Annotated in this window: 95 protein-coding genes, 4 tRNA genes, 1 pseudogene and 1 other annotated feature (1 of these 101 running past the window's edge); of the genes and pseudogenes, 55 read left to right on the forward strand and 45 right to left on the reverse strand. The window is 44.7% G+C overall.

Annotated features, from left to right (window positions below):
• Positions 1-606 precede the first annotated feature (606 nt).
• A complete protein-coding gene (locus tag R8N46_RS11155) occupies positions 607-1626 on the reverse strand; it encodes a DUF2955 domain-containing protein (protein ID WP_213972427.1) in 1020 nt (339 codons plus the stop codon).
• Positions 1627-1635: 9 nt separating this feature from the next.
• Positions 1636-2700: an HlyD family secretion protein gene (locus R8N46_RS11160; RefSeq protein WP_017820498.1), complete on the reverse strand. Its 1065-nt coding sequence runs from the start codon at positions 2698-2700 to the stop codon at positions 1636-1638.
• Positions 2701-2799: 99 nt separating this feature from the next.
• On the opposite strand from R8N46_RS11160, the gene R8N46_RS11165 reads away from it, so the two are divergent.
• Entirely contained in the window at positions 2800-3660 is an 861-nt protein-coding gene (locus tag R8N46_RS11165; RefSeq protein ID WP_017634710.1) for a LysR family transcriptional regulator, read from the forward strand.
• 150 nt (positions 3661-3810) lie between these two features.
• The gene (locus R8N46_RS11170; protein WP_005457944.1) at positions 3811-4353 is read left to right on the forward strand and encodes a hydrolase; all 543 of its coding nucleotides are present in this window, start codon (positions 3811-3813) and stop codon (positions 4351-4353) included.
• Between the two features lie 39 nt (positions 4354-4392).
• On the opposite strand, the gene R8N46_RS11175 is transcribed toward R8N46_RS11170, so the two are convergent.
• Complete coding sequence (locus tag R8N46_RS11175) at positions 4393-5289, reverse strand: 1-aminocyclopropane-1-carboxylate deaminase/D-cysteine desulfhydrase (protein WP_318098465.1); 897 nt, start codon at positions 5287-5289, stop codon at positions 4393-4395.
• Between the two features lie 223 nt (positions 5290-5512).
• Between R8N46_RS11175 and R8N46_RS11180 the strand changes: the two genes are divergently transcribed.
• Positions 5513-6751 (forward strand): leucine-rich repeat-containing protein kinase family protein, encoded by a 1239-nt coding sequence (locus R8N46_RS11180; RefSeq protein ID WP_064354152.1) that lies wholly within the window; start codon positions 5513-5515, stop codon positions 6749-6751.
• 104 nt (positions 6752-6855) lie between these two features.
• Here the strand turns inward: R8N46_RS11180 and R8N46_RS11185 are convergent, their stop codons facing one another.
• Together R8N46_RS11185 and R8N46_RS11190 are read right to left on the reverse strand one after the other, a co-directional pair.
• Entirely contained in the window at positions 6856-8145 is a 1290-nt protein-coding gene (locus R8N46_RS11185; protein ID WP_213972428.1) for a sensor histidine kinase, read from the reverse strand.
• Complete coding sequence (locus tag R8N46_RS11190) at positions 8142-8819, reverse strand: response regulator transcription factor (protein ID WP_020197905.1); 678 nt, start codon at positions 8817-8819, stop codon at positions 8142-8144. Before R8N46_RS11190 ends, R8N46_RS11185 begins: the two co-directional genes overlap by 4 nt.
• Before the next feature lie 152 nt (positions 8820-8971).
• Here R8N46_RS11190 and R8N46_RS11195 point away from each other — a divergent pair, with 152 nt between their 5' ends.
• Genes R8N46_RS11195 through R8N46_RS11205 form a run of 3 tightly spaced genes read left to right on the forward strand, consistent with a single transcriptional unit; the run spans position 8972 to position 11842 of the window.
• Positions 8972-10012 carry a glycosyltransferase family 2 protein gene (locus tag R8N46_RS11195; protein ID WP_213972429.1) on the forward strand — a complete coding sequence of 347 codons (1041 nt, stop codon included), beginning with the start codon at positions 8972-8974 and terminating at the stop codon, positions 10010-10012.
• Positions 10013-10014: 2 nt separating this feature from the next.
• On the forward strand, positions 10015-11421 hold the full coding sequence (locus R8N46_RS11200; protein ID WP_045412049.1) for an ArnT family glycosyltransferase: 1407 nt from the start codon (positions 10015-10017) through the stop codon (positions 11419-11421).
• Positions 11422-11425: 4 nt separating this feature from the next.
• Positions 11426-11842, forward strand: a complete 417-nt coding sequence (locus R8N46_RS11205) for a GtrA family protein (RefSeq protein ID WP_213972430.1) — start codon at positions 11426-11428, stop codon at positions 11840-11842.
• Positions 11843-11975: 133 nt separating this feature from the next.
• On the opposite strand, the gene R8N46_RS11210 is transcribed toward R8N46_RS11205, so the two are convergent.
• The 3 genes from R8N46_RS11210 to R8N46_RS11220 form a co-directional block, all read right to left on the reverse strand.
• Positions 11976-12920: a hypothetical protein gene (locus R8N46_RS11210; RefSeq protein ID WP_213972431.1), complete on the reverse strand. Its 945-nt coding sequence runs from the start codon at positions 12918-12920 to the stop codon at positions 11976-11978.
• A gap of 3 nt (positions 12921-12923) precedes the next feature.
• Positions 12924-16433, reverse strand: coding sequence for a T6SS effector BTH_I2691 family protein (locus tag R8N46_RS11215; protein ID WP_213972432.1), 3510 nt, complete (start codon positions 16431-16433; stop codon positions 12924-12926).
• A 262-nt stretch (positions 16434-16695) separates the two neighbouring features.
• Entirely contained in the window at positions 16696-19029 is a 2334-nt protein-coding gene (locus R8N46_RS11220; protein ID WP_169644165.1) for a YgiQ family radical SAM protein, read from the reverse strand.
• Positions 19030-19454: 425 nt separating this feature from the next.
• Here R8N46_RS11220 and R8N46_RS11225 point away from each other — a divergent pair.
• From R8N46_RS11225 to R8N46_RS11235, 3 genes and pseudogenes are all read left to right on the forward strand, one after another.
• Positions 19455-21910: pseudogene (locus R8N46_RS11225) on the forward strand (EAL domain-containing protein).
• An 86-nt stretch (positions 21911-21996) separates the two neighbouring features.
• Complete coding sequence (locus R8N46_RS11230; protein WP_064354144.1) at positions 21997-22707, forward strand: hypothetical protein; 711 nt, start codon at positions 21997-21999, stop codon at positions 22705-22707.
• Between the two features lie 152 nt (positions 22708-22859).
• Positions 22860-23060: a DUF4250 domain-containing protein gene (locus R8N46_RS11235; RefSeq protein WP_005376762.1), complete on the forward strand. Its 201-nt coding sequence runs from the start codon at positions 22860-22862 to the stop codon at positions 23058-23060.
• 21 nt (positions 23061-23081) lie between these two features.
• On the opposite strand, the gene metR is transcribed toward R8N46_RS11235, so the two are convergent.
• Positions 23082-23993: an HTH-type transcriptional regulator MetR gene (gene metR / locus R8N46_RS11240; protein WP_054730490.1), complete on the reverse strand. Its 912-nt coding sequence runs from the start codon at positions 23991-23993 to the stop codon at positions 23082-23084.
• A 281-nt stretch (positions 23994-24274) separates the two neighbouring features.
• Here metR and metE point away from each other — a divergent pair, with 281 nt between their 5' ends.
• On the forward strand, positions 24275-26557 hold the full coding sequence (metE, locus tag R8N46_RS11245; protein ID WP_042522829.1) for a 5-methyltetrahydropteroyltriglutamate--homocysteine S-methyltransferase: 2283 nt from the start codon (positions 24275-24277) through the stop codon (positions 26555-26557).
• A 133-nt stretch (positions 26558-26690) separates the two neighbouring features.
• Here the strand turns inward: metE and R8N46_RS11250 are convergent, their stop codons facing one another.
• From R8N46_RS11250 to R8N46_RS11285, 8 genes are all read right to left on the reverse strand, one after another.
• Positions 26691-27083, reverse strand: coding sequence for a GspS/AspS pilotin family protein (locus R8N46_RS11250; protein WP_005386726.1), 393 nt, complete (start codon positions 27081-27083; stop codon positions 26691-26693).
• A gap of 3 nt (positions 27084-27086) precedes the next feature.
• The gene (locus R8N46_RS11255) at positions 27087-27383 is read right to left on the reverse strand and encodes a YciI family protein (protein ID WP_005376766.1); all 297 of its coding nucleotides are present in this window, start codon (positions 27381-27383) and stop codon (positions 27087-27089) included.
• A gap of 115 nt (positions 27384-27498) precedes the next feature.
• Positions 27499-27894 carry an acyl-CoA thioester hydrolase YciA gene (gene yciA / locus R8N46_RS11260; RefSeq protein WP_005376768.1) on the reverse strand — a complete coding sequence of 132 codons (396 nt, stop codon included), beginning with the start codon at positions 27892-27894 and terminating at the stop codon, positions 27499-27501.
• Positions 27895-28119: 225 nt separating this feature from the next.
• The gene (locus R8N46_RS11265) at positions 28120-28683 is read right to left on the reverse strand and encodes a septation protein A (RefSeq protein ID WP_005376769.1); all 564 of its coding nucleotides are present in this window, start codon (positions 28681-28683) and stop codon (positions 28120-28122) included.
• A 199-nt stretch (positions 28684-28882) separates the two neighbouring features.
• Complete coding sequence (locus tag R8N46_RS11270; protein ID WP_169644167.1) at positions 28883-29125, reverse strand: hypothetical protein; 243 nt, start codon at positions 29123-29125, stop codon at positions 28883-28885.
• 111 nt (positions 29126-29236) lie between these two features.
• On the reverse strand, positions 29237-31777 hold the full coding sequence (locus tag R8N46_RS11275) for a hybrid sensor histidine kinase/response regulator (RefSeq protein ID WP_104975462.1): 2541 nt from the start codon (positions 31775-31777) through the stop codon (positions 29237-29239).
• Entirely contained in the window at positions 31770-32954 is a 1185-nt protein-coding gene (locus R8N46_RS11280; protein WP_054730548.1) for an acyl-homoserine-lactone synthase, read from the reverse strand. Before R8N46_RS11280 ends, R8N46_RS11275 begins: the two co-directional genes overlap by 8 nt.
• 156 nt (positions 32955-33110) lie before the next feature.
• Positions 33111-34370 (reverse strand): dicarboxylate/amino acid:cation symporter, encoded by a 1260-nt coding sequence (locus tag R8N46_RS11285; RefSeq protein ID WP_005376774.1) that lies wholly within the window; start codon positions 34368-34370, stop codon positions 33111-33113.
• 543 nt (positions 34371-34913) lie between these two features.
• On the opposite strand from R8N46_RS11285, the gene R8N46_RS11290 reads away from it, so the two are divergent.
• Positions 34914-36455 (forward strand): long-chain-fatty-acid--CoA ligase, encoded by a 1542-nt coding sequence (locus tag R8N46_RS11290; RefSeq protein WP_054577681.1) that lies wholly within the window; start codon positions 34914-34916, stop codon positions 36453-36455.
• A gap of 126 nt (positions 36456-36581) precedes the next feature.
• Here R8N46_RS11290 and R8N46_RS11295 read toward each other — a convergent pair whose 3' ends face one another.
• The 8 genes from R8N46_RS11295 to R8N46_RS11330 form a co-directional block, all read right to left on the reverse strand.
• Positions 36582-37277 carry a Crp/Fnr family transcriptional regulator gene (locus tag R8N46_RS11295; RefSeq protein ID WP_005376777.1) on the reverse strand — a complete coding sequence of 232 codons (696 nt, stop codon included), beginning with the start codon at positions 37275-37277 and terminating at the stop codon, positions 36582-36584.
• A gap of 196 nt (positions 37278-37473) precedes the next feature.
• On the reverse strand, positions 37474-38280 hold the full coding sequence (trpA, locus tag R8N46_RS11300) for a tryptophan synthase subunit alpha (protein WP_213972434.1): 807 nt from the start codon (positions 38278-38280) through the stop codon (positions 37474-37476).
• Positions 38280-39470, reverse strand: a complete 1191-nt coding sequence (gene trpB / locus R8N46_RS11305; protein ID WP_005445041.1) for a tryptophan synthase subunit beta — start codon at positions 39468-39470, stop codon at positions 38280-38282. The genes trpA and trpB overlap by 1 nt, the downstream gene beginning before the upstream one ends.
• 64 nt (positions 39471-39534) lie before the next feature.
• Positions 39535-40974: a bifunctional indole-3-glycerol-phosphate synthase TrpC/phosphoribosylanthranilate isomerase TrpF gene (gene trpCF, locus R8N46_RS11310; protein WP_213972435.1), complete on the reverse strand. Its 1440-nt coding sequence runs from the start codon at positions 40972-40974 to the stop codon at positions 39535-39537.
• Between the two features lie 13 nt (positions 40975-40987).
• Positions 40988-41998 (reverse strand): anthranilate phosphoribosyltransferase, encoded by a 1011-nt coding sequence (gene trpD / locus R8N46_RS11315; protein ID WP_213962758.1) that lies wholly within the window; start codon positions 41996-41998, stop codon positions 40988-40990.
• 37 nt (positions 41999-42035) lie between these two features.
• Entirely contained in the window at positions 42036-42644 is a 609-nt protein-coding gene (locus R8N46_RS11320; protein WP_213972436.1) for an aminodeoxychorismate/anthranilate synthase component II, read from the reverse strand.
• Positions 42645-42660: 16 nt separating this feature from the next.
• Positions 42661-44226 (reverse strand): anthranilate synthase component 1, encoded by a 1566-nt coding sequence (locus tag R8N46_RS11325; protein ID WP_033905669.1) that lies wholly within the window; start codon positions 44224-44226, stop codon positions 42661-42663.
• A gap of 126 nt (positions 44227-44352) precedes the next feature.
• Positions 44353-44456 (reverse strand) — a sequence feature (Trp leader region).
• Positions 44403-44528, reverse strand: coding sequence for a trp operon leader peptide (locus R8N46_RS11330; RefSeq protein ID WP_005376787.1), 126 nt, complete (start codon positions 44526-44528; stop codon positions 44403-44405). Its footprint overlaps the feature before it by 54 nt.
• A gap of 95 nt (positions 44529-44623) precedes the next feature.
• Between R8N46_RS11330 and rnm the strand changes: the two genes are divergently transcribed.
• Together rnm and R8N46_RS11340 are read left to right on the forward strand one after the other, a co-directional pair.
• Positions 44624-45481, forward strand: a complete 858-nt coding sequence (gene rnm / locus R8N46_RS11335; RefSeq protein WP_005386777.1) for an RNase RNM — start codon at positions 44624-44626, stop codon at positions 45479-45481.
• 59 nt (positions 45482-45540) lie between these two features.
• Positions 45541-46161, forward strand: a complete 621-nt coding sequence (locus tag R8N46_RS11340; RefSeq protein ID WP_005376791.1) for an L-threonylcarbamoyladenylate synthase — start codon at positions 45541-45543, stop codon at positions 46159-46161.
• Positions 46162-46254: 93 nt separating this feature from the next.
• On the opposite strand, the gene R8N46_RS11345 is transcribed toward R8N46_RS11340, so the two are convergent.
• The gene (locus R8N46_RS11345; protein WP_005376796.1) at positions 46255-46965 is read right to left on the reverse strand and encodes a calcium-binding protein; all 711 of its coding nucleotides are present in this window, start codon (positions 46963-46965) and stop codon (positions 46255-46257) included.
• A gap of 565 nt (positions 46966-47530) precedes the next feature.
• Between R8N46_RS11345 and rluB the strand changes: the two genes are divergently transcribed.
• On the forward strand, positions 47531-48469 hold the full coding sequence (rluB, locus tag R8N46_RS11350) for a 23S rRNA pseudouridine(2605) synthase RluB (protein ID WP_005376798.1): 939 nt from the start codon (positions 47531-47533) through the stop codon (positions 48467-48469).
• Positions 48470-48656: 187 nt separating this feature from the next.
• Here the strand turns inward: rluB and R8N46_RS11355 are convergent, their stop codons facing one another.
• Together R8N46_RS11355 and yeiP are read right to left on the reverse strand one after the other, a co-directional pair.
• The gene (locus R8N46_RS11355) at positions 48657-48977 is read right to left on the reverse strand and encodes an HI1450 family dsDNA-mimic protein (RefSeq protein WP_005376800.1); all 321 of its coding nucleotides are present in this window, start codon (positions 48975-48977) and stop codon (positions 48657-48659) included.
• Between the two features lie 2 nt (positions 48978-48979).
• The gene (gene yeiP, locus R8N46_RS11360) at positions 48980-49546 is read right to left on the reverse strand and encodes an elongation factor P-like protein YeiP (RefSeq protein ID WP_005376801.1); all 567 of its coding nucleotides are present in this window, start codon (positions 49544-49546) and stop codon (positions 48980-48982) included.
• Positions 49547-49740: 194 nt separating this feature from the next.
• Here yeiP and R8N46_RS11365 point away from each other — a divergent pair, with 194 nt between their 5' ends.
• On the forward strand, positions 49741-50508 hold the full coding sequence (locus R8N46_RS11365; protein WP_318098453.1) for a nucleotidyltransferase domain-containing protein: 768 nt from the start codon (positions 49741-49743) through the stop codon (positions 50506-50508).
• Here the strand turns inward: R8N46_RS11365 and R8N46_RS11370 are convergent.
• Positions 50505-52868, reverse strand: a complete 2364-nt coding sequence (locus tag R8N46_RS11370) for a DNA polymerase II (protein ID WP_115386159.1) — start codon at positions 52866-52868, stop codon at positions 50505-50507. The two genes, R8N46_RS11365 and R8N46_RS11370, sit on opposite strands and share 4 nt — an antisense overlap.
• 427 nt (positions 52869-53295) lie before the next feature.
• Between R8N46_RS11370 and uvrY the strand changes: the two genes are divergently transcribed.
• From uvrY to nspC, 10 genes are all read left to right on the forward strand, one after another.
• Positions 53296-53940 (forward strand): UvrY/SirA/GacA family response regulator transcription factor, encoded by a 645-nt coding sequence (uvrY, locus tag R8N46_RS11375; RefSeq protein WP_005386783.1) that lies wholly within the window; start codon positions 53296-53298, stop codon positions 53938-53940.
• Position 53941: 1 nt separating this feature from the next.
• Positions 53942-55774 carry an excinuclease ABC subunit UvrC gene (uvrC, locus tag R8N46_RS11380; protein WP_115386158.1) on the forward strand — a complete coding sequence of 611 codons (1833 nt, stop codon included), beginning with the start codon at positions 53942-53944 and terminating at the stop codon, positions 55772-55774.
• 46 nt (positions 55775-55820) lie between these two features.
• Positions 55821-56378 carry a CDP-diacylglycerol--glycerol-3-phosphate 3-phosphatidyltransferase gene (gene pgsA / locus R8N46_RS11385; RefSeq protein WP_005394805.1) on the forward strand — a complete coding sequence of 186 codons (558 nt, stop codon included), beginning with the start codon at positions 55821-55823 and terminating at the stop codon, positions 56376-56378.
• Positions 56379-56841: 463 nt separating this feature from the next.
• Positions 56842-56915, forward strand: a tRNA-Cys gene (locus R8N46_RS11390).
• A gap of 36 nt (positions 56916-56951) precedes the next feature.
• A tRNA-Gly gene (locus R8N46_RS11395) sits at positions 56952-57027 on the forward strand.
• A gap of 78 nt (positions 57028-57105) precedes the next feature.
• Positions 57106-57192 (forward strand) — tRNA-Leu (locus tag R8N46_RS11400).
• Between the two features lie 13 nt (positions 57193-57205).
• Positions 57206-57281, forward strand: a tRNA-Gly gene (locus R8N46_RS11405).
• Positions 57282-58179: 898 nt separating this feature from the next.
• Positions 58180-61056, forward strand: coding sequence for a pyridoxal phosphate-dependent class III aminotransferase (locus R8N46_RS11410; protein WP_115386157.1), 2877 nt, complete (start codon positions 58180-58182; stop codon positions 61054-61056).
• 18 nt (positions 61057-61074) lie between these two features.
• The gene (locus R8N46_RS11415; RefSeq protein WP_012841628.1) at positions 61075-62319 is read left to right on the forward strand and encodes a carboxynorspermidine synthase; all 1245 of its coding nucleotides are present in this window, start codon (positions 61075-61077) and stop codon (positions 62317-62319) included.
• 103 nt (positions 62320-62422) lie between these two features.
• Entirely contained in the window at positions 62423-63556 is a 1134-nt protein-coding gene (gene nspC / locus R8N46_RS11420; RefSeq protein WP_025767273.1) for a carboxynorspermidine decarboxylase, read from the forward strand.
• Between the two features lie 77 nt (positions 63557-63633).
• Here nspC and R8N46_RS11425 read toward each other — a convergent pair whose 3' ends face one another.
• Positions 63634-64146, reverse strand: a complete 513-nt coding sequence (locus tag R8N46_RS11425) for a glycine cleavage system protein R (RefSeq protein WP_017636131.1) — start codon at positions 64144-64146, stop codon at positions 63634-63636.
• A 221-nt stretch (positions 64147-64367) separates the two neighbouring features.
• Positions 64368-65270, reverse strand: a complete 903-nt coding sequence (locus R8N46_RS11430; RefSeq protein ID WP_005376815.1) for a DUF3943 domain-containing protein — start codon at positions 65268-65270, stop codon at positions 64368-64370.
• Positions 65271-65461: 191 nt separating this feature from the next.
• Between R8N46_RS11430 and R8N46_RS11435 the strand changes: the two genes are divergently transcribed.
• Positions 65462-66694 carry a CinA family nicotinamide mononucleotide deamidase-related protein gene (locus tag R8N46_RS11435; protein ID WP_213972438.1) on the forward strand — a complete coding sequence of 411 codons (1233 nt, stop codon included), beginning with the start codon at positions 65462-65464 and terminating at the stop codon, positions 66692-66694.
• 96 nt (positions 66695-66790) lie between these two features.
• Here R8N46_RS11435 and yfaE read toward each other — a convergent pair whose 3' ends face one another.
• The 4 genes from yfaE to ubiG all read right to left on the reverse strand — a co-directional run bounded on the left by yfaE (position 66791) and on the right by ubiG (position 71780).
• Positions 66791-67072 (reverse strand): class I ribonucleotide reductase maintenance protein YfaE, encoded by a 282-nt coding sequence (yfaE, locus tag R8N46_RS11440; RefSeq protein ID WP_005376817.1) that lies wholly within the window; start codon positions 67070-67072, stop codon positions 66791-66793.
• Positions 67072-68205 carry a class Ia ribonucleoside-diphosphate reductase subunit beta gene (gene nrdB, locus R8N46_RS11445; protein WP_005376818.1) on the reverse strand — a complete coding sequence of 378 codons (1134 nt, stop codon included), beginning with the start codon at positions 68203-68205 and terminating at the stop codon, positions 67072-67074. The genes yfaE and nrdB overlap by 1 nt, the downstream gene beginning before the upstream one ends.
• An 83-nt stretch (positions 68206-68288) precedes the next feature.
• A complete protein-coding gene (gene nrdA, locus R8N46_RS11450) occupies positions 68289-70571 on the reverse strand; it encodes a class 1a ribonucleoside-diphosphate reductase subunit alpha (protein WP_005376819.1) in 2283 nt (760 codons plus the stop codon).
• Between the two features lie 501 nt (positions 70572-71072).
• Positions 71073-71780 carry a bifunctional 2-polyprenyl-6-hydroxyphenol methylase/3-demethylubiquinol 3-O-methyltransferase UbiG gene (ubiG, locus tag R8N46_RS11455; protein ID WP_005376820.1) on the reverse strand — a complete coding sequence of 236 codons (708 nt, stop codon included), beginning with the start codon at positions 71778-71780 and terminating at the stop codon, positions 71073-71075.
• A gap of 475 nt (positions 71781-72255) precedes the next feature.
• Here ubiG and gyrA point away from each other — a divergent pair, with 475 nt between their 5' ends.
• The 3 genes from gyrA (at position 72256) to R8N46_RS11470 (ending at position 76311) form a co-directional block, all read left to right on the forward strand.
• On the forward strand, positions 72256-74967 hold the full coding sequence (gyrA, locus tag R8N46_RS11460) for a DNA topoisomerase (ATP-hydrolyzing) subunit A (protein WP_017636128.1): 2712 nt from the start codon (positions 72256-72258) through the stop codon (positions 74965-74967).
• A gap of 123 nt (positions 74968-75090) precedes the next feature.
• Positions 75091-75714: a tetratricopeptide repeat protein gene (locus R8N46_RS11465; RefSeq protein WP_193838085.1), complete on the forward strand. Its 624-nt coding sequence runs from the start codon at positions 75091-75093 to the stop codon at positions 75712-75714.
• Positions 75715-75756: 42 nt separating this feature from the next.
• On the forward strand, positions 75757-76311 hold the full coding sequence (locus R8N46_RS11470; RefSeq protein WP_005376825.1) for a hypothetical protein: 555 nt from the start codon (positions 75757-75759) through the stop codon (positions 76309-76311).
• 118 nt (positions 76312-76429) lie between these two features.
• Here R8N46_RS11470 and nrfA read toward each other — a convergent pair whose 3' ends face one another.
• Positions 76430-77857: an ammonia-forming nitrite reductase cytochrome c552 subunit gene (gene nrfA / locus R8N46_RS11475; RefSeq protein ID WP_031778935.1), complete on the reverse strand. Its 1428-nt coding sequence runs from the start codon at positions 77855-77857 to the stop codon at positions 76430-76432.
• A gap of 450 nt (positions 77858-78307) precedes the next feature.
• Here nrfA and nrfB point away from each other — a divergent pair, with 450 nt between their 5' ends.
• From nrfB to R8N46_RS11550, 15 genes are all read left to right on the forward strand, one after another.
• The gene (nrfB, locus tag R8N46_RS11480) at positions 78308-78910 is read left to right on the forward strand and encodes a cytochrome c nitrite reductase pentaheme subunit (RefSeq protein WP_053306575.1); all 603 of its coding nucleotides are present in this window, start codon (positions 78308-78310) and stop codon (positions 78908-78910) included.
• Between the two features lies 1 nt (position 78911).
• Complete coding sequence (gene nrfC, locus R8N46_RS11485; RefSeq protein WP_017636123.1) at positions 78912-79598, forward strand: cytochrome c nitrite reductase Fe-S protein; 687 nt, start codon at positions 78912-78914, stop codon at positions 79596-79598.
• The gene (gene nrfD / locus R8N46_RS11490; protein ID WP_053304292.1) at positions 79595-80566 is read left to right on the forward strand and encodes a cytochrome c nitrite reductase subunit NrfD; all 972 of its coding nucleotides are present in this window, start codon (positions 79595-79597) and stop codon (positions 80564-80566) included. The genes nrfC and nrfD overlap by 4 nt, the downstream gene beginning before the upstream one ends.
• Positions 80567-80575: 9 nt before the next feature.
• On the forward strand, positions 80576-82483 hold the full coding sequence (locus R8N46_RS11495; RefSeq protein ID WP_053306574.1) for a heme lyase CcmF/NrfE family subunit: 1908 nt from the start codon (positions 80576-80578) through the stop codon (positions 82481-82483).
• Positions 82461-82994 (forward strand): DsbE family thiol:disulfide interchange protein, encoded by a 534-nt coding sequence (locus tag R8N46_RS11500; protein WP_005376839.1) that lies wholly within the window; start codon positions 82461-82463, stop codon positions 82992-82994. The genes R8N46_RS11495 and R8N46_RS11500 overlap by 23 nt, the downstream gene beginning before the upstream one ends.
• On the forward strand, positions 82981-83391 hold the full coding sequence (gene nrfF / locus R8N46_RS11505; protein WP_053306573.1) for a heme lyase NrfEFG subunit NrfF: 411 nt from the start codon (positions 82981-82983) through the stop codon (positions 83389-83391). The genes R8N46_RS11500 and nrfF overlap by 14 nt, the downstream gene beginning before the upstream one ends.
• 146 nt (positions 83392-83537) lie before the next feature.
• Complete coding sequence (locus R8N46_RS11510; protein WP_020480909.1) at positions 83538-83714, forward strand: hypothetical protein; 177 nt, start codon at positions 83538-83540, stop codon at positions 83712-83714.
• A 271-nt stretch (positions 83715-83985) separates the two neighbouring features.
• Complete coding sequence (locus tag R8N46_RS11515; protein WP_025767283.1) at positions 83986-84582, forward strand: GTP cyclohydrolase II; 597 nt, start codon at positions 83986-83988, stop codon at positions 84580-84582.
• A gap of 174 nt (positions 84583-84756) precedes the next feature.
• Complete coding sequence (locus tag R8N46_RS11520; protein WP_213972439.1) at positions 84757-86019, forward strand: imelysin family protein; 1263 nt, start codon at positions 84757-84759, stop codon at positions 86017-86019.
• A 92-nt stretch (positions 86020-86111) separates the two neighbouring features.
• A complete protein-coding gene (locus R8N46_RS11525) occupies positions 86112-87494 on the forward strand; it encodes a di-heme oxidoredictase family protein (protein WP_005376848.1) in 1383 nt (460 codons plus the stop codon).
• A 10-nt stretch (positions 87495-87504) separates the two neighbouring features.
• Positions 87505-88542, forward strand: a complete 1038-nt coding sequence (locus R8N46_RS11530; RefSeq protein ID WP_054866138.1) for an imelysin family protein — start codon at positions 87505-87507, stop codon at positions 88540-88542.
• Complete coding sequence (locus R8N46_RS11535) at positions 88523-89605, forward strand: DUF1513 domain-containing protein (RefSeq protein WP_193838084.1); 1083 nt, start codon at positions 88523-88525, stop codon at positions 89603-89605. The genes R8N46_RS11530 and R8N46_RS11535 overlap by 20 nt, the downstream gene beginning before the upstream one ends.
• Before the next feature lie 153 nt (positions 89606-89758).
• Positions 89759-91300, forward strand: a complete 1542-nt coding sequence (locus tag R8N46_RS11540; protein WP_005376852.1) for a L,D-transpeptidase family protein — start codon at positions 89759-89761, stop codon at positions 91298-91300.
• Between the two features lie 166 nt (positions 91301-91466).
• Complete coding sequence (locus R8N46_RS11545; RefSeq protein ID WP_031778936.1) at positions 91467-92015, forward strand: DUF882 domain-containing protein; 549 nt, start codon at positions 91467-91469, stop codon at positions 92013-92015.
• A 129-nt stretch (positions 92016-92144) separates the two neighbouring features.
• Entirely contained in the window at positions 92145-92801 is a 657-nt protein-coding gene (locus R8N46_RS11550) for an MBL fold metallo-hydrolase (RefSeq protein WP_005376855.1), read from the forward strand.
• A gap of 18 nt (positions 92802-92819) precedes the next feature.
• Here the strand turns inward: R8N46_RS11550 and R8N46_RS11555 are convergent, their stop codons facing one another.
• Entirely contained in the window at positions 92820-93485 is a 666-nt protein-coding gene (locus R8N46_RS11555) for a DUF2982 domain-containing protein (protein ID WP_005376857.1), read from the reverse strand.
• A 273-nt stretch (positions 93486-93758) separates the two neighbouring features.
• On the opposite strand from R8N46_RS11555, the gene R8N46_RS11560 reads away from it, so the two are divergent.
• From R8N46_RS11560 to R8N46_RS11585, 6 genes are all read left to right on the forward strand, one after another.
• Positions 93759-94163: a hypothetical protein gene (locus R8N46_RS11560; protein WP_005376863.1), complete on the forward strand. Its 405-nt coding sequence runs from the start codon at positions 93759-93761 to the stop codon at positions 94161-94163.
• A gap of 414 nt (positions 94164-94577) precedes the next feature.
• Positions 94578-95669 (forward strand): TRAP transporter substrate-binding protein, encoded by a 1092-nt coding sequence (locus R8N46_RS11565; RefSeq protein WP_017636112.1) that lies wholly within the window; start codon positions 94578-94580, stop codon positions 95667-95669.
• A 115-nt stretch (positions 95670-95784) separates the two neighbouring features.
• The gene (locus R8N46_RS11570; RefSeq protein WP_053306570.1) at positions 95785-96324 is read left to right on the forward strand and encodes a TRAP transporter small permease subunit; all 540 of its coding nucleotides are present in this window, start codon (positions 95785-95787) and stop codon (positions 96322-96324) included.
• A 12-nt stretch (positions 96325-96336) separates the two neighbouring features.
• Positions 96337-97623 (forward strand): TRAP transporter large permease, encoded by a 1287-nt coding sequence (locus R8N46_RS11575; protein ID WP_005376871.1) that lies wholly within the window; start codon positions 96337-96339, stop codon positions 97621-97623.
• Positions 97624-97774: 151 nt separating this feature from the next.
• Positions 97775-99130 carry a cache domain-containing protein gene (locus R8N46_RS11580; protein WP_005376873.1) on the forward strand — a complete coding sequence of 452 codons (1356 nt, stop codon included), beginning with the start codon at positions 97775-97777 and terminating at the stop codon, positions 99128-99130.
• The gene (locus R8N46_RS11585; RefSeq protein WP_017636110.1) at positions 99123-99761 is read left to right on the forward strand and encodes a response regulator; all 639 of its coding nucleotides are present in this window, start codon (positions 99123-99125) and stop codon (positions 99759-99761) included. Before R8N46_RS11580 ends, R8N46_RS11585 begins: the two co-directional genes overlap by 8 nt.
• A gap of 40 nt (positions 99762-99801) precedes the next feature.
• Here R8N46_RS11585 and R8N46_RS11590 read toward each other — a convergent pair whose 3' ends face one another.
• Positions 99802-100278, reverse strand: coding sequence for a MarR family winged helix-turn-helix transcriptional regulator (locus R8N46_RS11590; protein ID WP_005376877.1), 477 nt, complete (start codon positions 100276-100278; stop codon positions 99802-99804).
• A 387-nt stretch (positions 100279-100665) separates the two neighbouring features.
• On the opposite strand from R8N46_RS11590, the gene R8N46_RS11595 reads away from it, so the two are divergent.
• Positions 100666-102237: a BCCT family transporter gene (locus R8N46_RS11595; RefSeq protein ID WP_005394723.1), complete on the forward strand. Its 1572-nt coding sequence runs from the start codon at positions 100666-100668 to the stop codon at positions 102235-102237.
• A 231-nt stretch (positions 102238-102468) separates the two neighbouring features.
• The gene (locus R8N46_RS11600) at positions 102469-104352 is read left to right on the forward strand and encodes a methyl-accepting chemotaxis protein (RefSeq protein ID WP_005376880.1); all 1884 of its coding nucleotides are present in this window, start codon (positions 102469-102471) and stop codon (positions 104350-104352) included.
• Between the two features lie 70 nt (positions 104353-104422).
• Here the strand turns inward: R8N46_RS11600 and R8N46_RS11605 are convergent, their stop codons facing one another.
• Together R8N46_RS11605 and R8N46_RS11610 are read right to left on the reverse strand one after the other, a co-directional pair.
• The gene (locus tag R8N46_RS11605) at positions 104423-105142 is read right to left on the reverse strand and encodes a 3'-5' exonuclease (RefSeq protein WP_005376881.1); all 720 of its coding nucleotides are present in this window, start codon (positions 105140-105142) and stop codon (positions 104423-104425) included.
• Positions 105143-105150: 8 nt separating this feature from the next.
• Positions 105151-107040, reverse strand: a complete 1890-nt coding sequence (locus R8N46_RS11610; protein ID WP_213972440.1) for a DUF294 nucleotidyltransferase-like domain-containing protein — start codon at positions 107038-107040, stop codon at positions 105151-105153.
• A 314-nt stretch (positions 107041-107354) separates the two neighbouring features.
• On the opposite strand from R8N46_RS11610, the gene R8N46_RS11615 reads away from it, so the two are divergent.
• Positions 107355-107996: an outer membrane beta-barrel protein gene (locus tag R8N46_RS11615; RefSeq protein ID WP_053350678.1), complete on the forward strand. Its 642-nt coding sequence runs from the start codon at positions 107355-107357 to the stop codon at positions 107994-107996.
• 89 nt (positions 107997-108085) lie between these two features.
• Here R8N46_RS11615 and R8N46_RS11620 read toward each other — a convergent pair whose 3' ends face one another.
• From R8N46_RS11620 to R8N46_RS11630, 3 genes are all read right to left on the reverse strand, one after another.
• Positions 108086-109276: an amino acid aminotransferase gene (locus R8N46_RS11620; protein ID WP_042522780.1), complete on the reverse strand. Its 1191-nt coding sequence runs from the start codon at positions 109274-109276 to the stop codon at positions 108086-108088.
• Between the two features lie 332 nt (positions 109277-109608).
• The gene (locus R8N46_RS11625) at positions 109609-109908 is read right to left on the reverse strand and encodes a hypothetical protein (protein ID WP_005376885.1); all 300 of its coding nucleotides are present in this window, start codon (positions 109906-109908) and stop codon (positions 109609-109611) included.
• Between the two features lie 245 nt (positions 109909-110153).
• Positions 110154-110384: a hypothetical protein gene (locus tag R8N46_RS11630; RefSeq protein WP_017636104.1), complete on the reverse strand. Its 231-nt coding sequence runs from the start codon at positions 110382-110384 to the stop codon at positions 110154-110156.
• 259 nt (positions 110385-110643) lie between these two features.
• Here R8N46_RS11630 and R8N46_RS11635 point away from each other — a divergent pair, with 259 nt between their 5' ends.
• Together R8N46_RS11635 and R8N46_RS11640 are read left to right on the forward strand one after the other, a co-directional pair.
• Positions 110644-112035, forward strand: a complete 1392-nt coding sequence (locus R8N46_RS11635; RefSeq protein WP_115386143.1) for a PLP-dependent aminotransferase family protein — start codon at positions 110644-110646, stop codon at positions 112033-112035.
• A gap of 98 nt (positions 112036-112133) precedes the next feature.
• Complete coding sequence (locus R8N46_RS11640) at positions 112134-112358, forward strand: hypothetical protein (RefSeq protein WP_017636102.1); 225 nt, start codon at positions 112134-112136, stop codon at positions 112356-112358.
• 90 nt (positions 112359-112448) lie between these two features.
• Here R8N46_RS11640 and asnS read toward each other — a convergent pair whose 3' ends face one another.
• On the reverse strand, positions 112449-113849 hold the full coding sequence (gene asnS, locus R8N46_RS11645) for an asparagine--tRNA ligase (RefSeq protein ID WP_017636101.1): 1401 nt from the start codon (positions 113847-113849) through the stop codon (positions 112449-112451).
• Between the two features lie 189 nt (positions 113850-114038).
• On the reverse strand, positions 114039-115343 hold the 3' portion of the coding sequence (locus tag R8N46_RS11650) for a methyl-accepting chemotaxis protein (RefSeq protein WP_318098452.1). Its footprint extends 321 nt past the window's final position; the window shows 1305 of its 1626 coding nt (coding positions 322-1626); its start codon lies beyond the right edge, outside the window; it ends in the stop codon at positions 114039-114041.

Raw genomic sequence — 115343 nt, forward strand, 5'->3', positions numbered from 1 at the left:
TTGGATCTGCTCCAAGAGAGGGTCATTCCAGCGAGTCTAGACGAGACTAGGAATCTGATTACTGCTCGCTAGGAAATGACGATAACTTTCGCACTTCAAAGCACTCGGTGGGTAGATCCTGAATCACGTTCGTCCCTCGCTGTTCAGGATGACGGATGTTGGAAGATACATCGCTCGCCACAAAACCGATATTTGAGCAGCTCCAAGATAGGGTCATTCCAGCGAGTCTAGACGAGACTAGGAATCTGATTACAGCTCGCTAGGAAATGACGATAACTTTCGCACTTCAAAGCACTCGGTGGGTAGCTCCTGAATCACCTCGTCCCTCGTTGTTCAGGATGACGGATGTTGGAAGATATATTGCTCGCCACAACCCTAGGTATTGGATCTGCTCCAAGAGAGGGTCATTCCAGCGAGTCTAGACGAGACTAGGAATCTGATTACAGCTCGCTAGGAAATGACGATAACTTTAGAACTTCACAGCACTCGGTGAGTCGATCCTGAACCACGCTCGTTCCTCGATGTTCAGGGTGACCGTTTTAAATAAAAATGCCGCTCACAGTAAAGTGAGCGGCATACATTTCCCGTTTCCAGCCTCGGCCAGATTTAATTCAACTCCACGTTCTTCATCTCAGGATGCTTTAGCAATATCACACGAATCCAGTGATGCACCACCCACATCACCATCGCGGTGAGCAGAACAGCAACGAAAATCGAGCTGAAACGGTACAAGATCGAAAAGAACGCGTCTTTTTGTTCTGGCACCAATGAAGTCGTCAGCGGAACCGATAGGGCAGACATGGCAGAAAACGCGATAGCCGCTTTAATTTGCCCCTTTGTGAGCCACAAGCAGAATGGCCCCATTGCAATGGTAAAGGCGAGCCAAAAGAGTAGCCCATGCCCATACCAACTGCCCAATATCAGCTGAACAGCCATCCCTGCGATGCAGCCTAGTGCGGTGCCGATGATGCGAATTTTTGCCATGGCGAGCGAGCCCGCTAAAGTCATTGGGGTTAGGATGATCAAAATGGAAGCTTGTGCGGACAGCGAGTCATATAAGTCCGCTACTTGGAATACGATAAATGCCGCCATCGCCACTACCCAACCCATAGCAACTTGGCTGATGTAGTCAATATCGCTTTTTACTGGGGTCGACATCTCAATGTGCTCGGCGGGGGATTTTGGCTCCGGGAACAACCAATACGCGAATGCGCAAACAAAAATATTGCTGAACGCCATCACCCACATGTTGACGTTGAACTCTTCAATATCCATGAAGTTATAGCTGGCAAAATTCAACACAATTGAACCCACCAACAGCCCCATGTAACCAAACAAATAGGTTTTCTGGTTCATCATTGCAATGCACTTAAACAGCATCATGATTCCAACGGCTACGGTCATTAATGTTGGATGAAACTGCAAGTATTCCAGTAAAAATGTGGCTTGTATGGTTGTCCACACCGCAGAGAAAAACACGATCAATAAAGCCGCTAGGTTAAAGTGGTCCATTCTGCCCAATATAAACAGCGGCATCATGATGGCAAAAAATCCGTAAGACCAACCGAAGATCATGCTTAGCGCGAGCCCTAAAGAGCAGCCGAACCAAATTCGTAAGGTTTTCATTGTCGCCGCCTAGTAAATGAAGTGGAACCAGCTTGCGAGGTGAATCTGTGCTTGCGCCATCAACTGCCAGAAAATGCTGTTGTCTGGGTACAAAACAATGGTAGCGCGAGAGCCGACAAACAGTGCTGGTGGTAACTCTTCGCTGCTGGTTAGGTTCACTCGTGTACGCTGCGCATCACGTACCCAGCGGTTGTTCACTTCCACTTTGGTTAGTGCGCCATTAGGCGTTTGTTGTGCGGCTGCTACACCGTAATCGCGGCTAGCTAAATCAAAGTCGTACACCGAGCCTGGGTTGGCATCAAATGTGACCAAGGCGTGGAAAGTCTTGTCTATGTTCGCGACGGATTTTTCACGAAAATCAGCGGCTACCCAGAGTGATCCTGTTGGTACAAATGTCAGCAATGGCATGTTGGTGTTTGCCATCGTGCCAACTTCTAGTTGCAGGTTGGTCACGACACCATCACTGGGAGCGAGTACCGCGGTATTTGCCAAATCAAGTTGCGCCTTTTCGATGCCGTTTTTGGCAATTCGAACGGCGGTGCTTTGACCTTTTTGGTCGCCTAATTGCGCCTCAATGACTTTTAAGTTTTGTCGTTCCGCTTTAAGCGCTGCACGTGATACCTGATTTTGGGCAAAGGCATTATCGAGTGTCGATTGAGAGATGACTTTCTGCTTCGATAGTGTCAGTAAGCGGTTGTACTCGCGGTGTGCATTATCAAATGTCGCTCGTGCGCGGGCAATATTGGCAAGAGCGGCTTCGCGTTGAGAATACAGTGTTGCTTCTTTTTCATAGGCGGATTGCAGAGACAGCTCCGCCTGTTCAAGCGCTATCTTGTATTTACGATCATCAATCGTAAACAACACATCGCCTTTTTGAACGGACTGGTTATTCTCGATGAGAACGTCGGTCACTTTACCAGATACCTCGGGTGCGACTTGGACAACGTATCCTTGCACTCGTCCTTCGGTCGTTAAGGGGGCGTGGCGGTCAGCAATGATAATGTACAAAAATAGTACGATGAACAGGACAATCAAAGTTCGCATCCAGTGTTTGAATTTTTGGTCAGCCGTCATTACAAGTTCCGTTAAACATATTGGATAGCGGATTATAGAGAAGTCACTCACAATTCAGTAGAATGATAATACGAACATAAATGACCTAAAAATAGGACAATGAACGTTAATTTTGATGATATTTACCTATTCACTCAGACGGTGGTTCACGGCGGTATAAGTGCAGCGGCAGAGGCGAATCAACTACAACGCTCAAAAGTGAGTCGTCGTCTGCAAGAATTAGAGAAATCGCTCGGGGTACAGCTTTTGATTCGCACAACACGCAGCATTGAGTTGACGGAGCACGGGAAACGCTTGTTTGAGTTGGTGGGGCAGCCTATTGACCATATTCAGCAAGGTTTAAATGCCATGCACGAATATCAACAAGAGCTGACGGGCAAGGTGCGTTTAGCCATTCCTTCCGCATTGATGAGCTCTGCCGCGTTTAACGCGATCATCACTGAGTACACAACGCGGTATCCGGAGATTTCGGTCGAGATTGAAAACCATCAAGAGAGTGTCGATCTCAAGCGTCAATCGTTTGATTTACAGCTTCTTCCGAGCGTGGTCAAAGTCACCGATGACAGCTATGTGCAGTTCAGTCTTTTGCCTTATCGTAGTCACTTTGTTGCGTCAAAAGCCTATCTAGAATCGCATCCGCCAGTAAAAACGGTGGAAGATCTTAAGCAGCATCGCCTTTTAACTAATCGTTACAATGCCGATTTGCTCGATTCAGATCTGCATGTGGCGTTGCGTTCGGATGACCTCAACTTGCTGCGCTCGATGGCGATAGCAGGAAACGGCATCGCGTTTATTCCTCAAATTCATTCCAAGCCTGCACTGAGAGACGGTTTGTTGGTCGAGGTGCTGCCTCAATTCGCGCATCCGAAGCAGCATCTTACTCTGATTTATCCCTCGGCCTTATTTCTGCCCAATAAAGTCAAAGCCTTGATTGAACTAATTCGAGAGAAATTTAAATAGTCAGTTCAAACCACTCTTACCTAAGGGCAAATGTGTGAGCGAAGGTCATCTTTCTAGGTTTTATTGCTCTAACATGAAAGGGTTCTGATACATTAACTTTTGCTCAACTTGTTGAGTATGGTTTGTGGTCGCACAAGATAGGAGATGGAAATGTTATCGAAAGGAAACACGGGCCTGATTGTGGTGGATGTTCAGGGCAAACTCGCTACATTAATGCATGAAAGCGACGCACTGATTGAAAATATCACGAAACTGGTAAAGGGCGCCAAAGCACTAGATTTGCCTATTCTGTGGCTAGAACAGAATCCAGAAAGGTTGGGCCCAACCGCGGAGCCGATTCGTGAAGTGCTTGAAAGCACGCATTTACCTATTACCAAGTACACGTTTGATGGTTGCAAAGAGGCGACGTTTAAGGTCGCGGTGGAGAACGCGAAAGTTGATACCTGGTTGGTTTGCGGTATTGAATCCCACATTTGCGTCTATCAAACCGCGGTTTCTCTGCGCCAGTCCGGTTATCGCGTTGAATTAGTCACGGATTGTGTATCTTCCCGAACCGCTGCCAATAAAGCGCTCGCTCTTGCGAAGTTAACCGCTAACGGTGTGGTGCTCACTGGGTTAGAAATGTGTTTGTATGAAATGGTCGAAGATTGCCGAGCACCTGAATTCAAAGAAATTCTGGCGCTCATCAAATAGTGGAATCACTGTAATCAGCAACAACTTTATTTGAACACGCTATTCAGATTCTCGTTGATATCTTGGCAACATCGACTCGTTGCCAAGTAACCCGCCTTGGTGAATATAAATCACCGTTTTATCTGTGTTCTCTTCCAACCAAGGGGTGAGGCATTGCCACATATACGGGTCGTATAACAGGTCAAATTCGAGGTCGGTTTGCTCAAAGAGTGCTTTCCATGTGATGTAATCTTCTTCGTACAAGCGACCAAAATGGTGTTTGTTGCGCACGGTTAAAATGGTTGGGTGGCTGTTTTCACCGAGCTGGTTGAACTGCTCAGTTAAGTAATCTGCATCGCCTACGCAAGGGCAAGTTAGCACTTCTATGCCGTGTGGGCTTAAATGTTTATGAAGATATAAAGCCGTCGTGCCAGTACCTGATGGCAGGGCGACCGTAAACTGCTCTTTACCTCTCAATCGCGTCCAATCAAGAATTTCTCGTGCTAACTGTTTGATGCCAGCTTCAGCGAGGTGGGAACGTCCACCCTCTGGAATAAGCAATGTCGACTCATCTACTCTTCGTACCTGGTGGATGTATTCACTAGGGTGGAGTTCGCTACCGATGTCTTGCATGGCGGTGATTTTCATACCTAAATCGAGAGCGCCGCGATAGTTTCCGATGGGGGAGCTTTTTAGCCAAGATGGAATGTGATGAACATAAAACTCAAATGCCCAACCTTTAATCTGGGCGAGAGCCGCTAGCGAGTACATGGCATTAGATTGAGCGGAGCCAAAGCTTATTAACGTGGTGATGTCGGGATTTTGCTCTTCCATTAACGTCATAAACTTACGTGCTTTGTTCCCAGAAAAGTGGGAGTGGAGCATGTCGTCACGTTTAAGGAAAAATTTGCGCCCATTAAAGCTATGTTGGGTGATAGGACTTTCTGAGAGTTTCATGTCGATGCTGACGGAATAAACCGTGTCACCTTTGCCATTTATAAAGGGCGCGTAGTGTAACGCCATTAAACCCAGATAAAAAGTCTGGGTTTCAGGACTTCCATTTCGGTTATTCCTGATGTTTTGACGCGCTTTTACTGGGGCTGTAATGCAATGGCTCGCCTTTCTGCTTCAAGCCACGTACACTACGCCGCTTATTTCAACTCAATCAGAAGGCTTGGTTTTGCAAACTCTAGAACAATTAAAAACAGGACAATTAGTAGGAACGAAACAACTGAAGTTGGCAGAAGGGCTAACTGAGTTTCCTATGGAAATTTTAGAGCTTGCAGAAACGCTTGAAGTGTTAGATTTGTCTGGTAACGCACTGTCAGATTTACCACCAGAGTTGGAACAGTTGACCAAGCTAAAAATCATCTTTGCTTCCAACAACCAGTTCACCCATCTGCCAGAGGTCTTGGGTAAATTGCCAAACCTTGAGATGGTTGGGTTTAAAACCAACAAGATTAAAGTGGTGAGTGAAGCCTCACTACCAACTCAGTTACGTTGGTTGATTCTGACCGACAACGAGATTGAAGTTCTGCCAAACAGTCTGGGTGAAAGACCACGCCTAAGAAAGCTTGCATTGGCGGGCAATCGCATCAAACAACTGCCAAACAGCATGGAAAACTTGGTCAATTTAGAATTGATTCGTTTATCTGCGAACCAGTTAGAGCACTTCCCGGATGTGTTGATGAAGCTGCCTAAATTGGCATGGTTTGCTTTCGCAGGTAACCCATTCTGCAAACACCCATCTTCGTTAGACAGTGTGCCGAAAGTGACGACAAACAGTTACTCGCTTAATCATGTTCTTGGCCAAGGTGCGAGTGGTGTGATTTCTCATGCTAACTGGACTGACGCTCAATACGACTTCCCGAATGAAGTGGCGGTGAAAGTGTTCAAGGGCGAAGTGACCAGCGACGGCTACCCACATGATGAACTTGAAGCATGTTTGCAAGCCGGGCATCACAACAACTTGGTGAAATCCATCGCGCAAGTGGATGACGGTAATGAGCTTGCTTTGGTGATGGAGCTGATCCCAAACTGTTACTACAACTTGGGTTTGCCACCAACGTTGGAAACTTGCACCCGAGATACATTCCCACAAGGTTTTACGTTGACGGTCGAGCAAGTCAATTCCATTGTTGAGCAGATGGTGGACGTGTTTAATCACCTGCACGACAACAAGGTGTGCCATGGCGATTTGTATGCGCACAATACTTTGGTTAATGAGCAAGGTGAGATGATCTTCGGCGATTTTGGCGCGGCGAGCATTTACGGTTACTTATCGGACGAACAGCAAGCGGCAATCCGAACCATTGAATCTAGAGCGTTGAAGTACTTTATCGAAGATATGTTTTCTGTGTGTGAGGCGTCGGAATCGGCATCGCAAGCATTCAATCGACTAGCAGCGCTTGCAGCATAAGATTTCATTCAATCGAAATTAAAAAGAGGTATCGAATTGCTCGTTTGATACTTAGCAAAGTAGATACCTCTCAATTGAATTAGGCGCTGAGGAAGTTACTCTGATCAAGCCTCTTGATGCTCTGACGCAAGATCAATTACTGCCTCACATCCACCTTCTGGATGTGTACCAATCTTAAATTGCCAGCCATAGCGTTGGCACAAATCGTCCACAATCATCAAACCTAATCCGTGCCCATCAGAATGTGGAATGGTCGAAAAGCCTTCACCTTCATCGCGCACCGAGATGGTGTTTTCATCCATGCTGATATGAATTGATCCCGATGGTGTCGCGGCGATGCCGTTGCGAATCAAGTTACCAAGAATAATGGTCAACACGGCATTGGTTGCGCGCGTTCTTGGGTTGCCGTCGATCTGTACATCAAAATTGAGTGCTTTCTCATCCGCCTGAGCTTGGCTTTGGAAGATGATTTGGTTGAGTTCTTCTTCGGTGATGCTGCGCACTGGTGAATCATCTGCATTACGCTCGTAACGCACTAAGCCGAGTAGGGCATCCACCATAGTCGACATTTGCTGCGTCGCATCTTGAATTCGGTTCACTTGGCGGGTTTGGAAATCCGTGTTCGCACTTCTCGCCAATAAGCTACTTGAGCCTTTCATCACGGTTAACGGTGTACGCAGTTCATGGCTTGCGTATCGTGCAAAGGCTTGCTCACGCTTGATGACTTGGTTGATTTTGTGGCGATACTCATTCAACTCATCCGCGAGGGTTTGGAACTCTTTGGCTGATCCCTCTGGCACGCTAAAAGTCTGCGTAGCATCGCCTTGGTGATGATCGAGTTGAGTTTTAAGCGCATTGACGGGTTCAATCAAGCGCTGTGATAAACGCAGCAACAGACTGCCAAATAGGAACACCAGGACGGCGACAATGGACAACACCATAGCAACGACGAGAATGAATTCCTCTGAGGTGATCTCGATTTCATCAATCAAGGAAACCAGAATCACAGGATGTTCAACGCCTTTGTAGGTGTAAGTGCTCATGTAAACCATGCGCGAGTATTCACCGTCTTCTACTTCATCAAGAAAGTGCTTTTGACCAATCAGGTATTTTTGGTAGCGCTCGGCAACCAATGAGATGTCGTTGTATGCAGTGGTGAGCAGGTCAAGCTGAATACTGCCTTGCTCTGGGTGGGACTGGAAATGTTCAATCGCTTCTTTTTTGTCGACCATAATACGACGCTCGCCGACACGGTCTTCAGACCAAAGCAGGGAGCCGGTAATCAACAAAAAGCAGAAGATGCCAATCACGACCGACACAAAAGAGAAAAACAGAGCGAGTCGCCCTGTCATACTTTGTGTGCTTTGCGTGCTAGCAAGTAAGCGATTGATCATGCAACTGTCTCCAAGCGGAAGCCAACTTTCGGCACGGTGATCAGCACATGTTGTTCAAATGGCTTATCAAGTTGGTTGCGAAGTTGGTAAATGTGGCTGCGCAGAACGTCGTTGTTCGGCTCGTTCTCTTGCCATAGTTGGAAGGCGATTTCTTCACGTGTTACTACGTCTGGCGCGCTTTTCACAAGCATTTCCAGAATGGTGTAAGTGGTGGGGTTTAGCGCCAACAGTTTATCTTGGCGGTAAGCTTTACGCGTTTTTTGGTCGATAGAGACTTCGCCATATTCCAACTTGCTCGACGCGACAGTGCCGCGGTAACGGCGGATCAGTGCCATCATGCGCGCTTCAAGAATATCCAGATCGAAAGGCTTGGTCAGATAGTCGTCCGCACCGTGTTGGAAGCCTTTTAGCATATCGTCACGGCTATCGAGTGCTGTCAGCATAAGCACTGGTGTGTTGTTGCCCGCATCTCGAAGTTTATTGCACATGGTCAGGCCATCCATGCGTGGCAGCATGAGGTCGAGCAAGATGATGTCGAAGGTGTTTTCCATCGCTAGTTTCAGGCCGAGCTCACCGTTGTCTGCATAATCGAGTTCCATACCTGCACACTCAAAATAATCGAACAGCATGCCTGCGATTTCTCGATTATCTTCGACTAAAAGTACGCGTTTCATGTATTTCTCTCCAAGTGGGCGGGTTTTCGAAAATAAGACTTCGTCTTAACCGAACATTATTCACTAAGAACGTGAAAAAGATGTCAACAACATCTCTTTCACATTGATGTTTGTAGACTGGATCCATTCATCGGATTTAGTGGAAGAGTAGCATGTCAACCTTCAACATTCACGCTGCAACCTTTTCAAAGGTGAGCCAACACACTGAGCCTAAAACAGTTTTGTCTGTTGTGGTGCCATTCTTTAACGAGCGAGAAGTCTTGCCAGAATTTCATCGTCGTTTAGCCGCCGTTTTGGATGAAATGCCAGAACGCTGTGAAATCGTCTATGTCGACGATGGCAGCAAAGATGACAGCCTAATGATCGCGCAAAACTTTTCTCAATCTTCTAGCGACGTTCGTTGTATTGCATTAAGCCGAAACTTCGGCAAAGAGTCCGCCATGAGTGCGGGGCTGGAACACTGCCAAGGTGAAGCGGTGATCGTGATTGATGCTGACTTGCAAGACCCGCCGGAGTTAATCCCGCAAATGGTATCAAAATGGCGTGAAGGGTATGACGTGGTGAACATGCAGCGCAGTGAACGCCACGGCGAAACTTGGTTCAAACGCTTCTCTGCCGCTTGCTTTTACAAAGTGCTGAATAGCATGGCGAAATTAGAGGTGCCAGAGAACGTGGGCGATTTCCGTCTACTGAGCGCAAAAGTGGTTAAACACATCAATGCGCTACCAGAGCGTAACCGATACATGAAAGGCATCTTTTCTTGGCCGGGTTTCAAGCAAGTGACGGTTCAGTTTGAGCGTGACGCTCGTTTCTGTGGTGAAACCAAATGGAACTACCTCAAGCTGATTGGCCTTGCAATGGACGGCATTACCTCGTTTTCCATTCGTCCTTTGCGCTTAGCGACACTTGCCGGTGCATTGGTGGCGTTCAGTGCCTTTATCTATGGCGCATTCATAGTGATGAAAACTGTTGTGTTTGGTGAGCCTGTCACTGGCTACCCATCCATGATGGTCGTCCAACTTGCCTTGGGCGGTGTGCAACTGCTGTCGATTGGCCTTTTGGGCGAATACATTGGCCGCATTTTTGTCGAGACTAAGCAACGTCCTCTTTATCTTGTTCAGTCTGTTTACGAGCAGCCTGCAAAACATCAATCCATCCAAACCATGAAGTTTAAACTTGGAGAAACCGCGTAATCATGAGTATTAATAAAACCCATCTGTGGTTGTTGTTGGCGTTTGCTCTTTTACTCCGTCTTATTTCACTTGCCGCTTACCCCTTGATGGATACCACGGAAGCCCGCTACGGCGAAATGGCGCGCTTAATGGTGGAAACCGGCAATTGGCTTACCCCACAGTTTGATTACGGCGTGCCTTTTTGGGGGAAGCCACCGCTGTTCACTTGGATGAGTGCTTATGGCATTGAGCTGTTTGGATTGAATGAATTTGCAGTGCGCGCGCCTCATTGGTTAGCGGGTGTTGCGACGATTGTTTTTGTTGCTTTCATGGCGCATCGCGCTGGCTTTAATGCAGTCATCGCAGCGTTGGTACTGGCGACGTGTGGCATCTTTTCAATTGCTGCGGGTGCGGTGATGACAGACATGGCGCTGACGTTGGCAATGACGATGGCGATGGTCGGCTTTTACTACTGCTGGCTTGGCAAAGACAAACACAGCCGATTGTGGGGTTACCTCGGTTTCTTTGGTTTGGCTTGTGGATTATTAGCAAAAGGTCCAGTGGCGATCGTGATCATGGGCATCGCAGTGTTTCCTTGGCTTGTGATTCAGCATGGTTTCTTCGGTGCCTTCAAAGCCTTGTGGCAGCGTTTTCCAATTGTATCGGGTTTGGCGCTTATGCTGGCGATTGCTCTGCCTTGGTACATCATGGCAGAAATGGCGACGCCTGGATTTATTGATTACTTCATTGTTGGCGAGCACTTCAAGCGTTTTGTTGTCAGCGGTTGGGAAGGGGACCTGTATGGCTCTGCTCATGATCAACCACGTGGGATGATCTGGGTATTCTGGCTGCAATCGGCTGCGCCTTGGTCAATTGTATTGCCTATCTTGGCTTGGAAACGTCGTAAGGTACTCAAAGCTATTGAAACCGATCATCAAGGTTTATTTAGCTTCCTGATGTGTTGGCTGATTTCTCCAATGATCTTGTTCACCATGGCTGGGAATATTCTGCCTGCTTACGTATTACCGGGTGTGCCTGCGTTGGGTATTTTGATTGCAATGCTGGTGGATAAACACGATTTCAAATGGTTGACCGGAACGGCAGCGGTGTTGCCAGCCCTGCTTATGATTGCGATGTTGGTTTTGAATATGGGCAAAGCAGATAGCCGCAGCGACCGTATAATCTTCGCGCAAATTAATGACAACGCTCCGGTCTTTTACATTGGTAAGCGCCCGTTCTCAGGTCAGTTCTATAGTCATGGTCAGGCGAAAAAGCTTGAAGATAAGAATGACTTAAACAATCTGAAGAAATTCCACCTGATTGGTAAATCGCAGCAAGTGGATAGCATGATTCATGAAAATGCGTTGAGTTGTACCAATGAGTTCACAGCAAAATCGAAACGCTCACTCTACACCTGTGTGGTTGGATAACGGAATGCGCAAATTACCAAAATTTGCTTCGCTGGAAAGGTTTGCTTCGTTAACAAGGTTTGCTCTGGTAGGTGGTGTCGGCTTTATGGTCGACACCATTATCTTTTCTGTGTTGTTCCATTGGCTTGGTCTGGAGTTGATGCTGGCTCGTGGGATAGCATTTTTGTTTGCGGCAACCACGACTTGGCTTGGCAATCGCTGGCTGACTTTCTCTCAAGCAGAAAAAACCAACCCTTTCGCTCAATGGCAAAAATTTATGGCGAGTGCCTGTATCAGTGCTTTGCCGAACTTTATTGTGTTCAAAGGCGTAACGCTCTCGTTAGGGACGCAAGGGGTGATGGTCTATTTGGCTTTGATATTAGGCATATTGGCAGGCATGGTAAGTAACTATTTACTCAGTGCAAAATGGGTGTTTAGTTGAGGATAGAAGGTTCGGGCTTACTCTCCTATCCTCGAGTTAAAAATTCGTTATTTGAACCAATTTTTCTTTTTGTACATCAGAGTAAACCTAAAGCTTTTCATGGGGGGATGTAAAAAGGTAAACAAGCCAAGGTTTATACCTTGGCTGCCGTTAGTTCAGATTTTGATTTTTCAATCTCAGATTCCGTTTGCCACTTGCCGTCGTAAAGGTATTCACGTTCTGGGAGCGGGGCTTTTGAAGCTCTTAAATCAAATACCTCATCGGTTTGATATTCTTTATAACAAACTGGCGTGCCAAACAGTCTAGCCTCTGGCTTAGCTTCAAATAGCTTTTTGTGGTCGGCGACTTCCGTACAGTCAAGCTTATATTCTGTAGCTAGCTGATTGACCATAGACTCTAAGTCAGACACGGTTTTGAAAAATACGTAATAGTGGAATCGGTTGTGTAAGCGTGAAATCTTAGTATGTTCTATATTAATATATTCGCATGTGTCATGCTTAAAAAAGAACTTAATTACTTTTCTTTTCTTATTGTAATCAGCAAAGAGCCAGTCTTCACGTTCTCCGATTCTTACTTCTGTTGGTTCATCAGGCTTGCGTTTAAGCATACCAAATGAAACCAATATAAAGCCACCGGCTCCGACAAGAACCATCGGTCCAGCAACTCCAACCATCACGACACAAACTATTGCTCCAATCCAGCCCATGACTTGAGCCGCGGAGTTTACCCAATTCGGTAAATTACGTCGTTTTTTTATGACTAACCCGCGATCGGAGAAGGTGTAATCATACCGATTGTCCAAACCAAATGTCAGATAAGACACACCAGACATGATTATCGTCAGCCCCGATAAAATGTAAGTTAAGATCATTTCACTACTATCATGTAGGAAATAGGTAAGGAAAAATAATGGACTGACAGCAGCTATAGCAATTGATAGGTATAAGTATCGAAAAGGCTCTTCAATATCGTGCTTATGCCAGACTGTCAGATTCATCCCGTTAAGAATTTTTTGCTCCTGCTCTTCTTGGTATGCTGAAAATTCTTCTGGGGTAATATAGAAAGGTAAATAAGCCAAAGGTTACTCCTGTAAGCTAAGTTCACTATTAATCGAAGATAATGAACTTCTGATCGTTGCTTGTTTGGTATTGTCTGAAATTGCTGTATAAGTTGCACGCTGTTTTGCATTATTTTGGAACCAGTACTTACGGTTAAATTCGCTCTTCTCATCAAGAATGTATTCTATCTCAAATGCTAAATATTTAGCCGAGTCTTTCATTGGTAAAGTCAATTTATAGACACTTTGAGAATCTGAGGAATCTGTTGAACTATCCAACGTTTCTAGATCTACTCCAGTGTGCCAAGCTCCCGACCCCAGTCCTCCCTCTGTTACAGAAGTATTTGTCCGAAGTTTTATTCCATCTCTTGCTGTATTGGTGGGAACTTGGATATGTAGCTCAATACCAAACAATTCTTGTTTTGCTGCCGGATACTGTGTTGTTGAATTCGGAACGGTACGCATCAATGGTATTTGGCAGATCAAAGGTTTATCCATTATGGTTTTTAACTCAAAAAGAGCCTCTTGCACTAAAGAAGAATTATGCTTTTCTCTCTCTACCAAGCTTGAGGATTGACTCCACAGGGCTTTATCTGGGTGATAGCCCCAAGGAAGTTTATCTAACCACTTTTGATAATCATCTTGTTTAAGTTTACTCATTATATGATTACTAAGAAGGTAAACTGCAGTAAGGCCCATAATGACAAACATGATCGGACCTCCAAACAGAATATTTGCAGACCAAATCCCAGTTAATCCACCGATAGCTTGAAACCCACCTACAATTGTCAATCCAACTAAAGATGCAAAGTTGAAGTATTCGACAACTCTTGCGCTCCCATGTAAACCGTCTATGTTCTTCCATGAACGATAGGCCTCTATACCCGAAGCAAGAGCTCCAATAACTCCGGTCACAGCTAGCCATTTATTGAATACCTTTAAGTCATCAAGGATCAAGTTATCAAAACCACGGGCATTATTATTTACTAACTCTTTTAATGCTTTATATGAATGTGACCTTAACCGAGGATCACCCTTCACACTATCCCATAATTTACCCGTGCGAATCCCCGTCCAAGCGTTGGCTGTATATAAAAGCTTTTGCTGGATATCTAAAAATTCATCTGAGGACATTAACCCAGTGTCTTGGATACTACTCATGGCATCACCAAGCGCGATGCAGTTAAATACTAATGCCATAAAGCCTAGACCACCGGCATTCTCGAACAGTTTATTCAAATCATTGAGCTTATTCATCACGATCCGCGTTCTAAGCTCGATGGTTCTTTGAGGTAGATCATCAGGTAACTCAATGTACTGTGGGTACTCCAATGTAGCTACAGCGAGTGCCTTCTTAATTCTCTTTTTATTTTTTAAAGCTGTTGTGTATTTAGAGTCGGCTTTGCGGTTGTTTTTCTGGAAGTCAGCAATGACCGCATCGTTTTTCTTGAGCTCACTTGGGTAATCATTTACGCGTGTTTTCCATTTTTTAAAATCGCGAGCGTAGCTTTCATTTACAGTAACTGGCATATTGTGTGCCATATGTTCTGCAATAACGGCAAATAAATAATAGCTATGACGGTTCAGAGGTTTAGCGAAAACAGGCATCAGCGAAATTGATACTTGTGAGGTCATGCTAACACCAAACTCTACAACGCCTTTTGCAAGCGCACCTATTGCAGATTTAAAAATAATATCCAGCTCTTGGAAACCTTTGGCGATATCTTTGAGAAAGGCTGTTTCCGCAGTGTTTGGGTTGGAAACAAAGTCCATGATCTTAGAGTACATATTCACGCGGTTGCTGGTATCAGATATCTGGTCCATCAACTGATTATCAGGATCAGGGTTTTCTGAGACGATCGACTGTTCATCAAGCGCCTCTGTAATATTCTTCTCCATCACTTTAAATAAACTACGACTAAACCCAGAGGCATAGAGAGCAAGTAAACTGGTTGGTTTCTCCCATTGGCTTTCAGCCCATTGGCGGTCTTCTTCTTGTATCACCAAAGTAAATGACTCAACCGCTTGCTTGTGTAGTTGATACAAGCTGTACTGCGTGTCTTCGCTGTATAGGTCGAAGGTTCTTTCGAGATGATGCGGCGTTAAGGACTCCATTACTGCGATAAAGTCGCGTTTGACCGAAACCACTTGGGCTAGCATGGTTTCTTTTTGTTCTGACAGCTCTTGCATCTCGCTCAGCATTTGCTTCCAGTTGAGCTGCTGACGCCAGCGTTCAGTCGCTATCCATTGTTCGTATTTACCAAAACGGCTCGCAGAAATTCGATATTTGTCCTGTATCGCTTTAGCAATGTCACTTTGGGTATGTTGGTGTGATTCAATCGCTCCAGCGGAAAATTTAGCAGGATAGCCGGACTGAACTGAGCTTTTGTTCTGCTCTGCCAAATCAAGTTGGTGAGAGGAGTCATAATAGTCAGCCATGTCGGTATAAAACGACAGCTCTTCGCCGTTACGCTTAACGCTAGCTGGCATGTCTATCTCGTCACTTGCACCAAACATACACAGTTGCATGGCGGTCTGCATCAAGTTCCACTGGTTTGAAAACTGGTCAGTGAAAAGGCGGTAAGGGCTTGCGGCACCAACAAAATGCAGTGACATATCTTGAATGTCTGCGGCGTAATCTTTTATCGCGACGAAGTAGCCTGATTCTTCTTCTGGAATCGCAGAGGTTAAATCGCTTTCGACTGCGACAGGTTTAAAGACAGAACCATCTTCATCTGCTTTGGTGGCGATGCCAGAATCCGCAAAGCGACCATCATCGACGGCAGAAGATTCAATATCAGCGACTTGGGTTAACTTATCTATTGGTGCAATGTTGTGCTGATTCTCGTTTGAGGACAGAACAATGGTTTGCATGCGATCGATATGATTACTCGGATTGTTAAGTACGCGCATGAACGTGTGCCATGTCCACCGGTGCTCAGAGAAGCAAATCGATAGTACGCTTCCGTTGACGTAAGTAAGGAAGGGCTTTGCATCTTGTGGTGTCCCACGCTGCTCTGATTTTGGGCTTTCTGATTCTCCCAACTTATAGAGCGTGAATTGCGTTCCTTTGATTTCGTATTCGTCTAAGCTTTTGTTGATTGCATCATAGACATACAGCCAACCGTCGCGCAGTTGACGCAGGGTGTAACCAACGGTATTGAGTTTGGCTGGGCCTTGGCCTTTCCATTCTTCAGGCAAACCAAAAGGTTGTGTCTCTTCTGTTTCTAGCTGATCGATGGCATAGCGGACAGGGATAAAGTGCGCAGGTGATGCTTCCGTTGCTTCTTTCTCAGTTTTTAAATTGAGAGGCTCTGGTTCAGACGGCGGTGGCGGATCGATTTTTTTTGTTTCTCCCTCCCAAAACATACTGCGCTCTGGGGGTGAGCCAGCAAGATCATCAGATTCCGTGGTTGGAACGATATTCAGCGATTTCAGTGTACCATCGCTTTCAAATGCCTGAACGGCCTCCTCATAGGTATAGCTGTTGTCATACCAGAACATAGAAGTTTTTGGGGGAAGTGGATTATTCATCGTTAGCCCATGTTTAAGAGTTTTACTCTGTTACGCAAATATCGCACCAAAATAAAGCAATTAAAAATCAATGAGTTAGATTTTTATGGTTTTGCGTCAATCAAATAATTGTTTGTTTTTCCAATAAGTTGGTTGGTGTTTACCATTTTTTGTATTGATTGAATCAAAGTTTGAGTTGTGAGTGATGCCTCAATGAGCCGACAAAACAAAAGGGCTCCAGAGTTACCTCTGGAGCCCTTTCTAGTATTTAAGCTCTAAATAATTAGCGACGCTTTGGTTTACGTTGACCAGCTGGTTTGCCTTGTCCTTGTGGGCGACCTTGGCCTTGCGGCTTGCTACCTGCCGGGCGGTTTGCACCGTTGCCGCTAGGACGTTGGCCGTTGTTTGCAGGGCGTTGACCACCTGTAGCTTTGCCAGAACCGTTACGGTTACCAGATGGTTTACCATCTTTTGAACCGCCTTCAGAGCGTTTGTTCAAATGACCACCGAAGCCTGGTTGGTTTTTGGTATGTTTGGTTGCAAAGCGGTTTGCCCCGTGACGACCAGATTTACGACGTTGCGCAGGTGTTTGTGCTTCAATGTCTTCTGCAGGAACGAGACAGCCTTGTTTGTCACCAATCAAATGTTTTTTACCCATACTGACTAGGGCTTCGCGGATCATTGGCCAGTTTGCTGGATCGTGATAACGCAACAGCGCTTTATGCAGGCGACGTTGACGTTCACCTTTTGCTACAGGTACATCTTCACGTTTTTTGTACTTCACGCGTTTCAGAGGGTTTGTCTCTGAGTAGTACATCGACGTTGCGTTACACATTGGCGAAGGGTAGAAGTTTTGTACTTGGTCACATTCGAAGTTGTTCTTTTTCAGCCACAGAGCAAGGTTCAGCATGTCTTCGTCTTCTGTGCCTGGGTGCGCAGAGATAAAATAAGGGATTAAGTACTGCTTTTTGCCTGCTTCTGCACTGTATTTCTCGAACATCTCTTTAAAGCGATCGTACGTACCCATGCCTGGCTTCATCATCAGATCAAGAGGACCTTTCTCTGTATGTTCCGGTGCAATCTTCAAGTAACCGCCTACGTGGTGAGTCACGAGCTCTTTCACGTATTCTGGTGATTCAATCGCAAGGTCGTAACGTACGCCAGATGCAACCATCACTTTCTTCACGCCTTCAACTTTACGCGCTTCGCGGTATAAATCGATCGTGTGTTTGTGGTCTGTGTTTAGCTTGTTACAGATGCCCGGGAATACACAAGAAGGACGACGACAGTTCGCTTCCGCTTTTGGATCTTTACAGCCCAGGCGGTACATGTTTGCAGTCGGGCCACCAAGATCGGAAATTGTGCCGGTAAAGCCTGGAACTTTGTCGCGAATTTCTTCAATCTCGTTGATGATAGACTCTTTCGAACGGTTTTGAATGATTCGACCTTCATGCTCGGTAATCGAACAGAAAGAACAGCCACCAAAGCAACCACGCATGATGTTTACAGACGTCTTGATCATGTCGTACGCAGGAATTTTTGCTTTCCCGTACCTAGGGTGAGGGACACGCGCGTAAGGCAGGCCAAACACAAAGTCCATCTCTTCGGTCGTCAATGGAATTGGAGCTTGGTTTACCCAAAGTTCACGATCACCATGGCTTTGAAGTAGCGCTCGACCAGAGTACGGGTTCGTTTCTAGATGCAATACACGGCTTGCATGCGCATAAAGAATACGATCGTTTCTTAGCTTTTCAAACGAAGGTAAACGGACCGCAGTCGTCGCAGCATCGTGGCGTGATGGGCGAATCGTGATTGGTTGTGCAACTGGCTCGTCTTTTTTAGCTTCACACTGAGTTTCTACTTCGTATGGGTTCTTTGGTACGAACGCTTCTTTACGAGGTTTTTCAATGCGAGAAGAATCAATAACCGTGTAGCCTTCTGGCGCGGTTGGCAAGTTCACAGCAGTACCACGAATATTGGTCATGGTGCTGATGTCTTCGCCGTTTGCGATGCGATGTGCTACTTCGACAAGTGCGCGTTCTGCGTTACCAAAAAGTAGGATGTCTGCTTTTGCATCAAACAGTACTGAACGACGAACTTTATCTGACCAGTAATCGTAGTGTGCCACACGGCGTAGGCTGGCTTCGATACCACCTAAAACAATAGGTACTTCTTTGTAAGCCTCACGACAACGTTGAGAGTAAACCAACGTTGCGCGGTCTGGGCGTTTACCACCTTCGTTATTTGGTGTGTACGCGTCATCGTGACGAAGCTTTTTATCCGCGGTGTAACGGTTGATCATGGAGTCCATGTTACCCGCAGTGATCCCGAAGAACAGATTTGGCTTACCAAGTTGCATGAACGCATCTTTATTTTGCCATTCTGGTTGAGCAATGATACCGACACGGAAACCTTGTGCTTCTAGCAGGCGGCCAATGATAGCCATACCAAAGCTTGGGTGATCCACATAAGCGTCACCGGTTACAATGATAATGTCACAGCTATCCCATCCTAGGGCATCCATTTCTTTGCGACTGGTCGGCAAGAAAGGTGCCGTACCAAAACACTCTGCCCAGTATTTTTTGTACTCATGAATAGGAGTGATGTTATTGGTCATATTTTGCTCTCTGTTCCAGGGAGCGCGAATTATAGCGATTTGATTATCAGGTATCTATAACAAACTCATCTATTCCAGCTTAGTTCATCGAGTTTTATTTGGTTTGTAAAAATATCAATGCTCTATCGGCGATTTTCTGTCTAATTTCACCTTGAAAGCCTCATGGTTATAGATCGGTTCATGAAAAATGTCGCAATCTTAATACAAAGCATAAGCAATGGTGTGCTTATATGGGGTAAAGCCTATAATCAAACTAGTGCATATTAAATGCAAAAGGCTGAGCTGCTCTGGAAGTAGTTCTAAGTCGATAGGCTTATCGTTGACACAATCCATCTATAAAGAGGATCGGCAGGTCCCAACAGGAATGTCGCGAATTGACTGTGAATTTTGAGCCTTGGGCTAATTACAAGAAAAGGGGCTAGGGTATGAGTGAATCTACGACAACAGTGCATCCAAAAATGCAAACGACTTCCAGTCTAACTCCTGTTATAGAGTGGTCTTACGATATTGATACTCGCGAGTTCGAATGTGATCAGCAAGGAATGGCAAATGCATTTGGGATAAGTACGCCAGTAACCAGCCTAAATAACTTGTTTGATCATATGCTGATGGGGCAACAAGAAACGCTAAAACAACGAATTCTAGAAGTGGAACTCTTTGGCGGACGGGGACGGTTTTCTTGTTGCATGATGCTAAAAAACGTTAACTTAGTGCACGTTACTATTAGTTTTGAAAGGCTCAATAAGCGCATTATCCAAGGCACTATTATTCCACAATTAACAATCACTGGTTGCGAGGAGTTAGCGAAAATTCTCGAAACGATTTTTGATTTGCCAAATGTAGGAGTTTTAGTTGCCGATGAAGATACGCGCATCTTAGGTTGTAACCGTGCCTTTGAGTTACAAATGGGCTATCAAAACCGAGATCTGGTTGGGCTTAAAACTCATATTTTCAGTACCTCTCACCATAGCCAAGCGTTTTATGATCAGCTGTGGCAGCAAATTAATGATGAAGGATGTTGGTGTGGTAACTTGCTGAGCAAAACAGCAAACGGTAGCAACCAAGCTCATCATCTTTGTATTTACCGACTTACGTTTCACTCTGGACGAATTCTTTATCTCGGATTTTCTACGGATATTTCTGCTTCGTTGTTGTGGATGAAAAATCGTTGTGAACAACAGCATGATTGGGCTGCCTTTTTACCGACGAGGAAAGAATTTGAACTCCAATTAGCTACCTTAGCGAATGAAAGCAGAAATAAAGAACTCAACATTGTTATGACACTAAGACCCAAGTTTCGGAGAGATACTTGCTTGAACAGCAATTAGGTTTTGCAGATTTTATTATGCGAAGTCGCTACACCAGTATTGCGGGGCAGTTATCTCGGGATGTGTTTGTCGTATGCTTGCAGACCCCTCATTGTCAATGGTTGAGCCCGGTTCGTTTGATCCAAATTGCCATGAAAGGGTTCTTTAATGAGCTTAGAAATGAAATGGGCACAAAAATGCATGCCACTATCGTTAAAGGCCAAACTGGTGTGTCAATCCTTGGCTATGATACGAACCGACCAAGACAAGCGCTAGCACATGCAGCGCAAGCGATGTTGTCCTCTATTTCCGGTGAAGGCAGCTATTTCAACTTTTACGATAGTGAACTTCACTCTGAATTAGTGAAGCGCCAACATCTCGAGGCGTTTTTGGAGGCGCAAATAGAGAGTGGGCTAGTGGACGTTTACTTTCAACCGATTATCGACGTTCAAACCGGAAGAGTGGTTAAGTTCGAGGCTCTCGCACGCTTCTATGATGAAAATGATGCGTATTGTACGCAAAAGATGATCGCTATTATTGAAGATCTAGAACTCATAGCGGCACTTGATGATGTGGTCTGCCAAGCTGCGTTGAAGCACTTTCCGCGCTTACAAGAAATTTATGGCGAGGAAGTGGGCGTGACCATCAATCGCTCCCTCAATACGAAATTGGATTCTCTTCAGATCCTTCAGCGGTCGCATGATTTGATTAAAGCCAGTGGTGTAGACCCTAAGCGAGTAACTATCGAGCTAACAGAAACCGCGTATTTTGAACAAGATGAGGAGCATACTCGAGCTCTAGAGGAAGTGCGGAAAGAGGGCATTGAGATCGCGATTGATGACTTCGGTACTGGGTATTCTTCTTTTTCTTATCTAGAAAAAGGGCAGTTTGATTTACTGAAAATAGACCGAAAATTCGTCAAGAACATTCATAAAGGGAGCACTAGCTATAACATTGTGAAAATGGTCACCGAGCTTGCACAGCAAATGAATGTAAAAGTGGTTGCTGAAGGCGTGGAATCTAAGCAAGAACTTCAAGTATTGGCAGAAATCGGTGTCGATTACATGCAGGGCTTTCTATTTTCTGCTGCCGTGCCTGTCGATTTGATGGATAAAGCGGACAGTTATGAGCATCTGTTCTCTGACATCGCGATTGAGTCTAAGCAAAGTGATGTGTTGCAATCTTTGAGCCATGAACAAGTCAGGTCTATGGACCCTGGAGAACCGCTCTCCTTGGCAGTTGAGTACATGAATTTGAATCCAAGCTTGCCTTTAGTTGTTCTCAATGAAAATCGTTGTGTTGGGTTAATTACGAAAGAGACGGTGAATTTACACCTAACGCCCTCGATGGGCACAGAGCGAGAAACTGAACGAGAAAGCCGAATTTGGAAACGTCCTGTTCATCAGATAATGAGCACCGAATTTGTGTTGGTTGATGAGGATTTACCTGTCTCTGTTATTCGAGAGTTGGTTAAAACCGGCATTCGCTTCCCTTGGGTATTGTGTAATACCAAAGAAGAGTACCGTGGAGTTTTAACGCAGGAAGACGCGTTGAAGTATCTTGCTTCTCTGTGAATAAAATTGTCTTACCGTTTTAGCTCATTTGGGGGCCGACTTTCGGTGGTTTGGCGATAGTTGATTTGATATTATCGCCCCCCAAAATGACTTTTGAGCGTGCATTCAACATGATTCAACAATTGCTGGTTACTTTCCCTCCGATGCTATTTGGCGCACAAGCGCTACTGACTTTGCTTCTAATAAAGGGCGATATTTGTCCTGGTCAGCGAGGACGTCTTCATAAAATGTTGCCAGCAGTAGCTGTATTGTGGCTCGCTGTTGCGTCACTTCGCATTGAAGCATTTATGATCGTGTTTGCTATTTTCTACTTCTATTCTCAGGTTCAAACCAAGAAAACGCGTGAAAAAGGGCCACTATGGGCGATGCATTTAGCGAATGGTTTGGCCTTTGCGTATGTGAGTATTCAAGTATTTGAGCAATCAAGCTGGCCAGCATCGATAGCGATGGCGCTAATGATATTTTTCCTTGGGGCGTCATTTTCTCAATTGCTGCTTACGATAGCTCGCAGCAGATTACAGGCATTTCACCGTATTTTACCAGTTACGGGCATCGTGTCTGGAATGCTATTAGTCATCGCAACGTTGTTTGCTTCTTACCAGTTAAATGAAGCTGCACTGAACGCTGCAACACAGCCAATCTTGCTGTCTTTAGCTATGTTAATTTCTTCAATTATTGTGTGGTGTTGGCATATTTTTACGCATAAGAAACCAGAAAAGGTGCAACTGAGCGTTGCCTTGTTGCTAGCACTCGCGTCGATGACGAGCCTGCAAGGTTTATTCTCTCTCGCGGCTTAACCTCTATTCTAAAGACAAAGCTAGACGGCTTATATCCAAGTGCTTTCTTGGTGCTTGGGTATAAGGTGATCACGTTTTAGATCGCACTCACTTTAAATTCGCGTGATTACTACTACGCTTGTTTATATACCTTGTCGAAGAGGAGAGTCGCGATGGATTTAAGCAATGTAGGTAATCTGGACAGCACTATTTTGCTAGGTATCGTCAACGAAAAGCTACGTTTAGAGTGCGACAGTTTTGACGAGTTAGTATCAGTGTATGAGATGGATGTAGAGTCTGTAGTCGGCAAGCTTGATATGCTCGGTTATCAGTACGATCCATTGACTAACCAATTTAAAGCATATCAACGCTAAGCCTTTCATAACGCAAATCTTTTAAGCCACCTTGATTCCGTCAAGGTGGCTTTTACATTGTAGCCTCGCGGTTGCGAAAAAAGCTTGTAAGTAACGCTTCTCTCTCTCTGAGTGACGCGTTGCTGCAAACAAGCGACGCCATAAGCCTTGGCCGAAAGGTTTACTGGTAATAAGACCTTGGCGAGAAAATTCAGAAATCGCCCAATTGGGTAGTGCCGCCACCCCTAATCCAGCAGAGACCATCTGAACTAACATGAGAGTATTGTCGGCTTGCTTCCATTTCGCAGGTTCTATTCCTGCTGGCTGAAGAAAGTGTTTTACGACGTCCAGCCTTTGTTTTTGAACCGGATAAGAGAGCATGGTTTGATCTGCGAGATCTTGCGGATCAATAATTTCTTTTTCCGCCAATGGGTGATTGGTTGCGGTAATTAAACGCATTTCAAAGTCGAATAGAGGCTCGTAGTGGACTTCAGATCGAGGTTGGATATCGGAAGTAATAACGAGATCAAGTTCGCCTGCCAATAGAGCTGGTAGTGGTTCAAAGCCAAAACCAGAGGAAAAGTCCAATGTTACGCTTGGCCAAGCAAGTTGGTACTCCCTAAGTGCAGGCATTAGCCATTGGAAGCAAGAGTGACATTCAATGGCCATATGTAATCGGCCATTGACGTCTTCTTTCAAGCTCGCTAAATCATTTTCTGCTCTTGCGAGTTTCGGAAGGATATCTTCTGCAAGACGCAATAGGATTTCTCCCTCTGAAGTGAACTTCACCGGACGAGTCTTTCTCAGGAACAGTTGCCCTCCAATTCGCGCCTCCAAATCTTTGATCTGATGAGACAGTGCCGACTGAGTGAGATGCAAAGCGGTCGCTGTCGCCGTTAGAGAGCCAGTGTCTCGAAGCGAAGTGAGTGTCCGCAAATGTTTTAGCTCTATCATGAATTCCTTTCATCCTTTGTTGCTCGCTATGAACAGAATAGCAATCGTGTAAATAACTTAACGACAAAAAATGGATATGTAAACGTCTAGACGTCTATTTGTTGTTTTTATTTGCGAATCATGTCGCTTCATGATGAATTTTTTTAATAAACAAGTTGAATAAATGGACGTTGTTCTAATATCAGATGAGAGCGATAGTTTAGCCATCCAGACATCTTATCATTTACCGAAAGATGCTCTGACCCAAACAAATTGAACAAAATTGAGAAAGGAATAGGGACATGGCGACAACGACTCACATACTAGGTTATCCACGCATTGGTGAAAAAAGAGAATTAAAATTCGCTCAGGAGAAATACTGGCGAGGAGAAATTGATCAAGCTGAGCTTAAAAAGGTTGGGGCAGATCTACGCGCCAAAAACTGGCAAACACAAACGGATGCTGGTCTGAGTTTTGCCACCGCTGGCGACTTCGCTTGGTACGATCATGTACTGACGACCACGTTGCTATTGGGTCATGTGCCAAAGCGTCACGCTGATGGTTTCCCTAACCTGGATACGTTGTTTAAAGTGGGTCGCGGTCAATCTCAGGCGGGTTGCAGCTGTGCGGGCGCTGCGGCATCGGATATGACCAAATGGTTCAACACAAACTACCATTACATTGTCCCTGAGTTCAGCAAGGACGATACGTTTGAAGTGAGCTGGCCGCAACTGTTTGAAGAAGTCAACGAAGCGCTTCAAGCTGGCCACCAAGTGAAGCCTGTTTTGCTTGGCCCAGTCAGTTACCTTTACTTGGGCAAAGAGGTCGAAGAAGGGTTTGACCGCTTAACCCTGCTACCACGCTTACTTACTGCTTACCAAGCTATTTTGGCAAAGCTAGCAAGTCAAGGTGTTGAGTGGGTTCAGATTGATGAGCCAATTTTGTCACTGGAGCTAGAAAGCAAATGGGCTGATTCGTTTAAGCTAGCCTACCAAGTGATTCGAAGCGATGTAAAAGTGCTGCTAACGACGTACTTTGACTCCGTAAGCGATACGCTAGACAAAATTGTAGAGCTACCGGTGGATGGTTTGCATATCGATTTATCTGCCGTCCCTCAGCAGCTTGACGATGTGGTTGCCAAGTTACCGGAGGGGTGGGTGCTTTCTGCCGGCGTTGTGAATGGTCGTAACGTGTGGCGTTCAGATTTAAGTGCCCAACTCGAGCGTCTACAGCCAGTCAAAGAGAAACTGGGCGACAAACTTTGGGTTGCCAGTTCATGTTCTCTGCTACATAGCCCTGTTGATTTAGCACTGGAAACAGAACTGAGCGAAGAAGTAAAAAGTTGGTTTGCCTTTGCAAAACAAAAAGTGGCAGAAGTCGCCTTGCTTGGCCGAGCGCTCGATGGTGACCAAAATGCGATTCTCGCTTGTGATACCTATAGCCAGCCAATCAAAGCGCGCAAGACAGCAACACATGTGAATAAACCTCAAGTACAAGCGCGTTTAAACAACATTACCGCGTCACTTGCCGAGCGCAACGCACCTTATGCAGAGCGTGCTGCGCATCAAGCTGAAGTATTGGGCTTGCCTTTGTTGCCAACAACGACAATCGGCTCTTTTCCTCAAACGGGTGAAATCCGGGTGCAGCGCAGCGCTTATCGTGCAGGTCAATTATCTGAGTCTGAATATATCCAAGCACTTAAAGGACATATTGCTGACGCAGTAAAACGTCAAGAGGCGCTCGACCTAGACGTGCTTGTTCACGGCGAAGCAGAGCGTAACGACATGGTGGAATACTTCGCTGAGAACTTGGCGGGTTTTCAAACGACCAAATTTGGTTGGGTACAGAGTTATGGTTCTCGCTGTGTGAAACCTGCCATTGTAGTTGCTGACATTGAACGTGAAAAACCGATCACAGTTGAATGGTCGACGTACGCACAATCGCTAACCAGCAAACAGATGAAAGGCATGTTGACTGGACCAGTAACGATTTTATGTTGGACGTTCCCACGTGAAGACATCACACGTCAAGAAATTGCGCAGCAACTTGCTTTGGCACTGCGTGATGAGGTGTCTGACCTGCAAGATGCAGGCATCAATATCATTCAAATTGATGAGCCAGCCATTCGAGAAGGTTTACCACTCAAAAAACGCGATCACAAAGCGTACTTAGAATGGGCCGTAAATGCGTTTAAGGTCTCTGCGGCAAGTGCAAAACCAGAAACTCAGATTCACACTCATATGTGTTACAGCGAGTTCAATGAAATCATTGATTCGGTTGCGGCACTCGATGCGGACGTCATTACCATTGAAACATCTCGCTCGAATATGGAGTTGCTGAAAGCATTTGAAGAGTTCAATTACCCGAACGAAATTGGCCCTGGTGTTTATGACATTCACTCACCAAACATTCCTACGGAAGAATGGATTGAAGGTTTAATCAAGAAAGCGGCAGAAAAAATTCCGGCTCAACGTTTGTGGGTAAACCCAGATTGTGGTCTGAAAACACGAAACTGGAAGGAGACAGAAGCCGCATTGGCAAATCTGGTTTCAGCGGCGAAGAAGCTCCGTGCTGAGCTGGCGTAACACATCGTTACAGCAAATAAAAACGGAGACTGTGGTCTCCGTTTTTCTATTCTTAATTGTTAACTTTCGTTTTCAGATTATCCAATAATAGCGAATCATCGTCTCATGCCGAAAGCAACAAAAATTACTGTAGCTACTTCACCTGAGTACAAGTCTGTGCGGAAACCAACTCATCTGCCATCAACTGACCGCGAGAATTACGTACCTTAATACGATACATCAAGCCCATATCAATTTGCTTGCGAACTTCTGGGTTGCTGCAGTAGGTATAGATACTGGTATTCAGTACTTGATTTAACGGCTTTGCACCGAGTGCGCCATCGTTATAAATCATCATCATCTCTACAACATTTTTGTTGGATGAGACACGCATTATTTGCAGTGGACCGTACTCTAAAGGGAGGCCCGCTGACAAGACTCCTGCTCGGTTTGATGCCATAAGCTCAAGTTGGCGCTGATTATCATCGGTTGATGAACAGCCAGCCAGAGCACCAAATACCAAGAAAAGACACAGTAATTTTTTCATAAATTAAAACACTTTTTTGAACGGTTTCACGATTACATTATCGTAAACACCAGCCGCTACATAAGGATCGGCTTCTGCCCACGCTTTAGCATCCTCTAGAGAGGCGAATTCAGCGATGACAGTTGAGCCCGTAAATCCAGCTTCACCAGGATTGTCAGAATCTATCGCAGGCATCGGACCAGCTGTAAGAAGGCGACCTTCGTCTTGTAGCTTTTGTAAGCGATCCAAGTGTTGTGGGCGAACGCTCATGCGTTTTTCCAACGAGTTCTCAACGTCCTGTGAAAAGATGACATACCACATAGCATAGTTCCTTAATTGGTAGGGTAAAGTGTTAATTTAACGCCTTTTTTGTGTCTCTCACAAGTGAACAACAGAAAATGTGAGATCCTTTCTAACTGTTAGCGTTGTAGGTTGACTAATTCTGAACCGGACGTGGTTTACCTTCACTGTCAATGGCTACGTAGTTGAAGGTCGCATCACAAACCATGAAGCGTTCGCCAACACCGTGAGCTTTGACGGGTTTGACCCATACTTCCAAATCGACACTCATGGATGTGCGGCCGATCTTAGTGCATTCGCCGTAGCAGCATACGACATCGCCCACACCAACAGGTTTTTTGAACGTAATGCTTGATACCGAAACGGTGACAACGCGACCACAAGAGATCTCTTTTGCCAGAATCGCGCCCGCTAAGTCGAGCTGAGACATTATCCAACCGCCAAAAATATCGCCATTGGCGTTTGTATCTGCAGGCATTGCAAGGGTACGAAGCAGCATTTGACCTTTCGGAGAGCTAATTTCTTGACTCATTGTGACATCCTAAATCTTAAAGGCGCTCAAACTAAGCGCCAACATAGTAAATACCTAGAACCAAAGGTCCTTAAAAAACCGCAGATACCGGACCAGAGAAAGTTGGTTTACAGCAGCAAGAATGGTCTGAAAACGGTACGTTGTTTGAGCGGTTTACTGATACATGGAGCAAAACAGCGACCCTAAGGTCGCTGTGAAGTCGCGGATTATAGCAAAACTGAGTTTTTAATCATCAGTGGACACATCGGATGAGTTATTTTTTTGTTCTTTTGGCATGTGTTTATAAATGTAAAAGCCAGTCGCAATCATGTAGGCAAATGTCGCGATCAACATTCCAAATACTTTGAAGTTAACCCAAACATCCAACGGCAATTCGTAAGCAATATAAATGTTTAGGCCAGCGAAGAATGAGAAGAAGCCAACCCAAGCCCAGTTAATCTTTGCCCAAACAGCGTCAGGTAACGTAATTTCCTTGCCTAGCATACCTTTGATGGCTGATTTTCCCAATGCGTGGCTCACTGCTAAGCCAATCGCCAGAATCGCGTAAATGATGGTGACTTTCCACTTTATAAAATTGTCGTCGTGGAAGAAAAGGGTCATGCCGCCGAAGATAGTGACGATAACAAATGTTATTAGCTGCATCTTTTCGACTTTCTTATACAGCGCGTAGGTGACGACAAGTTGAATGGCTGTTGCTACGATCAGTGCACCTGTCGCCACGTAGATGTCGTACAGCTTGTATAAAGCGAAGAAAACGATGAGTGGTATAAAGTCTAGGATCTGCTTCATGATGGCAAAATCTACCTAATTATTGAATTGAAGACAGTCTAACGGAATCTGACAAGATGTGAATACTGAGGAAGTTAAGGTAAGAATAGTAACGCTTAGTATATCGTATAGACCGCAAGATTCTTCCATGTCGAAACAGCATATGGAAGGAATAAAAATTGCCGCGATGAGGCGGCAATAAAGTTGAGAGTTTTAAACCTTAAGCAACACGTTGATATTGGGAAATAAGCGTTTTTACATCTTCTAAATAGCCTTCCCGTAGTAAGTTATCGACCGTTGCTTCTAGCTCTTCAAGAGACATCGTGAAGCAAGTGGATTTACCAGTCATCAGGCTCAGATAGTGATGATACTCTTCTTCTGTATAGTGGCCTAAGCGATCAAGTAACAGTGTTTTGATTCCATGATGAATCAGGCCGTAGTATGTATGTCGATGAAGTAACATGGCGATCTCCTTATCAAGCTCATACGCTACTCTTTTGTAGCCTGCTTGACCTTCTGGATAATTCGATTTACTCCAATAATGCACATCTAGTGCCAATTCTATATTTGCAGATTAAAAAGTGTTGGAAGGTGCAAAATTCTCGTTCTGTAACCATCTTTGGATGACGACTTGAAGTGCATTTAACGTGGTGGGCTTTTCGAGTCTGTCATCCATGAGTTTCGAAATTAGCTCCAACTCTCTAGCTCCAGACTCACCAGATAAGGCAATGATTGGAACGGAGGATGTGATTTGCTTAATCCGTTGGCTTGCGTCAAATCCATTCATTACCGGCATTTGGACATCCATAAGAACGAGATCAATCTTGTGAGAGTGGAATAGTTCTACCGCAGAGGCTCCATTATTTGCTTGTAAGCTGTTGACTCCCAGCCTTTTTAAATACATCTGTACCAAGGTGCGTTGCACCTCTTTGTCATCAACAATGAGCACTGTTGGTGCATCTTTAGATACTTGTACGTGTTGAGCTGAATGATTTTCAAAATGTGATGCAGTTGCTTTCCAGCTATCAAAGTCCGGTGCTCTTAATGTCTCTGGTTTTGGTGCGTTTGGTACGACTGGGAAATACAAGTAGAATTCTGTGAACTCGTTCAATTCAGACTGGCACTCTATTCGTCCTCCGAAGGAGCGCATAACACGTTGGCAATAGCCCAAACCTAAGCCACTGCCTCCGCTTTTTTGATACGAGAAAAAGTCATCAAATATCTTGTGTAAGATACTGCTATCTATACCTGGCCCACTATCTCGGAAGATCAGAATGTTTTCGTAAGCCCCCGTCTGGGTACGAATCTCAATTTGACTGTCGGGATAAGAATCAAAATAGTAGATAGCGTTACGAATCAAATTGAAAATGACAAAGTTAAACAGGGTCTCATTTAACTTCGCGACAAAATCGTGTGCCTGTGGCAGGTTAATTCTCTCTATTATTTGATCGTTTTCAAAACCATAACGGCTTACTGCTTGGTCGATGGCTTTATGTATGGAAGTGAGAGCTAAAGGCTCATGCTCTGGTGAACTGTCGCTAACTTCTCGTAAAATAATATCGATAAGTTGTCTACCGCGTTGTATAGCGGCTTCACCTTTATCAATTTCTCTTTTTAGCGTATCCAGTGAGGCGTTTGACTCTATATGCTGTTTTAAAGCTTCAAATTGTAATTGTACTTGAGCGAGAGGGTTACGCATTTCATGTGCAATGGAGTTAGCCAGCGCACGGCTTTGGCGTACCTTTCTATCGGCTTCAATGGTGCTCTGGATGCGAACTAATAACGTTTGCAGAGCTGAGATTTCTTCATTAGAAAACAGCTTATTATCTATTTTATGTGAAGAAATTAGTAAGTGAGTAACAGACTTTCCACGACCGAAGAGAGGCATAACGAGCGCAGTATTGCTTGAGCGCATACGCTCGTAGAGCTTTCTCATAGACCCTTTAGAAGAGGAGGCATAATCAATTTCTTCAGACAACTCATCAAGCACGAGAACTGACTTGCTTGACGGCAGGTACTCTTCGTAAAACGTTTCTGTGTAATTGCTAGTGACTAGCTGTAGCTTGTTGTTTGGTATGTTAAGTAACGATGCCAACTGATGCATAGCATCATCTATTGAGCGTTTAAACTCTTCCTCTAACCCAAGGATTTGCTGAACGGGAGTGTGTCGTTTCCCATAAATAAAATACGAAGCGAAACGACTGACTCGCTTAAAAAGCAAGTGCCAAGTGATACCGATAAGCGCACATAAAGGTACCGCAACAAGCCATTGGTTATCTTCAGAGATAGGAATAAATATCGCCCCTAGCGGCAGAACAAAAATGGCGCAGACTAAGAGCGCGCTTACCGTTAAGTACGTGAGATATTTAGCGCTGTAGAAGCGAGAGGTAAGTAGGGCATAGCCGACAAACAACATTTCGCTGATTGAAAGTGCTGGTGGTAACCAAGTTAGGGAGAAGTCGCCAAGGAAATACGTCATTCCAAGGTGTATCACTGCCGTAGATAACATGAATACCAAAATGCCAGCGATCATATAGTTGCTTTTTGCTAGCGTGAGCTTGCTGCTGTTAGCGCGCATGGCAATCAAGTTAAGCAGCGTTAGTACCACGAAAGCTAGCAAACTAATGAAAAAATATGAGGTATGTGGGCCAAATTCAATGACGAACTGGCTTGGACCACTAATGGTGACATTTTCGACAGTAAGATTCGGCACTAAGTTGATGTACAGTGAATACGTTGCTAGTGCGACAAAGACGACTTTTTGCCAGACTTTGACCGCTGTTTTTTTAACATCTGCGGTTAACTGGCAAGAAAAATAGAATGCAAACGCAAAGGCGAAAAAAGACGCTAAGTTCGCTAACTTAGCCATAAAAATGCCACCAACAGAGCCTAATTCTGGCAATAAATCGGTATGGAAATAGGCGTTGCTGCTTATCCAAACAATGATACAGCTGGAATAAGCGATGTAAGGCGCGTGATGCGAGCCTAAGATTGATTCACTCTTCTGTTTTAGGCGATAGCAGTAATACAGTAGCCAAGCGAATACTATTAGTACAGTCGCGTACAATGCCATTGCTTTTGGGTAAAAGAGACCGTGCAAATGAACATCAAGCATGCTCATTCACCTTTTTATCCATTCTTTTTGTTCGTACGCAATGTTTGTAGTCGCGAAATTGTATGTCTTGAAATGCTTCAACCATCATACCTAAATTCCAGAAACCGCGGTATGTCTTGGTACCGTCACCGTTAATGTCGCGGTATCCTGAGTGAAAGTAGGCACTTAAATCAATAGATTGATAGAAATTTAACATAAATACTTGCTCAATAATGGTAAAGCCGAGCTTATAGCCTGCTTTATAGAGCTCGCTCATCATAGTTTTTTGCGCCAGATACAAAAAATACAGCTTTTGTTGAATGTTGCCTCCCACCGTAAGACGCAGTACTTCGCAAACCGCTTCACTGTTCTTTACACGAGATTGAAACTGAGCATCAAACTCAATAAGAGTGTGCTCATGAGTTAGAGCACGACACTCCAAAATACCCAGTTGATTGAGAACACTGTACCCATGATTAGGAAAGCAAAACTGCCATTGTTCGTTACTAAACTGTGGTGAGTAACTGAGCCAGTTATTTCGTTGATGCCAGCTTTGCACTAAAGCGGAGGAGACCATGATTGGTGAAGATGACGATTTGAGCAAGAGGGCAAAGTGCTGCCCTTTTTGCGAGAGTGATAAAAGAGGCAAGATTTCAAACCATTGTTCAGTTTGGACGAAAAGCTCAAGATTACTCAGTGTGATCGCTTCGGAAATCGGCATTAACGCTGCATGATTTGGCAGCATTACCTCAAGATCGCAATCTGCGATATCTTCAATTAACACGCTAGTATAGCTGTGGTCGTCAAACGGAAGCGGAGTAGGAATCGCAGCTTCGTTTGAAGGATATTTTTGCTTGATTGCTTCGATCTCGCATTGACACCAGAAAACCATCCAATGCGGGTAACAATCTGCGGCAAGTTGTTCAAGTAAACGAATCTCTTTGGAGAAACCTGTCGGATACTGTTGCACTAAATCTCGATAATCCATTAACTCAAATAGTGCAGAAAGACTTTTTGATGCGTGTTTAGGAAAGAGAGATTTAAGCAGTTTTATTCGATACAGAGCAACCTGTTGAAAAAGAGCATCTCGTTTTTGTTTCGTTAGGGTAAGAATAACTGAGTCAACCAGGGCCTGCTGCTTTGATTCGATCGGCAAATTTATTTTGGTGAGATATTCCAAAGATTGCTCAAGACTCATGATATAACCTAGCTCTAACGTTTTGTTATATTTTGTAATGGTTTATATCATTTTGAAAAATTTATGCCATCGGTTTCTATTTGTATAGTTACGTAATGCAAGAAAAGACAAAAAAACCGCTCATTATGAGCGGTTTTTGGTCTATTCAAGAAAGGGTTAGGCTTCTTGCTTTTTTAGCTCAGCTTCTGCCGTTTCTTCTTCAATTAGCGCATCAACGATAACTGCACATGCAGCATCACCTGTGATGTTCAGTGCTGTACGAATCATATCGAAAATACGGTCAAGAGCGAATAGCAGCGGTAGACCTTCAATTGGAATGCCAGCGGCAAGAAGCACGGCAACCACTAGGAAAGAAGGGCCAGGAACACCCGCTTGACCAACCGCACCCAATGTAGACGTTACGATAATTGCAATGTAAGCGCCCATGCCTAGATCGATATTGAACAGTTGAGCAAAGAAGATAGCAACCAAGCCATAGTAAATCGCATTACCTGACATGTTGATCGTTGCGCCTAGAGGCAGAACAAATGATGCAGTTGAATTTTTTACGCCCAGCTCTTTTTCACAGGTGTCCATTGTAACAGGCAGTGTTGCCATAGAAGACGCTGTTGAAAGCGCAACTGCTTGCGGTTTCTTCATTGAAGACAGGAATTTCTTCGCAGATGTCTTCGTGAAAACATGCACCATTGCTGGGTAAACAACGAAACCGAAGATTAGGATGGCGGCAACGTAAACAACGAACAGTTTAAACACCACCATTAGCGCACCAAAACCGAACGTACCGACGGCTTCTGCCATCAGACCAAATACACCGATAGGTGCAATGATCATTACTTTGTTGATCATCCAAACCATTGCGTCAACGATGCAGTTAACACCATTGATGATTGGTTCACGACGCTCTTTTGCTTGCTTAGAAATCGCAATACCAAAGAACATACAGAAAACGAGGATCTGTAGGATGTTTGCTTCATTTAGTGATTGGAAAACGTTGGTTGGGATCATACCAGTGATGGTTGCCCAGAAAGTAGGTAGTTCACCTTTTGAAGCGTATTCTGCTGAGAACATGCCTTCAACGCCAGAGACGTCGATACCCATGCCTGGTTGGAATACTTCACCCATAAATAGTGCAAGCGCAACGGCTAGGGCGGATGTTAAACCAAAATAACCTAGAGTGACGATGCCAACTTTACCTGCTGACTGGCTGTTCCCAAGACCAGCGGCGCCAGAAATCAAGGCTACAGCGACCAAAGGAATAACCAACATTTTGATTAAGTTGATAAAGATAGCACCTAAAGGAGCGAACACTGTCGCATCATGACCCATCATGGCACCAACGGCTGTGCCCACGATCATGGCGATTACGACTTGTACGCCAATGTTGTTTAGCAAACTCTTTTCTTTTAACACTTCCATAACCTCTGTGCTAATAAAATGTAAAATCCTAAAATTACCCACTAACCATAAATGGATTTACGGATAATTATCTCGCCTTGCTTTTTACACTTATCGTTTACAATTGGCAATATGCAGCAAGGTATTATTGATGGATTAATCGATATTTTATTGACGAACGATAAAGTTTTGTTCAATGGCAAACGTTTGCTATTGATTTTTCTTATAAGGGTCGCGCTTAGGATTGTTCAAGTTTATTTTTCTTTATTTGTTTTCTTTTTGTTAATTTTAACCGCTTTTGTATTTGCTATTGCAGTCAGAGTTTTTAGTGACTTGGGTTGATATTTATAACAATTCATCTCTTTCAAGCTCACACTTTTATTAATTTGCCTTCTGAAATGTTAATTGCTTTACATTCTTGGCTCTAATTGCGTTGTAAACATAATGTTAAATTGTAATGACTGGTGAGACTCAAATGCTGACGATCCAGTGTTAGAGATAACTTGCTTAGTTAATGCTCCTGAGCTGATTAGACGAGAAAGACAAGTAAGAGGTGAAGAGACTATGATGAATCTTGCTGCTGCGTTACAAAGAAATGCTGCGAGTAAACCAGATAAAACGGCGTTGATATGTGGCACTGAAAAGATAAATTATGCGCAGTTTGATGCGATCGCCGGCAAGATCGCAGCGTCTTTAATCAATAAAGGCGTAAAGCCAGGTGACCGCGTTGCGATTTCATGCCCAAACATTCCTTTTTTCGCGTTTGTTTATTATGCAATACAAAAAGCTGGCGCGGTTGCAGTCCCATTAAATGTGCTTTTGAAAGCGCGAGAAATTAAGTATCACTTAGAAGATTCAAAAGCGAAGTTTTATTTCTGCTTTGAAGGGACGAAAGAACTGCCAATGGCAAAAGAGGGTGTCAAAGCCTTTGAACAAGTCGATACATGCGAAGGCATAGTCGTATTGACTCAATCTCAAGATGAAAGCTATTGGAATGGTGTAATAACTCTCAATGCGTTTATAGCCGATGTCCAACCGTTGCCGGATTATATACCGCGTAATGCGGATGATACATGTGTGATTTTGTATACATCAGGGACGACAGGCTTACCAAAAGGCGCTGAACTGACTCAGCAGAACATCATAATGAACGCTCTGGTGGCACAAAACATTATGGGCAGCCAGGCCGATGATATTCACTTAGTAACTTTGCCTTTATTTCATACATTTGGTCAAACCGTCCACTTAAATGCTAGTGTTTTGGGCGGGGCAACATTGGTGTTAGTGCCTAGGTTTGAGCCTAAACATGTTCTTGAGCTGGTGGAAAAACATAGGGTGACGATATTTGCTGGTGTGCCAACGATGTACATCGGTCTGCTTCATGTGCAGCATCAATTTGATACCTCGTCATTGCGTGTTGCAGTAAGCGGTGGTGCGCCATTACCAACCGAAATCTTTCGAACCTTTGAAGAAACATTTAATGTGCCGATCTTAGAAGGATACGGGTTGTCGGAGACAAGTCCTATTGCATGTTTTAATCATTTAGATCAGGAGCGAATACCAGGCTCGGTAGGTCAACCGGTTCAAGGCGTCGAAGTAAGAGTTATCGACATTGAAGGCAATGCACTACCGATAGGCGAAGAAGGTGAGATTGTTGTGCGTGGTCATAATGTTATGAAGGGATATCTTGACCGCCCAGAAGTTACTGAATCTGCGCTACAAAATGGTTGGTTCCATACTGGTGATGTGGGCCGCTTTGACAGTTCAGGTAATTTATTTATTGTCGATAGAATGAAAGATCTGATCATTCGAGGTGGATTTAATGTTTATCCCAGAGAAATTGAAGAAGTTTTCATGACTCATCCTGCAGTTTCAATGGTAGCGGTGATAGGGATTCCAAATGAAGAGTATGGCGAAGAGATAAAAGCCTACGTTGTACTTAAACCAAAAGAATACATTGACGCCGATTCATTACATAAGTGGGGTAAAGAGCAATTAGCCTCGTTTAAGTATCCTCGTTATGTCGAAATTCGTGAACACCTCCCGATGAGTGCGACAGGAAAGATTTTGAAACGTGAGTTGAAATCTGAATTGAATATAGCTTAGTCAATTCAATGGTTTTTGTGTCACAGCGCCACTTGCCTAAGCGCAAATGGTGTTGTGCTCTTGACCAATTAGATGCATAAGTTTTTTAGCTATCGTTAGACAATACTTACCGTTTGTTGAATGGATCTATTGCTCGAGTTCTTTAAAGTATTCTTCTAAGCGCTTCGGATTGGTAATGGTTACTGAGCCATAGTTTAGCTCTAGCATCCCGATACTTTCTAATCGTTTTAGTATCTTGTGTACACTCTGACGAGTTAGCCCCATCATGTTAGCGATATGTTCTCTTGTTACCCTGACAACGCATGGTCGAGTATCGATCGCTTGATTAAGTTGGTATTCAGCAAGCAGCAACAACCTTTTGGCGACTCGTTCTTCAATTCCTCTAATCGCGTCATCTTCGATAACAGAAATAGCAGACCATAAACGGCGGCTAAGTAAGTCGAGTATAGTGGGGTAACTTTGAGGGTATTTGGCGAGTAACTGGCGAAATTTATCTCCAGGAAGCTCCATTACAGTCACGTCCGAATGCGCGGTCGCACCAAAAATACGAGGCATACCTGGAGAAAAAACATTGTCTCCAAACCAGCCACCAGCTTCGAAAATCATCAGTGTGACTTCTTTGCCTTTTGAACTAATTGAGTTCACTCTCACTGCACCTTGAGCTATGACCATAAGAGAAGATTGAAGTGCACCTTTATTGCAAATCAGTGCTTTTTCGTCGAAGCAGCGAACCTTAGTCATTTGCGCTGCTTCACTGAGCCCTTTATCTGGCAGCCCTGATAGTACAGGACATTTGGCTAGCAGTGTTTTGACTTCTTCCATGTAGCAACCTTACTGCACATTGCTTTATTGAGTTAGTTAAGTGACCCAAGCTTAACACTCTTTGAGTGCTCTGCTTGAGATAGATTTGGAAAGTGCGGGCGTTGAACAAAAAATGACGTGGTATAAACGCGATAGTAAGAAAACGCCCACTAAACATAATGTTAAGCGGGCGTTGTTGTGTCATATCAAACTGAAATTATTTTTGAGTGGCAGCTTTCATTGCAGAAACGAATTCACCTAGCTTGTCGAGCATAATTTGTGGCTGCTCAACGTTCGCTTCAATGATTTTGACCACGGCTGAACCAGAAATTGCACCAGCCGCACCAGATTCTAGTGCTTGTTTCACCTGTGCAGGCTCAGAGATGCCAAAACCAAGTAGCGCTGGTGGTGCATCAAATTGGCTCAGTCTATCGAGCATATGACCTACAGGCATGTTTGCTTTGGTTTCTGCGCCAGTAACACCTGCACGAGAGAGTAGGTAAGTGTAGCCGCCACCTAACTCTGATACTTGCTTCAGTGTTTCATCACTTGCTGTTGGTGGTGCGATGAAGATTGGGTGAATATCAAACTTCTCTGCAGCCGCAACGAACTCAGTACTTTCATTAGTTGGTACGTCTGCAATCAAAACAGAATCGATGCCTGCTTTTGCACAACGCTCATAGAAGTTCTCGATACCACGAGAGTAAACAAGGTTCGCGTACATCAGAAGACCAATAGGCAACTCTGGGTACTTAGCTCGGATCTTACCGATTTGCTCGAAGCAGATATCTGGTGTTGCACCTGAATCTAACGCGCGAATGTTAGCGCCTTGGATGGTTGGGCCATCGGCTAGCGGATCTGAGAATGGAATACCAAGTTCAAGGGCATCTGCGCCAGACTCAACCAGTGTTTCCATGATTTTGTAAGACTGCTCTGCGTTTGGATCGCAAACCGTTACGAACGGTACAAATGCGCCTTGGTTCTTTTCGTTTAGGCGCGCAAACATCTTCTCATAACGGCTCATTAGATTGCTCCTTTTTCTTCTAAGATGGCGTGTACGGTGAAGATGTCTTTGTCACCACGACCTGATAGGTTAACGACCAATAATTGCTCTTTTTCTGGATTCTCACGAGCCATACGCAGTGCATGAGCCAGTGCGTGAGAAGATTCTAGAGCAGGGATGATACCTTCGTGACGCGCAATTTCTTGGAATGCTTCTAGTGCTTCATCATCCGTCACGTTGTCATATTCAGCACGGCCAATTGCGTTTAGATGTGCGTGCTGTGGACCAACTGAAGGGAAATCAAGACCAGCAGAGACAGAGTATGACTCTTCAACCTGACCGTTTGGATCTTGCATCAATGGCGCTTTCATACCAAAGAAGATGCCCGTTTTACCGTGTTTAAGTGGTGCACCGTGCTGGTCAGTATCGATACCTTTACCTGCTGGCTCAACACCAATTAGGCGAACGCTTTCTTCTTCGATGAAGTCAGCAAACATACCAATCGCGTTTGAACCACCGCCCACACATGCGATAACCGCATCAGGAAGACGGCCTTCACGTGCCAAAATCTGATTCTTCGTTTCTTCACCGATCATGCGTTGGAAGTCACGCACGATCGTTGGGAATGGGTGAGGACCTGCCGCTGTACCTAGTAGGTAGTGCGCATCTTCATAAGTTGCAGACCAGTCGCGTAGCGCTTCGTTACATGCATCTTTAAGTGTCGCTGAACCCGAGTGGACAGGAATAACTTCTGCGCCCATAAGCTTCATACGGAATACGTTCGGGCTTTGACGCTCAACGTCTTTTGCACCCATGTACACGCGACACTTAAGGCCAAGCAGTGCACATGCTAGTGCGGTTGCAACACCGTGTTGACCTGCGCCAGTTTCAGCGATAATTTCGTTTTTGCCCATGCGTTTCGCAAGTAGCGCTTGACCCAACACTTGGTTAGTCTTGTGGGCACCACCGTGAAGTAGGTCTTCACGTTTTAGGTACAGTTTGGTTTTCGTACCTTTGGTTAGGTTACGAGTTAGAGTTAAAGCCGTTGGGCGGCCCGCATACTCTTGAAGAAGCGTCATGAATTCGCTGCGGAATTCTGGATCTTCTTGCGCGTCGATAAACGCTTGCTCTAGTTGCTCCAGTGCTGGAACTAGAATTTGCGGAACGTACTGACCGCCGTATTCGCCAAAGTAGGCATTCAGTTTTGCCATCGTTATATTCCTTCTCGTATTTTTCGCTACGAATAGCTTTAAATTTTTTAGCTGATATCCAGCTTTAGTAGCTGCGAATAGCGGTGAATGCCGCGAGCAACTTCTGTGAATCTTTTTTGCCTGGTGCGCTTTCTACACCAGAGTTTAAATCTAATCCCGAGCAACCTAGTGTCGCTGCTTGTTGAGCATTTTCTGGCGACAGTCCGCCCGCTAGCATAATTTGACTTGGATCGCCGATCAGTGACCAGTCGAACACTTGGCCGGTACCGCCGGTTTGAGTGCCAACTTGCGCATCTAATAGATGGCGGTCAATGTTGTCTGCTAGCAGTTCTGGCTTGGCATCAGTCACGCCGTAAGCTTTCCAAATTTCTACTGCTGCTGGCAGTTCGGCTTTGAGTTGGTTTACGTAAGCTTGGTCTTCTTGACCGTGCAGTTGCACCGCTTTTAAACCCAAAGAGGTCACGACAGAAGCAACAAAATCGATATCGTGATTTTGGAAAACGCCTACATAATTCAGAGGAGCACCGCTCATGGTTAAGCGAGCACCTTCAAGGTCAACCGCACGCTTCGACTTCTCGACAAAAATCAGGCCACCAAATACCGCACCAGCTTGATACGCTTTCGCTGCGTCATCTGGATGAGTAAGACCACAGACTTTGTTTTCACCCAGCGTCACTTTACGTACTGCAAGTTCAAGGTTGTCTTCCGCCATCAGCGAACTACCAATCAAGAAGCCGTCTGCGAATTCTGCTAAATCACGAACTTGTTGATGGGTATAAATGCCAGATTCTGAGATTACTGTTGCGTTAGGAGCCAGTTCGCGAATAGTCGGTGCCAGTTCTTTTGTACGATTCAAATCAGTACTTAGGTCGCGAAGGTTACGGTTATTGATGCCGATAACGCGTGCGCCCAGCTTAACGGCACGATGAAGCTCTTCTTCGTTGCTGACTTCGGTCAAGATACCCATGTTCAGGCTGTGTGCTGCTTCCTCTAGCGCTTTGTACTCTTCGTCATTCAGGACAGAAAGCATCAGTAGCACGGCATCAGCACTGTAATGACGTGCTAGGTAAACTTGGTAGCTATCTACCATGAAGTCTTTGCACAGAACGGGTTGTTTGACTTGACCACGTACTTGAGGAAGAAAATCAAAGTTACCTTGGAAGTACTTCTCGTCTGTTAGGACTGAAATTGCATCTGCGTGGTTGTTGTAAACCGATGCAATGTAATCCAAGTCGAAGTGATCACGAATCAAACCTTTAGAAGGAGATGCCTTCTTACATTCGGTGATGAAGGCCGTCTTTTCGCCACTCAGAGCATCATAGAAGCTGCGGTCCGATGGCTGCAAATCAGACTGAAATGTGCTTAGCGGTTGAGACACCTTACGGTCTGCTACCCACTGATATTTGTCGCGGACAATTTTCGCCAGTACTTCTGCCATTTCTGCTTCTTTCTTAGAAACGTGTTCAGACAGGTTGTCAGCTTGCTGAGTGTTGAAGTCAGTCATCTTCTTCAATTCCTTAAGCGTGTGCGGCAAGTTGTTGTACCAATTGGTACGCCTTGCCTGAATTCATTGCCTCAATCGCTTGTTGCGTGTTGGCTTTTAAATCTTCGTGGCCGAATAGACGCATTAGCAGAGCAACGTTTACTGCCACTGCACCCAACTGTGCGTCTGTCCCTTTACCCGTCAGAATATTGGTAATGATCGCTTTGTTTTCTTCAGGATCGCCACCTTTGATTGCTTCTAGTGGGTGCGTTTCTAGACCGAAGTCTGCAGGCGTTAATTTGTATTCTGTGATCTTACCGTCTTTGATTTCGGCAACGGTTGTTTCACCGTGAATTGCTACTTCGTCCAAACCACTGCCGTGTACTACAGCGGCGCGCTTCATACCCATTTGTAGCATGGTTTCTGCGATAGGACGAACCAGTTCTTCACTGTAAACGCCCATCAATTCGATGTTAGGACGAGCAGGGTTAATCAGTGGGCCAAGAATGTTAAAGATGGTGCGTGTTTTCATGGTTTGACGCACTGGCATCGCATGGCGCACACCACCGTGGTATTGAGGTGCAAATAGGAAAGCAACACCGATATCGTCTACCGCTTTGCGCGTATCTTCTGCGCTCATAGCTAGGTTGATACCAAATGAATCAAGAAGGTCAGAAGAACCCGATTTGCTTGAAACGCTGCGGTTACCGTGTTTCGCTACTTTTAGACCACATGCTGCAGCAACAAACGCCGCAGTGGTTGAAATGTTGATGGTGTTGTGACCGTCGCCGCCAGTACCTACGATATCCGCGAAATCATAATCTGGACGAGGGAATGGGTTTGCGTTTGCCAGCAGTGCTTTTGCAGCGCCTGCAATTTCGTCTGGCGTTTCGCCTTTGATTTTTAGTGCAGTCAGCGCTGACGCCATCAAAATTGGATCTAGTTCACCACGGATAATAATGTCGAATAGCTGTTGGCTCTCTTCCTGAGTAAGCGATTCTTGCTCGTACAGTTTGGTAATAATAGGGTTGATGATTGCTTCCATATTTCCTCTCCTAAATTTCTTATGTGCCAAGTGCTTTTTAAGCAGTGAGTGGGGTCGCTGAAGTCTGTTCTTCAAGTGCCCATTCAATGGCATTGGCCAACAGTGTTGCTCCGTAGGTCGTCATAATAGATTCCGGGTGGAACTGGAACCCGCAAACTTTATCTTCTTCATGTACAACAGACATTACCAAGTCATCCACTTCTGCTGTGATGGTTAGGCTCTCAGGAACCTTGGTCGCAACCAGCGAATGGTAACGTGCAATTGCAAGTGGTGATGGTAGGTTCTGGTAAATCGCATGGTTTTGGTGCTCCATCATAGAGACCTTACCGTGAATGATTTCGCCCGCGCCAGCAACGGTGCCACCGTAAGCTTCAACAATCGCTTGGTGACCAAGACAAATACCGATCATCGGCACTTTGCCTTTCATGCGTTGGATAAGCTCAGGCATTGAGCCTGCCTCTGACGGTGCACCAGGACCTGGCGATAGTAGAGCCACCGGGTTATCAAGCTCGTTTACCGCTTGTTCAATGGTTTCTGCTGGGATGTTGTTTCGGTAAATCTTGACTGAGTGACCTAGCGAGCGGAATTGATCCACAAGGTTGTAGGTGAACGAGTCAAAGTTGTCGATAAAAATGATATTAGCCATCTCTGAACCCTATTCCTTATTGTGACTTATGCGCTGCTTGGATAGCAGAGATTACCGCTTGTGCTTTGCCGCGCGTTTCGTCTGCTTCCGCTTGTGGATCAGAGTCGAACACCACGCCTGCACCAGCTTGAACTTGAGCAATACCGTTCTCAACGTACGCTGAGCGAATTACGATACATGTGTCGAGGGTGCCTTCACCAGTTAGGTAGCCCACAGCACCGCCGTAGCTACCGCGTCGTGCGCCTTCTACGTCGCGAATCAACTGCATTGCACGAATCTTTGGTGCACCAGTGAGCGTGCCCATGTTCATACATGCTTGGTATGCGTGCAGCGCGTCTAGGTCTTCACGCAGTTGACCAACCACACGAGACACCAAGTGCATTACGTGGCTGTAGCGGTCGACTTTTAGAAGGTCTGCTACATGGCGAGTACCAGCTTGAGCAATACGAGCGACGTCGTTACGTGCCAAGTCAACCAACATCATGTGTTCTGCGTTTTCTTTCATGTCGGTGCGCAGTTCAAGTTCGATGCGGCTGTCTAGGTCGAAATCGATCTCTCCATTCGGGCGTTTACCACGGCGACGTGTGCCTGCAATTGGGTAGATTTCAATTTGGTTGGTATCGGTTTCATACTTAAGCGCGCTTTCTGGTGATGCGCCAAACAGAGTGAACAGCTCATCTTGCATGTAGAACATGTAAGGGCTTGGGTTACTTTGTTTCAGTTCTTTGTAAGCCGCTAGTGGAGAAGGACAAGGTAGAGTGAATCTACGAGACGGTACAACTTGGAATACATCGCCTTTCACTACGAACTCTTTTAAGTCGCGAACGGTTTGGCAGAAGTCTGCATCAGACACGCTAGGTTCTACCGTTACATCTGTTATTTGCTCTGCACTCGGCAACAGTTTTGGCGCTGCACACTGGGCGCTAATTTCTGCAATACGAGTCTCTAACGCTGTTTTCTCTGAACCATCAACAAACAACGTCGCTTGAAGCTGGCAAGATTCCGTTTGATGGTCGACAACAAGTAGTGTTTCCGCGACGTAGAAAACGTAATCTGGACACTGATTTGTTGCTTCGGCATTACCAAGCGGCTCAAAGTTTGCGACTAAGTCGTAGGCAAACAGACCACCAAGGAAAATTGCGTGTTTGTCTTGCTGTGAAATATCAAAACTATGCTGAACCAAACGCAGCGCATCGAAAGAAGAGGCTTCACGTAGGCGAGAGTCTTCATCTAACGTGTCGCATGGCTGGTTAAACTGCAAAGTTAGCGTTTCGCCATCGAACTTGCTCTCAACGTCACCACGGATGTTCTGGTTTAGGTGAGACAGTAGGTTTTTACCGTTATTGGTCAAGGCGTGCATGCTAACGGTATGGCCGAAGCAAACAATGCGAACCGCTGAATCTACGATCAGCAGGGATTTTAAATTTTGCTTTGAATCGATCTCAGCAGATTCCAGCAATAGGCTGTCAGTTTTGTTCTCACATAGTGTGTGGAACAAGCGAGTCGGGTCTTGAGTATAAGGGACGGAAGCCGTTAACACTTCAAGCTGTCCAAGTTTCTTAATTTCAATGGCCTTGTTCACAAGACCTCCTTGTAGCTGTTTAAATCTTCCTGCCGTACATAGTCGCATAAAGCAAACGTTCTCCCAATCTAGAGTTGGCTATATTCGATTAATGTTTAGGCAGTTGAATGTGAAATGAGCAACAAAACAAAAAAGCCCGCTTAAGTAGCGGGCTTTACAACGTTTGGTTCTATAAACTAGAAGTATACGTTTGCCCACCAAGAACTAGTCCAAGTGCGCCACCAAGCAAGATCTGATGAGTTTGCCTTATTAAGACAAACCGCAACTTTCGCTTTTTGGTTTTGGTTAAATTCTTGTAACATGGTGAACCTTAAATTACGTACTTTGTATTTGTGTACTAGTTAACTAGTGCGAGAGTAAAAAGTCAACCCCAAAACGGCATTAAAACGATAAAAATATGAGAATTGATTTACATAGTCACACCACTGCATCGGACGGTCGGTTAGAACCTAAAGATTTAGTGGAAAGGGCGCTGAGTTTTGATATCGAGGTTTTGGCGATCACTGATCACGATACGGTTGACGGTTTGGCGTTAGCTAAGCAATACGTTCAAGATAATAATTTGCCGATAAAAATCATCAATGGCATTGAGATATCGACCGTCTGGCAAAACAAAGACATTCATATTGTCGGCCTGAATATCGATCCGGAAAATGAACAATTATCTGCCCTCATAGAACAGCAGAAGCAGCATCGCATAACACGATCTGAGTTAATTGCAGAGCGACTACAAAAAGCAACTCGAGTAGGTGTGCTTGAAGAGGTAAGGCAAATCGCCGGTGATGCTCCAGTGACAAGAGCGCATTTCGCGAAATGGTTGGTAGATAATGGTTACGCAAAAACCATGCAAATGGTGTTTAAAAAATACCTAACGCGTAATAATCCAGGTTATGTACCACCGAATTGGTGTTCGATGAAGGATGCGGTTGATGCTATCCATGCGGCTGGTGGAATGGCGGTATTAGCGCATCCTGGTAGATATAAGTTGACAGCGAAGTGGATTAAGCGTCTTCTAGCAGCGTTTGTCGAAGCGGGTGGTGATGCGATGGAAGTTGCACAGCCACAGCAAGCGCAACAAGAAAGGCGCAACTTGGCTGATTATGCTATACAATACAAACTATTAGCCTCTCAAGGCAGTGATTTTCACTACCCATCACCGTGGATGGAGCTAGGAAGGAACCTATGGTTGCCTGCTGGCGTCGAACCAGTTTGGAAAGATTGGGGAATAGATCCTTCGTTGAATAATACTCAGTAGTACGAAGTCGAGAACCCATAAAAATATAGAGCCGAGAGGCTCGATAATGAGGAATTACAATGAGCCAGTTTTTTTACGTTCACCCAGAAAACCCACAGGCTCGCTTGATTAATCAAGCAGTAGCAATCATTCGTAACGGCGGCGTTGTGGTTTACCCTACTGATTCAGGGTACGCACTTGGCTGTCAGTTGGAGAACAAACAGGCACTGGAACGAATCTGTCAGATTCGTCGTCTGGATGATAAGCATAACTTTACTTTACTGTGTCGTGATTTGTCGGAGCTTTCTCTCTATGCGCGAGTGGATAACTCTGCATTCCGACTGCTGAAAAATAACACACCAGGTCCTTACACCTTCATCTTCAAAGGCACAAAAGAGGTGCCGCGTCGTTTGATGAATGCAAAACGTAAGACCATCGGTATCCGTGTTCCAGACAATCAAATTGCCTTGGACTTGTTGGAAGCATTAGGTGAGCCGATGATGTCTACGTCGTTGATTCTACCTGGCAGTGACGTAACAGAATCTGATCCAGAGGATATTCGCGATAAACTAGAACATGCGGTTGATGTGATTCTTAATGGCGGTTACCTAGGTGAACAACCTACGACTGTAATTGACTTTAGCGAAGGTGAACCTGTTGTGGTTCGTTTGGGATCTGGTGACCCTGCACCATTCGAATAGTAGACGCACACCACCGTCAAACAAAATAGGAGGCATCGCGCCTCCTATTTTTGTTATCATATCGAATATCTCATTGAACTTAACTGATTGAGGTTAAGCGAAATCGAAAATGTCGATACCATTTTGTTCTGCATAGTTGATGTATGCAGAGCTCACACCGTTTAGTGTCACTTCAACATTGTATTCATCACTTGAGAATACTGCCCAGCCACATTCATTGTAAGATAAAGTCAGATCATCCGCTGAATCCAAGAACGTATCTCGAATGCCATCGTTATCAGTGTCTCGGCCCATATCAAAGACAAGTTTGTCATGGAAAATATTAAAATCGACAATGTCGGCTTTAACATCAATATCGTTGGAAGACACTGGCTGATCAGGTACACCAATAGCCAGGCGGTTTGTAAGCACGAAGGTGTCGTCTCCACAGCCACCGCTCAGTACTGATTCACCATCACCAACAACGAGCGTGTCGTTACCCCAGCCACCACTCAAGTAGTTGTTGCCTGAATAATCAAAAATTGTGTCGTCGCCGCAGCCACCAAAGAGTTTGTCGTTTCCTAATCCGCCGGATAGGAAATCGTTTCCAAAGCCGCCAGAAACAAAGTCGTTACCTCGGCCACCAAGCAAGGTATCATCTCCCCAGCCACCGAAGACAATATCATTACCTCCGTATCCTACAAACTTATCATCACCACAGAAGCCGAAGAAAATATCGGTTGTTTCAGAGCCTTTTGTGCCTGTCATATCGTCATCTTGAGATGTCCCAAAAATCCAATTTAGGTCGAGATTTAGCATAGACATTGTTCTATTCCTTTTTGTCTGATTTATGCCAATCGCCGAGAGTGCAGAGCGAACCTAGAGAGTCAGAGTACACGATAGCATTAGTGTTATTTTTGATGTGAACTAATGACTTAAAGACAATTTTTGTCTTGTTACCCACGACCTTGCTTTGCTATGAGCGCTCATTGTCTGCGGTGATTGGTATTACTTAGCAGCAAACAGGGACGGCTTATTTTTCGTTGCTTTCTAGCAATACGAACAGTAAACACACCCCAAGTGGTTATTGTTGTAACCCTGACAATTTTATCAGGTACCGCGTGGTTAAAGTGGTTCAGGAAGACCGATATTAGTGGGATTCTCGTTGAGCAATGCCTGCTTTAAGTAGTAAAAAAGTTGCAGAATAGGACAAATATTTCGGTCATTTTTGAAGTGAATTTTGGTGTGGAGAATGGCGCCGATTTAGCTTACATTAACTAAGAAAGTTACGTATAATGTCCGACCGAAAAATCCCACTGAAATGGGTAAATAGCAAAATACAGACCAATCCTGGTCTAGACGTCTGTGAAGACGACACATAGGTAGATAAATGAGCGAAAAGTTACAAAAAGTATTAGCACGTGCTGGTCACGGTTCTCGTCGTGAGATTGAATCGTTAATTAAATCTGGTCGCGTTAGCGTGAACGGTGTAGTCGCTAAGCTTGGTGAAAGACTTGAAGACGAGAGCAGCGTAGTTCGTATCGATGGTCACATTGTCTCTGCAAAGATTCAAGAAGAAGTGATTTGTCGTGTACTTGCGTACTACAAACCTGAGGGTGAACTGTGTACTCGTCACGATCCAGAAGGTCGTCGTACTGTTTTTGATCGTCTGCCAAAAATTCGTGGCTCTCGTTGGATTTCAGTTGGTCGTCTGGATGCGAACACTTCTGGTCTTCTACTTTTCACAACGGATGGTGAACTGGCGAACCGCTTAATGCACCCAAGCCGCCAAGTTGAACGTGAATACCTAGTACGTGTGTTCGGTGAAGTAACTGAACAGAAAGTTCGTAATCTAGTAAAAGGTGTTGAACTGGAAGACGGTTTAGCTCGCTTTGAAGATGTTGTTTACGCGGGTGGTGAAGGCATGAACCACACGTTTTACGTTGTTATCAACGAAGGTCGTAACCGCGAAGTTCGTCGACTATGGGAATCGCAAGAGTGTACCGTTAGCCGTCTGAAACGTGTTCGTTACGGCGACATCTTCTTAGACAAGAAACTGCCTCGTGGCGGTTGGATGGAGCTTGACCTGAAAGAAGTAAACTACTTGCGTGAGCTTGTAGAGCTTCGTCCAGAGAAAGAAACCATGCTTGATCTGAACAAAGACAACACGTCACGCAAACGTGAGCGTGCACGCAGCCAAAAAATTCGTCGCGCAGTTAAGCGCCATGAAGAGCGTGTTAACACACCAAAAGGTCGCAGCAACAACCCTTCTCGTCGTAAGCCGAAGAAGACTGCTGGTGACCAAGGCGCACGCAACAAGCATCGTTAATCGATAGCAAAACATCAGAAAGGCTTGCCAATTCGGCAAGCCTTTTTCTTATCTGTTACATAACAAAAGGATCTAAAGCCGATATAGAGCAGGGTGTTTTGGATAAACAAATATCTCAGCTAAACAAAAACAGCAGATAAAAAAATACCAGCACTAGGCTGGTATCTTTGTTCATGATGAAGAAACGTTAATCGCGTTTCCAAAGCATATGGCAGAACTTATGTTCAGGGTCTCGGCTGATTAGCATACGAGCAAATACGTCATCAAGAACGTCATTTTCCTCATTTACTAGGCCGATACGAACCTCTGCATATACTTCTTTATCGATCTCGAAGCCAACATGTTCAACCCAGTCATCACCGGTTTCAACAAGTTCTGCGGCACCACGATCTTCAAATTGCGCAGTAAACAGAATCACGTCAGCAGGCTCTAGGTTATCTGGAGCCATCTCAAGGAAAATGTCGTACGCTGCGTCGATGACGTCGTCGTAAGAAATCAAATCAGACATGCTTATGCTCGGCTCATGTATTTACGTTCAGCTGTGTTAATGATAACACGGTCACCAGTTGCAATGTACTCAGGAACCTGGATGACAAGACCTGAAGCGAAGCGTGCTGGCTTAGTGCGAGCAGATGCAGAAGCACCTTTGATTGAAGGGTCAGTTTCTTCAATCACTAGTTCAACAGAAGATGGTAGTTCAATACCCACTGCAGCACCGTTAACAAGGATAATGTGGATACCTTGTGTATCTTCGTTGATGAACAGCATGTCGTCTTCAACTTCATTGTGCTTGAATGTGTATTGTGAGTAGTCTTCGTTATCCATGAAGATGTGCTCATCGCCGTCAGCGTATGAGTACACAACTGCACGTTTGTTCATTTCTACCGTTTCAACAACGTCATCAGACTTGTAACGCTCATCTACACGTGCGCCCGTGTTTAGATCTGTACAACGCATTTTGTAGATTTTAGCGCCGCCACGACCGCCTGGAGTCGTTACTTCGATGTCTTTAACTAGAAGAGTTTTACCATTAGACTCGATTGCGAAGCCTTTTTTGATTTCACTTGCCTTTGGCATTGTATATTCCTATTCATACTTATTAAGCAAAACTCGGTGATTATAGCGCTAAGTTAGCCGCCTAGCATTAAAATTCATTGCAGAAATTTGTTGTTACTCCCATGACTAAACACCTGAATGGACTTGATTCAGTGAGTCGGCTAAGAGAACATATAGTCCAACTTCTTGAACCATCTGAGAACACGTTTTAAGTCATGTCTCTGCCTGTTATCGATCCTAAACAACCATTTCAACCAGAGTTTGCGCCTTTAATTAGGGAAGTCATCGCTTGTCTCAAAGGTGGACTGGGGCAAAACTTACACAGCGTTTATGTATACGGTAGTGTTGCTCGTAAAACAGCGATCGTTGGGAGGTCGAACTTAGACCTGGTTGTCGTTACTCAATCATCCTTTGAGCACAATCGCGCGACTTTGCTCAACACAATTAAGTGGCGTGCGCAGCAGAGTTACCCTCACGTGAATGGTGTATCGGTCCGTACAGCCTTAGTGAGCGAAGTAGCTAATTTAGACAGTATTTTCACTTGGGGTTTTATGCTTAAGCATTGCTGTGTCTGTGTTTATGGTGATGATCTAGCAGACTGTTTTGGTGATTACGTCCCAAGTTGGGAAATTGCTAAGCACTGGAATATGGATGTGGAAGATTGGATTACGGTGTATCGCAAAAAAATCGTACAAGCGAAGACGATAGAAGAGCAGGTGGCCGCCCAGCGCGTGATTGCTAAAAAGTTACTAAGAGCGTCATACTCTTTGGTGATGTATCGAGATAAACGTTGGTTTGATGACCCCGTAGAGTGTGGCAAGGTATTCTTAACTTATCATCCTGAAAAGCAGCTTGAGATCGAGCGGCTAGAAATGTTACTTTCTGGCCGGGGGATTCCCAAGCGTTCTGTTATCGGGCTAATTGATGCGTTTGGTGATTGGTTAGTCAAACAGTACCAGAAAACAGAGTTTCGTATCGGCTAAAACAACCCCATTTGTGGCGCTGAAAGCCTGTCAAAGTCCGTCCCAATGAAAGGGAGAATCGCATCTGCAACGGGTTTGAGTTGTTTATCAATGTAATGTTGATAATCAATCGGACTATTGAGGTACTCATAAGGTTCAGGACCGTTCACGGTAATAATGTATTCAATTCGTCCTTTGTTTTGATACTGTAATGGGCGGCCAAGCTTGGCATTTATCTCATCGGCTAAACGAGCTGCACGCACTTGTGGCGGGACGTTCTTCTGATACTCATGCAGTTTTCTGCGCAGTCGCTTTTGATACACTAACTGTTCATCAAATTCACCGTTGTTAGTTTTCTCAACCATCTCTCGGACATAGTCGCTTGGATCTTCACCATGGAAAATCATGCTATAGAGTGTATTTTGAAATTTCTGTGCTAACGAGGTCCAGTCAGTACGGGCACTTTCTAACCCTTTAAATACAATCCGTTCTTGCTCTCCTTCACCGATTAAACCCGCATAGCGCTTTTTCGATCCAGTTTCTGCGCCACGAATCGTTGGCATAAGGAATCTGCGATAATGGGTTTCATACTCGATTTCCAACATAGATGTTAGGTTGTACTCAGAACGCAGGTGTTCTTGCCACCAAGAGTTGATGTAATCAACTAATTGATTTCCAACAGTGTCAGCTTCTACTTGACTGTATGGTCGATTCAAAGACACGAATGTGGAATCCGTATCGCCGTAAATCACTTGATATCCTTGCTCCTCAATCAGCACCTTAGTTTGCTTCATGATTTCATGTCCGCGCATGGTAATACTAGAAGCTAACCGAGTATCAAAGAAACGACATCCCGATGAGCCCAGTACGCCATAAAATGAGTTCATGATGATTTTGATTGCCTGAGAAAAAGCTTTTTCATTGTTCTTCTTTGCAACATCACGTGCTGCCCAAAGCTTTTCAATCATTTCTGGTAAAAAGTGTTTCGTACGATGGAACTGCCCACCGCGAAAGCCAGGTACAGCCTGATTTTCTTCTTTTCCAATATCGAGCAATAACCCCTCAACTAAACCCATAGGATCAATCAAGAAAGAGCGAATAATCGATGGATATAGACTCTTAAAATCCAATACTAAAACAGAATCATATAGGTTAGGGATGGAGTCCATCACGTAACCGCCGGGGCTCGCAATCCAATTTTCAGGGTGTAGGTTTGGGGCAACGTAGCCTGCTCGGTGTATCTGAGGCATGTATAGGTTTGTGAATGCTGCAACCGAACCGCCGACACGATCCAGTTCGACACCAGTGAGACGAGAGCGCTCTATTGCAAAGTCAAGCAGGTGAGTGTGATTGAAAATCTTGTTCACCAACACGCAGTCTTGTAAGTTATATTTAGCCAGCGATGGTTTGTCGGAGCGGTACATACGATTGATTTCATCCATACGGTCATGAACGTTGTGGATTTCTTTCCCTTCCCCCAAGAGTTCTTGAGATACAGACTCTAATGACCAAGACCGAAAGTGATAAGTCGCCGTTTTTAACGTATCGATACCGTCCATTACAACTCGCCCGGGAATGGAAATAAACCCTTGTTGGCTTTGAGATGAACTTCTGAAAAAGCTGGCTTGGTCTGCTCTGCCAAGCATTAGCTTCATGTTGTGCCATTCTGCTCGTTTGTGTAGCAGGCGAAAGTCAAAATCAATGACGTTCCAACCGACAATGACATCGGGGTCGAATTGTTTAAACCAATCGATGAGTGCTTCTAGAAGCGCCTTTTCATCCTGGACCCATTGTATCGGTGTATCCGAAGGTTCTGGTTCTCCGATCATGATAACGCGGGAATCCATGACGCTGTCTAATCCGATGGAGTAAAGAATGCCTTTCTCAGAGCATTCTAGATCTAACGAGACAACGTTTAACTTCGGCTCATATTGCCCCGTACGGCATTTTGCGTTCTGGACGCGTTGGTAGCCATTGGTGCGAGTCACATTGCCTGTAAACTCGATACTGCCTTTGATAAAACGCTCCATTAGGTAGCGATCGGCGAGGCGAATATCACTTTCATACGTAGTGATATCTTTTTGAGCGAATGTGTCTTTGAGTGCGAGAGCGTCTCTGGTTACATTGGTATAGCAGGCAGCAAGAGGCGTATGTTCAAACGTTTTGAGATCCAAAAGGCGGATGTCGACGAATATGTTTTTTTCTCGTGCGAGTGTCTTTGCTTGTTCTGAGTGTTTCTGAGCGATGAAAAATACTGGCTTCTCACCATTAATAAGTAACTGAGTAGGACCTGCTTCTGTCGAAAGCCACAGCTCGATTTGAGTTTGACCTTTGATGTCTCGTGCCTGTCGAGTTAGCAGGAAGCCTTGTTGAATATTCAAATGTGAGAAACCTTAGAAAACTTGAAGAACGTTAGTTTAACACTAAGAACTGTAAAAATAACCAGTAAAGAAAGCGTCTCAAATTTTTGCTGGAATTAGTGATTAAAAGTTAGTCTTTGGTGCAAGAGGGACAGTGTCATTTTAAGTTATAGCGTGTTTCTCTGGGCAATATGAAACCTAGTTACTTGATTTATTGTACTTAATGTTGTTAATTGTCTTTTCTTAGATTTCGGTTCTGCTCATCACGCTCTAAAATAATAGAGTGGTTTATGAATAAGTTCTTGCTAAAGTTTGCGTTTCAGCACATATTCATAGAAAGCAATTTTTTGTCGATTACGTTAGTATATAGGCAGTCATACTGATATCCACATTTAACAAATAATGGTTATGTGGGTGCAGAACCAATACAAAGTGTGGAGATACAAGTTTGATAAATGTTTTCCTTGTAGATGATCACGAGCTGGTTCGCACAGGGATACGACGTATTATTGAAGACGTCCGTGGAATGAACGTAGCAGGAGAAGCTGACAGCGGTGAAGATGCAGTAAAATGGTGTCGCAGTAATCATGCTGACGTCGTTTTAATGGACATGAACATGCCAGGAATTGGTGGCTTGGAAGCCACTAAAAAAATTCTTCGCGTGAATCCTGATGTGAAAATCATCGTACTTACCGTTCATACAGAAAACCCGTTTCCAACCAAGGTGATGCAGGCAGGTGCGTCTGGTTATTTAACCAAAGGTGCTGGCCCTGACGAAATGGTGAATGCGATTCGTGTAGTTAATAGTGGTCAGCGTTACATCTCACCAGAGATTGCGCAGCAGATGGCATTGAGTCAATTTTCTCCAGCCTCTGAGAACCCTTTTAAAGACTTATCCGAACGTGAATTGCAGATCATGCTTATGATCACCAAAGGCCAAAAGGTAACGGATATTTCTGAGCAACTTAATTTAAGTCCAAAGACAGTCAACAGCTATCGCTACCGACTCTTTAGTAAATTGGACATTAATGGTGACGTTGAGTTAACTCACTTAGCGATTCGCCACGGAATGCTGGACACCGAGACCCTTTAGCGTGAATCCTCCTTTCGATTCGGCTTCCTTTCTCAAGACAGTAACTCATCAGCCCGGCGTTTACAGAATGTACAACGCCGAAGCTGTTGTAATCTACGTAGGTAAAGCCAAAGACCTTAAAAAGCGCCTTTCAAGCTACTTTCGAAAAAAAGTAGACAGTGAGAAAACTCGCGCGCTTGTCAGTAATATCGCCAAAATAGACGTCACGGTGACTCACACTGAGACAGAAGCGTTGATCTTAGAGCATAACTACATCAAGCAGTATTTACCGAAATACAATGTGTTGCTGCGAGATGATAAGTCTTACCCTTATATCTTTATTAGCGGTCATAAGCACCCACGGCTTTCTATCCACCGTGGCGCCAAGAAGCGCAAAGGTGAATATTTTGGCCCCTACCCAGATTCTGGTGCAGTAAGAGAAACATTGCATTTGCTGCAAAAGATATTTCCTGTGCGCCAGTGTGAAGACACTGTCTATTCCAACCGAACGCGCCCATGCTTGATGTACCAAATTGGCCGTTGTGCAGGGCCATGCGTTGATACCATCATTTCTGATGAAGAATACGCAGAGTTGGTTGGCTTTGTGCGCATGTTTTTGCAAGGCAAAGACCAGCAAGTACTCAAACAACTGATCGAGAAAATGGAAGTTGCCAGTCAGCAATTGCGCTTTGAAGATGCCGCTAAATTCCGCGATCAAATTCAAGCGATTAGACGTGTTCAAGAGCAGCAGTACGTCTCAGAAGACAGCATGGATGATATGGATGTACTCGGGTTTGCTCAGGAGAATGGTATCGCGTGTATCCATATCCTGATGATACGCCAAGGCAAAGTGCTTGGTAGCCGTAGCCATTTTCCGAAAATCCCACAAAATACAAGCCAGCAGGAAGTGTTCGATAGTTTTCTGACTCAATACTATTTGAGCCATAACGAAGCACGCACGATTCCTTCTCGTATTATTTTGAATCAAGAGTTGGCAGAAGATATCGCGCCAATACAGAAAGCGTTAAGTGAAGTTGCAGGTCGTAAGGTTCATTTCCATACCTCGCCAACTGGCTCTCGAGCAAGGTATCTCAAGCTTTCGAACACGAATGCACTAACGGCGATTACCACCAAAATCAATCACAAGATGACGATTAATCAGCGTTTTCATGCGCTTCGCGAAACATTGAAGTTGGAGTCTATAGCTCGAATGGAATGTTTTGATATCTCCCATACGATGGGGGAAAGCACGATTGCGTCATGTGTTGTGTTCAACAACGAAGGCCCCGTAAAGCAAGAGTATCGTCGCTACAACATTACTGGGATTACCGGTGGTGATGATTACGCAGCAATGGGACAAGCGTTGGAGCGCCGTTATTCGAAGCAATTAAACGTAGAGAAAATTCCCGACATCATCTTTATCGATGGCGGTAAAGGTCAGTTAAATCGTGCGCATGACATCATTTCGCAGTACTGGGGGGATTGGCCAAAGCGTCCTATCATGATTGGTATTGCAAAAGGCGTTACTCGCAAACCAGGTTTAGAAACGCTGATTACAGTCGATGGGGACGAGTTTCATTTACCAAGCGATGCTCCTGCGCTGCATCTTATTCAACATATTCGTGATGAAAGCCATAACCATGCTATAGCGGGGCACCGTGCTAAGCGAGGTAAAACCAGACGTACGAGTGCACTCGAAGGGATTGAGGGAATCGGCCCTAAACGACGTCAGGCGTTACTCAAGCACATGGGTGGGTTACAAGAACTTAAACGTGCAAGTGTCGAAGAAATCGCCAAAGTACCGGGAATAAGTCACTCTTTAGCAGAAATTATTTTCCAAGCATTGAAACAATAAGGAAAATCGCGCAACATTAAGCCGCAATGTGTAAGAGAATAATAAAATGCGTTTGAATATCCCGAACATTCTGTCTCTTCTTAGACTGTTCCTAATCCCTGTTTTTGTGGTTGTCTTTTATCTACCTTATTCATGGGCACCGTTTGCAGCAGCAATGGTGTTTTGGGTAGCGGGTTTTACTGACTGGCTTGACGGCATGTTGGCCCGTAAACTTGGCCAAACTTCTCGTTTTGGCGCGTTTATTGATCCTGTCGCTGATAAAGTGCTAGTGGCAACGGCATTGATTCTAATCACGGAACATTATCATTCAATTTGGGTGACCATTCCTGCGGTAACGATGATTGCGCGAGAAATCATTATCTCAGCATTGCGAGAATGGATGGCTGAAATCGGTAAGCGAGCAAGTGTTGCGGTATCTTGGGTTGGCAAAGTAAAAACTGTTTCGCAAATGTTCGCCTTATGGGTGTTGATATGGCGTTACGATGAATGGATGGTTTGGCTAGGCTTTGCGGCCTTGTATGTGGCAACTTTCTTGACATATTGGTCAATGATTCAATATTTGGCTGCTGCGAAAGACGATCTGTTGAATGAAGAGCACCATTAAATTCTGATGTTAGAAAGCAGGCTTAATAGCCTGCTTTTTTGTATCTAAGACAATCTACAGCATTTTTTGGCTTCTCTCGCTTTTCAATGCTTGCTAACGGCCATGTTTGCAATTTGTATCTGGGGCTTTTGCTTCGATAGAGTTCTATTTGTGATCTAAGTCTTGTTTTTGTCCTTGGAGAGTCTTAGAGAGGCGAGTCTTCTGATTATTAATACTTCAATGCACGCAACGCACGGCCAGCAGTGTAAGGCGTAGCCAAAGTTTTATGATAAACAAGTGTATTTAAGCGATTTTTAGTATTAAAACTAAGCAATCCATCGTCTTTCGCACAAATTCTAGTCAAACGATTTAAAAAAATAAAAATAGTGTTGACTCGATCGCTCGAATCCGTAGAATGCATCCCGTACCCAAGAGAGCACGGCTCGAAAGGGTGGTGAAAAAGCTTAGCTTTATTCACAAATGAGGCGCCTTGGCAGAGTGGCTATGCAGCGGATTGCAAATCCGTGGACCTCGGTTCGACTCCGGGAGGCGCCTCCATTATTCTTTTGAGAGCGAATGGCTTTCGAGAAAAATGCGACACTAGCTCAGTTGGTAGAGCGCAACCTTGCCAAGGTTGAGGTCACGAGTTCGAACCTCGTGTGTCGCTCCAAATTTTATTGATATGGCATTTAGCGGTATCAGATGGTGTTTTACTTTTCTGTAAAGGCATCACAAAGAATATTTGTGTGCCCTGGTGGTGGAATTGGTAGACACAAGGGATTTAAAATCCCTCGACGTTCGCGTTGTGCCGGTTCAAGTCCGGCCCGGGGCACCATCTCATATTAAATGCGACACTAGCTCAGTTGGTAGAGCGCAACCTTGCCAAGGTTGAGGTCACGAGTTCGAACCTCGTGTGTCGCTCCAGATTTAAGGCCTAACATGAAAATGTTAGGCCTTTTTCGTATTTTTTTGAAAATCTCAAACTTCTTTTCTGTCACAGACTTCGTTAAGTAGCGAACCCTTTGTCTCATTGACTCAAGTGATTGTTCATTCTGCCATTGCAAAACATCTTAGCTATTCCTACTAGTCTATGTTTAAACCATCACTTGTGGTGAATAACCACTCTTACTTCAGGCAAAGCTGTGACGAGAATGCTATGTTTTTAAATGTTCCGGATATAGAAAGGAATGTTTTACGATTAAGCAGCACAACCTTAAACCTCTGTTGGATGAGGTGATGATATCTCAAGAATATTTGTTTAAATAACAGCTGTTTGAGAGAAGCAGAAAAGCATAGCTCATGAATATGAACATGCGAGTTACGATGGGGTATGTTTTGTTGTGATTTACATCACTGTTACTAATATGAAAAATCGTTGCCAGAAGATTTTATTTTGTGATAAATTCGCGCGCAATCTCGGAGCGTAATTAACAACGTTTGATCTCTGGGGGATACGCGTAGTGACCATTCAAGCTGATTGTGACACTGCGTAGGGTAGGTATCGGCAAAGCCTTTTGTCGATAGACGGGATACTAATGCTGTAAACGCGGCATATTAATGGGAAACCCAACATTGAAACCTTTGAATAAACACACACTAATCAGCTTCATACTGCCGAAATGTCCTGTTTTACAAAACGGGTGCATTACAGAACCTTGATTAATCCCTTTTACATATAAAGCCGCGAGTATCGTGGCGGATGATCTGTATTTGTCATTTATGCACTGACAAATGCGGAGGGGTATTCACACCTCCTGTAATTTCATTCTAATGATTATTAATACAGGATACAGAATTATTATAATTCAAGGGATTATGTAGTATGAGCACTGCCTTTGAAGTCGATAGCAATATCGCAAACATTTTTTCGTCTCAGGTTCCTATCGTTGAGGGAACGTATGACTTAACGCCAGATCAAGTATTGATTGATCAGGCTGAGCATGAATCTGAAGTACGTTCTTATCCACGTCGTTTGCCGATCGCAATTAAAAAAGCCTTTGGGTGCTTGGTTGAAGATACGCGTGGACAGATCTTTCTAGACTGCCTTGCGGGGGCAGGCACTCTAGCTTTGGGGTATAACCATCCTGAAATAAACCAAGCGCTGAAAGAGCAATTAGATTCAGGACTGCCATATCAGACGCTAGATATTGCAACATCAGCAAAAACGACGTTTATTCAATCTGTTAAATCTTTTCTTCCTCAAGAGTTAAGCGAGAACAGCGTTATCCAATTTTGTGGCCCGTCTGGAGCTGATGCGGTTGAAGCTGCTATCAAGCTCGCGAAACAAACGACAGGTCGTAATACCATGTTTGCCTTCCGTGGCGCATACCATGGTATGACTAATGGTACGATGGGGATGATGGGTAACTTAGGCACGAAAGCGCGTCGAACTGGTTTGATGTCGGATGTGCACTTTATGCCTTTCCCATACAACCTGCGTTGTCCTTTTGGGCTTGGCGGTGATGAAGGTGCGAAAGCAAGTATTCGCTATATCGATCGTCTTTTAAACGATGATGAGTCAGGCATTATGAAGCCTGCCGCGATTATCGTGGAGCCAGTGCAAGGTGAGGGTGGTGTTGTTCCTGCGCCAGCATTCTGGCTACGAGAGTTACGTCGTATTTGTGATGAACACGGTATCTTACTGATCTTCGATGAGATCCAGTGTGGTGTTGGTAAAACTGGCTACAATTTCGCGTTCGAAGAGTCGGGCATTGTTCCAGATATTCTGTGTTTATCAAAAGCAATTGGTGGTGGCTTACCAATGTCGCTATTGGTTATCAACAAGCAACATGATACATGGAAGCCGGGCGAGCACACAGGTACATTTCGTGGTAACCAGCTAGCTATGGTCTCTGGTGCGAAAGCATTAGAAATTATCCAGCGTGATAATCTTGTTGAGCATGCCAATATTGCGGGTCAGTACCTGCGCTACGGCCTTGAAAGTATTCAAAAGCGTGTGAACTGTATCGCAGAGGTTCGTGGCAAAGGTTTGATGCTAGGCGTGGAGATTAAAAATCCAAACGGTGAGCTCAATAAATTTGGTGAACCTCAAGCGGATAGTGAACTCACACTTTCTATTCAACGCGCAGCACTCGAGCGTGGCTTGATCGTTGAGAAAGGTGGACGCGAAGGCGCAGTAATTCGTTTCCTTCCTCCTCTTATCATCTCGTTTGAACAAATCGACTTTGCTTTACGTGTATTTGAAGACGCGATTTTAGCGGCTGGCGGTAGTCACATCGAAACTCAGCCACAAGATGAATGGAAGAAGCATTTCATCCACACTGGAGAGATGGGCAGCAATGAATTTGCTTCGGTGATGAATCACACTACTACGGCAATGAAGTCAGTGTTTGAACAAGTGACTGCACCGTATTCAGGTATGGATCCAAAAGCATTGGAAGCAGCGATTCACGACGTTGATCTTGATAATGGAAATGCGCCTCTTAAATCCGTTATCGACGATGCTGCTGAGCTGGTCGCGAAAAACGCAATTTTTACTCAACATCCAGATTGTATTGCTCACCTACATACTCCACCGTTGATGCCAGCGATTGCGGCAGAGGCAATGATTGCGGCTTTGAACCAGTCGATGGACTCATGGGATCAAGCTTCATCAGCGACTTATGTTGAACAGAAAGTTGTGAACTGGCTATGCGATAAATACGAGTTAGGTGCAAAAGCGGACGGTATCTTCACGAGCGGCGGCACGCAAAGTAACCAAATGGGTTTGATGCTTGCGCGAGATTGGATTGCTGACAAACTCAGTGCACACTCAATTCAAAAGCTTGGCCTTCCTGAATACGCAGACAAGCTACGTATTGTATGTTCGAAAAAATCCCACTTCACGGTTCAAAAATCAGCGTCTTGGATGGGATTGGGTGAAAAAGCGGTCATGACCGTCGATGCTAATGCCGATGGAACGATGGATGTCACTAAATTAGACGAAGTTCTCAATCAGGCCAAAGCAGAAGGTTTGATCCCATTTGCCATTGTTGGTACAGCGGGTACAACGGACCACGGTGCTATTGATGACTTAGACTTTATCGCCGATATCGCAGCGAAACATGACATGTGGATGCACGTCGACGGTGCATACGGTGGAGCTCTGATTCTAAGTAGCCAAAAAGCGCGTCTGAAAGGTTGTGAGCGTGCACATTCCATCAGCGTAGACTTCCATAAGCTGTTTTACCAAACCATCAGTTGTGGTGCGCTATTGGTAAATGACAAGTCTAACTTTAAATTCCTGCTTCACCATGCAGACTATTTGAACCGCGAACACGACGAACTACCGAACTTGGTGGATAAGTCTATTGCGACAACTAAGCGCTTTGATGCGCTCAAAGTGTTTATGACGATGCAAAGCGTAGGGCCAAAAGCCCTAGGCGATATGTATGATCATTTGCTTGAACAGACGCTTGAAGTGGCGGACATGATTCGAGATAACAAACACTTTGAGTTGTTGGCTGAACCATCACTATCTACGGTTCTGTTCCGCGCGACACATGAATCAGCGGATCTTGATGAACTGAACAAAACGTTGCGCTTAGAAGCGTTAACACGCGGTATCGCGGTATTGGGTGAAACCATTGTCGACGATAAAACTGCATTGAAATTTACGATTTTGAACCCGTGTCTGACGACGGCGGACTTTGAATCTTTGCTCTCAAAAATCAATACGCTAGCGGCAGAGCTAGTTTAACAAAGGTAACGGAAAACTATGGCAATTCTACAGATTGGTGCAGGCGGCGTTGGCTGGGTAGTTGCACATAAAGCAGCACAAAACAACGACGTTCTGGGTGATATCACAATCGCATCACGTACCGTAGGTAAGTGTGAGAAAATCATCGAATCGATTCAGAAGAAAAACAATCTGAAAGATTCAACTAAGAAATTAGAAGCGCGAGCGGTAAACGCGGACGACGTAGATTCTTTAGTTGCTTTAATTAAAGAAGTACAACCTGACTTAGTGATCAACGCAGGTCCTCCTTGGGTGAACATGTCTATTATGGAAGCATGTTACCAAGCTAAAGTGTCATACCTTGATACATCTGTTGCGGTTGATTTGTGCTCTGAAGGCCAACAAGTACCTCAAGCTTACGATTGGCAGTGGGGTTACCGTGAGAAGTTTGAAGAAGCCGGCATTACAGGTATTCTTGGTGCTGGTTTCGATCCGGGCGTAGTATCGGTGTTTGCCGCATACGCAGTGAAGCATCTGTTCGATGAAATCGATACTATCGACGTAATGGATGTAAACGCAGGCGACCACGGTAAGAAGTTCGCAACTAACTTTGATCCAGAAACGAACATGCTTGAGATTCAAGGCGATTCGTTCTACTGGGAAAACGGCGAGTGGAAACAAGTACCTTGTCACTCACGTATGCTTGAGTTTGAATTCCCGAATTGTGGTTCACACAAAGTGTACTCAATGGCGCACGACGAAGTTCGATCTATGCAAGAGTTCATCCCGGCGAAACGCATCGAATTCTGGATGGGCTTTGGTGACCGTTACCTAAACTACTTCAATGTGATGCGCGACATCGGTCTACTCAGCCCAGATCCACTAACGCTTCACGACGGTACGGTTGTTCAACCTTTGCACGTGCTAAAAGCACTACTACCAGATCCAACATCACTCGCACCAGGCTACACTGGCCTAACGTGTATCGGTACTTGGGTTCAAGGTAAGAAAGATGGTAAAGAGCGCAGTGTATTTATTTACAACAACGCTGATCACGAAGTCGCATACGAAGATGTTGAACACCAAGCTATCTCATACACCACTGGCGTACCAGCGATCACTGCGGCTTTGCAGTTCTTCCGTGGCAAGTGGGCAGACAAAGGCGTGTTCAACATGGAACAACTAGATCCAGACCCATTCCTAGAAACCATGCCATCTATTGGTCTAGATTGGCATGTTCAAGAACTGGAGCCAGGACAACCTGTTATCCATAAATTGAAGTAAGAATTTAGCGACTCTTATTTGTACGTTTAAGCCGATGCACTTGCGTCGGCTTTGTTCGATTTTATAGGGCCTTTGCTAAGGCGAAGGGACGTAAGGTATCAAAATGCAACAAAACGAACTAAAAACGCCATACTTCATGATCAATGAAGACAAGCTGATTGAGAACCTAGAGAAAGCAAAACAGCTAAAAGATATCTCTGGTGTGAAGCTTGTATTAGCACTGAAGTGCTTCTCAACATGGGGTGTATTCGACATCATCAAGCCTTACCTAGACGGAACAACAAGTTCTGGCCCGTTTGAAGTGAAGCTTGGCTACGAAACGTTCGGCGGTGAGACACACGCATACAGTGTGGGTTACAGCGAAGATGACGTTCGCGATGTGGCGGACATCTGTGACAAGATGATCTTTAACTCTCAGTCACAGCTAGCGGCTTATCGTCATATTGTCGAAGGTAAAGCATCGATTGGCTTGCGCCTAAACCCAGGTGTGAGCTATGCAGGGCAAGACTTAGCAAACCCAGCGCGTCAATTCTCTCGTCTTGGTGTTCAAGCTGATCACATCAAACCGGAAATTTTTGATGGTATTGATGGCGTAATGTTCCACATGAACTGTGAGAACAAAGACGTGGATGCGTTTATCGGCTTACTCGATGCTATTTCAGATCAGTTTGGCGAGTACCTAGATAAGCTGGACTGGGTAAGCATGGGCGGCGGCGTGTTCTTCACATGGCCGGGGTACGATATCGAGAAGTTAGGGTTAGCACTTAAAGCGTTCTCAGAGAAACACGGCGTACAAATGTATTTAGAGCCGGGTGAAGCGATAATTACTAAGACAACTGATCTCGTTGTAACAGTGGTTGATATTGTAGAGAACGTAAAGAAGACGGCGATTGTCGATTCAGCCACAGAAGCTCACCGCTTAGATACGTTGATCTACAATGAGCCAGCGTCAATTCTTGAAGCATCTGAAAATGGTGAACATGAGTATGTGATCGGCTCGTGCTCTTGTTTGGCTGGTGACCAGTTCTGCGTGGCGAACTTCGAACAGCCTCTAGAGATAGGACAGCGTCTGCATATTCTAGATAGTGCCGGTTACACCATGGTGAAACTGAACTGGTTTAACGGTCTACGTATGCCGTCGGTCTACTGTGAACGCTCGAATGGTGACATTCAAAAACTGAATGAATTTGACTACTCTGATTTCAAACGTTCACTGTCTCAGTGGTCAGTGAAATAAAACGTATTGAGTATTAGAACGACAAAGAGCAGCTGAATTGCTGCTCTTTTTATTGGGGAAGCGTTAAAGGTATGCAGTTAGCTTTCTACAATTACACGAGTGTCTTCACTCAGAGATTCTAACTCATTGGCTATGTCTTCAATTTCTAGCTCGCTAGGTAGTTTTATCGCCATTTTAGCGCTGAATAAGCTAGAGCTTACCCCTCCGCCTCCAGCAATGAATACACGCTGACAATCCATATCTAAAATTGAGATACCTTGATTATCGAGAACGTGAGTAATTTCATTCACAATACCCGCTCTATCGTTGGCATCTAAACGAAGTTGGAAGATAGTGTCTTCACGATATGAGTGAGGCTCAGAGTCGACGAACCTAACAACAAGAGTCTGACAAGAAGAGAACGCTTGTTTAACGATGTCGACATTTTCTCTTGGAAGCTCTACTTTGATGACACCTGCAACTTGGTCTTCGATAAAGTTTACTTTGCTGATCAGCCATTTCCCGCCGTTTTCGTGTGTGATTGCAGCGAGCTCTTTAATCGTGGCGGGTGACGCTTGTCCGACAAAATTAACAATAAATACGGTGTTCATAATGTCCCCTCCTGGAATCAAGGTTTGGACGCAGTACGAATAAACGTGCTACTTAAGTTATTGGAATAAATCCTTTTATTTAGTGTAGGTGCTAAGGGCAGGTAATGTTTGATGAAAGTCAATTTTTAACACTAATTCGTGATGGAAATAATTAAAATAATGTTCAGAGCACAAAAAAGCAGCCATCGTAAGGCTGCTTTTTACCGAGTATCAACTTAGGATTAGAACGTTACTTTTAACTCGACACCATAAAATTGACTGTCATAGTTTGCGCCTGCGTCCATGGCGAATTTTGCAACATCTTGATTTCCAAACCAAGGTGATGAATTGAATTGTAGTTCTGCACTACCGCCCCATGCATCAGTTACCCAATAATGAATATGTCCAACAGGGTTTAAGAAGAAGAGCGAAACATCACCTGCGGTTTCAGAGCCCATAACTTCGCCGCCGTTGGCAATAATGTCTTGCTCAGCCGTTAACATCATTTCACCAACAACAGCACCAAAGAATGGTGTGATAAAAATATCCTGCCAAGATGGTACTTCTGCGAACGCCTCCACGCCATACTCCCAAAAGAACGTCGACATAGTTGCGGAGTACAAAAACGACTGAAATTCATTATAGCCAGCGTGACGTGCTGCCGTGTAGTAAACGCCGCCAAAATATGGGTGCATGATGTAGTTGAGGACATGTTCATCGCGATCCCAAACGGGGCCGTCAGAGACATTATCTTTCCACTTTTGCCCCAACTTACTCATGTCTCGGTCTTCTTCGTCCCATTTGGTGATACTTTCTGGAAGAAAAGTCATCATGCCTACGGTCGCGATACTGAGACCTAGAATGGTGTAGGTTTGACCCATCAGATAATCCCAGTCTTTATCTTGAGGGATGATGAGATGTTTAGGCTGAAGCCCTGCGTCAAGGTTTAGCGAATCATCATTATTCTGTTCATACATAACACCGCGATTTTGAGCCTCGAAGGTGTACAGAGTCGTCGTTTCGCAGTAACCTGACAAACAATCAGGTGTGTAAGAAAACTCTGTATGACGGCTTAGGTCATAGTGACTTGCGTGCGCAAGCGCTGACGAAGCCAAGCAAAGGCCTGTTAGAGTCGTCTTGAACATGGATGATTTTGACACAAAGGTCTCCGAGTTAATGGTGTATGTTCGGGCTCGTAATTATCCCTCAAAACATCAATCATTTAAACACTTGACCCTTATTTAGTCCCAACAAACCTCGGCGAGATTTGTCCAAATAAAAAGAAAAATAAGCGCTATAACGAAAATAGGATTGTGCTTACGTTCAGGAGTCAGTTGTGAAAATAGCATTGCTTAGTACTGGTGAGGAAGTCCTCCACGGTGATATTGTTGATACTAATGCGGCATGGTTGTCTAGCCTGTTTTATCAACATGGATTTGGCTTAACAAAGCGCTCAACGGTTGGCGATAGCCTATCGAGTTTGGTTGAAGAGTTTTTAATGCTCAGTTTTAACAACGATGTGGTTATTGTTAATGGTGGTTTAGGCCCTACAACGGATGACATGAGTGCTGCCGCCGCCGCGAGAGCCGCCGATTGTAAACTGGTGCTATTCAAAGAGTGGTTGCAGCATCTAGAAAGTTTGTATGCTCGACGTGGCATCCCTATGCCGGACAGTAATTTAAAGCAAGCGATGCTGCCAGAAACAGCAGAGATATTGGACAACCCGATAGGCACTGCTTGCGGTTTCAAAATGCTGATTAATGATGCCATTTTTTATTTCACACCGGGGGTACCAAGTGAATTTAAGCTCATGGCAGAGACGCAAATTCTTCCCGATCTGAGAAGAGTGTTTCCAGATGTGCAAGGTTCATGTTGTAGCCGAATCTACACGTTTGGTCTGTCTGAATCCGGTATTTCAGATAAGCTAGATCAGCTAAAACTTCCTCAAGGCTATGAGCTAGGGTATCGCTCTTACTTGCCTTTTATTGAAGTGAAACTTTTTGGTCCTTCAGATCAGCTTGAACAGCGTTTGAAACTAGTACAGATAATTAATAAACACCTTGAGAGTAATACCGTTAGTATTGACTTACCTATGGTTGAAAATGTCGGCCAGTTGTTGGTCGATAAAGGACTAACAGTGTCGACCTCCGAAAAAAGTAGCGGAGGATACTTAACGTACTGGCTAAACGGTGATGAAAACGCTGAAAAGCAACTAGGGCATGGTTGGATACTACCGAGCCTGACTCAAGCGATGGCCAACAGCGGAGATCCATTAGCGGAAACGTTTGCTCTGGCTGGTGCTACGCGAGAGAAGTGTGGGACGGATTTATCACTCGTTACTGGCCATATTGAAGAGGGTGTTTTTTCCGTCGCTTTATCGACACCGTCAGGCGAGTGGGGAGCGTTATATAAACTCTCGAAAAAGTATCAGCGCAGTGATCAAGTTAAAGTGATCAGCACGGCAGCATTAGACTTGTTGCGTCGCTACCTAGAACGTAAACCGATGTTTGCGCATTATGCATTTTTAGAGAAAGTTAAAGAGATGCACCTCCCGAGCAGTGCTTTATAACCAAAGCTCTATACAGTAGTCTGAGAGACAAAACACAGAGACAAAAAAGCCAACGTGATTACCTTGGCTTTTGCATTTTATACCGTCGAGTCAACGTTATGCGCGCTGCTTTTCTTTCATCGCGTAGTTAACGCCGCTAAGTGACAAATCTGATTTTGCTTTACAGATACAAGGTAATATTTCATCACTTTGTGTGTAAGCCATGGCAAAACCAACATACTCCACTTCACCAGACTCCAATTTGCAGCGACAGGCGCCGCAGTGCCCATCACGGCAGTTGTATTCTGGTAATAGGCCAGCTTGCTCCATTGTTTCCAAAATCGTATTGGAAGGGTTGGATTCAATGCTGATCAGTTTGTTGATTTTGAGTGTTGCCATTACAGCTCGAATCCTTCGAAGTCATCTGCGCGAACTTCATTGTCAATTTGACCCACAAGGTAAGAAGAGATTTCTGCTTCTTGAGGCGCAACTTGAACGTTATCTGAAGACAACCAAGCGTTAATCCATGGAATTGGGTTAGTTGTTGCTTCTGGATACGCTGCTGGTAGACCTACCGCTTGCATACGAATATTTGTGATGTATTCAACGTATTGGCTTAGGATGTCTTTGTTTAGACCGATCATAGAGCCATCTTTGAATAGATACTCTGCCCACTCTTTTTCTTGCTCAGCCGCTTCTTTGAATAGGTCAAAACAGTCCTGTTTTGCCTCTTCTGCGATTTGCATGAAAGTGAAGTCATCTTGACCGTTACGTAGCAGGTTGATCATGTGCTGCGTGCCATTTAAGTGAAGTGCTTCGTCACGAGCGATCAGCTTGATGATTTTCGCGTTACCTTCCATTAGTTCGCGTTCTGCGAAAGCGAAAGAACATGCGAAACTGACGTAAAAACGAATAGCTTCTAATGCGTTAACAGACATCAAACAGATGTACAGCTTCTTCTTAAGATCGTACAGACTAACCTTAACCGTTTCACCGTTAAGGACATGCTCACCTTCACCGTAGCGATGGTAATCATTCGTCGCTTGAATCAAATCGTCGTAGTAGTGCGCGATGTCTTTTGCACGCTTCAGAATGTGCTCGTTCTCAACGATATCATCAAACACTACAGCAGGGTCGTTCACGATGTTACGAATAATGTGTGTGTAAGAACGAGAGTGAATCGTTTCAGAGAAAGACCAAGTCTCAATCCAAGTCTCTAGTTCTGGTAGAGACACAAGCGGCAGCAGTGCCACGTTAGGGCTGCGGCCTTGGATAGAGTCAAGAAGCGTTTGGTACTTCAAGTTAGAGATGAAGATGTGCTTCTCGTGATCTGGCAGTTTGTTGTAATCGATACGGTCGCTAGATACGTCTACTTCTTCTGGACGCCAGAAGAAAGAAAGTTGTTTCTCGATAAGTTTTTCGAAAATCTCAAACTTTTGTTGGTCGTAACGTGCAACGTTTACTGATTGACCTAGGAACATTGGTTCCTTCAATTGGTCATTCTTTTTTTGGTTAAAAGTACTGTAAGCCATAATGCCTCAATTCCTTTTAAACCTCCCCGTAAGGGGGAGGTTATCGATAGTCTGTCTTTACGGGTTCGCTAGGTACGGGAAGATTAAATCTTACAACCGCCGCCAGCACAATCGTCATCTTGTGGTTGAACAGCGTCTTTCTGTTCATCTTTCGCGCCATCACGAGTGTTGTGGTAGTAAAGCGTTTTCACACCAAACTTATACGCTGTTAGCAGGTCTTGAAGTAGTTTCTTCATTGGAACCTTGCCAGTCTCGTAACGTGACGGGTCGTAGTTAGTATTAGCAGAGATAGCTTGGTCAACAAACTTCTGCATAATACCCACAAGGTGCAGATAACCGTCGTTCGAACCGATATTCCAAAGCAGTTCATAGCTGTCTTTAAGTTCTGTGAACTCTGGTACAACTTGCTTCAGGATACCGTCTTTCGAAGCTTTTACTGAAACGTAACCACGTGGTGGCTCAATACCGTTAGTTGCGTTTGAAATCTGAGAAGAAGTCTCAGAAGGCATTAGTGCAGTCAGTGTTGAGTTACGTAGGCCGTGCTCCATAATTTCTTTACGTAGGCTGTCCCAGTCGTAGTGCAGCGCTTCGTCACAAATTAGGTCGATATCTTTCTTATACGTATCAATCGGCAGTAAGCCTTTCGCGTAGTTCGTCTCGTCGAATGAAGGACACTTACCTTGTTCTTTCGCCAGTGCTACAGATGCTTTCAATAGGTAGTACTGCATTGCTTCGAACGTACGGTGAGTTAGGCCGTTCGCGCTACCGTCAGAGTATTTCACGCCATTCTTCGCTAAGTAGTAAGCAAAGTTAATCACACCAACACCTAGCGTACGACGGTTCATAGTCGATTTGTATGCCGCTGGTAGAGGGTAATCTTGGTAATCAAGCAGTGCATCTAACGCACGAACAACAAGATCGGATAGCTCTTCGAAATCATCTAGAGACTTGATAGCACCTAAGTTGAATGCAGAAAGCGTACACAGTGCGATCTCGCCTGAGTCATCTTCAACGTTAGTTAATGGTTTCGTTGGCAGTGCGATTTCTAAACATAGGTTCGACTGACGAACTGGAGCGACTTCAGAATCAAATGGGCTGTGAGTATTACAATGGTCCACGTTCTGGATGTAGATACGACCCGTTGATGCACGCTCTTGCATTAGCAGAGTGAACATTTCAATCGCTTTAACCGTTTCTTTCTTGATTGAAGGATCGTTCTCGTACTTCACGTATAGACGCTCAAACTCTTCTTGGTTTTCGAAGAATGCGTCGTACAGACCAGGTACATCAGATGGTGAGAATAGCGTAATATTGCCGCCTTCAACTAAACGTTGGTACATCAGTTTGTTTAACTGAACACCGTAGTCCATGTGACGAACACGGTTTTCTTCAACACCACGGTTGTTCTTAAGTACCATTAGTGAGCGTGCTTCACCGTGCCACATTGGGTAGAACACAGTAGCTGCGCCACCACGTACACCACCTTGTGAACAACATTTTACTGCTGTTTGGAAGTACTTGTAGAACGGAATACAACCAGTGTGGAATGCTTCACCACCGCGAATCTCTGAGCCTAATGCACGGATACGACCTGCGTTGATACCAATACCAGCGCGCTGAGATACATAACGAACAATTGAGCTTGCTGTTGCGTTAATAGAATCAAGACTGTCTCCACACTCGATCAGAACACATGAGCTGAACTGGCGAGTAGGGGTACGCACGCCAGACATAATTGGCGTAGGTAGAGAAATCTTAAATGTCGATGTCGCATCGTAGAAACGTTTGATGTAATCAAGACGTGTCGCTTTTGGATATTTCGCAAATAAGCACGCTGCTACAAGGATGTATAAGAACTGAGCACTTTCGTAAATTTGGCCCGTAACACGGTTCTGTACGAAGTACTTACCCTCTAGCTGCTTAACTGCCGCGTATGAGAAGTTTAGGTCGCGTTTATGGTCGAGGTACGCATCAAGTTCGTCGAGTTCTGCTTTTGTGTAGTCTTCTAGAATATGTTGATCGTACTTACCCATATCGACGAGGCGAGACACGTGATCATAAAGCGTTGGTGGCTCGTATTGGCCATACGCTTTTTTACGCAGATGGAATACCGCTAGGCGAGCAGCTAGGTATTGGTAATCCGGAGTCTCTTCAGAGATCAGGTCTGCCGCAGACTTGATGATTGTCTCGTGAATATCTGTCGTTGTGATGCCGTCGTAAAACTGGATGTGAGCGCGAAGTTCTACTTGAGAAACCGAAACATTATCTAGACCTTCTGCAGCCCAAGTGATAACGCGGTGGATTTTATCCAGATCGATACTTTCTTTACGGCCATCACGCTTGGTGACGGTAAGTTGTTGGTTCATTCTGCTTTATTTCCCTAAGAAAACTGATAAAAGCCGTATTTTTGTTTGTTTATGTGCAATATGAGTAAAGCTTGCGGCGGCTTTGTGATCAAAGTCTATCTATATATTGTCGCTTAAACACAACATATAGGGGTTCATTTGTTTGCGGGTTACAAGATAGTGCTATTACACTGATTTATCAAGGTACAGTTCGGGGATGACTTGTGGATAACTGACAAAATGAAAAAAATCAGTAAGTGAACACTAACCGATGAGAAAAGGGCAGACTTGAATGGTTAAAAGTACGGTTTCGAGATCGGTTTAGAAATAACCGCATGCAAAAATATTTTCCTTGATCTTTGGCCGTTTTTATCTACGAAAAATGGCTTGGTCAAAATGGAATCTAGAGCACGAATTTTAGCCATAAAAAGACAAAAAAAGCGGCAACTTTGTGCTACCGCTTCCGATTCATTTTCTTTAAAAAATGTCAATCACAAAACTCATTTTTTAACTTAATAGCGTTCAGTATTTTTTAGTATGAACGATGTAGTTTACATCTACATTACGACCGAGTTTGTAGCTGTCATTTAGAGGGTTGTAATGAAGCCCAGTAATGCCCATTTCCGTCAAGTCAGTTTGGTCTATCATCTTCATCATTTCGGCTGGCTTGATAAACTTATCGTGCTCATGAGTGCCTTCAGGAACAATCTTAAGAAGCTTCTCAGCACCGACAATAGCAAATAAGTACGACTTAATGTTTCGGTTCAAAGTTGAGAAAAACACGTGACCACCGGGTTTGACTAGCGCAGCACAAGAGCGGATAACGGAGAGAGGATCTGGAACGTGTTCAAGCATCTCCATACAAGTCACGACATCGTAAGTTCCTGCGTTTTCTATAGCGTGGTCTTCTATTGTGCTCTGAATGTAGGTCAGTTGAGTACCTGTTTCTAATGCATGTAGTCGCGCGACTTCTAATGGTTCTTTACCCATATCAAGCCCCGTCACAATAGCGCCTTCTTTTGCCATGCTTTCAGCAAGAATGCCACCACCACAGCCGACATCAAGTGCGCGCTTGCCAAACAAGCCATTTGCTTTTTCAAGTACATAGTTCAAACGAAGTGGGTTAATTTGATGAAGTGGCTTAAACTCGCCTTCTAAATCCCACCATCGAGAAGCCATGTCCTCGAATTTCTTAATTTCACTTGGGTCGACGTTTTGTGCTTTAGTCATAATTGGTTTTATTGCATTCAATCTGAGTCCTTTAGAGGGCGCCAGTATACTCCAACGTTTTACACCCAAACAACCTCGATGTGCTTAGTTAAGGGACAATGACAGAGTTCACTGGCGCGGCAATCGAGACAGGTGCCTGTAATTTGTAAAGCGCTAACTATTGTTTTTGCTTCATCCTTGAACTGGTGCCAGTGACAATAACTCTAAAACCTGCATTTTCGCGTTGTGTGGTTAAAGGAATTTACCTCGCTTTTCCGCGTAAAGGGTCCGATTTTGCTCAATATTGACCGAAATATAACCACTAATCAGAAAGATATGGGATGAGTGTGCAAATTCTCGACATTTGATTCATAACCAAGCTCACAACCTGATAAAAGGAGAGGGAAAGTGATGCCGAAGTGATGAATTGTGTGTTATATTTTTGCACCTTACACGTATCGTAATTACGATCAGATAATAGAGGGATAATGGCTCTATGAGCGATTTAGCTAAAGAGATCACGCCCGTAAACATTGAAGATGAGCTTAGAGGTTCATACCTAGACTATGCGATGTCAGTCATCGTGGGTCGTGCTCTTCCAGATGTGCGTGATGGCCTAAAACCAGTACACCGCCGCGTTTTATTCGCGATGAACGTACTAGGCAACGATTGGAACAAACCATATAAAAAATCAGCCCGTGTTGTCGGCGACGTAATCGGTAAATATCACCCACACGGTGATAGTGCTGTGTACGACACAATCGTACGTATGGCTCAGCCGTTCTCGCTTCGTTACATGCTGGTCGATGGTCAAGGTAACTTTGGCTCGATCGATGGCGACTCTGCTGCGGCAATGCGTTACACCGAAGTTCGAATGGCAAAAATTGCCCATGAACTATTGGCTGACCTAGACAAAGAAACCGTAGACTACGTACCAAACTACGACGGTACTGAGCAGATCCCAGCGGTTCTTCCAACTAAAATTCCAAACCTATTGGTTAACGGTGCTTCTGGTATCGCAGTAGGTATGGCAACCAACATCCCGCCTCATAACCTTGGCGAAGTGATTGATGGCTGTCTTGCATACATCAATAATGAAGAAATCACTATTGATGAACTAATGGATTACATTCCTGGTCCTGATTTCCCAACGGCGGCGCTTATCAGCGGTCGTAAAGGCATTGTAGACGCGTACAAAACAGGTCGCGGCAAAATCTACATGCGTTCGAAAGCGGACATCGAAGTGGAGAAGAATGGTAAAGAGACCATTATCGTCACTGAAATTCCTTACCAGGTGAACAAAGCTCGCTTGATCGAAAAGATCGCTGAGCTAGTTAAAGATAAGAAAGTAGAAGGTATCAGTGCACTGCGCGACGAGTCAGATAAAGACGGTATGCGCATTGTTATTGAGTGTAAGCGCGATGCTGTGGGCGAAGTAGTTCTAAACAACCTTTACGCTCAGACTCAGCTGCAAACCACTTTCGGTATCAACATGGTGGCCCTAAACAATGGCCAGCCACAGCTATTCAACCTAAAAGATATGTTGAAGTGCTTTGTTGATCACCGTCGTGAAGTTGTGACACGCCGTACTATTTTCGAACTGCGTAAAGCGCGTGAACGTGCTCATATCCTTGAAGGTTTAGCTCTAGCGCTTGCTAACATTGATGAAATTATTGAGCTTATCCGTAAGGCACCTACACCGGCTGAAGCAAAAGCGGGTCTTATCGCTCGTGGTTGGGATTTAGGCAACGTTTCAGCAATGCTAGAGCGTGCTGGTACAGATGCTGCGCGCCCTGAATGGCTAGAGCCTGAATACGGTATTCGTGATGGTCAGTACTTCCTGACTGAGCAACAAGCACAAGCTATCCTAGATCTACGTTTACATAAACTAACAGGTCTAGAACACGAGAAGATTCTTGGCGAATACAAAACACTTCTAGAAGAAATCGCTGAACTCATGCATATCCTTGCGAGCACTGAGCGTTTGATGGAAGTGATCCGTGAAGAACTTGAAGCGGTTCGTGACGGCTTTGGTGACGCTCGTCGTACAGAAATCACAGCTGCGAGCCATGATATTGACATGGAAGAGCTGATCGCACGTGAAGACGTTGTGGTTACTCTATCTCACGGTGGTTACGTTAAGTACCAAGTACTGAGCGACTACGAGTCACAGCGCCGTGGTGGTAAAGGCAAGAGTGCGACTAAGATGAAAGATGAAGACCATATCGAGCGTCTTCTAGTGGCGAATACCCACGATAACATCTTGTGTTTCTCTACTCGTGGTAAAACATACCGCCTGAAAGTTTACCAATTGCCTCTAGCGAGCCGTACTGCGCGTGGTAAGCCAATTGTGAACATCCTTCCACTCGAAGAAGGTGAGCGCATTACCGCGATTCTACGTGTTGATGAATTCTCTGAAGACAAATTCATCTTCATGGCAACAGGTGACGGTACGGTTAAGAAAACGCCGTTGAACCAGTTTGCAAACGTACGTTCAAACGGCCTAATCGCTGTGAACCTACGTGAAGACGATTCGTTAATCGGTGTGGATATCACTAACGGCGAAAATGAAATCATGCTGTTCTCTAAAGCGGGTAAAGTGGTTCGCTTTAAAGAAGCAGAAGAGATTCCAGTACTTGATGAAAATGGTAAACCAGTTCTTGATGAGAATGGTCAGCCAGAGATCAAGTTTAAAGGTGTTCGTCCTATGGGTCGTACCGCCTCTGGTGTTCGTGGTATGAAACTGGCTGAAAATGACCAAGTTGTATCACTTATTGTTCCTTCGCACGAAGGCGACATCCTAACGGTTACAGAAAACGGTTATGGTAAACGCACAGCACTTAGCGAGTACCCGACAAAAGGTCGTGGCACTCAAGGTGTAGTTTCTATCAAAGTTTCTGAGCGAAATGGCCCGGTAGTTGGTGCTATCCAGGTTGTTGAAGGTGATGAAATGATGATGATCACCGACGCTGGCACGTTAGTACGTACTCGTGTGGGTGAAGTTAGCCAAGTTGGTCGTAACACACAAGGTGTAACGCTTATCCGTACTGCGGAAGATGAATCAGTTGTTGGTTTGCAACGTATTGAAGAAGTTGATGATGAAGAGCTGCCTGCTGATGAAGATGCAGAAGCGTTAGAGTCAACAGACGAAAATACGCAGCAAGACGCTCCAGCTGCTGATGATGCAGAGGAAGGTAACGAAGAGTAATCTTACATCGTTATCCTGATATGAAAAGCCGAGCCTTAGTTGCTCGGCTTTTTTGTATCTGTATCAACGCATTTAAAGTAAGAAATGCGTACACTGACGTTATCTTTGTTTACAGGACGTGTTATGTCTGTTTGGTTTTTCGCTGCCATCACTCTGATGGGGCTGTTTATCGTACTCTTATCACTGAGTGCATCAAAAGTTAAACCTGCTCAATGGTTTGGCTTTTGCCTGTTAGTACTTGTCGTGACGAGTGCCAGTTTCTTATTGCTGCATCAAACTCCGCCTAAATCAATACAAGCGGAAATGTCACGAATGATGACTGCTCGTGACATCATGAAAGAGATTCAAGACCAGTTGCGTGAAGATCCGAACAACGCTGAATTGTGGTTCCAACTCGGGCAGGGCTACCTGCTAGAGGGGGAATTTGATGGCGCGCTGATTTGTTTTGATTACGCGATCCAACTGACTGAGCCAGTCAGTGCCACGCAACTTGCCGCAAAAGCGACGACCTTGTACTACATTCACCAGCAATCAATGACGCAAGAAGTTAGCTTGCTTTTGGAGCAAGCTTTGCAGATAGAACCGCACAATGAAGCCGCTTTGTCTTTGATCGCAAATGATCATTTTCTGTCATTCCGATTTCAGGAAGCGATTGATGCCTGGGTAATATTATTAGATTCTAATGATCCAAATTTAGATAGGGTGCAAATCATTAACTCTATTAACAAAGCAAAAGAGCTATTGTAAGCGTACAATTTAACAAGCAATAGAGAGAAAGGTGGGCAACGAATGAAAAATAAAGCACTAAGCATATTGGTTTTGCTGTGCGGCTCTGTGCTGGCGGGTTGTAGCTCTTCCGATCATTCTGGCTCTTCCTCTACGGTTTATTATTCATCGGGTTACTACGACCCGTGGTGGTACGATCATGACGACTACTGGATTTATTACTATCCGGGCTGTTGCGATAACGACGATGAATACAAAGAGAAACTGGAAGAGTGGTGGAATGGTTTAGATGAAGACCAACAGCAATCCATCAAAGACAAAGTCGAAGATTGGAAAGACGACGATATGTCCGCCAATATCGATAACATGAAACGCCAACTTGACGATCATTGGCAATCACTGCCTGACGAGCAAAAGCAAGAGATTCGAACCCAATGGGAGAATCGTCCGGAGCATATTGAACCAGCGACTTTACAAGGCAAGGCGGTGAAAGAAAAGGTTCAACAAAGAAAAGCATTACCGGAAACGAAGATCCAGCGTCCAGTTGCTCGTCCAAATGTGCAGATACCTAAAGCACGTCCAAATATTCAACCTAGACCTAGGCTTCCTCGTCGCTAGTACATTCGATTTTTGTCTCTCGATAGAATCAGGATGAAGAGATAAAGATAATAAAGAAAGAAAAGGGGCGTTCAGTACGCCCCTTGTTGTATCTATAAACTAACCTCTGCAAGTTAGACTAATATGTGGCTTCGCGTTCAGCTGCTGCTTTATCCCATTCTGGTGCCACCGTTTCTAGGAAGTGTTTCTTGTCTGCGTTCATCTTATCCATATCCATGCCCAGTGCTTGCTGTGCTTTCGCTTTGGTCGAGATATCTGGAATTTGAACAGGGTCAGTAATGCCTTTGGTTGCCAGTAAGCGAACCAACTTGGTACGGGCGTCAGCAGCGCGGTCAACTGCAGTACCAAGTACTTCTAGTGCTACCTCAGGAGCATGCATGTGGACACCGTGAGAAGCAATCGCGTAGTCCCAACGCCATTGTGCATGGCGAATATCTTGTAGGATAGGTTCCATCTCTGCTTCTGTTGCACCTGCTTTCCACGCTGCGCCTGCTTCAAAGTGTGCCGCTACGATTTGCTTCTCGGCGGTTAGCTTCATGTTCAGTACTTGCGCTTTGCGAGTCGAGACGATGCCTTGTAGCTGCTCTTTAGTTTGGGTATGGCATTGCGCACAGGTGTCTTCAAAACGATCAAATGGGTTACCCACTTTGTGGTCTGTGTACACCGTACCGTCTTCTTTGGTCACTTTAGGCATGTGGCAGTCCACACACACCACTTTGTTTTTACCATGAATACCCGCTCTCCAAGTTTCGAAACCCGGGTGTTGTGCTTTTAGCATCGGCGCGTTAGATACGGCATGCGTCCAATCTTTGAAATTCAACGCGTCGTAGTATTTCTCCATGTCATTAACGGTGGTGCCCATATCCCATGGGAATTTAACCGCTTTAGTTGGGCCGGTGAAGTAGTATTCAACGTGACATTGAGCGCAGACCGATGCTTGCTTATCTAGGCGAGACTGTTCATCAAAGTTTTTACCAATAGTATCAAAAGCACGCTCGACGTATGGGCGAGTCAGTGCCAGCGCGGGTTCGCCTTTCTTGAAGGCTTCAGAGCCCGTGTTGTGGCAATCGGAACAACCGATAGGGTTGACGATTTCTGAGCCTAAGCGTGCCCATTTACCTTCGAAATAACCGTCTTCACCACGTTCATCAATCACGCGAGCAACGTCTGGGCTTTTACAGCTCCAGCACGCCATCGGCATAGGCCCGGACTTCTCGTCGGTTGGTGCGCCAGTACGTAAGGTTTGGCGAACATCATCAAGTGCGTAAAAGTGACCGCGCGCTTTGTTGTAGTCTTTCGCGAAGCCATAACCTGCCCACAGGATAACCATGTTTGGGTCTTCACTTAGAGCATCTTCTATGTGCTCACTTTCGGATGTTGCTTTCCAAGAGTGGTATTGGTCGGGATGGTTCTGTTCAAAGGCGTCATTTCGAGGATCGATAAAATCCTTCTCTTCTGCCGCTAACGGAGCGCCAACCAAAAATAATTGGCTGGCGAATAAGGTCGCAACCGCAATAGGTGCGCTCATCCAGTGTTTTATGCTCACAGTGTTATCTCCATATTCGTTTTTATTAGCAGCGTTGTGAGGAGCTATTCCAAATAAGAACTGGAGATCTACGATTAATAATATTGCTTAATTGGATAGATGAAATAGTGAGTGAATCTTGTCTTGTTTTAGATCAATTTACACCAGTGATCTCAGTCATGTTTGAATTTATATACCTCTAAAGTGGTAGTTGTTAAGTCATTGTTCTGCAATGCTTTGGGTTTTTAACCTTTTTAAAAATAGGGTGATTTAGTTCGCTTTTTGAGCAGGCGTTTCTACCCCTTATGAATAATAGAGGTATTATAAATATAGGTTTAGCGTTGTGGCTTTCCGAAATAAGAATTGATGTCATTTGAAGATCTAAAAAATATCTTCAGAGGAAATTAATTGTCGCTCAAATAAATAATTGAGAATAGTTATCAATTATTATCGAGCTAAGGAAAGAACAATATGGGCAATATAAAATTGACCATAGAGACAATGCTGAAACTTCTCTTCGTCTTTGCCATCTATGGTTTCTCCATCGCCGCCCATGCGACTTCTTCAGAGCCGATTGAAGGTGCTCAAGCTGAGCGTCATCAAGTCGAGTTGATCCGTGACCGTGACTACAAGTGTCTGCAATGTCATAAGGATGCAAAAGAGACTCTGAACCTTTCGCATGACCCGCAAGCTCTACTCAGCCAAGGGAAGCAACTTAATTGCACCAATTGCCATAGCAACATTGGTCCCGACCATCGTGAAGGTGCGCCTGATGTGATTAAGTTTTCTGCCGCGCAATCGAAAGAGGTACACGACAAAGTGTTCCTTGATCCAAGCATGATTCTTAAAGCCAACGGCCAATGTGTGGATTGCCACGCACCGACACAGCTGAGAGAAAGCCACTGGACGCACGATGTGCACGCCAAAAACCTCACTTGTTCAAATTGCCACGATGTACACGCAGCGAAAACCAAAGCGTTGTCGTACGACAGAAAACAACTGATCAAGCAGTGTGTGGATTGTCACTCTGAATTTGCCGTCGAACCTGAACTTGCCAAAGAAGAGGAGAGATAGCATGAAATGTTCGAGAAGAAACTTTTTAGCCGGCAGCGGCGCGTTGATTTTAACTACAGGCGTTGCAGGCACTTCCGTTGTTAGCTCCTCTCTCTATGCCAGCAACAGTGAACAAGCGAAACGCATGGGTATGGTTCATGATGAAAATGCCTGTATTGGCTGTACCGCTTGTACCGATGCTTGTCGCGAAGTAAATAAAGTCCCTGAAGGCGTAACGCGACTTAAAATTCATCGCAGTGAACCGATTGGCGAATTTCCAGATGTGGAATACCAGTTTACTCGCGAATCCTGTCAGCACTGTGATAACCCACCATGTGTGTACGTTTGTCCAACAGGCGCTGCATACAAAGATGAAGCGACCGGCATCGTGGATGTGCACAAAGAGAAATGTGTCGGATGTGGTTATTGCCTTGCCGCTTGCCCTTACCAAGTGCGCTTCTTTAATCCAGTCGATCACTCTGCGGATAAATGTAACTTCTGCCGTGATACCAACCTAGCGCAAGGTAAGCAGCCAGCTTGCGTGGAATCTTGCCCAACAAAAGCACTCATCTTTGGTGATTTGAATGACCCAACTAGCGAGGTGAGCAAAGCTATCGAAAGCCATGTTGTCTATCGCGATAAATCGCATTTAGGTACGCAACCTAAACTGTACAAAATTCCGCATAGCAAAGGGGAGGTGTCATCATGAACGGCTTCGAAAGTGCATTCCACTTTGACTCGTTAGTCTGGGATTGGATCATCGCGATTTACTTATTCCTTGCTGGGATGTCAGCAGGTGCGGTGATGATTTCTATCTATTTAAAACGCAAAGTGATTGAAGGTGATCCCGCAAACAACGGCATCATGAAAGCTATGGCTTGGCTTGCGCCATTTGGCATCATTGCTGGGTTGGTAATTTTGATTTTCCATTTAACCAAGCCTTTAGAGTTTTGGAAGATCATGATCTACTACAACCCAACGTCTGTGATGTCGATGGGCGTGATCTTGTTCCAAGTGTACATGCTGGTGCTGTTTGTTTGGATTGGCGTTATCTTCCGCCATCAAATCATCAGCTTCTGTGAAGGGAAGTTACCAAGCAAACTGCTGGATTTTGCCGATGGCATTTTGATTAAGGCGGGGAAAGCCAACAACGCCATTGAATTGTTCTTGGGCTTCTTAGCCATCGTGCTTGCAGCGTACACTGGCTTTCTATTGTCTGCATTGAAGACTTACCCAATGCTAAACAATCCAGTACTGCCAATCTTGTTCCTGTTCTCTAGTTTGTCCTCGGGTGCAGCGGCATGCTTGATGTTCGGCATCTTGGTGTTTAAAGAGTCGACCAGCAGCCCAAGTGTGTCTTGGGTACACGGATTTGAACGCCCAGTAGTATTGTTTGAGCTGTTTGTCTTAGTGACTTTCTTTACTGGACTGATCTTCAGCGGTGGTCAGAACGAAGTCGCGGCTTGGAATGCTATTTCGAGTGGATTCTGGGCTCAATGGTTCTGGGGTGGGGTAGTGTTCATCGGCATGATAACGCCTTTGACTCTCAATTGGTTGGCGCCTTCTGAAGTGCGCCACAAAGGCAGTTACGTTTTTGTGGTCACGACGTTGAGCTTGGTTGGCGTACTTATGCTGCGTACTTTCATTCTCTATGCCGGTCAAATGACCTTAGTGTAAGGGGGATAAATGGAAGCTGAGCTAGGGTTCTTCTTACTGATATTGGTGGCTGTAACATCGACTTGTGCATCGTTGCTGCATTGGCTACGTCGTGCTATGAGTAAGAAGGCGACATTGCCGCATCAAGTCGCGATGTCCCACATCATTAGCTTAGCTTCCTTCATTTGTTTAGCACTTCTGATCGTCTGCTTCGTGCAAGACAACTTCGCGTTGGAATATGTTGTTACGCATTCCAACAGTCAACTCCCCGTAGCATTCAAGATTGCTGCCGCTTGGGGCGGGCACCAAGGCTCCATGTTGTTTTGGGTCGTCACCTTGAGTTTATGGGCGTCGTTTATTGCATTTAAGTCACCGCTCAACGCCCAATATACTTGTGACTGTTTAGGAATCATGAACGTTCTTATTGCGACATTTGCTTGGTTCACGTTAATGACCTCTAACCCGTTCGAGTATGCCCAAGTATTGGCGTCGGAAGGACGAGATCTAAACCCAATGTTGCAAGATGTTGGGCTTATCATTCATCCACCATTGCTTTATCTCGGTTATGTCGGTTACGCTGCAATATTAGCTTTTGCATTAGCAGCCCTATTGGGTAAACAACCGATGAGCGATTGGTATGTGGTTGCTCGAAGCGCAGCGTTTTTTGCATGGGGAACGCTCACGTTGGGTATCTTGGTGGGATCATGGTGGGCGTACAATGAGCTAGGGTGGGGCGGCTGGTGGTTTTGGGACCCTGTGGAGAACGCTTCTCTACTCCCTTGGCTTACTGGTACTGCTTTGTTGCACAGCGGTGTTGTCGCAACACGTAACAGAGGCGCAATTTGGAGCACCTATGCACTGGCGTTTGCTACGTTCAACCTAAGCATTTTAGGGACATTCGTGGTGCGCTCTGGCGTGCTGACTTCAGTGCACGCTTTTGCGGTGGACCCAACTAAAGGTTTAGTGCTGCTTGGTGTATTGAGCTTGCTTGTCATCATCACTTTTGGCGTATTGATTTTGCGAGGAGAACAACTCCCTCGTTTCAAACTTCAATCTCTAGCGAGCCAAGCTTACACTGCTTATATCGCCAAAGGGCTGCTGGTTATTGCGACTGCCATCGTTTTTCTTGGCACTTTTTATCCGATGGTTTATCAACTGCTCGGCTTAGGGAACATTTCGGTTGGCGCACCTTACTTTAATAGTCTGACCTTTCCATTAAGCATACTGGCTCTGATTGCCTTAGCATTCATGCCAGTGCTGAAATGGACAAAAGGCGCAGTTCCGAGTGGAAGCACTGATATCGCGATTAGTATTGCGTTATCTATAGTCTCTGGGATCGGGTTTATGTTCTCAGTGAACGTACTGCATTTCGAAGTATTGCTAACCATAATATTGGCTACTTGGGTGATTGTGGCGCATCTCGTTATGCTGTTTCGTTGTTCCAATAAGCGCAAACTCATGCCAATCGTGATGGCACATATCGGTTTTGCGCTGGCGGTGAGTGGAGCTGTATTCAACAGTCACTACTCATATGAACATAATTTACGTGTCGAACCCGGCAGTTCTCAACAAAGGGCGGGGATCACTATCGATTATCATGGTATCGAATGGCTGGTGGGGCCAAACTACACCGCGGAACAAGGACAGATCACCTTGCACTTGGAAGATGGCCGCATGCTCAATTTCAACCCGCAAAAGCGTCATTACCCTGTGCGAGTGATGAATATGACCGAGCCCGCGATTCGTTCACTATGGCATGGCGATTATTACGTGACATTGGGTGATAAAGTCGACACTCATGCTTATGCGATTAAAGTTCAGTACCGCGCAGGTATTTGGTGGATATGGTCTGGCGGGCTACTAGCTGTGTTTGGTGCGCTATTAACCGGCCTAAAGAAAAGGAGAGAGGCTATCAATGCGATCGAGAAATACGCTTAAACTCGCAGGTCTGTTTGTGGCTGTTGCCGTGTTTGCTGTAGTAACTGCGGTGGCTTTGTCTGAGCGACCACATGTTGAATTGTCCCCACAACGAAATTTAGATGCACCTAATTTTCGCTCTACTTCTCTGATCTCTGATGACATGGTTTCTGAGCAGTTGTTCAAAAGCGACGGATATAAATTATTGAATGTTTGGGCATCTTGGTGCGGAGTATGCAAACGAGAGCATGAAGAATTATTGCAGTTAGCAGAACTCGGTGTGCCTATTATTGGGCTGAATTATAGAGATCAAAAACAAGCCGCTCGTGAATATTTGAGCTCTAAACGAAATCCATATATTGAAGTAATTAGTGACCCTAATGGAAAGCTCGCTGTGGAGCTAGGTGTTATCGGAACGCCGGAAACTTACTTGATTGATCCAAATGGTCGTATATTGATCAAATATCGTGGAGAGCTAACGGCAGATAAATGGAACGATATATTTTCAGGATACTTGAATGTTTCGATTTAATAATCTTCTCCTCACTTTAATCCTATTTATACTATTTTCTCCTTTCACGAGAAGTGCGGATATAGAACAGAATGTTGATCTGTTTGAATTTCATTCCGTTGAAGTGCAACAGCGTGCAACCTCGTTAGCCAAGGCATTACGCTGCCCGCAGTGTCAAAACCAAAACCTTGTCGAGTCTAATGCACAAGCGGCTAAAGACCTGAGGTTGAAAGTGTATACGATGGCCAATGAAGGCAGCTCAGATCAAGAAATAAAGGACTATCTAGTTGCTCGTTATGGGAATATTGTTCTGTACCAACCACCATTAAATTATTCCACGGCGCTGTTGTGGATCTTTCCTGTGCTATTTTTGATCTTTTTTGTCTTATATTCGATCCGAATGGTGAAGCGTAATTAATGTGACCGTTATTCCACTATTAAAAATAAATTGTGCACTTAACAAGCAGAATGTTATCATTTTTCCGAATTTATGAAGTTTCCAGTATAAAGAAAATAAAAATTTTGAGCTGGATAAGTAATAAAAGAACGAAATAGGTGCACGCAGTGGATTCAGTTATATTACAACTTAAAAAAGACTTCTATTCGCAGATTCGTGCATTGCAATCACCGAACCTGCCTCAAGTTACTTCAACGCTCGCCGTGTTGACCGACGAGGAAATCCAAGAACTCGAAGCAGTTTGGATTGAACTCGCCGTTTGGAAGCGCAGTCAGACCCATTAAAAGATAGACCAAACGACCTTCTTGAAACCCCAGACAAAATTTGTCTGGGGTTTTTTATTGTAGTTTTTTTAAATTGTTATAATATAACAATTGTTCAGTTGGAGAGTGTTTCTCTTTTGCTGTCTTGAGTGGATAACTGCCCTCAATTGTGATCTCTATATTGCAAAATGCGGTATCAGTCCCCATAGTTGAAGAGCAACGAGTAAATCCCATGAATGCAATAACGAAAACGCATCAAGCGCATCAAGCAATAAATCGAGTGAGTATAGATATGGCGGAAGTACGTGCCAGAGTAGATTTTAAAGTCGGGGCAAAAAGTAACATTGATGCCGAAATTCTGTCTTTCCATGGTCTGAAGACAGACAAAGAGCATGTTGCTATTATCTTTAAACAAGCGGACCAAACTCAGGACATGCCTTTAGTTCGTATGCACTCTGAGTGTTTGACAGGCGATGTGTTCCACTCTTCACGCTGTGACTGTGGTGAGCAACTAGAAGAGACGATCAATCGCATGGGCGAGTCCGGTGGTATCATCTTGTATCTCCGTCAGGAAGGTCGTGGTATTGGCTTGTACAATAAGATCGATGCATACCGCTTACAAAGCCAGGGCATGAACACGTACGAAGCTAACAACCATTTGGGCTTTGATGATGACCTGCGTGATTTCACAGAAGCAGCACAAATGCTAGAAGCTTTAGGCGTGAATAAGATCCGCCTCGTGACGAACAACCCTAAGAAAATCCGTGAGTTATCTGAGTACGGAATTGAAATTGGCGAGGTTGTCAATACCTCTGCACATATCAAAGATGGCAACGAAAATTATCTGAAGGCAAAAGTCTCTCACGGAAAACATGACCTAAAGGTTTAATCCTAAAGATAAAACTGACAATAAAGTCTGTGAAAAACCTCATTTTTATGAGGTTTTTTTGTATCTGGAGTTGCAAATAAATTGTAAATTTGTATTATCTCGAGACTAAAGTGCAAATAAGAATAATTAGCACTACCAATACGATAATTGAAAAGCTCAACAAGGATGCTTCAGATGAATGCAAAAAAAGTTTTAGTCCAATCTATTGCTGCATCACTCCTCATTGCCAGTGGTTCTACCGTTGCTGCCACAGTAACTAAACAACAAGTAGTCGAACATTACGCGGACGTTGCCCATGCTGTATTTGCTGATTCAGTAACAACAGCGAAAGCGCTTGATGTGAAAATCGACGAATTTCTACAATCACCATCAGCGAAAAAGCTTGAAGAAGTAAAACAAGCTTGGCTAGATTCTCGCGTGCCTTACCAACAGTCTGAAGTTTTCCGTTTTGGTAACGCGATTGTTGATGATTGGGAAGGTCAGCTGAACGCATGGCCACTTGATGAAGGTTTGATTGACTACGTAGCGGCTGATTACCAATACGAATTGGGTAACGAGGGCGCTGCTGCCAACATCATCGCGAACACAAGTCTGCAGATTGGTGCTTCTAAACTGGACGTTTCAAAAATCACTCCAGAATTGCTAGCGGATCTAAACGAAGTAGGCGGTTCTGAGGCAAACGTTGCATCAGGTTACCACGCGATTGAATTCTTGCTTTGGGGTCAAGACCTAAACGGCACTAACGCGGGTGCAGGTCAACGTGCTTACACTGATTTCGTCGTTGGCTCTGAGTGTACGAATGGTCATTGTGATCGTCGTGGTGAGTACCTAAAAGCGGCCGCTGATCTACTGGTTCAAGACCTAGAGTGGATGGAAAAGCAGTGGTCTGCAGAAGTGAAAGGCAACTACCGTGAAGAGCTATTGAACGAATCTGCTGACAATGGTCTTCGTAAGATGCTATTCGGCATGGGTTCTCTTTCTCTAGGTGAGCTAGCGGGTGAGCGCATGAAGGTGGCACTAGAGGCAAACTCGACTGAAGACGAACACGATTGTTTCTCAGACAACACGCACAACTCTCACTACTACAATGAGCAAGGCATCTACAACGTTTACACAGGTACATACAAAGGTGTAAACGGCAAAGAGCTATCTGGTCCAAGTATCGCTAACCTTGTTGCTCAAAAAGACAAGAAAGCCGCGACCGAAATTCAAAAGCAGTTTGATACAACACGTAGCCAAGTTGGTGAGCTAGTGACTTCTGCAGAGAAGAACAACCAGCACTTTGACCAACTTATTGCAGCGGGTAACGCACAAGGCAACGCGCTAGTAAACGACACCATCATGTCGTTGGTAGCACAAACCGGTGCGATTGAGCGTGCGGCAAGCATTGTCGGCATCGACAGCCTAAGCCCTGATACTGCTGACCACGAGTTTTAATAAGAAAACCATAATAAATAAGGGCTCTTTGTGAGCCCTTTTGACGTTTGAGCTCGTTGTTATCACCCTTGTTGTCTATGTAGAGCAATGATATGAAGCCATACCTAATTTCTGCGCTAGCCGCGATCCTTTCTTCTTCTGCCATGGCTTATGATGTTAAGTCTGGTGGCAAAACCAGTGTTAAAAAAGACGGCGCGAATGCCTATTCTCTTCCTGCTGCTAACTTGCCAATGAGCAAACGCCTCGACTTTAGCGTAGGTAACAGCTTTTTCCGTAACCCTTGGGTACAAGCGCCAGCGTCAACGGACGCTCGTGATGGCCTAGGCCCGCTTTTTAACACCAATGGTTGTCAGAATTGTCACATCAAAGACGGTCGTGGTCATCCGCCAGAGAAAGATGATTTACATGCCGTGTCTATGTTAGTGCGCTTAAGCATTCCTGCGATGACGCCAGAACAAAAGAAAGCTTACATCAAAGATGGCGGCATACCTGAGCCGACTTATGGTGGCCAGCTTCAAGATTTCGCTCTGCAAGATCAAACGCCAGAAGGCAAAATCGAAATCACTTACACCGATGTCCCAGTGAAATTTAAAGACGGTACGACGGTGACGCTAAGAAAACCTCATTTGAACATTACCGATCTGGGTTACGGCGATATGCACCCTGATACCGAGTTCTCAGCACGCGTGGCACCGCCAATGATCGGCCTTGGTTTGTTAGAGAGTATTCCCGACGAAACGCTACTTGCTTGGGCTGATGAACAAGATGCCGACAAAGACGGTATCTCAGGCAAAGTCAATAAGGTGTGGGATATTGAGAAGGACGACTTCTCGATTGGTCGTTTTGGCTGGAAAGCAGGACAACCGACGCTAATGCAGCAAAATGCAGCAGCATTTAATGGTGATGTGGGTCTTACGAGCCATTTATTCCCAAATGAAAACTGTACCTCGAAACAAAGCATTTGTGACGACATGCCAAATGGCGGCAAACCAGAGGTGAGTGAAAATATTCTCGACTTCGTAGAGTTTTACAGCCAACACTTAGCCGTACCTATTCGCCGTAACGTCAATGATCCTAACGTGAAACTTGGTCAGCAAATCTTTGCTGCGTCTGGCTGTGAAAGCTGCCACAAGACCAGTGTTAAAACGGCGAAACGACCAGAGTTACCAGCGCTTTCTGAGCAGCTTATCCACCCATACACAGACATGCTTTTGCATGACATGGGTAAAGGCTTAGCCGATAACCGTCCGGAATACTTAGCAAACGGCCGTGAATGGCGAACGGCACCGCTATGGGGCATTGGTTATACCGAAGAAGTAAACGGACACACTTACTTTCTACATGATGGCCGCGCTCGTAACCTGATGGAAGCGGTGTTGTGGCACGGCGGCGAAGCTGAAACGGCGAAACAAAATGTTTTAGCTCTGAACAAAAAAGAACGTGATGCTCTCATTGCGTTTCTGAACTCTCTATAAGGAAGCAACCATGAAAAAAACACTGTTAGTGAGTGCGATTGCCGCAACGTTAAGTTTGGTTGGTTGCCAATCGACCATCGGTTCGAGCTCAGCCAAGCCTGAGAGTACAAGTCATATTTCTCAAAGCGTGTACGAGGTTGAGTTTCAATCAGCTCAGACGTTTTTAGCGCAAACCACAGAACTTGAACAGCGCTTCGCGGATTACTGCGCATCAGAGTCGAAAGATGATGCACAAGTAAAACAGCAATGGCATCAAACGATGCTTGCGTGGATGGCATTACAAGGTCAAGAACGTGGCCCTGCTACGGCGTTGGAGCAAAGCTGGAATGTTCAGTTTTGGCCAGATAAAAAGAATACCACTGGTCGTAAAATGTCTGTACTGACGAAATCTGATCAAGCTTGGAGTGCAGAAGATATCTCCACCCAAAGTGTCACCGTGCAAGGTTTAGGTGCATTGGAATGGCTGCTTTACGATAAAGCGTCGACCTTATCTAGCAACGGCAATACTTGTGTGACAGGCGTAGCGATTGCAGAAAACCTCGATAACAAAGCGCAGATCATCGCGGATTCTTGGGCAGAGAACCCTTGGAAATCGCTAGAGATGACGGAATGGGAGTCTGAGTACATTTCACTGCTCTCGAATCAGCTTGAATACAGCATGAAGAAGTTGAGCCGACCGCTAGCGAAGATTGGTAAGCCTCGCCCGTATTTCTCAGAATCGTGGCGTTCAGAGACCTCGCTTTCAAACTTAAAAGCCAACCTTCAAGGGATGGAAGCGTTGTACTTTGCTAACGGGAATGGTCTAGACGCGCTACTTAGAGAGCAAGGCCATGCAGATCTCGCAGACCGTGTCGTTCATCAGTTTGAAATGGCGTTAGAAACTTGGCCAGAAGATAAGAGCTTGTTTGCTGCACTACAAACAAAAGAAGGCTATCGCATGGTGCTCGCTCAATACAATAAGCTAGAGCAATTGAAGTACCTGATTCACGAAGAAGTGGCGATCGAGCTTGGCGTAGTTATAGGATTTAATGCAACCGATGGTGACTGATCAAACCCGCCGAACCTTGCTGAAAGCCGCTCTATTCGGGGCGGCTACACCTATGATGCCATTTGGTTGTTCTTCAACAAGCTCACGTGAGCCTGCGTTGATCGGCTGCTCTATCATTGGCCGAGACAAATTCGCAGCGGTGGTGGCGGATGAGCATGGTATGCCGCTATCTTCATTGCCGATTCCTGAACGTGGTCATGGTGTAGCAACGAACCAACAAGGCCACGCCGTAGTCTTTGGTCGACGACCTGGTACTTTCTTCATGGTATTTGATTTTCGCTCAGGGCAGATGATCAAACTGCAACTAGCAAAGTCAAATCGTCATTTCTATGGGCATGGCGTTTACTCCCATGACGGCACATTACTATTTGCCACAGAAGGTGAGAGGGGGACAAGCCGTGGGATCATTGGTGTTTATGATGTACAGAAGCAATATCAAAAGGTCGATGAGTTAACGGGTTTTGGTCTTGGTCCTCATGAAGTGATCATGATGCCTGATGGTGTATTGGCGATTGGCGTCGGTGGCGTACACACTAACGGTCGTGAACCTCTCAATCTTGATAGCATGAAACCCAGCCTGAGTTACCTTTCACAGAAGGGTGAGCTACTGGATCAAGTGTCTTTACCGGATCATAAGTTGAGTATTCGCCACTTAGCCCATGATGGTGCGGAAACCGTGCTTTGTGGTCAGCAATATCGTGGTGAGCCGGACGAGTATCCAGCTTTGATCGCCATGCACACGCGTGGTGGTGAAATGCAAGATCTTCAAGCTGAGCCTGAAGAGTGGGCGCGTTTCAATCACTACGTTGCGAGTATTGCAGCAACCGATGAATGGATCTTAGCCACTTCGCCTCCGGGCAGTTGTTATGGTATATGGTCTAAATCTACGGGCAAATTGGTCGAGCTAAGTGCGTTACCAGATGCCTCTGGTGTTGTGGTCTATGGCGATGAGTTCCGAGTCAGCTCTGGGGCGGGAAAAGTGGTAGAGCAAAGACCAGAGGAGTCAAAAAGTACCTTCGCAAGCGGAGTGCAATGGGACAACCATTGGTCGAGAATTATCTAGAAAGATCATTGAGTAATTACTTATAGAGAGTTTTGTTGTCGTTTTCGGCATCAGATTCTTAATTTTAAACCTGCAAGCTGTGAGATATTTGCCATACTTTTTATTATGGCAAGTAGCGCAAGGATCATTTCAGTGTTTGCTAGGGTTTTAATCATGACGGCACTTCTGGTGCCGTTTTGCAGCTTTTCCACCGTCGTTTCTCTCGAAGCTTCAGCGCAAGTCGAGCAAGAGGGAGCGGTACAAAAGCTGTCTGTAGAAAAAATGATCCATTATCCAGAGGTTATTGATCAACTGTATCAAAGCACCAATTACCGTTTGAACTGGGAAAATGAAAGTGATATTGAGCAGTTTCTTTTTCAAGTAAACCTGGTTGCACTTGCGGATGTCACCGATGAATTCGAAAATCAACTTCACCGGATAAACCAAGTAAGGTGGCAGGGAGATAATCTCGACTTCGATTTAGTGATGACAGATTCACTCTTGATGTACCTTAGTTATCTTGAGCAACTCCCCGAAGAAGGGATTAATTGGCTATTTACAGACAAAGCCCATGTTACGTTACCCGCTCCTAGCATCGATACTTTATCGGTTCTGAGTAATGAGATTACGGTTGGCAAACTTGGTCAGTTTTTGGCAAGTCTCCGGTCTCCATTACAAACAGATGATGCTTTCTACTCCGCCTATTCTTCGCTATCGGAACATTCTCAGTACCAATATCCTGCCTATCAACAAACTGGGCTAGCACGTGTTGGCGATATATTAGAAAACAGACCCCTATTGATTGAGCGAATGGAGATCGTAGGCGTAGATGTTTCTTACTTGGATTTAGTCACTGAAGAATATGACGAACAATTAGAGCTTGCGATAAAAGAGTTCCAGCGTATTCATGGTTTGAAAGAAGATGGCGTTATCGGCCCGAATACCATTCGATGGATCAACTTTTCTCCTCAAGAGCGATTGCATCTGCTGGCGTTGAATTCTGAGCGTTCAAGAATTTGGTCGAAAGAAAGGGATAATGTTGTCTTTGTTAACGTGCCTGGATACGAAGTCACGTATTGGCATGACGGTCAACCCTTGTTTGAGTCTAAAGTCGTGGTAGGGAGAGCATCAAGAAAAACGCCCATCATGTCGGTAGCACTGGATTCAGTTATTCTCAACCCAACTTGGAACGTGCCTTGGACTATCATGGTTAAAGACATTATTCCTAAAGTAAAACGTAATCCGATGTATTTGATTAACCATAACATTCAAATCATTCGGTCTTGGACTTCGAACGAAATTATTGACCCTACAACCATCAATTGGGCAACGGTGAATCCGAGAACATTTCCTTATCGTATGCGACAGGCGTCGGGCTTACAAAATGCACTGGGATTGTACAAGTTCAATATGCCTAACCCACAAGCTATTTATTTGCATGACACGCCAAGTAAGAACTTGTTTGAACAGGACAGACGCGCATTCAGCTCAGGATGTGTCCGTGTCGAACATGCAGACCAGTTAGCAGAACTTCTGTTCAAAACTCAGGGGTTGGAAGAACGTTTAGCGAAAAAGCGAGAAAGTTCTCGTCGGTCTAACACGTCAGTTCCTTTGGGAGAGCGCATTCAAGTACACATCATTTATCAAACAGCATGGTTGGAAGAGGGAACGCTTTACTACCGTGATGATATCTATAAGTACGATCACCGCAGTTGAAATCTTTAAGGAAAATTTACAAAACGAAGAATTCTCTTTTAGTTCAATAATTAATCAATAATTACTGCATCTGAAAATCAAGATGGAGTGTTTTATGCGTTTGACGTGACAAATGTGTTTGGTTAATGTCCACGACTTGTCTAGTTGTTGAGCACTGTATTTTGAAATGGTAAGTCGTAACTTTTCCCGCCGAGATTTCCTTAAAATGACCGCTGGTGGTGTGGTGTTGGCGTCTGCCCTGCCATCATTTTCTTGGGCTTCACTCCCTGACGAGCCACGTGCGCTGGCGATGAACAACCTTAATACTGGAGAGATCCTCGAAACATGCTATTTCGATGGAAAACGATACATTAATGATGAACTTCAAAGGCTGAATGAGTTTTGTCGAGACCATCGACGAAATGAGGTTCATCCCATGGATCGACGCTTGTTCGATCAAATAAGCCAAATTCAAAAGTTAATTGGTACAGAAGCAGAGGTGATCGTCATTTCAGGTTACCGTTCTCCTGCCACTAATGCCTCGCTGCGCAACGGGTCTTCTCGTGTAGCGAAAAAGAGCATGCACATGGAAGGAAAGGCCATTGATTTCCGTTTAGACGGTGTGAAGCTTTCAACAGTTCGTGATGCTGCATTAAGCCTAAAAGCCGGTGGCGTGGGTTATTATCCAGGCAGTAACTTTGTTCATATCGATACGGGTGCTGTTCGTTCTTGGTAGTGCCAGTTGAGACAAGGTTTCTAGTCTCAGAACGTCGTCGATTACCCACAGTTCAAAGCTTGAAGTCGCTAGGCCTTAGTGTCATAGTTGCGGCAGTTTTCACGCAAATTTATTCGGTATAGGTTATCTATGGCTCTGAAATACCAAGTTGTTCCAGTAACATCTTTCTCTCAAAACTGTTCTATTGTCTGGTGTGACGAAACCATGAAAGGCATTGTGGTTGACCCTGGCGGCGATGAAAAGCAGCTCGCTATGCTTATCAAAGAGCTGGGTGTTGACGTGGTAAACCTCGTGCTAACACACGGTCACTTGGACCACGTAGGTGGCACGGAGCCGCTGTCTGCACTGCTTGGCGGTACAGAGATTGTTGGTCCTCACAAGGCAGATAACTTCTGGTTGCAAGGTTTGGAAGGTCAGAGCCAAATGTTTGGTTTCCCGCTGACAGAAGCGTTTGAACCGCACCAATGGCTAAATGAGGGTGACACTGTCACTTTCGGTAATCAAGTGCTGAACGTATTCCATACACCTGGTCATACACCTGGTCACGTTGTGCTTTACAGCGAAGAAGCGCGTTTAGCGTTTGTGGGTGACGTTTTGTTTAACGGTAGCATTGGTCGAACTGACTTCCCACAAGGCGATTTCAATACGTTGATTAGCTCTATCAAAGAGAAATTGTGGCCTTTAGGCAATGATGTCACGTTTGTCCCTGGTCACGGCCCTCAATCGACTTTCGGTCACGAGCGTAAAACTAACCCGTTCGTTGCTGACGAGATGCCGCTTTACTAAAAGTGCGTGTACTAAGCATTATTCTGGCTCGGCGGCAGCTAAGTATCGCCGAGTCAGTCCCACAAAGTCCTCAGCCTCACGATCTAGATCACTTGCTGATATAAATAGATCGTAGCCGTAGAAACCTCTCTGATACTTCATCCGGTTGGCGAGCATCGCTAACAAACCTTTGTACTCAATCCCATCTCTGTTTATATACGGTTTAGGGTCAAGCACCATATCCTCAAACTTATCTTCACACTGATTTTGTTTCGCGCCCAAGTAAAGCAGTGCTCGCTGGCTGAGGAGAATTTCTGTCGCTATACGAGGGCAGATTGAATTTAAGTAGGGTGAGTAGTGTTTTAGACGAATACCGATCCAAGGTAGCGGTTGGTGCCACCCTTCCTGTTGGTAGCTACAAATACCGATTGACTCAATATTTCGCCATCGGACGACCCAACCCCCTTTAAAAAGGTGTTGCTGAAAGTGAGAAGCTGTCAGCGTAAAAGTGACTTGGCTTTTCTTAATCATCAAGATGGCGAAACCAACGATTGCAGACATCAAAATGACCGACAACATGGCTTGCTTCCATCCCGGAGAAATGGCAACCAAAAACAAAGTGATGAGTGCAACGAGCAACAAAAGTATTCTGTTGATAGGGGAGTCGGGTTTGAAATGTGAATTTGTTAGGTGCAGCGTTTCCATGCTTATAACCTCATCGAATACTTGTCCAAAAATAAGTGGGTAGCTTTATGTGCATTGATTTGCATTTAAAATAAAACAAACCTCTGTTTTTATACCCAGTATTCAATAAATCCGTTCATAAAATATCTGATTAAATAGTAGACGTTCTATGCTTTGAGCGCATTTTTCATCGCGTTTCGCCGCTAAAACCTACAAATTGCTTGTGAATTTTGGTATAAAACGCGCTTCAAATTTTCATCCCTGCTGAGATGCAGTGAACTGGAGAAATATTCAATGAGACTTGCTCATAAGCGTAAAGTGCAGATGAAACTGCAAAAACGCATTAAAGCGACAGTAGCAAACTTAGCTGCAGCACCTAAAGCAGTGAAGCCTGTTGCGGAAAAAGCAGTAGCACCCTCTGTTGCTGAAAAAGCTGTTGCGGAGAAAGTAGTAGCTGATAAAAAAGTAGCTGCAGTGAAAACAGTTGATGTTGCCCTTACTCCTAAGCAACAACAAGTATTAGACATCGTTATGGCGAATGCTGAAGGTATTAACCCTAAAGGCATCGGTCTAGCTGCAGGTCAAGAAGATACTAAAGCGGCATCATGGGCTACTGGCGCACTAAAGAAGCTTCTTGAAGAAAACCTAGTTCAAAAAGAGCAGTTAGCAGGTAACAAAGTTATCTACAAAGCAGTTTAATTACCGCTACCGTTCTGGATTGAATACCTCGGCCGATGCCGAGGTATTTTTTTATCTTGGTATTGGAAATAATGCATTAAGTACTGACTTTAACACTACCAATAAGTGGTTTGTCACATTTTCTTAAATACTATGTAAATTTTTTGGCAGAAAAATACGTACGTATTGTCTTTTATTTTTATTCATAGATAAAAATATAATTTATTGATTTTGCTATTAACAGTCTTTTGTCATGACGGTTCTCCTACGTACTTGTACGTAATACCTTAGGCTAATGCCTTATTGATGAATTACTCGCTTCCGTGTTCATGCCCATTTCGCATTAGACAACATTGTTACATCTTTTATACCGAATACAGCCAATCCTAATGAAATGGATGACAACAATAACCTTGGTGATAAAGGACGTGAACGATGAGTCTAATCCAAAAATCTTTAAAACGAGTGCTCAAAACAACCGCTGTCGCTGCCGCGATGGCACTCGCAGCGACTTCTGTAAACGCTGCTGAAAAAGTCTATCGTTTAAAGCTTGCTGAAACTTGGGGGCCTAATTTCCCAATTTTTGGTGATACCACAAAAAACATGGCCAAAATGGCGGAAGAGATGTCCAACGGACGTTTGCAAATCCGCATTGATTCCGCAAACAAGCATAAAGCGCCTTTTGGGGTGTTTGATATGGTTAAGTCGGGTCAGTATGACATGGGTCACTCAGCGTCTTATTACTGGAAGGGTAAGGTTCCAAACACACTTTACTTCACTTCTATGCCCTTCGGTATGTTGCCAACTGAGCAGTATGCATGGTTTTACTACGGCGGTGGTATGGAGCTGATGGAAAAAGTGTACTCTCCACATAACTTGATGTCTTTCCCTGGCGGTAATACCGATACTCAGATGGGCGGGTGGTTCCAAAAAGAGATCAAGTCCGTCGAGGACTTACAGGGTTTGAAAATGCGTATCCCAGGATTTGCTGGTGAGATTTTGGCTGAGTTAGGTGCCAAGCCAACGAATATCGCCCCTGGTGAGCTATATACTTCTCTAGAGCGTCGCACAATTGATGCCTTGGAATGGGTTGGTCCATCGCTGGATCTACGTATGGGCTTCCACAAAATCGCGCCTTACTACTACACAGGTTGGCATGAGCCAGCGACTGAGCTTCAGTTCCTCGTTAACAAGCGCACCTGGAACCGTCTACCTGATGATCTAAAAGCGATTTTGCAAGTAGCCATGAAAACGGCCGCTTACGATATGTACACGCAATCGAAACACGAAAGCGGCAAAAACTGGGCATCTATTAAGTCTGAATACCCAAATGTTGAAGTAAAAGATTTCCCACCTGAAGTAGTAGCTGCGTTGCGAGAAGCAAACGATCGTTTGTTGAAAGAACATGCAGAAAAAGATGCTTTGGCGAAAGAGATTCAAGAGTCGCAAGCGAACTATATGAATCAAGTTCGACCATGGTCAGATATTTCGCACCGAGCGTACTTAAACAGTCAAGCTCAACAATAACGTTATGAAGCAGGCGATGCCGAGAGGTTTAGCCTGCTATCGAAGCCCAAGAAAACTTCATAATGAATGCTCCGCACCATAGCGGAGCGCATCTAAACGTTCCACGGAGTTCGGAATGAGAAGTCTTATTTATATTGAGCGATTATTTAACCGCTTTAGCGATTTTCTCGGATGGTTATCCAGCATCCTGTTTATTTTGTTGTTAGCAAACGTTGTGTACGACGTTGTCATGCGTTACGTGTTTAATGATGTGTCTATCGCATTCCAAGAAATGGAATGGCATCTATTCTCTGCCGTGTTCTTGCTTGGTGTGCCTTACGCAATTAAGTCCGGTGGCCATGTTCGCGTCGACATTTTTTATGAACGCTTATCTTACAAAGCACAATCCATCATCGACATCATAGGCACACTATTTTTCTTATTCCCTTTTTGCCTACTGGTAGCTTGGTTTGGTGTTGATTTCGCTAAGGAAAGTTACGCGTTAGGCGAGACGTCTGGTGACCCAGGTGGCTTACCATATCGTTGGATTATCAAAGCGATGATTCCGCTGTCATTTTTCTTTATGGCGGTGAGTGGTATTGGATTGTTACTTCATTCAATCAACAAAATTGTCAACCCTCATCTCATCTATGCCGGTAATAACGGTAAGTCGTAAAAGGAAGTCATTATGATCGGTATAGTGATGTTTTTTGTTGCGCTCTTTGCGCTTCTATTGGGATTTCCCGTTGCCTTTACTTTTGGTGGTATCGCGCTGATTTTTGGTGTTTGGGCTGAAGGCATCGAGATGTTTGCTTTTATGCCATATCGAATTCAGTCCATTATGGAAAATACGGTGCTAATGGCCGTACCGCTGTTCGTTTTTATGGGGCTAGTGCTACAGAAAACGAAGCTTGCTGAACAGCTACTAGAATCAATGGGGCGTTTGTTCGGTGGCGTTCGCGGTGGTATCGCTATTTCTACCGTGTTAGTTGGCGCATTGCTTGCAGCTTCAACGGGTGTGGTAGGCGCATCAGTTGTTGCGATGGGCTTAATATCTCTTCCTGTGATGCTCAAGTACAATTACGACAAAGGTTTAGCGTGTGGGACTATTTGTGCGTCTGGCACGTTGGGCCAAATTATCCCACCTTCTATCGTGTTGATCTTGTTGGGTGATGTACTTGGCGTACCGGTAGGGGACCTATTTCAAGCTGCGATCTGGCCCGGTATTACACTTGTTGGCGCCTATGTGATCTACATTCTCATCTACGCGAAGTTGAACCCTCAAGCCGCACAGGCGATAGAGCGCGATGAGTCGATCAGTCGTAAACAAGAAGTGCTCACAGCACTGAAAGCTGTATTGCCACCGTTAGCATTGATCATCGTGGTATTGGGCTCCATCTTTGCAGGGATTGCAACACCAACAGAGTCAGCGGCACTAGGCGGTGCAGGTGCGATAATTTTATCGCTATTGTATAAACAGTTTAGTTGGTCGATGATTTATGATGCATCAAAAGAGACAGTTAAAGTAACCGCAATGGTCTTTGCGATCTTACTTGGTGCGACCGCCTTCTCAATGGCATTTACCTACACTGGTGGTGATTATTTAGTTGAAGAGTGGATGTTAGAACTGCCGGGTGAAAAGTGGGGATTCCTTATTATTACCATGGTGGTGATTCTGATTTTAGGTTTCTTTATCGACTTCGTTGAAATCTGTTTTATCATCGTGCCAATTATTGCGCCAGTCGCTGAATTGATGGGCATTAATATGACGTGGTTTGCGATTCTTATTGCGATGAACTTGCAGACGTCGTTCCTCACACCGCCATTTGGCTTTAGTTTGTTTTATCTAAAAGGTGTCGCTCCAGCAGGGGTTACTACGCGAGATATCTACAAAGGTGTGATGCCGTTCATCGCGATTCAGATTGTTGTGTTGGCGTCTTTGCTGTTTTTCCCAGGTTTTTACGGTATGAGTTAATCACTCGATAAGAAAGAGATTTTGTGAACTGAGAGTTTTTACCTTTTGAGACAAGTTGTTAAGCTGTTAATTATGTCTATGCAGACACAATCGATTCGTTTGTACTGCTAAGATAGTAAGCTGTAAAGGCAGCGTTTCATGGAGGGAAGGGATGCCTCTCAAAGCAAAGTTAATTCTGCTGACACTGATACCCGTGGTATTGGTGTCAGCGAGTATCAGCTGGATCTCTATCTATCAAACCAAGACCCTTGGCAAAAGGGAGGTGGAGATCTTTCATCAAAACCTGATCCAATCAAAAGAAGCGGCGCTGAAAGATACGGTCGACGTCGCTTTTGACTCCATTTCTTACATCTACAACGATCCGACTTTAGAAGAGAGTGTTGCCAAAACGCGTGTGAAAGCGATTTTAAATCGTTTGAGTTATGGGTCGGACGGCTATTTTTTTGCTTATGATAAATATGGTACCAACCTTGTACACCCAGTTCTTCCGGAGCTTGTCGGGGAAAACTTACTCTATCTTGAAGACGAAAATGGCGATCGCTTAATCGAAGCTCTATTGTATCAAGCGCAATCCGGTGGTGGATTTCATCAGTACCTGTGGCAAAAGCCATCTACGGGTGAAGTTGTCCCTAAGCTTAGTTACGCTGCATGGCTCGATAAGTGGGAATGGATGATAGGGACTGGGCTGTATATTGAGGATGTAAGCCGAGAAGTCGCCAATATGCGCGCGGCGGTGAACAAAAATATCGAAACGACATTTTTCTCAGTCGTCGTGATCTTAGCGGTGACCGTTGCTGTAATCATTGTTCTCACTCTGGCGATCAATCTGCACGAGCATCGCCTCGCTGATAAGAACCTGAAAGAATTGGCACATAAAACCGTGATGTTCCAAGAAGATGAGAAAAAGCATTTAGCGCGAGAACTGCATGATGGAATCAATCAGTTGTTAGTCTCCAGTAAATGTCATTTAGACTTAATGAGTCATAGACTGGAAGACGAAAAACTCAAATCCCACTTAGATAAATCACAACGATCGCTCGTCACCGCGATAAATGAGGTGCGGCATATTTCTCATCAGCTCCGTCCAAGCGCCCTCGATGATATCGGTTTAGAAGCAGCACTGACGACCTTGCTACAGGATTTTCATTCCCATTCCGGGATTGATATCGAGAGCAATTTCGATACTCAGCAGCACAAACTGACTTCGGAAGTCGCAACGACGCTATATCGCGTCGCTCAGGAGTCTTTGAATAACATTGAAAAACATGCGCGAGCGAAAAAAGTAACGGTTACTTTGCAAAAAATGGGCAATATGCTGCAATTACTTATACGTGACGATGGGGTTGGATTTGTGGTTAACCATGCAGTGCACCAACAAGGGATTGGGTTAAGGAACATGCAAGAGCGTGTAGAGTTCATCGGTGGTGAATTTGAGCTAATGAGTGAGCTTGGCTTGGGAACAGAGATTACTGTGCTGCTTAATTTGGATGAAATAGTTTATGGATAAACCGATTAGTGTAGTGATTGTCGATGATCATCAAGTGGTATTGGATGGCTTCATGGCTCGTTTGGAGTTAGAGTCTGACATCGAAGTGGTGGGTACAGCAAGTAATGGCTTGGAAGCGATAGAGGTCGCAAAACACTTGCAACCGGACGTCATATTGATGGATATCAGCATGCCAATAATGAACGGTATTGAAGCGACTGGTGTAATTAAAGAAGCTCGCCCAGAGAGCAAAATACTTATGTTGACCATGCACGATAATCGCGAGTACATCATGAAGGTCATGCAAGCTGGTGCCGTAGGATATATGCTCAAGGAAATCTCGGCCGAGAAAATGGTGCAAGCAATAAAAACGGTGAACCAAGGCTCGACGTATTTCTGTGAATCCGTCACACAAACACTCTTTACCCAAGAAGTGGTGCCTGCCACGCAAAAAACGAATCCTCTCAGCCGCAGGGAAGAAGCGGTACTTAAATTAGTTGCTCAAGGAAACAGCAGCAAAAAAATCGCCACTTTACTCAATATTAGTTATCGAACGGTAGAGACGCATCGCCATAACATTAAGCACAAGTTGGACTTACATTCGACGGCAGAGTTAGCAAAATATGCGTTTGAAACTGGCTTGACTGAGTAGGAGAGTAGTGCCCGCAAAAAGCGAGCACGTGGGAGCGAAACTAATCGGCTTTGGTAATGCTACCAAGCTCTAGCATTGGAGCAACATCGATGTCCTCTGCATTCATCATCGTCGAGATGCGTTGAACGGAAGATAGTAGAAGGGATTGCTCCCATTCTTCCAATTTTTGGAATCGATTAATGAAGTGCTCTTGCAGCGGCGTTGGTGCTTGTTTTAAAGCTTCTTGGCCCTTGCTCGTAAGTACAGCATGCACTTTACGCTTGTCTTGAACACTGCGCTGACGCTCAACAAACTGGCCTCGTTCTAGTCTATCTAGAATGGTCGTTGCGGTCGCTTGGCTCATGTTAGTGTGGCTAGACAACTGTTTAATCGTCACGTTATCTAAGTCATTGATAGCGCGCATCAAAATCAACTGTGGAGCAGTCAATCCAGACTCTTTGCTCAGCTTTTTAGAATGTAAATCAATAGCGCGGATGATCTGACGAATCGAGACCAATACTTCTTCGTACTTTTCCAATTTATTCATCCAGTCTGTAGGGAACATTTATCGAGGCGACACTAACTTAAATGCGCCCTTATTTAAAGGGGGGAAATCAAAAATTACCCCTACAATTTTACGCCGTGTCCTCAATACCATTTTGTCGCGCCTTTTCGACAAAATAAGAAGAGCTAAAATTATTATAGCAATAAATGTTTGTGGTCTAACTATTGTAGTAGTGATTTGTTCTATCAAAGGCCGTAATCACACAGTGAAAAGTAAGTTATTGGATTTTTTAATGGCAAAAAGATAGACAAAAACGTGTCAAATGATAGGATCTTGCGCCTTCACGGAATGCAAAACGTATCGTGTTCGAAAGATTTTTTTGTTTGGTACGTAAAAACACTACAAAAATAGAGAGGAACGATGACAAAGGGTATAGATAAGTACAGTATCGATAGTACCGACTATACGGTAGGTCAGGACAACGTTCAAAAATGGGGTTTTGATGTTCATAACCCAGTTTTTGGTATTAGTGCAGGTTTAATTGCGCTGTTTCTTGTCGCTGCATTAGTTCTAGATGCACATACCGCAAAGACGGCACTTGATGGGCTGAAGTGGAAAATTATTGGTTCATTCGATTGGTTGTTCATTATTGCAGGTAACATTTTCGTTATTTTCTGTTTGGCGCTTATCGTCTCACCAATGGGTAAGATCCGACTAGGTGGTAAAGACGCTGTTGCCGATTACTCGTTTATGTCATGGCTTGCAATGCTATTTGCAGCTGGTATGGGTATCGGTTTAATGTTCTGGAGTGTTGCAGAACCTGTCGCTTACTTCACCGGTTGGTATGAAACGCCACTTGGTGTTGAGGCAAATACACCAGAAGCCGCGAGATTGGCACTGGGTGCAACGATGTTCCACTGGGGCCTTCACCCATGGGCAATTTACGGTGTTGTAGCACTTTCTTTAGCATTCTTTGCCTACAACAAAGGTTTACCGCTATCTATGCGTTCGATCTTCTACCCACTTCTGGGTGATCGTGCATGGGGTTGGGCTGGCCACATTGTGGACATTCTGGCTGTGCTTGCGACTTTATTTGGTCTTGCTACATCCCTAGGTCTAGGTGCGCAGCAAGCAGCAAGTGGTATTCATCACGTATTTGGTGTTGAGCCAGGCCTGGGCCTACAAATCGTCGTTATTACCGTGGTGACTTTACTTGCTGTTGTTTCAGTCGTACGCGGCATCGATGGTGGTGTTAAAGTCATTAGTAACATCAACATGGTTGTGGCGTTCTTGCTACTGATTCTTGTTGGTCTTATCGGTTGGGCGGCGAGTTTAGGTTCGATTCCAACCACACTTATGGCATATGTAGAGAATATCATCCCACTAAGTAACCCGTTTGGTCGTACGGACGAAGCTTGGTTCCAAGGCTGGACAGTGTTCTACTGGGCTTGGTGGATTTCATGGTCGCCATTCGTAGGCATGTTCATCGCGCGTGTTTCTCGTGGCCGTACCGTTCGCGAGTTCATCACAGCAGTTCTGCTGGTTCCAACGGCGGTTACCGTTGTTTGGATGTCTGTATTTGGTGGCCTGGCGATCGAGCAAGTTGTTGATAAAGTAGGTGAGCTGGGCACAAATGGCTTGACTGACGTATCACTTGCTATGTTCCAAATGTTTGATGTTCTTCCATTTGGTAGCATGCTTTCTATCATCGCTGTTGTGCTGGTACTTGTGTTCTTCATTACGTCTTCTGACTCTGGTTCACTTGTTATCGACAGTATCACGGCAGGTGGTAAAGTCGATGCACCTGTACTTCAACGTGTCTTCTGGGCATTCATGGAAGGTGCAATTGCGGTTGCTCTGCTATGGATTGGTGGCTCCGAGGCGGTTCAAGCTCTTCAGGCCGGTGCCATTTCTACAGCATTGCCATTTACCTTCATTCTGCTTGCAATGTGTGTGAGCTTATTGATGGGTATGCGAACTGAGCGTCAGTAATTCGGCATTTTATAAAACCGTCTGACTAACAATTAATCAAAAGGCCAGCAATTTGCTGGCTTTTTTTGTGCGGTTTTTATGACGCTCGAGACAAAAAAATGACACATGAAAGTTCATATTTTACAAAGAGTTAATGTGCTATTTTGTTTTTTAAAAATTAGTGAATAGTCGTAAAAAAGTGTGTAATATTCATGCACCTTAACTGTTCTCCCAACTCAAAAAACTATAAATATGAAATTATCATTAAAACAAAAGCTTATAGGCGCAAGCCTTTCTGCTGTTGTTGTGATGGCAACAGCACTTACTTGGTTGTCGGCTGGTCAATTATTTGATCAGACTCGTTCAGGTGTCTATTCACGTGCGCAAAGTCTTAGTACTACTGCGTCAGAGGGAATTTCTGATTGGGTCAATATCCGTAAAGATATTGCCACTGCGTTCAACGACTACTCGACCGAGCAAGACGTTGTTCCTTTCCTACAACAAGCTCGCAAGGCTGGTGGCTTCGATGACATCTTCCTTGGTACACCAAACGGTGATATGTACCGCTCTCATCCGGAGCGTAACCGTGCTGATTATGACCCTCGCACACGTCCTTGGTACAAGGATGCTGATGCCGCGGGTAAGCAAATCATCACAGCCGCATATCAAGACGCAATCACGAATGCACTACTTGTGACCATTGCTGAGCCAGTAATGAAAAATGGTCAGTTTGTTGGTGTTGTTGGTGCGGACGTACTGATCGATCAGCTTATCAGCGATGTGATTAACTTAGATGCAGGTGAAAACGCGCATGCGATGCTAATCGACATGAATGAAGGCACCTTCTTAGCGCATCCAGATAAAAGCTTGACGCTTAAGCCTATCACCAGTGTTCTAAAAGATTTTTCAGAAGAGGCAATTGAGCGCGCCGCCGATGAAGGTCGTATCGAAGATACGGTAATCAAAGGAAAAGAGAAGCTTTACTACTTCAATAAAGTTCCTGGTACGCATTGGATGTTTGCGATTGAAATGGATCGCGCAACAGAAGAAGCAGGTCATGCGGTATTGCTACGAGATCTATTGTTTACTGCTGTGGCGATCACGATTGTGGTTATTCTTGCAGTTTCTTGGCTAGTTGGTTTCTTGTTCCGTGACTTGAACCGCGTATCAAATGCACTGGAAGAAATTGCATCTGGTGAAGGTGACTTAACGCAACGCCTAGAACCACGCAGTGATGATGAAGTAGGTAAACTGGCGGAAAACTTCAACCGTTTTGTTGGCAACATGCACACAATGGTTACTAAGCTTAGCCACGTATCTTCTGCGCTTTCAGAGCAAGCACGCACGACAGCACAGCAAGCTGAGGAGCGTAGTCAGCGTATCTCTTACCAGCAAGATGAAATCAACATGGTGGCGACGGCTGTGAATGAAATGGCAGCAGCGACACAAGAAATTGCAGGTAATGCTGATAGCACGGCAAGTAACTCAGAAGAAGCGGTTCAAGCTTGTTCACACGGTTCAAGCCAAGTAACTCAAACGCAAGGTTCTATTCAGAACTTAGCGCAAGAAGTTCAAGTTGCTACTGATGTGATTCAAGAGCTAGAAGCGCACGGAAATAGCATCAATACGATTCTATCAACGATTCAAGGCATTGCAGAGCAAACGAACCTACTTGCACTTAACGCGGCGATCGAAGCGGCACGTGCAGGTGAGCAAGGCCGTGGTTTTGCTGTGGTTGCAGATGAAGTCCGCGTATTGAGCCAACGTACTCATGCTTCAACGCAAGAGATTCAAGAAACTATCGAGATGCTACAAGGCACAACAGCCAAGGCGGTCGGTATTATGGGTGACAGTCGTCGTCTAGCTGATACCAGTGTTGATGATGCCAATGCGGCTGCAGCGAGCTTGACGCAAATCCACACTGCTGTTGAGCGTATCAGTGATATGGCAACGCAGATTGCTTCAGCAGCAGAAGAGCAAGCATCGGTAACCACTGAGATCACTCGTAACACTGAAGGTATTCGTGATGTGTCTAACGAGCTGTCAGTCGAAGCTCATCAAGCAGCAGAACAAGCTGCTCACCTGTCTGAGCTATCACACGAACTTGAACAAGAGATTCAACGCTTTAAGCTGTAATCTTGTCTCAACCTAAGTAAAAAAGGAGCCATCAGGCTCCTTTTTTGATCGCTATTAAGCGTGAAGTATATTACAGCCAGAACTCACTGATGGGTTGCTCTTCACTGTAATGATGGGCGATTTGCGCTTGCAGTAGCTCTGCGGTAGCAATTGCATCGGTTAATGCATGGTGAGGCGTATAGTCTGGCAGCCCATAACGGCGTCGAGATTGCGCTAGCCGAACCGATTCTGGTTTTTTCCCTTTTAAACGCTCCCAGAGAGAGCCTGAACGTTTCTGTTGAATCGTTTCTTCAAGGTGCAGCGTATCTAAAACAGGAAACTCAATACCTTCCCCTAAACGGCTTTTGAGCGCTTTATCCAGAAACTCTCTCTCGATACGACGGTAATGAACAACAATGATTTTCCCGCTTAAGCATGGTAGCAGCTCGCTTAAGATATCGCCTAAGTCAGGTGCATCGATCAATTCGCTGTGAGTAATACCGTGTATAATGACTGAGTCTTCATCGAGTGCACGCTGTGGACGTACCTTCCAATGACGCGAGTTACGTAGGAAAATTCGCTTCAGGTTAAACGGCACTAAACCAATAGTAATGATGTCATGTTTTTCAGGATTCAAACCCGTCGTTTCGAAATCTAACGCCACGAACTCCACCTCAGATAACGGTGTTTCTGGAGCAGGCGGCTTGTTGCTATAAAACGCAATTAAATTCTCATCCTTCGCCATCTCCAGCTTTTGTTCAAACTTCGTTGGCCACTGAATGGTTGGCTTCTGAAAGAGCTTTTTAATCATGCTAAACCTCACTTAAAGCTCTTGTTCGCTTGGTAGCGGAACTTAAGGAAATTTTGACCATTGCTTAGGATCTGGAATGCATCCTTTAGGTTGCGACGTTCAAACTCAGAGAGGTTTTCCGGTTCGATATTGTTATCAGGATCAATGCCTAGTTCCACATCCGTCGCTTGGTGACGAATACGCACCATGGAAATAAACTCTAACGCGTCTTTTAAGTCTTGTGCTCGACCTTTTGGCAAAATGCCAGCATCAATAATGTCGTCAAGACGCTCAAACGAGTTCTGTGCTCGTGAACCAACCGCCAGAGAGTGAACGCGAATTAAGTCGACCAGAGGAGCAGTACCGCGACGTTTGAGGTTGATGGAGTTGTTGTGTCTGCCATCTTTTTCCATCACGAAGTCTTTAAAGAAGCCTAGAGGTGGTGTTCTGTTTAGTGCGTTACGAGCCAAACACGCTAAGAAGCGGTTGTTCTTTCGAGCGCGACGAACAATAAAGCTAGTTAACTGTTCTGCCCATTTTAAGCGGCCATAGACGCCATCCAAGTCGAAAAAGATGGAGGCGTTGAGTAGTGCTTTCGGGTTCGGGTTATCAATCCAGTCAGCAAAACACTCTTCCCACTCTGAACGAGTCATGCGCCACAGTGGGTTGGTTGCCATAATATCGCCTGTGCAATATTTGTAGCCACAGGCATCTAACCCATCGCTGACGTATTTTGCTAGGGCTTCGAAGTATTTACCATGTTTCTCTTCTTGATAAGTTTCATCTAGAATGATCGCGTTATCTTGGTCAGTCACCAACAGTTGCTCATCTCGCCCCATTGAGCCAAGTGCAAGGAAACAATAAGGAATTGGCGGTGGACCAAGCTCTTCTTCTGCCATTTCTAGCAGACGCTGTTTGAAGCTTCGGCCAATGACCGACATCGCGCTACCCACCATGTGAGAGTTGGCATCTTCATTGACCAGACGCACGAAGCTGCTTTTCACTTCTTCGGCAACAACGGCTAAATCTTCGATAGTCTGTTGTTGGAAAATACTACTCACCAACAACAACGAATTCTGAGATTCATAACGAACAATGTCGGTGGTTTCGATAATACCGATTGGTAATTGGTTTTTTACCACTGGTAGGTGATGTACGTTGTAACGCAGCATCGTTAACATTGCTTCATAGATGTAAGCGTTGTGGTCAAGAGACATGACCTCCGTGGTCATCACACTGGACACATCGTCCTGTGGGGACAAACCTTCAGCTAACACACGGGTACACAAGTCACGGTCGGTAATGATACCAAGTACTGGGGACTGTGGATCGTCTTCGTCACGAACGAAATCTGGGTCGACGATAAGTAAAGCCGATACGTTCTCATTCGCCATTTGCTGCGCGGCTTGCTGGATTGTCTGACCACGATCAATCGTATGAGCCTCGCCAGTCAGCAAGGTTTTCACTTTCGATGTCGTCAGGTCATTGGCGTCTTTGTTTTCTGAAATGGCTTGGCGTAAACGAGCGCTATTTTCAACTTCAACAAAATCCGCAAAGGAATCAAAGTTATCGTAAATTTCTTGGAAAATGTCACCAGGAATACAGTAGAGCAGGGTATCCTCAATGGCTTTTACCGGAAAGCGGACTTTGTTATTGGTGAGCATGCCCATCTGGCCAAATAGGTCACCTTCGTCAAGGCGATTATACAGCTCACCTTTGCGTCGATAAACTTCAACAACACCGCTTCGCACCACGTATAAATCTTGGATATAGTCTCCAAAATGGATGATGGGGGTATCTTCTCGGTAGTACGAGATTTCGACACTCTCTGTCACCTTGTTTAGTGTTTCTTCAGGGAGTTCATTGAACGGGGGATACTTGGCGAGAAAGTTGTAAATCTCGAGAAGTTCTGCATCCATCGAAGGCGCCTTTTAGTTCGCAAATAATAAAGTAATCTTAACTTAGTTTTAAAACAGAGTCTTATCTGAACCGCGATTTTCGTGCTCAGTCATAAGATTCTGACATATCGCACGATAAGGGAGCTTCATTTTTACTACTATATGGTCACCTCAATTGAAAAAGACGTCGTCGATATGTTTTCTTCGTGATGACTGATGAGATCTTTGGCTGTTTCAGATCGTTATCACGTCTTTAGATTAAGCTATTCTTCTTGAGCCAAGTAGCTCAGGCGATGGAATACAGTGTTTAGATAATTCTCATGAAAGGAAGTCGAATGGTGAGAAATTTATTGCTTGTTTCTTTAGCTGCTTTGCCGGCGATATCAAGCGCAGCGGTCATGGACCAAGCAGAAAAATTTGGGTACGAACACATTCATTTGGATGTTGGTGCCGGAACGACAAACGAAGAATGGTTAGATAACTCTAATGCGACCACAGTTGGACTCGGTGGTAACTATTTGTTTACTGAGAACTGGTTGTTTAATGTTGATTACTCAGCGCAGTTTTTCCATCCGGATGATTTTACTCTTCGCATTGACCGCCTTTTGTTTGGTGGTGGTTACCGTTATGGAGTTACAGAGCAATTCGATATCTACGGGATATATGGAATAGGCGCAATCAAAGCGAAAGCGACGGACGACAAAACGGATAATACGTTGTCTTCCGATAGCGAATTGATTCAAGCTGTAACTGTTGGGGTGAATTACTTGCTCAGTGAAAAGCTTATTGCGACAGCTGAAGTGGAGTTGAACCGAAGTGATATCGTTGATGAGAACAATTTTAAGATCGGTCTTAACTACCAATGGCATAAAGTCATCGGCACTGGTCTTTTTTATCAGTTTAGAGATACTGATTACAGCGGTGAAAGCTCAGATTACGTCAATGAAGTAGGGCTGAGTTTGAAGTTTGTCTACTAGATCGGACGGGTTCGTTTTTGGCGTTAAGTTAAAACAAAAAAGGTCAGCTTATGCTGACCTTTCCTTTTAATAAAGTATGCGACAGTCGATTATAAAACCGCTGCAATGCCTTTACACAGAGGGCCCATATTTGACTTCGTCATACCAGCAACACTGATTCGGCCAGAACCGACAATGTAAATACCGAACTCTTCTTTAAGGCGGTTAACTTGCTCTTTAGAAAGACCAGAGAAAGAGAACATACCATTTTGACGTTCGATGAAACTAAAGTCTGCGTCCACACCCTCTGCTTTTAGTGTCGCTACAAACAGTTCACGCATTTCTTGAATACGGTCACGCATTTCTGCTACTTCAGCTTCCCATTCCGCACGCATTTCGGCGTTGCCAAGAATGTGAGTCACGACAGCGCTGCCATGTGCAGGTGGGTTAGAGTAGATAGAGCGAATAATGGCTTTAACTTGAGAAAATGCGGTTGTTGCGACTTCTTCTGACTCAGCTACTAACGTGAAGGCACCTACGCGTTCATTGTATAGGCCAAAGTTTTTCGAGAAAGAGCTCGCGACTAGGATTTCTTTGTTGTACTTAGCAAAAGTACGAAGACCTGCAGCATCTTCTTCCACACCTTTAGCAAAGCCTTGGTAGGCGAAGTCGAACAGAGGAAGCAATTTCTTCTCTGCGATAAGTTTCGCCAATGTTTCCCACTCTTCAGCCGTAGGATCGATCCCTGTAGGGTTGTGACAGCAGCCGTGTAGAAGCACGATGTCGCCTTCAGATGCAGATTGCAGATCATTTAGCATCGCATCAAAGTCTTTGTCTTTTGTTTCAGCATTGTAGTAGCTGTATTGTGCCGTTTCGATACCAGCAGCAGTAAATACGCCGTTGTGGTTCGCCCATGTTGGGTTGCTGATCCAGATCTTTACATCGCCTAGTTGACGTTTAATAAACTCGCCGGCAACACGTAGTGCACCAGTACCACCCGGAGCTTGAGCAGTTTTAGCGCGTTTTTCGTTTACAATTTCTGCATCAGAGCCGAAAAGCAGTTTTTGCACTGCAATGCCGTACTCTGCTGTGCCTTCGATGGTTAGGTAAGATTTGGTTTTTTCAGTTTCAACAAGTGCTGCTTCAGCTTTCTTTACTGTCGCAAGAACGGGAGTTTCGCCTTGCTCGTTTTTGTAAATACCTACGCCAAGGTTAATTTTGTCTGCGCGAGCATCTTTTTTAAACTCTTCAGTAAGGCCAAGAATAGGGTCAGCCGGAGCGGCAACTACTTTTTCAAACATAATCTTCATCCATGTTAATCGAAGGGGTGTGCTAACATTTATACCTTTCAGCAATATTGGTTACAACCGTTACTGAAAAGAAAACCTAAAAAAGTTGCGATTTGAAACAGAATTCTAACATAACTAAAGTTTTTGCCATGAAAACGTTTGGTAGGCACAGAGTTTGAAGGGCATTTATGCCATGGTTGGAGAAGTTTTGCACACATCCCAATCGTTTCAATTCAGTGCTTTGCGTTAACGCGTTTATAATTGTCTAGTGAGGATTTGTTGAGACAAAAACGCCCCACCAAAGGTGGAGCGTTTACTGTTAGAAGTATGGATATCGGTTGGGGTTATTTCTTCAGATTGATTTCCGACTCAACCGCATTGGTTTCGATGTCAGGGTTAGAAGAAAGTTTTTCAGTCGCCCAGTCGTTCATATGCTTTAAGATCGCTTTTAATGCGTGCTTTTCGGTTGGTACTTCTGTCTTTTCAACTTCAAGTTTTTGCTTCGGATGCGTACCCGTCGCATCTTCCGCAACGTGTAGCCAATCTGGGTGCCAGTAATAAGGTTGGCCGGAAGGAGAGCTCCAAGAATGTACGCCGTTGGATTCACCTTTGTATTTAATATCTTCTTCGTTGTATTTCGCCATTATTGTTTTCTCTCATAATTCATGAGTTGAGGTGTGCATCACCATTACTATTTAAATGTAACAGATGTAATGAAAATTAATGTGATAACAATCGACTTATTTTGCCCTTTGAACGCTATAGAAGATGCGTACTTCTCATTCAGAAGAATTTACTATTTGGCAGGTTTTAGCTTTATTTGTGTTTAAAGCATACAACGATGGATTCGCCTACCTAATGCTATTCTTGAACGGTGATAGAGCCTAAACTACTCGTCATTCAAGTGTTTGAGAATCGCCGCTTTTGCATGCTCTTCTGTCGCTGTTTCTCCATCAGGGACTTCAAGGTCAGCCTTTTTGTGTTCACCCAAAGCATCTTCAGCGATATGCAGCCAATCAGGATGCCAATAATAAGGGGTGGTACTGCCAGGATGGTCCCAACTATGTACACCTTTATGTTTTCCGCGATACGAGAGATCGTCCATTGTAAAAACTTTCATCGCTTCCTCCTGATTTAAAGACCGTAGCTCGAAGTGAGTTTAACGCACTCAGTCCAACGTAAAACCTTGGCTTTTAGGTATTGCAAAGATGTGAGGCAATATGTGTGTAACAGTCAAAGTATGGGATATAAACGCTCACTTCGTGGCTGAAATATCTATTGATAAGCTTGATAAATTACGTTGCTAAATTGAATACTCCCATATCAGAATGCTGGCGCGAAGTATGCTATGGTGCGGCTGTAAGTGAAATGAGGGAAACATGAACCGATACCGTCAACTGGCTGAGCTGTTCAAAACGCAGATTCAGCAAAATACATGGAGAGCAGGGGAAAAGCTGCCATCAGTGCGTGTAACAAGCCGAAACCATTCTGTCAGCGCAGGTACGGTGTTACAAGCTTATCAGCTGCTCGAAGCACAAGGTTGGGTCGCAGCGAAACCTCAGTCTGGATACTTTGTTACTGCGGAGTTGGACCGCTTCGAACCGAGTTCTCCAGCCACTTCCGTTTATCGCTCTAGCATCAACGATGAACTTTACGACTACCTCAAAAATCAGGCCTCACCGAATGCGGTGAAGTTTGGCTCCGCGTTTCCAGACCCAGCATTGTTCCCATTAGAAGCGCTAAACCGCAACCTAGCCAGCTCAGGCAGGAAGATGGGGGCAGAGACGTTATTGGATAACTTGCCGCCGGGCTGTGAGTCTCTACGCCGTTTGATTGCTCAACGGTACATCCAACAAGGTATGGTGTTTACCCATGATGATATTGTCGTTACTTCTGGCGCATTAGAAGCGTTGAATTTGAGCCTTCAGGCCGTGACCCAGCCTGGAGATACTGTTGTAGTTGAATCACCGACGTTTTATGGCGCACTTCAAGCGATTGAACGTTTAGGTCTAAAGGCGATAGAAATAACGGTGGATCCGTTAACTGGACATTCAGTGGATCAAATTGAAGCGACTTTTGCCGGCAATGATGTTCGCGCATGTTGGTTAATGACTAACTTTCACAATCCAACAGGAACTTTATTAAGTGACGGGCAGAAGCAACGTATCGTCGAACTGGCTGACAAATACGATGTGTACTTGATCGAAGATGATGTGTATTCAGAGCTTTATTTTTCTGAAAAAAAGCCAAGCTCACTTAAAGCTTTTGATACACAAGAGCGCGTGTTGCATTGTGGATCATTTTCAAAAAGCCTTTGCCCTGGCTATAGGCTGGGCTGGGTGGTAAACAAACGCTTCAATGAGCAACTTCAAAAGCTGCAACTTATCTCGACGTTGTCAGGCAGTGCACCAATCCAGCAGGGTATCGCGCATTACTTGCAAAACGATAGTTATGATAGCCGTCTTAGAAAACTGCGAAAGAATCTTGAGCAGCGGCAATTGGCGTTTATTGAACTGGTTGATAAGTACTTTCCCCAATCGATTCGTTACACGCAACCGAAAGGCGGCTATTTTCTTTGGATAGAACTGCCGAAAACAAAGTGCGGAAAAGCGATTTATCAGAAGTTATTGGAAGCGAACATCACTGTAGCATTTGGTCAGTTGTTTTCTATCACTCCAAATTATGAGAACTACCTGAGGCTTAATACATCGTTACCTGTAAATGATGAATTAGAACAAGCCGTGAAGACGGTCGGAGAATTACTTCATTAGCCAACTGTTTACCTGTTTTTTGCTCAAACTGTATCAGTGGACGATACCGAAGCTGTGTTTCAATCATGGGCAGACAACCATTTAGGTTAGGAGCCGTAATGAAAAAGCAGTTGGTAAAGCATGAACTTAGGTTGATGGGTGTTGCTATTTTTAGCGCATTTTTGTTGGTGTTTGCACACTTGATATTGGCGAAATCTTTCTCTCATATGGTTTGGACGGAATACACTGCTGCCGTTATCCCATTTGTGATGTTTGGCTTGTGTGTGGTTGGAGTAAAATACGCAGCGCGAGCAGATGAGGATGACGACGAAAATAACAACTAGAGTGCATACACCGGTTGCTAGAAAATCATTCGTACAAATAAAAGACCTCCACATGGGAGGTCTTTTTAATTCGATATCACTAAAAAGTGATTAGAAGTTCGCAGAGCGAGGAGTACGTGGGAATGGGATCACGTCACGAACGTTGCCCATACCAGTTACGTAAGATACTAGGCGCTCGAAGCCTAGACCGAAGCCTGCGTGTGGCACTGTACCGTATTTACGTAGGTCGCGGTACCAGCTCATGTGTTCAGGATCGATACCCACTTCACGCATACGTGCATCTAGAATGTCTAGGCGCTCTTCACGCTGAGAACCACCGATGATTTCGCCGATGCCCGGTGCTAGAACGTCCATCGCTGCAACTGTTTTACCGTCATCGTTAGCACGCATGTAGAATGCTTTGATGTCTTTCGGGTAGTTCTTAACGATTACAGGTGCTTTGAAGTGTTCTTCAGCAAGGAAACGCTCGTGCTCAGAAGACATATCGATACCCCATTCAACTGGGAATTCGAACTCACGACCTGAATCAAGAAGGATCTGGATTGCGTCAGTGTAGTCAACCTGCGCGAAGTCAGAAGAAACGAACTGCTCTAAACGAGTGATTGCTTCTTTGTCGATGCGTTGAGCGAAGAATTCAAGGTCATCACGACACTCTGCAAGCACTGCTTTAAACACGTACTTGAGCATGTCTTCAGCCAGTTTCGCTACATCGTCCAGTTCTGCGAACGCAACTTCAGGCTCAACCATCCAGAACTCTGCTAGGTGGCGGCTTGTATTTGAGTTTTCAGCACGGAAAGTAGGGCCGAAAGTGTAAACTTTGCTTAGCGCACAAGCGTAAGCTTCTGCGTTTAGCTGACCAGATACGGTTAGGAACGTCTCTTTACCGAAGAAGTCTTCGTTGTAGTCCACTTTACCAGCATCAGTGCGAGGAAGGTTTTCCATGTCTAGCGTAGATACGCGGAACATTTCACCAGCGCCTTCAGCATCTGAAGCCGTGATCAACGGCGCAGATACCCAGAAGTAACCTTGCTCGTGGTAGAAGCGGTGGATTGCTTGAGATAGGCAGTTACGTACACGTGCTACTGCACCGATTACGTTTGTGCGCGGACGTAGGTGCGCAACTTCACGTAGGTACTCGATTGAGTGACGAGTTTTTGCCATTGGGTAAGTTTCAGCATCTTCAACCCAACCAACCACTTTAACGTCAGTGGCAGCAAGTTCGAAGTCTTGACCCTTTGCAGGAGATTCAACAATCTTACCAGTTACTTCAACAGAGCAGCCAGTCGTTAGCTTTAATACTTCGTCTTCGTAATTATTAAGATTATTTGGGACCACGGCCTGAATCGGGTCGAAACAAGAGCCGTCATATATGGCAAGGAAAGAGATTCCAGCTTTGGAATCACGACGTGAACGGATCCAGCCACGAACAGTCACTTCGCTGTCTACTGCTAGCTGACCTTTCAATACGTCTGATACAGGCGCGTAAGTCATGTTTTCAATATTCTCCATTGAGGTAAAAATTCAACTCAACGCTTACTTAAAGTACTTGTCTAATAACATTTTTGTTCAAAAAACAAGCTAAGCGCTGAGTTGGGTAACATTTTACAGATTCAACGAGACATATTACCTGTCAATTCGCTCGCATCAACCTTTATATTCGTTTTGATGGGGAGAATCTCTCTATTTATTCACTCTTTTGTGCTCTGAAAGTGTGAATTGGTTTAGTAATTGCTCTAAACGTTCGGATAGATGCTCTAAATCAACACTAATATCACGCGTGTGCGATGCTGATTGCGATGTGTCGTTAGCATGCAGTGTGATCACATCTATTTTAGATTGAATATGCTGACTTACATCAGATGTGGTTTGCGTCTGGTTTTGGATATCTTCTGCATGTCTGAGCACTTGGCGCATTTCGTCAACAACGTTATGCATTGTGGCTGATAGTGCCTCGACATCGACAGAGCGTTGATGAGCAAACTGGCAGACGGTATCAACAGAAGTTAATGACTCTTCACTTCTTTGCTGGAATTGAGAAATGATATGTTCAATATTACCAGTGGCCTCAGCCGTCCTAGAAGCCAGGTTACGCACTTCTTCCGCGACGACCGCAAAACCGCGCCCTTGCTCTCCGGCTCGGGCGGCTTCAATAGCAGCATTCAACGCGAGCAGATTGGTTTGTTCTGCAATACCCTTAATAACCACAAGAATGGACGACACTTCTTCGGTTCTTTGATTTAGAGAGCTGATTTTTTCCCGTACGGTATCAATGTTACTTACTAGTTGTTTGATGTCTTCACTGACGTTGTGTGCTTGGCTTGCACTATGAGTGGCGACATCAACGGTGTGATTGACCAAAACAGTAGCGTTGTTAGTCGAGTCCTCAACAGCAGTTTGTTGCTGCAACATATCGGTGATATTACTTTGTACTTCGTTGGTCTCTAGCTGTTGGTTATTGGCCGCTTTATCTGTGGACTGCGCGACAGCAGTTAGTTTACTCGCGGAGTCGGCAAGTGAGTGAGAGGTGTCTTGCACACGTTCTAAGCTTTCGGAGACCGTATCCATGAATGAACTGATGGCTGTAGAAAGTTGGCCCACTTCATCCTGTTGGTGATGCATAAGTCGTTGAGATAGATCTTTGCTATGGCTCACATTCGACATGAATTTCGACGTTCTTTGAATTGGTCGTACAATGATTTTCTGAATCAAACTCATCGTTATGATGAAGCCCACAAATGCGATTACGGCCATTATTCCCATCGCAAACATTGCCTGTTTACTGATCATTGAATTGACATGATTCATGTTGTATTCCAAGCGAATCGCGCCCAACACTTCTCCTGCTGGTGCAACGTGGCAAGAAACGCAGTTGGTGCCACGGTAATTTTCGCTCGATTTCATTGGTAGCGCGACTACTAACCCTTTGCCCCAATCGGCTGAGATTGGTTCAATCACCAGTTCACCATTCAACGCTCGTTGATCAAT

The sequence above is a fragment of the Vibrio sp. 1874 genome (assembly GCF_033344395.1).
Taxonomy (GTDB): domain Bacteria; phylum Pseudomonadota; class Gammaproteobacteria; order Enterobacterales; family Vibrionaceae; genus Vibrio; species Vibrio alginolyticus.

Coding starts and splice junctions, on each gene's coding strand:
- R8N46_RS11570 (WP_053306570.1), top strand. CDS start 95,785: ATGAGAAGTCTTATTTATATTGAGCGATTATTTAACCGCTTTAGCGAT.
- R8N46_RS11465 (WP_193838085.1), top strand. CDS start 75,091: ATGTCTGTTTGGTTTTTCGCTGCCATCACTCTGATGGGGCTGTTTATC.
- R8N46_RS11230 (WP_064354144.1), top strand. CDS start 21,997: ATGACTTTTGAGCGTGCATTCAACATGATTCAACAATTGCTGGTTACT.
- R8N46_RS11495 (WP_053306574.1), top strand. CDS start 80,576: ATGGAAGCTGAGCTAGGGTTCTTCTTACTGATATTGGTGGCTGTAACA.
- R8N46_RS11365 (WP_318098453.1), top strand. CDS start 49,741: ATGTCTCTGCCTGTTATCGATCCTAAACAACCATTTCAACCAGAGTTT.
- rnm (WP_005386777.1), top strand. CDS start 44,624: ATGAGAATTGATTTACATAGTCACACCACTGCATCGGACGGTCGGTTA.
- R8N46_RS11560 (WP_005376863.1), top strand. CDS start 93,759: ATGAGACTTGCTCATAAGCGTAAAGTGCAGATGAAACTGCAAAAACGC.
- R8N46_RS11340 (WP_005376791.1), top strand. CDS start 45,541: ATGAGCCAGTTTTTTTACGTTCACCCAGAAAACCCACAGGCTCGCTTG.
- trpB (WP_005445041.1), bottom strand. CDS start 39,470: ATGGCAAAACTGAATGCCTACTTTGGCGAATACGGCGGTCAGTACGTT.
- R8N46_RS11605 (WP_005376881.1), bottom strand. CDS start 105,142: ATGATTAAAAAGCTCTTTCAGAAGCCAACCATTCAGTGGCCAACGAAG.
- asnS (WP_017636101.1), bottom strand. CDS start 113,849: ATGACTTACGCGCCTGTATCAGACGTATTGAAAGGTCAGCTAGCAGTA.
- yeiP (WP_005376801.1), bottom strand. CDS start 49,546: ATGCCAAAGGCAAGTGAAATCAAAAAAGGCTTCGCAATCGAGTCTAAT.
- R8N46_RS11575 (WP_005376871.1), top strand. CDS start 96,337: ATGATCGGTATAGTGATGTTTTTTGTTGCGCTCTTTGCGCTTCTATTG.
- R8N46_RS11515 (WP_025767283.1), top strand. CDS start 83,986: ATGGCGGAAGTACGTGCCAGAGTAGATTTTAAAGTCGGGGCAAAAAGT.
- nrfC (WP_017636123.1), top strand. CDS start 78,912: ATGAAATGTTCGAGAAGAAACTTTTTAGCCGGCAGCGGCGCGTTGATT.
- R8N46_RS11470 (WP_005376825.1), top strand. CDS start 75,757: ATGAAAAATAAAGCACTAAGCATATTGGTTTTGCTGTGCGGCTCTGTG.
- R8N46_RS11195 (WP_213972429.1), top strand. CDS start 8,972: ATGTCAACCTTCAACATTCACGCTGCAACCTTTTCAAAGGTGAGCCAA.
- R8N46_RS11320 (WP_213972436.1), bottom strand. CDS start 42,644: ATGGCTAATATCATTTTTATCGACAACTTTGACTCGTTCACCTACAAC.
- nrfB (WP_053306575.1), top strand. CDS start 78,308: ATGGGCAATATAAAATTGACCATAGAGACAATGCTGAAACTTCTCTTC.
- R8N46_RS11265 (WP_005376769.1), bottom strand. CDS start 28,683: ATGAAGCAGATCCTAGACTTTATACCACTCATCGTTTTCTTCGCTTTA.
- R8N46_RS11155 (WP_213972427.1), bottom strand. CDS start 1,626: ATGAAAACCTTACGAATTTGGTTCGGCTGCTCTTTAGGGCTCGCGCTA.
- R8N46_RS11285 (WP_005376774.1), bottom strand. CDS start 34,370: ATGGAAGTGTTAAAAGAAAAGAGTTTGCTAAACAACATTGGCGTACAA.
- R8N46_RS11250 (WP_005386726.1), bottom strand. CDS start 27,083: ATGAAAAAATTACTGTGTCTTTTCTTGGTATTTGGTGCTCTGGCTGGC.
- R8N46_RS11200 (WP_045412049.1), top strand. CDS start 10,015: ATGAGTATTAATAAAACCCATCTGTGGTTGTTGTTGGCGTTTGCTCTT.
- trpD (WP_213962758.1), bottom strand. CDS start 41,998: ATGGAAGCAATCATCAACCCTATTATTACCAAACTGTACGAGCAAGAA.
- R8N46_RS11235 (WP_005376762.1), top strand. CDS start 22,860: ATGGATTTAAGCAATGTAGGTAATCTGGACAGCACTATTTTGCTAGGT.
- nrdB (WP_005376818.1), bottom strand. CDS start 68,205: ATGGCTTACAGTACTTTTAACCAAAAAAAGAATGACCAATTGAAGGAA.
- R8N46_RS11520 (WP_213972439.1), top strand. CDS start 84,757: ATGAATGCAAAAAAAGTTTTAGTCCAATCTATTGCTGCATCACTCCTC.
- ubiG (WP_005376820.1), bottom strand. CDS start 71,780: ATGACTAAAGCACAAAACGTCGACCCAAGTGAAATTAAGAAATTCGAG.
- R8N46_RS11555 (WP_005376857.1), bottom strand. CDS start 93,485: ATGGAAACGCTGCACCTAACAAATTCACATTTCAAACCCGACTCCCCT.
- R8N46_RS11620 (WP_042522780.1), bottom strand. CDS start 109,276: ATGTTTGAAAAAGTAGTTGCCGCTCCGGCTGACCCTATTCTTGGCCTT.
- nrfF (WP_053306573.1), top strand. CDS start 82,981: ATGTTTCGATTTAATAATCTTCTCCTCACTTTAATCCTATTTATACTA.
- R8N46_RS11610 (WP_213972440.1), bottom strand. CDS start 107,040: ATGGATGCAGAACTTCTCGAGATTTACAACTTTCTCGCCAAGTATCCC.
- R8N46_RS11415 (WP_012841628.1), top strand. CDS start 61,075: ATGGCAATTCTACAGATTGGTGCAGGCGGCGTTGGCTGGGTAGTTGCA.
- rluB (WP_005376798.1), top strand. CDS start 47,531: ATGAGCGAAAAGTTACAAAAAGTATTAGCACGTGCTGGTCACGGTTCT.
- R8N46_RS11190 (WP_020197905.1), bottom strand. CDS start 8,819: ATGAAACGCGTACTTTTAGTCGAAGATAATCGAGAAATCGCAGGCATG.
- R8N46_RS11170 (WP_005457944.1), top strand. CDS start 3,811: ATGTTATCGAAAGGAAACACGGGCCTGATTGTGGTGGATGTTCAGGGC.
- R8N46_RS11525 (WP_005376848.1), top strand. CDS start 86,112: ATGAAGCCATACCTAATTTCTGCGCTAGCCGCGATCCTTTCTTCTTCT.
- R8N46_RS11165 (WP_017634710.1), top strand. CDS start 2,800: ATGAACGTTAATTTTGATGATATTTACCTATTCACTCAGACGGTGGTT.
- pgsA (WP_005394805.1), top strand. CDS start 55,821: ATGCGTTTGAATATCCCGAACATTCTGTCTCTTCTTAGACTGTTCCTA.
- R8N46_RS11615 (WP_053350678.1), top strand. CDS start 107,355: ATGGTGAGAAATTTATTGCTTGTTTCTTTAGCTGCTTTGCCGGCGATA.
- gyrA (WP_017636128.1), top strand. CDS start 72,256: ATGAGCGATTTAGCTAAAGAGATCACGCCCGTAAACATTGAAGATGAG.
- R8N46_RS11500 (WP_005376839.1), top strand. CDS start 82,461: ATGCGATCGAGAAATACGCTTAAACTCGCAGGTCTGTTTGTGGCTGTT.
- R8N46_RS11545 (WP_031778936.1), top strand. CDS start 91,467: ATGGTAAGTCGTAACTTTTCCCGCCGAGATTTCCTTAAAATGACCGCT.
- R8N46_RS11215 (WP_213972432.1), bottom strand. CDS start 16,433: ATGAATAATCCACTTCCCCCAAAAACTTCTATGTTCTGGTATGACAAC.
- R8N46_RS11275 (WP_104975462.1), bottom strand. CDS start 31,777: ATGCTTGATGTTCATTTGCACGGTCTCTTTTACCCAAAAGCAATGGCA.
- R8N46_RS11640 (WP_017636102.1), top strand. CDS start 112,134: ATGAAAAAGCAGTTGGTAAAGCATGAACTTAGGTTGATGGGTGTTGCT.
- nrfD (WP_053304292.1), top strand. CDS start 79,595: ATGAACGGCTTCGAAAGTGCATTCCACTTTGACTCGTTAGTCTGGGAT.
- R8N46_RS11255 (WP_005376766.1), bottom strand. CDS start 27,383: ATGTGGTATGTCATCTTTTCACAGGACGTTGAGAACTCGTTGGAAAAA.
- nspC (WP_025767273.1), top strand. CDS start 62,423: ATGCAACAAAACGAACTAAAAACGCCATACTTCATGATCAATGAAGAC.
- metR (WP_054730490.1), bottom strand. CDS start 23,993: ATGATAGAGCTAAAACATTTGCGGACACTCACTTCGCTTCGAGACACT.
- R8N46_RS11330 (WP_005376787.1), bottom strand. CDS start 44,528: ATGTTACAAGAATTTAACCAAAACCAAAAAGCGAAAGTTGCGGTTTGT.
- R8N46_RS11625 (WP_005376885.1), bottom strand. CDS start 109,908: ATGGCGAAATACAACGAAGAAGATATTAAATACAAAGGTGAATCCAAC.
- R8N46_RS11530 (WP_054866138.1), top strand. CDS start 87,505: ATGAAAAAAACACTGTTAGTGAGTGCGATTGCCGCAACGTTAAGTTTG.
- R8N46_RS11630 (WP_017636104.1), bottom strand. CDS start 110,384: ATGAAAGTTTTTACAATGGACGATCTCTCGTATCGCGGAAAACATAAA.
- R8N46_RS11635 (WP_115386143.1), top strand. CDS start 110,644: ATGAACCGATACCGTCAACTGGCTGAGCTGTTCAAAACGCAGATTCAG.
- R8N46_RS11205 (WP_213972430.1), top strand. CDS start 11,426: ATGCGCAAATTACCAAAATTTGCTTCGCTGGAAAGGTTTGCTTCGTTA.
- R8N46_RS11585 (WP_017636110.1), top strand. CDS start 99,123: ATGGATAAACCGATTAGTGTAGTGATTGTCGATGATCATCAAGTGGTA.
- R8N46_RS11160 (WP_017820498.1), bottom strand. CDS start 2,700: ATGACGGCTGACCAAAAATTCAAACACTGGATGCGAACTTTGATTGTC.
- R8N46_RS11345 (WP_005376796.1), bottom strand. CDS start 46,965: ATGTCTATGCTAAATCTCGACCTAAATTGGATTTTTGGGACATCTCAA.
- nrdA (WP_005376819.1), bottom strand. CDS start 70,571: ATGAACCAACAACTTACCGTCACCAAGCGTGATGGCCGTAAAGAAAGT.
- R8N46_RS11185 (WP_213972428.1), bottom strand. CDS start 8,145: ATGATCAATCGCTTACTTGCTAGCACGCAAAGCACACAAAGTATGACA.
- R8N46_RS11425 (WP_017636131.1), bottom strand. CDS start 64,146: ATGAACACCGTATTTATTGTTAATTTTGTCGGACAAGCGTCACCCGCC.
- R8N46_RS11600 (WP_005376880.1), top strand. CDS start 102,469: ATGAAATTATCATTAAAACAAAAGCTTATAGGCGCAAGCCTTTCTGCT.
- R8N46_RS11565 (WP_017636112.1), top strand. CDS start 94,578: ATGAGTCTAATCCAAAAATCTTTAAAACGAGTGCTCAAAACAACCGCT.
- trpCF (WP_213972435.1), bottom strand. CDS start 40,974: ATGACTGACTTCAACACTCAGCAAGCTGACAACCTGTCTGAACACGTT.
- yfaE (WP_005376817.1), bottom strand. CDS start 67,072: ATGGCAACACTCAAAATCAACAAACTGATCAGCATTGAATCCAACCCT.
- R8N46_RS11580 (WP_005376873.1), top strand. CDS start 97,775: ATGCCTCTCAAAGCAAAGTTAATTCTGCTGACACTGATACCCGTGGTA.
- R8N46_RS11535 (WP_193838084.1), top strand. CDS start 88,523: ATGCAACCGATGGTGACTGATCAAACCCGCCGAACCTTGCTGAAAGCC.
- metE (WP_042522829.1), top strand. CDS start 24,275: ATGGCGACAACGACTCACATACTAGGTTATCCACGCATTGGTGAAAAA.
- R8N46_RS11175 (WP_318098465.1), bottom strand. CDS start 5,289: ATGAAACTCTCAGAAAGTCCTATCACCCAACATAGCTTTAATGGGCGC.
- trpA (WP_213972434.1), bottom strand. CDS start 38,280: ATGAGCCGTTATGAGAAGATGTTTGCGCGCCTAAACGAAAAGAACCAA.
- R8N46_RS11280 (WP_054730548.1), bottom strand. CDS start 32,954: ATGAGTCTTGAGCAATCTTTGGAATATCTCACCAAAATAAATTTGCCG.
- R8N46_RS11410 (WP_115386157.1), top strand. CDS start 58,180: ATGAGCACTGCCTTTGAAGTCGATAGCAATATCGCAAACATTTTTTCG.
- R8N46_RS11430 (WP_005376815.1), bottom strand. CDS start 65,270: ATGTTCAAGACGACTCTAACAGGCCTTTGCTTGGCTTCGTCAGCGCTT.
- R8N46_RS11220 (WP_169644165.1), bottom strand. CDS start 19,029: ATGACCAATAACATCACTCCTATTCATGAGTACAAAAAATACTGGGCA.
- R8N46_RS11595 (WP_005394723.1), top strand. CDS start 100,666: ATGACAAAGGGTATAGATAAGTACAGTATCGATAGTACCGACTATACG.
- yciA (WP_005376768.1), bottom strand. CDS start 27,894: ATGAGTCAAGAAATTAGCTCTCCGAAAGGTCAAATGCTGCTTCGTACC.
- R8N46_RS11550 (WP_005376855.1), top strand. CDS start 92,145: ATGGCTCTGAAATACCAAGTTGTTCCAGTAACATCTTTCTCTCAAAAC.
- R8N46_RS11290 (WP_054577681.1), top strand. CDS start 34,914: ATGATGAATCTTGCTGCTGCGTTACAAAGAAATGCTGCGAGTAAACCA.
- R8N46_RS11540 (WP_005376852.1), top strand. CDS start 89,759: ATGACGGCACTTCTGGTGCCGTTTTGCAGCTTTTCCACCGTCGTTTCT.
- R8N46_RS11270 (WP_169644167.1), bottom strand. CDS start 29,125: ATGTTACTTCATCGACATACATACTACGGCCTGATTCATCATGGAATC.
- R8N46_RS11355 (WP_005376800.1), bottom strand. CDS start 48,977: ATGTCTGATTTGATTTCTTACGACGACGTCATCGACGCAGCGTACGAC.
- R8N46_RS11295 (WP_005376777.1), bottom strand. CDS start 37,277: ATGGAAGAAGTCAAAACACTGCTAGCCAAATGTCCTGTACTATCAGGG.